The organism is Kineosporia sp. NBRC 101731 (assembly GCF_030269305.1).
Taxonomy (GTDB): domain Bacteria; phylum Actinomycetota; class Actinomycetes; order Actinomycetales; family Kineosporiaceae; genus Kineosporia.
The window spans coordinates 230,687-346,029 of record NZ_BSTC01000007.1 but is presented as its reverse complement, the minus strand read 5'-3'; the positions used below and the strand labels follow the sequence as shown (position 1 = coordinate 346,029).

General features: G+C 70.5%; 101 protein-coding genes and 1 pseudogene (2 of these 102 running past the window's edge). 52 read left to right on the top strand and 50 right to left on the bottom strand.

Annotation, left to right across the window (positions count from 1 at the left end; translation table 11 throughout):
- From QSK05_RS21585 to QSK05_RS21480, 22 genes are all read left to right on the top strand, one after another.
- On the top strand, positions 1–479 hold the 3' portion of the coding sequence (locus QSK05_RS21585) for an acyl-CoA thioesterase (protein WP_285599089.1). 397 nt of this gene lie to the left of the window's left edge; 479 of the gene's 876 nt are visible here — the last part of the coding sequence; its start codon lies off the left edge, out of view; it ends in the stop codon at positions 477–479.
- 31 nt (positions 480–510) lie between these two features.
- A complete protein-coding gene (locus tag QSK05_RS21580) occupies positions 511–2,886 on the top strand; it encodes a bifunctional salicylyl-CoA 5-hydroxylase/oxidoreductase (protein ID WP_285599088.1) in 2,376 nt (791 codons plus the stop codon).
- 271 nt (positions 2,887–3,157) lie between these two features.
- Entirely contained in the window at positions 3,158–4,012 is an 855-nt protein-coding gene (gene kynA / locus QSK05_RS21575; protein WP_285599087.1) for a tryptophan 2,3-dioxygenase, read from the top strand.
- Between the two features lies 1 nt (position 4,013).
- Complete coding sequence (locus QSK05_RS21570; protein ID WP_285599086.1) at positions 4,014–4,988, top strand: amidohydrolase family protein; 975 nt, start codon at positions 4,014–4,016, stop codon at positions 4,986–4,988.
- On the top strand, positions 4,985–6,250 hold the full coding sequence (gene kynU / locus QSK05_RS21565) for a kynureninase (RefSeq protein WP_285599085.1): 1,266 nt from the start codon (positions 4,985–4,987) through the stop codon (positions 6,248–6,250). The genes QSK05_RS21570 and kynU overlap by 4 nt, the downstream gene beginning before the upstream one ends.
- Positions 6,247–7,125 carry a PaaX family transcriptional regulator gene (locus QSK05_RS21560; RefSeq protein ID WP_285599084.1) on the top strand — a complete coding sequence of 293 codons (879 nt, stop codon included), beginning with the start codon at positions 6,247–6,249 and terminating at the stop codon, positions 7,123–7,125. Before kynU ends, QSK05_RS21560 begins: the two co-directional genes overlap by 4 nt.
- Positions 7,122–7,628 (top strand): flavin reductase family protein, encoded by a 507-nt coding sequence (locus QSK05_RS21555; RefSeq protein WP_285599083.1) that lies wholly within the window; start codon positions 7,122–7,124, stop codon positions 7,626–7,628. The genes QSK05_RS21560 and QSK05_RS21555 overlap by 4 nt, the downstream gene beginning before the upstream one ends.
- Positions 7,625–7,966, top strand: a complete 342-nt coding sequence (locus tag QSK05_RS21550; protein ID WP_285599082.1) for a hypothetical protein — start codon at positions 7,625–7,627, stop codon at positions 7,964–7,966. Before QSK05_RS21555 ends, QSK05_RS21550 begins: the two co-directional genes overlap by 4 nt.
- A 90-nt stretch (positions 7,967–8,056) precedes the next feature.
- Positions 8,057–9,019, top strand: a complete 963-nt coding sequence (locus QSK05_RS21545) for a transporter substrate-binding domain-containing protein (protein WP_285599081.1) — start codon at positions 8,057–8,059, stop codon at positions 9,017–9,019.
- An 87-nt stretch (positions 9,020–9,106) separates the two neighbouring features.
- Positions 9,107–10,102, top strand: a complete 996-nt coding sequence (locus QSK05_RS21540; protein WP_285599080.1) for an LLM class flavin-dependent oxidoreductase — start codon at positions 9,107–9,109, stop codon at positions 10,100–10,102.
- Between the two features lie 25 nt (positions 10,103–10,127).
- The gene (locus QSK05_RS21535; protein ID WP_285599079.1) at positions 10,128–11,312 is read left to right on the top strand and encodes an acyl-CoA dehydrogenase family protein; all 1,185 of its coding nucleotides are present in this window, start codon (positions 10,128–10,130) and stop codon (positions 11,310–11,312) included.
- Positions 11,309–12,160: an amino acid ABC transporter permease gene (locus tag QSK05_RS21530; protein WP_285599078.1), complete on the top strand. Its 852-nt coding sequence runs from the start codon at positions 11,309–11,311 to the stop codon at positions 12,158–12,160. The genes QSK05_RS21535 and QSK05_RS21530 overlap by 4 nt, the downstream gene beginning before the upstream one ends.
- 5 nt (positions 12,161–12,165) lie before the next feature.
- Positions 12,166–12,924: an amino acid ABC transporter ATP-binding protein gene (locus QSK05_RS21525; protein ID WP_352302129.1), complete on the top strand. Its 759-nt coding sequence runs from the start codon at positions 12,166–12,168 to the stop codon at positions 12,922–12,924.
- Positions 12,921–13,679 (top strand): SDR family NAD(P)-dependent oxidoreductase, encoded by a 759-nt coding sequence (locus tag QSK05_RS21520; RefSeq protein WP_285599076.1) that lies wholly within the window; start codon positions 12,921–12,923, stop codon positions 13,677–13,679. The genes QSK05_RS21525 and QSK05_RS21520 overlap by 4 nt, the downstream gene beginning before the upstream one ends.
- On the top strand, positions 13,672–13,950 hold the full coding sequence (locus tag QSK05_RS21515) for a TIGR04076 family protein (protein WP_285599075.1): 279 nt from the start codon (positions 13,672–13,674) through the stop codon (positions 13,948–13,950). The genes QSK05_RS21520 and QSK05_RS21515 overlap by 8 nt, the downstream gene beginning before the upstream one ends.
- 34 nt (positions 13,951–13,984) lie before the next feature.
- Positions 13,985–14,224, top strand: coding sequence for a hypothetical protein (locus QSK05_RS21510; RefSeq protein ID WP_285599074.1), 240 nt, complete (start codon positions 13,985–13,987; stop codon positions 14,222–14,224).
- Entirely contained in the window at positions 14,221–15,222 is a 1,002-nt protein-coding gene (locus QSK05_RS21505) for an LLM class flavin-dependent oxidoreductase (protein ID WP_285599073.1), read from the top strand. The genes QSK05_RS21510 and QSK05_RS21505 overlap by 4 nt, the downstream gene beginning before the upstream one ends.
- Positions 15,223–15,231: 9 nt before the next feature.
- Entirely contained in the window at positions 15,232–15,519 is a 288-nt protein-coding gene (locus tag QSK05_RS21500) for a putative quinol monooxygenase (RefSeq protein ID WP_285599072.1), read from the top strand.
- A gap of 93 nt (positions 15,520–15,612) precedes the next feature.
- Complete coding sequence (locus QSK05_RS21495; protein ID WP_285599071.1) at positions 15,613–16,632, top strand: ArsR/SmtB family transcription factor; 1,020 nt, start codon at positions 15,613–15,615, stop codon at positions 16,630–16,632.
- Between the two features lie 104 nt (positions 16,633–16,736).
- Positions 16,737–18,302 carry an ABC transporter transmembrane domain-containing protein gene (locus QSK05_RS21490; protein WP_285599070.1) on the top strand — a complete coding sequence of 522 codons (1,566 nt, stop codon included), beginning with the start codon at positions 16,737–16,739 and terminating at the stop codon, positions 18,300–18,302.
- Positions 18,299–20,056, top strand: a complete 1,758-nt coding sequence (locus QSK05_RS21485; protein WP_285599069.1) for an ABC transporter ATP-binding protein — start codon at positions 18,299–18,301, stop codon at positions 20,054–20,056. The genes QSK05_RS21490 and QSK05_RS21485 overlap by 4 nt, the downstream gene beginning before the upstream one ends.
- A 339-nt stretch (positions 20,057–20,395) precedes the next feature.
- Positions 20,396–21,271 carry a matrixin family metalloprotease gene (locus QSK05_RS21480; RefSeq protein ID WP_285599068.1) on the top strand — a complete coding sequence of 292 codons (876 nt, stop codon included), beginning with the start codon at positions 20,396–20,398 and terminating at the stop codon, positions 21,269–21,271.
- A 17-nt stretch (positions 21,272–21,288) separates the two neighbouring features.
- Here QSK05_RS21480 and xdhC read toward each other — a convergent pair whose 3' ends face one another.
- From xdhC to QSK05_RS21465, 3 genes are read right to left on the bottom strand one after another with little or no spacing between them, the layout of a single operon-like run.
- Complete coding sequence (gene xdhC, locus QSK05_RS21475; RefSeq protein ID WP_285599067.1) at positions 21,289–22,074, bottom strand: xanthine dehydrogenase accessory protein XdhC; 786 nt, start codon at positions 22,072–22,074, stop codon at positions 21,289–21,291.
- Positions 22,062–24,287, bottom strand: a complete 2,226-nt coding sequence (locus QSK05_RS21470; RefSeq protein ID WP_285599066.1) for a xanthine dehydrogenase molybdopterin binding subunit — start codon at positions 24,285–24,287, stop codon at positions 22,062–22,064. Before QSK05_RS21470 ends, xdhC begins: the two co-directional genes overlap by 13 nt.
- On the bottom strand, positions 24,284–25,669 hold the full coding sequence (locus tag QSK05_RS21465; RefSeq protein WP_285599065.1) for a xanthine dehydrogenase small subunit: 1,386 nt from the start codon (positions 25,667–25,669) through the stop codon (positions 24,284–24,286). The genes QSK05_RS21470 and QSK05_RS21465 overlap by 4 nt, the downstream gene beginning before the upstream one ends.
- Before the next feature lie 315 nt (positions 25,670–25,984).
- Between QSK05_RS21465 and hpxO the strand changes: the two genes are divergently transcribed.
- On the top strand, positions 25,985–27,142 hold the full coding sequence (hpxO, locus tag QSK05_RS21460; protein ID WP_285599064.1) for an FAD-dependent urate hydroxylase HpxO: 1,158 nt from the start codon (positions 25,985–25,987) through the stop codon (positions 27,140–27,142).
- A 127-nt stretch (positions 27,143–27,269) separates the two neighbouring features.
- Here hpxO and QSK05_RS21455 read toward each other — a convergent pair whose 3' ends face one another.
- On the bottom strand, positions 27,270–27,575 hold the full coding sequence (locus QSK05_RS21455; RefSeq protein WP_285599063.1) for a DUF7455 domain-containing protein: 306 nt from the start codon (positions 27,573–27,575) through the stop codon (positions 27,270–27,272).
- A 319-nt stretch (positions 27,576–27,894) separates the two neighbouring features.
- Between QSK05_RS21455 and QSK05_RS21450 the strand changes: the two genes are divergently transcribed.
- On the top strand, positions 27,895–29,523 hold the full coding sequence (locus tag QSK05_RS21450) for an FUSC family protein (protein ID WP_285599062.1): 1,629 nt from the start codon (positions 27,895–27,897) through the stop codon (positions 29,521–29,523).
- On the opposite strand, the gene QSK05_RS21445 is transcribed toward QSK05_RS21450, so the two are convergent.
- On the bottom strand, positions 29,492–31,489 hold the full coding sequence (locus QSK05_RS21445; protein WP_285599061.1) for a putative bifunctional diguanylate cyclase/phosphodiesterase: 1,998 nt from the start codon (positions 31,487–31,489) through the stop codon (positions 29,492–29,494). The genes QSK05_RS21450 and QSK05_RS21445 overlap by 32 nt on opposite strands.
- Positions 31,490–31,664: 175 nt before the next feature.
- Positions 31,665–32,921: an MFS transporter gene (locus QSK05_RS21440; protein WP_285599060.1), complete on the bottom strand. Its 1,257-nt coding sequence runs from the start codon at positions 32,919–32,921 to the stop codon at positions 31,665–31,667.
- A gap of 46 nt (positions 32,922–32,967) precedes the next feature.
- Between QSK05_RS21440 and QSK05_RS21435 the strand changes: the two genes are divergently transcribed.
- Together QSK05_RS21435 and QSK05_RS21430 are read left to right on the top strand one after the other, a co-directional pair.
- Complete coding sequence (locus QSK05_RS21435) at positions 32,968–33,534, top strand: TetR/AcrR family transcriptional regulator (RefSeq protein WP_285599059.1); 567 nt, start codon at positions 32,968–32,970, stop codon at positions 33,532–33,534.
- Between the two features lie 41 nt (positions 33,535–33,575).
- Positions 33,576–34,124, top strand: a complete 549-nt coding sequence (locus tag QSK05_RS21430) for a sugar O-acetyltransferase (RefSeq protein WP_352302126.1) — start codon at positions 33,576–33,578, stop codon at positions 34,122–34,124.
- Positions 34,125–34,142: 18 nt separating this feature from the next.
- Here QSK05_RS21430 and QSK05_RS21425 read toward each other — a convergent pair whose 3' ends face one another.
- Positions 34,143–35,360: an FAD-dependent monooxygenase gene (locus tag QSK05_RS21425; protein ID WP_285599057.1), complete on the bottom strand. Its 1,218-nt coding sequence runs from the start codon at positions 35,358–35,360 to the stop codon at positions 34,143–34,145.
- 84 nt (positions 35,361–35,444) lie between these two features.
- Between QSK05_RS21425 and QSK05_RS21420 the strand changes: the two genes are divergently transcribed.
- The 3 genes from QSK05_RS21420 (at position 35,445) to QSK05_RS21410 (ending at position 37,765) form a co-directional block, all read left to right on the top strand.
- The gene (locus QSK05_RS21420) at positions 35,445–35,948 is read left to right on the top strand and encodes a MarR family winged helix-turn-helix transcriptional regulator (RefSeq protein ID WP_285599056.1); all 504 of its coding nucleotides are present in this window, start codon (positions 35,445–35,447) and stop codon (positions 35,946–35,948) included.
- A gap of 114 nt (positions 35,949–36,062) precedes the next feature.
- On the top strand, positions 36,063–36,662 hold the full coding sequence (gene idi / locus QSK05_RS21415; RefSeq protein ID WP_285599055.1) for an isopentenyl-diphosphate Delta-isomerase: 600 nt from the start codon (positions 36,063–36,065) through the stop codon (positions 36,660–36,662).
- Positions 36,659–37,765 carry a polyprenyl synthetase family protein gene (locus QSK05_RS21410; protein WP_285599054.1) on the top strand — a complete coding sequence of 369 codons (1,107 nt, stop codon included), beginning with the start codon at positions 36,659–36,661 and terminating at the stop codon, positions 37,763–37,765. The genes idi and QSK05_RS21410 overlap by 4 nt, the downstream gene beginning before the upstream one ends.
- 700 nt (positions 37,766–38,465) lie before the next feature.
- Here the strand turns inward: QSK05_RS21410 and QSK05_RS21405 are convergent.
- On the bottom strand, positions 38,466–39,722 hold the full coding sequence (locus QSK05_RS21405) for a M18 family aminopeptidase (protein ID WP_285599053.1): 1,257 nt from the start codon (positions 39,720–39,722) through the stop codon (positions 38,466–38,468).
- Positions 39,723–39,843: 121 nt separating this feature from the next.
- Here QSK05_RS21405 and QSK05_RS21400 point away from each other — a divergent pair, with 121 nt between their 5' ends.
- Both QSK05_RS21400 and QSK05_RS21395 read left to right on the top strand, forming a co-directional pair.
- On the top strand, positions 39,844–41,562 hold the full coding sequence (locus QSK05_RS21400; RefSeq protein ID WP_285599052.1) for an ABC transporter ATP-binding protein: 1,719 nt from the start codon (positions 39,844–39,846) through the stop codon (positions 41,560–41,562).
- Positions 41,559–43,352: an ABC transporter ATP-binding protein gene (locus tag QSK05_RS21395; RefSeq protein WP_285599051.1), complete on the top strand. Its 1,794-nt coding sequence runs from the start codon at positions 41,559–41,561 to the stop codon at positions 43,350–43,352. The genes QSK05_RS21400 and QSK05_RS21395 overlap by 4 nt, the downstream gene beginning before the upstream one ends.
- Before the next feature lie 18 nt (positions 43,353–43,370).
- Here QSK05_RS21395 and QSK05_RS21390 read toward each other — a convergent pair whose 3' ends face one another.
- Complete coding sequence (locus QSK05_RS21390) at positions 43,371–43,832, bottom strand: hypothetical protein (RefSeq protein ID WP_285599050.1); 462 nt, start codon at positions 43,830–43,832, stop codon at positions 43,371–43,373.
- A 239-nt stretch (positions 43,833–44,071) separates the two neighbouring features.
- Between QSK05_RS21390 and QSK05_RS21385 the strand changes: the two genes are divergently transcribed.
- Both QSK05_RS21385 and QSK05_RS21380 read left to right on the top strand, forming a co-directional pair.
- Entirely contained in the window at positions 44,072–44,836 is a 765-nt protein-coding gene (locus QSK05_RS21385; RefSeq protein ID WP_285599049.1) for an O-methyltransferase, read from the top strand.
- A gap of 148 nt (positions 44,837–44,984) precedes the next feature.
- Positions 44,985–46,061 (top strand): hypothetical protein, encoded by a 1,077-nt coding sequence (locus QSK05_RS21380; RefSeq protein WP_285599048.1) that lies wholly within the window; start codon positions 44,985–44,987, stop codon positions 46,059–46,061.
- Between the two features lie 82 nt (positions 46,062–46,143).
- On the opposite strand, the gene QSK05_RS21375 is transcribed toward QSK05_RS21380, so the two are convergent.
- Together QSK05_RS21375 and QSK05_RS21370 are read right to left on the bottom strand one after the other, a co-directional pair.
- Positions 46,144–48,012, bottom strand: coding sequence for a rhamnogalacturonan lyase (locus QSK05_RS21375; RefSeq protein WP_285599047.1), 1,869 nt, complete (start codon positions 48,010–48,012; stop codon positions 46,144–46,146).
- 431 nt (positions 48,013–48,443) lie between these two features.
- A complete protein-coding gene (locus QSK05_RS21370; protein ID WP_285599046.1) occupies positions 48,444–49,235 on the bottom strand; it encodes a phospholipase A2 in 792 nt (263 codons plus the stop codon).
- A gap of 317 nt (positions 49,236–49,552) precedes the next feature.
- On the opposite strand from QSK05_RS21370, the gene QSK05_RS21365 reads away from it, so the two are divergent.
- Positions 49,553–50,920 (top strand): M1 family metallopeptidase, encoded by a 1,368-nt coding sequence (locus QSK05_RS21365; protein ID WP_352302063.1) that lies wholly within the window; start codon positions 49,553–49,555, stop codon positions 50,918–50,920.
- Between the two features lie 78 nt (positions 50,921–50,998).
- On the opposite strand, the gene QSK05_RS21360 is transcribed toward QSK05_RS21365, so the two are convergent.
- Both QSK05_RS21360 and QSK05_RS21355 read right to left on the bottom strand, forming a co-directional pair.
- Entirely contained in the window at positions 50,999–52,162 is a 1,164-nt protein-coding gene (locus tag QSK05_RS21360) for an iron-containing alcohol dehydrogenase (protein WP_285599044.1), read from the bottom strand.
- A 176-nt stretch (positions 52,163–52,338) separates the two neighbouring features.
- A complete protein-coding gene (locus tag QSK05_RS21355) occupies positions 52,339–52,911 on the bottom strand; it encodes a TetR/AcrR family transcriptional regulator (protein WP_285599043.1) in 573 nt (190 codons plus the stop codon).
- A gap of 110 nt (positions 52,912–53,021) precedes the next feature.
- Between QSK05_RS21355 and QSK05_RS21350 the strand changes: the two genes are divergently transcribed.
- Entirely contained in the window at positions 53,022–53,423 is a 402-nt protein-coding gene (locus QSK05_RS21350) for a lipase family protein (protein ID WP_285599042.1), read from the top strand.
- On the opposite strand, the gene QSK05_RS21345 is transcribed toward QSK05_RS21350, so the two are convergent.
- Positions 53,360–53,926, bottom strand: a complete 567-nt coding sequence (locus QSK05_RS21345; RefSeq protein ID WP_285599041.1) for a helix-turn-helix domain-containing protein — start codon at positions 53,924–53,926, stop codon at positions 53,360–53,362. The two genes, QSK05_RS21350 and QSK05_RS21345, sit on opposite strands and share 64 nt — an antisense overlap.
- A 55-nt stretch (positions 53,927–53,981) precedes the next feature.
- Between QSK05_RS21345 and QSK05_RS21340 the strand changes: the two genes are divergently transcribed.
- Complete coding sequence (locus QSK05_RS21340) at positions 53,982–54,917, top strand: serine/threonine dehydratase (protein WP_285599040.1); 936 nt, start codon at positions 53,982–53,984, stop codon at positions 54,915–54,917.
- 25 nt (positions 54,918–54,942) lie between these two features.
- On the opposite strand, the gene QSK05_RS21335 is transcribed toward QSK05_RS21340, so the two are convergent.
- The 20 genes from QSK05_RS21335 to QSK05_RS21240 all read right to left on the bottom strand — a co-directional run bounded on the left by QSK05_RS21335 (position 54,943) and on the right by QSK05_RS21240 (position 80,442).
- A complete protein-coding gene (locus QSK05_RS21335; protein WP_285599039.1) occupies positions 54,943–57,303 on the bottom strand; it encodes a putative bifunctional diguanylate cyclase/phosphodiesterase in 2,361 nt (786 codons plus the stop codon).
- Between the two features lie 483 nt (positions 57,304–57,786).
- Complete coding sequence (locus tag QSK05_RS21330) at positions 57,787–59,571, bottom strand: LCP family glycopolymer transferase (RefSeq protein ID WP_285599038.1); 1,785 nt, start codon at positions 59,569–59,571, stop codon at positions 57,787–57,789.
- A gap of 233 nt (positions 59,572–59,804) precedes the next feature.
- On the bottom strand, positions 59,805–61,037 hold the full coding sequence (locus tag QSK05_RS21325; RefSeq protein ID WP_285599037.1) for a prolyl oligopeptidase family serine peptidase: 1,233 nt from the start codon (positions 61,035–61,037) through the stop codon (positions 59,805–59,807).
- A gap of 131 nt (positions 61,038–61,168) precedes the next feature.
- Positions 61,169–62,443 (bottom strand): ABC transporter substrate-binding protein, encoded by a 1,275-nt coding sequence (locus QSK05_RS21320; protein ID WP_285599036.1) that lies wholly within the window; start codon positions 62,441–62,443, stop codon positions 61,169–61,171.
- Positions 62,440–65,193, bottom strand: a complete 2,754-nt coding sequence (locus QSK05_RS21315; RefSeq protein ID WP_285599035.1) for a putative bifunctional diguanylate cyclase/phosphodiesterase — start codon at positions 65,191–65,193, stop codon at positions 62,440–62,442. The genes QSK05_RS21320 and QSK05_RS21315 overlap by 4 nt, the downstream gene beginning before the upstream one ends.
- A 177-nt stretch (positions 65,194–65,370) precedes the next feature.
- Positions 65,371–66,063 carry a GntR family transcriptional regulator gene (locus QSK05_RS21310; protein WP_285599034.1) on the bottom strand — a complete coding sequence of 231 codons (693 nt, stop codon included), beginning with the start codon at positions 66,061–66,063 and terminating at the stop codon, positions 65,371–65,373.
- Positions 66,064–66,186: 123 nt separating this feature from the next.
- On the bottom strand, positions 66,187–67,500 hold the full coding sequence (locus tag QSK05_RS21305; protein WP_285599033.1) for an amidohydrolase family protein: 1,314 nt from the start codon (positions 67,498–67,500) through the stop codon (positions 66,187–66,189).
- Positions 67,497–68,609: an LLM class flavin-dependent oxidoreductase gene (locus tag QSK05_RS21300; protein WP_285599032.1), complete on the bottom strand. Its 1,113-nt coding sequence runs from the start codon at positions 68,607–68,609 to the stop codon at positions 67,497–67,499. The genes QSK05_RS21305 and QSK05_RS21300 overlap by 4 nt, the downstream gene beginning before the upstream one ends.
- Before the next feature lie 9 nt (positions 68,610–68,618).
- Positions 68,619–69,008 (bottom strand): RidA family protein, encoded by a 390-nt coding sequence (locus QSK05_RS21295; RefSeq protein ID WP_285599031.1) that lies wholly within the window; start codon positions 69,006–69,008, stop codon positions 68,619–68,621.
- Positions 69,005–70,078: an LLM class flavin-dependent oxidoreductase gene (locus QSK05_RS21290; protein WP_285599030.1), complete on the bottom strand. Its 1,074-nt coding sequence runs from the start codon at positions 70,076–70,078 to the stop codon at positions 69,005–69,007. The genes QSK05_RS21295 and QSK05_RS21290 overlap by 4 nt, the downstream gene beginning before the upstream one ends.
- Positions 70,075–71,082: an amidohydrolase family protein gene (locus QSK05_RS21285; protein WP_285599029.1), complete on the bottom strand. Its 1,008-nt coding sequence runs from the start codon at positions 71,080–71,082 to the stop codon at positions 70,075–70,077. The genes QSK05_RS21290 and QSK05_RS21285 overlap by 4 nt, the downstream gene beginning before the upstream one ends.
- A gap of 2 nt (positions 71,083–71,084) precedes the next feature.
- Entirely contained in the window at positions 71,085–71,696 is a 612-nt protein-coding gene (locus QSK05_RS21280) for a TenA family protein (protein WP_285599028.1), read from the bottom strand.
- Positions 71,693–72,490: an ABC transporter ATP-binding protein gene (locus tag QSK05_RS21275; RefSeq protein WP_285599027.1), complete on the bottom strand. Its 798-nt coding sequence runs from the start codon at positions 72,488–72,490 to the stop codon at positions 71,693–71,695. Before QSK05_RS21275 ends, QSK05_RS21280 begins: the two co-directional genes overlap by 4 nt.
- Complete coding sequence (locus QSK05_RS21270; protein ID WP_285599026.1) at positions 72,483–73,268, bottom strand: ABC transporter permease; 786 nt, start codon at positions 73,266–73,268, stop codon at positions 72,483–72,485. The genes QSK05_RS21275 and QSK05_RS21270 overlap by 8 nt, the downstream gene beginning before the upstream one ends.
- Entirely contained in the window at positions 73,265–74,323 is a 1,059-nt protein-coding gene (locus QSK05_RS21265) for an ABC transporter substrate-binding protein (RefSeq protein ID WP_285599025.1), read from the bottom strand. Before QSK05_RS21265 ends, QSK05_RS21270 begins: the two co-directional genes overlap by 4 nt.
- A gap of 266 nt (positions 74,324–74,589) precedes the next feature.
- On the bottom strand, positions 74,590–75,255 hold the full coding sequence (tenA, locus tag QSK05_RS21260; protein WP_285599024.1) for a thiaminase II: 666 nt from the start codon (positions 75,253–75,255) through the stop codon (positions 74,590–74,592).
- Positions 75,252–76,754 (bottom strand): aldehyde dehydrogenase family protein, encoded by a 1,503-nt coding sequence (locus QSK05_RS21255; RefSeq protein ID WP_285599023.1) that lies wholly within the window; start codon positions 76,752–76,754, stop codon positions 75,252–75,254. Before QSK05_RS21255 ends, tenA begins: the two co-directional genes overlap by 4 nt.
- Positions 76,755–76,793: 39 nt before the next feature.
- Complete coding sequence (locus tag QSK05_RS21250) at positions 76,794–78,167, bottom strand: GMC family oxidoreductase (RefSeq protein WP_285599022.1); 1,374 nt, start codon at positions 78,165–78,167, stop codon at positions 76,794–76,796.
- The gene (locus tag QSK05_RS21245) at positions 78,164–79,180 is read right to left on the bottom strand and encodes an LLM class flavin-dependent oxidoreductase (RefSeq protein ID WP_285599021.1); all 1,017 of its coding nucleotides are present in this window, start codon (positions 79,178–79,180) and stop codon (positions 78,164–78,166) included. Before QSK05_RS21245 ends, QSK05_RS21250 begins: the two co-directional genes overlap by 4 nt.
- A gap of 11 nt (positions 79,181–79,191) precedes the next feature.
- Positions 79,192–80,442 (bottom strand): M20 family metallopeptidase, encoded by a 1,251-nt coding sequence (locus QSK05_RS21240; RefSeq protein WP_285599020.1) that lies wholly within the window; start codon positions 80,440–80,442, stop codon positions 79,192–79,194.
- A 307-nt stretch (positions 80,443–80,749) separates the two neighbouring features.
- Here QSK05_RS21240 and QSK05_RS21235 point away from each other — a divergent pair, with 307 nt between their 5' ends.
- From QSK05_RS21235 to QSK05_RS21225, 3 genes are read left to right on the top strand one after another with little or no spacing between them, the layout of a single operon-like run.
- The gene (locus QSK05_RS21235) at positions 80,750–82,165 is read left to right on the top strand and encodes an amidohydrolase family protein (RefSeq protein WP_285599019.1); all 1,416 of its coding nucleotides are present in this window, start codon (positions 80,750–80,752) and stop codon (positions 82,163–82,165) included.
- A gap of 17 nt (positions 82,166–82,182) precedes the next feature.
- On the top strand, positions 82,183–83,286 hold the full coding sequence (locus tag QSK05_RS21230) for a pyridoxal phosphate-dependent aminotransferase (RefSeq protein ID WP_285599018.1): 1,104 nt from the start codon (positions 82,183–82,185) through the stop codon (positions 83,284–83,286).
- Positions 83,286–84,689 carry an amidase gene (locus QSK05_RS21225; RefSeq protein ID WP_285599017.1) on the top strand — a complete coding sequence of 468 codons (1,404 nt, stop codon included), beginning with the start codon at positions 83,286–83,288 and terminating at the stop codon, positions 84,687–84,689. Before QSK05_RS21230 ends, QSK05_RS21225 begins: the two co-directional genes overlap by 1 nt.
- Positions 84,690–84,815: 126 nt before the next feature.
- Here QSK05_RS21225 and QSK05_RS36405 read toward each other — a convergent pair.
- From QSK05_RS36405 to QSK05_RS21200, 5 genes and pseudogenes are all read right to left on the bottom strand, one after another.
- A pseudogene (locus tag QSK05_RS36405) lies at positions 84,816–85,385 on the bottom strand (sensor histidine kinase); the annotation flags it as partial.
- Between the two features lie 80 nt (positions 85,386–85,465).
- Positions 85,466–86,515, bottom strand: a complete 1,050-nt coding sequence (locus QSK05_RS21215; RefSeq protein WP_285599015.1) for a hypothetical protein — start codon at positions 86,513–86,515, stop codon at positions 85,466–85,468.
- Between the two features lie 2 nt (positions 86,516–86,517).
- Positions 86,518–87,102, bottom strand: coding sequence for an RNA polymerase sigma factor (locus QSK05_RS21210; RefSeq protein ID WP_285599014.1), 585 nt, complete (start codon positions 87,100–87,102; stop codon positions 86,518–86,520).
- Positions 87,103–87,215: 113 nt separating this feature from the next.
- On the bottom strand, positions 87,216–88,112 hold the full coding sequence (locus QSK05_RS21205) for a serine hydrolase (protein ID WP_285599013.1): 897 nt from the start codon (positions 88,110–88,112) through the stop codon (positions 87,216–87,218).
- Positions 88,109–88,990 (bottom strand): LysR family transcriptional regulator, encoded by an 882-nt coding sequence (locus QSK05_RS21200; protein WP_285599012.1) that lies wholly within the window; start codon positions 88,988–88,990, stop codon positions 88,109–88,111. The genes QSK05_RS21205 and QSK05_RS21200 overlap by 4 nt, the downstream gene beginning before the upstream one ends.
- A gap of 124 nt (positions 88,991–89,114) precedes the next feature.
- Here QSK05_RS21200 and bla point away from each other — a divergent pair, with 124 nt between their 5' ends.
- Positions 89,115–90,104 carry a class A beta-lactamase gene (gene bla / locus QSK05_RS21195; RefSeq protein WP_285599011.1) on the top strand — a complete coding sequence of 330 codons (990 nt, stop codon included), beginning with the start codon at positions 89,115–89,117 and terminating at the stop codon, positions 90,102–90,104.
- Positions 90,105–90,111: 7 nt separating this feature from the next.
- On the opposite strand, the gene QSK05_RS21190 is transcribed toward bla, so the two are convergent.
- Positions 90,112–92,124 (bottom strand): acyltransferase family protein, encoded by a 2,013-nt coding sequence (locus tag QSK05_RS21190; RefSeq protein ID WP_285599010.1) that lies wholly within the window; start codon positions 92,122–92,124, stop codon positions 90,112–90,114.
- 159 nt (positions 92,125–92,283) lie between these two features.
- On the opposite strand from QSK05_RS21190, the gene QSK05_RS21185 reads away from it, so the two are divergent.
- Both QSK05_RS21185 and QSK05_RS21180 read left to right on the top strand, forming a co-directional pair.
- On the top strand, positions 92,284–93,051 hold the full coding sequence (locus QSK05_RS21185; protein WP_285599009.1) for a phosphatase PAP2 family protein: 768 nt from the start codon (positions 92,284–92,286) through the stop codon (positions 93,049–93,051).
- Positions 93,052–93,378: 327 nt separating this feature from the next.
- Complete coding sequence (locus QSK05_RS21180) at positions 93,379–93,549, top strand: hypothetical protein (RefSeq protein WP_231489115.1); 171 nt, start codon at positions 93,379–93,381, stop codon at positions 93,547–93,549.
- Positions 93,550–93,627: 78 nt separating this feature from the next.
- Here QSK05_RS21180 and QSK05_RS21175 read toward each other — a convergent pair whose 3' ends face one another.
- From QSK05_RS21175 to QSK05_RS21160, 4 genes are read right to left on the bottom strand one after another with little or no spacing between them, the layout of a single operon-like run.
- A complete protein-coding gene (locus QSK05_RS21175) occupies positions 93,628–94,230 on the bottom strand; it encodes a hypothetical protein (RefSeq protein WP_285599007.1) in 603 nt (200 codons plus the stop codon).
- 1 nt (position 94,231) lies between these two features.
- Positions 94,232–94,873: a hypothetical protein gene (locus QSK05_RS21170; protein WP_285599006.1), complete on the bottom strand. Its 642-nt coding sequence runs from the start codon at positions 94,871–94,873 to the stop codon at positions 94,232–94,234.
- Positions 94,849–96,207: a hypothetical protein gene (locus tag QSK05_RS21165; RefSeq protein WP_285599005.1), complete on the bottom strand. Its 1,359-nt coding sequence runs from the start codon at positions 96,205–96,207 to the stop codon at positions 94,849–94,851. Before QSK05_RS21165 ends, QSK05_RS21170 begins: the two co-directional genes overlap by 25 nt.
- Entirely contained in the window at positions 96,204–96,515 is a 312-nt protein-coding gene (locus tag QSK05_RS21160; RefSeq protein WP_285599004.1) for a hypothetical protein, read from the bottom strand. Before QSK05_RS21160 ends, QSK05_RS21165 begins: the two co-directional genes overlap by 4 nt.
- Positions 96,516–96,987: 472 nt before the next feature.
- Here QSK05_RS21160 and QSK05_RS21155 point away from each other — a divergent pair, with 472 nt between their 5' ends.
- Both QSK05_RS21155 and QSK05_RS21150 read left to right on the top strand, forming a co-directional pair.
- Positions 96,988–98,349 carry a right-handed parallel beta-helix repeat-containing protein gene (locus QSK05_RS21155; RefSeq protein WP_285599003.1) on the top strand — a complete coding sequence of 454 codons (1,362 nt, stop codon included), beginning with the start codon at positions 96,988–96,990 and terminating at the stop codon, positions 98,347–98,349.
- Between the two features lie 180 nt (positions 98,350–98,529).
- Positions 98,530–99,006, top strand: coding sequence for a BLUF domain-containing protein (locus tag QSK05_RS21150; protein ID WP_285599002.1), 477 nt, complete (start codon positions 98,530–98,532; stop codon positions 99,004–99,006).
- 113 nt (positions 99,007–99,119) lie between these two features.
- On the opposite strand, the gene QSK05_RS21145 is transcribed toward QSK05_RS21150, so the two are convergent.
- Positions 99,120–100,382, bottom strand: coding sequence for a multidrug effflux MFS transporter (locus QSK05_RS21145; protein WP_285599001.1), 1,263 nt, complete (start codon positions 100,380–100,382; stop codon positions 99,120–99,122).
- Positions 100,379–100,669 carry a Rossmann-fold NAD(P)-binding domain-containing protein gene (locus tag QSK05_RS21140; protein WP_285599000.1) on the bottom strand — a complete coding sequence of 97 codons (291 nt, stop codon included), beginning with the start codon at positions 100,667–100,669 and terminating at the stop codon, positions 100,379–100,381. Before QSK05_RS21140 ends, QSK05_RS21145 begins: the two co-directional genes overlap by 4 nt.
- Positions 100,670–100,996: 327 nt before the next feature.
- Between QSK05_RS21140 and QSK05_RS21135 the strand changes: the two genes are divergently transcribed.
- The 8 genes from QSK05_RS21135 (at position 100,997) to QSK05_RS21100 (ending at position 111,101) form a co-directional block, all read left to right on the top strand.
- Positions 100,997–101,446, top strand: a complete 450-nt coding sequence (locus QSK05_RS21135) for an RrF2 family transcriptional regulator (RefSeq protein ID WP_285598999.1) — start codon at positions 100,997–100,999, stop codon at positions 101,444–101,446.
- 203 nt (positions 101,447–101,649) lie between these two features.
- Complete coding sequence (locus tag QSK05_RS21130) at positions 101,650–102,531, top strand: 3-hydroxybutyryl-CoA dehydrogenase (RefSeq protein ID WP_352302123.1); 882 nt, start codon at positions 101,650–101,652, stop codon at positions 102,529–102,531.
- A 39-nt stretch (positions 102,532–102,570) separates the two neighbouring features.
- Positions 102,571–103,788 carry an 8-amino-7-oxononanoate synthase family protein gene (locus QSK05_RS21125; RefSeq protein ID WP_285598997.1) on the top strand — a complete coding sequence of 406 codons (1,218 nt, stop codon included), beginning with the start codon at positions 102,571–102,573 and terminating at the stop codon, positions 103,786–103,788.
- 11 nt (positions 103,789–103,799) lie between these two features.
- Positions 103,800–105,404, top strand: a complete 1,605-nt coding sequence (locus QSK05_RS21120) for a carboxyl transferase domain-containing protein (RefSeq protein WP_285598996.1) — start codon at positions 103,800–103,802, stop codon at positions 105,402–105,404.
- A gap of 5 nt (positions 105,405–105,409) precedes the next feature.
- Positions 105,410–107,386: an acetyl/propionyl/methylcrotonyl-CoA carboxylase subunit alpha gene (locus QSK05_RS21115; RefSeq protein WP_285598995.1), complete on the top strand. Its 1,977-nt coding sequence runs from the start codon at positions 105,410–105,412 to the stop codon at positions 107,384–107,386.
- Positions 107,387–107,473: 87 nt separating this feature from the next.
- On the top strand, positions 107,474–108,727 hold the full coding sequence (locus tag QSK05_RS21110) for an ATP-grasp domain-containing protein (protein WP_285598994.1): 1,254 nt from the start codon (positions 107,474–107,476) through the stop codon (positions 108,725–108,727).
- A 10-nt stretch (positions 108,728–108,737) separates the two neighbouring features.
- The gene (locus tag QSK05_RS21105; protein WP_285598993.1) at positions 108,738–109,829 is read left to right on the top strand and encodes a 3-oxoacyl-ACP synthase III family protein; all 1,092 of its coding nucleotides are present in this window, start codon (positions 108,738–108,740) and stop codon (positions 109,827–109,829) included.
- Positions 109,830–109,877: 48 nt separating this feature from the next.
- A complete protein-coding gene (locus QSK05_RS21100) occupies positions 109,878–111,101 on the top strand; it encodes an MFS transporter (RefSeq protein WP_285598992.1) in 1,224 nt (407 codons plus the stop codon).
- 61 nt (positions 111,102–111,162) lie between these two features.
- On the opposite strand, the gene QSK05_RS21095 is transcribed toward QSK05_RS21100, so the two are convergent.
- The 4 genes from QSK05_RS21095 to QSK05_RS21080 all read right to left on the bottom strand — a co-directional run.
- Positions 111,163–111,759 carry a nucleoside deaminase gene (locus QSK05_RS21095; RefSeq protein WP_352302121.1) on the bottom strand — a complete coding sequence of 199 codons (597 nt, stop codon included), beginning with the start codon at positions 111,757–111,759 and terminating at the stop codon, positions 111,163–111,165.
- A gap of 44 nt (positions 111,760–111,803) precedes the next feature.
- Positions 111,804–111,980, bottom strand: coding sequence for an SDR family oxidoreductase (locus QSK05_RS21090; protein ID WP_285598990.1), 177 nt, complete (start codon positions 111,978–111,980; stop codon positions 111,804–111,806).
- Positions 111,981–112,190: 210 nt separating this feature from the next.
- Positions 112,191–114,833, bottom strand: coding sequence for a bifunctional acetaldehyde-CoA/alcohol dehydrogenase (adhE, locus tag QSK05_RS21085; RefSeq protein WP_285598989.1), 2,643 nt, complete (start codon positions 114,831–114,833; stop codon positions 112,191–112,193).
- Between the two features lie 380 nt (positions 114,834–115,213).
- Positions 115,214–115,343 carry the end of a helix-turn-helix domain-containing protein gene (locus QSK05_RS21080; RefSeq protein WP_285598988.1) on the bottom strand. The gene runs 1,169 nt beyond the window's last position, so the window shows 130 of its 1,299 coding nt (coding positions 1,170–1,299); the start codon falls outside the window, past its right edge — the gene reads right to left on this strand; the stop codon is at positions 115,214–115,216.

The window sequence follows — 115,343 nt, the reverse complement described above, 5'->3', positions numbered from 1 at the left end:
TCCTGCCCCCGGCGGCCAGCACCTTGGAGGGCCTGGACGACCCGGAGGTGCGCGCGTACTGGTCGTCGGGGCGCAGTTTCGACCTGCGTCACGTGCCCGGGCCGGTCTATCTGCGGGTGGACGGGGAACGTCAACCGCACCAGGCGGTCTGGGTGCGCCCGTTCGACACCCTGCGCGAGGTGCCCGGCCTGAGCGCCGCGCAGCGAAACACCGCCGCGCTCGCCTACGTGTGCGACTACACCATCCTGGAGCCCGTGCTGCGGGTGCTCGGCCTGTCCTGGCGGCAGCCGGGTCTGGTCACCGCCAGCCTCGACCACGCCATGTGGTTCCACCGCAGCGCCGGGCCCCACGACTGGCTGCTCTACGCCCAGGAGGCCGTGACCGCCCACAGCGGGCGCGGCCTGGGACTGGGCCGGTTCTTCACCCCCGACGGCACCCACCTGGCCACGGTCGCCCAGGAAGGCCTCGTCCGCATCTGAGGGCTCGTCCATCACTGAGAGAGGCAACACCATGAAGATCGCCGTGATCGGGGGCGGGCCGGCCGGGCTCTACTTCGCCGCCCTGGCCCAGCAGCTCGACCCCACCCGTGAGATCACCGTCTGGGAACGCAACGCGCCGCAGGACACGTTCGGCTTCGGCGTGGTGTTCTCCGACGAGACCCTCGGCGGCATCGAGAACGCCGACACCGGCTTCTACGCCACGATGGAGGCCGAGTTCGCCCGCTGGAGCGACATCGACATCCACCTCGACGGCGAACGGCACACCGTGGGCGGGCAGGGTTTCGCCGCGATGAACCGCCACCGGCTGCTGGCCCTGCTGCAACAGCGCTGCCACGAGCTGGGCATCGACGTGCGCTACCGCACGCCCGCCCCGGACGTGGACGACCTGCGGGCGCAGTACGACCTGGTGGTGGCCTGCGACGGCATCAACTCGGCCGTGCGCGCCCGCTACGCCGACGATTTCGCCCCCGACCTGGACGTGCGGCACAGCAAGTACATGTGGCTGGCCACCGACCGGGTGTTCGAGGCGTTCCAGTTCTTCGTACGCCAGACCCCCTGGGGCACGATGCAGGTGCACGGCTACCCCTACGGCGACGACGGGTCCACCTTCATCGTCGAGATGCACGAGGACGTCTGGGCGAAGGCGGGTTTCGACACCGGCGAGGTCTTCGGGCCCGGTGAGTCCGACGATCAGGCGATCGCGCGCGTCTCCTCGCTGTTCGCGCAGGAGCTGGACGGCGCCGCGCTGCTGGCCAACAACTCCAAGTGGCTGAACTTCACCACCGTGCGGTGCGGGCACTGGAGCACCGGCAACGTGGTGCTGCTCGGCGACGCCGCGCACACCGCGCACTTCTCCATCGGCTCGGGCACCAAGCTCGCGATGGAAGACGCCCTGGCCCTGGTCGCCTGCCTGCACGAACAGCCATCGGTCGACGCGGCCCTGCAGGCGTACGAGACCGAGCGGCGCCCGGTGGTGGAGTCCACCCAGCGGGCCGCCCAGGCATCGCTGGAGTGGTTCGAGAACCTCGGCGTGTACGCCGCTCAGGCGGCCGACGACCCGGTGGAGTTCTGCTTCAACCTGATCACGCGCTCCCGGCGGATCACCTTCGACAATCTGCGGACGCGTGACCCGGCGTTCGCGGCCCGGGTACAGGAACGTTTCGCCACCGGTTGCGCCGGTGATCCCTCGGTCCCGGCCATGTTCCAGCCGCTGCGCCTGGGCGGCCTGGAACTGCGCAACCGGGTGGTGGTCTCGGCCATGGACATGTACTCGGCCGTGGACGGCGTGCCCGGCGACTTCCACCTGGCCCACCTGGGCTCCAAGGCCCTGGGCGGCGCCGGGCTGGTGATGACCGAGATGGTCTGTGTGTCACCGCAGGCCCGTATCACCCCCGGCTGCGCCGGGCTGTACACGCAGGAACAGGAAGACGCCTGGCGGCGCGTGGTCGACCTGGCGCACACCTCGCCCGGTGCGCGGATCGGTGTGCAGCTGGGTCATTCCGGGCGCAAGGGCTCGACCAAGGTGATGTGGGAGGGCATCGACGACCCCCTGACCGAGGGCGGGTGGGATGTGACCGGCCCGTCGGCGCTGCCCTACGGTCCCGGCTCCCTGGTGCCCCGCGAGCTCACCCGCGCCGATCTCGCCGCGATCGTCGAGGACTTCACCGCCTGCGCCCGCCGGGCGGCCGCGGCCGGGTTCGACGTGCTGGAACTGCACTGCGCCCACGGGTACCTGCTGTCGTCCTTCCTGTCGCCCCTGTCCAACCGGCGCCAGGACGCGTACGGCGGCAGTGCGGCGAACCGCTTGCGTTTCCCGCTCGAGGTCTTCGACGCGGTGCGCGCGGTCTGGCCGGCCGATCGTCCGTTGCTGGTGCGCCTGTCGGCCACCGACTGGGTGCCCGGTGGGAACACGGTGGACGACGCGGTCGCCATCGCGGCCGCCTTCGTCGAGCACGGGGCCGACGGGATCGACGTGTCGTCCGGGCAGGTGGCCAAGGAGGAGAAACCGGCCTTCGGGCGCTCGTACCAGACGCCGTTCGCCGACCGGATCCGGCACGAGGTCGCCGGCCCGGCCGGGGTGGCCGTGATCGCGGTGGGGGCCATCTCCTCGTACGACGACGTGAACTCCATCCTGCTGGCCGGCCGGGCCGACCTGTGTGCGCTGGGCCGCACCCATCTCTACGACCCGCAGTGGACCCTGCACGCCGCCGCCGAGCAGGACTACCGCGGCCCGGGCGCCCCCTGGCCCCTACCCTTCGCCGCCGGCCGGCGCCGCCCGCCCTCGGCCCGGACCGACGCCGTCCGCCCCCGCCTGCAGCTCCTGCGGGCCACCCGACCCGAGGAAGACCGCACCCACCTGCGCTGGCGCCCCGCCCTCACGGGCTGAACGCCCCCCAAACTCCCGTGATCATGCAAAACCTCCCCGAAGTTATAGAACTGTCCAGCGCAGAGTTCTAGAACTCTGGGGAGGTTTTGCATGATCACGAAGGAAGGACGGGGAAGGCGCGGGCCGCGCCTTCGGGACCTTTGCTGACATATCGCCGGCCAGGGGCACTTGACCTACAGCTGCAGGAAATCCCGAGTTTACATCTCACCATCTTTACGACCGTCACAAAGTCGATACGATCACCGAACACCACCGAGCGACGGAGGTTCCCGTGAGCGTCGAGAACGGCGAGCGCCAGCTCGAAAGCGGTGTCCGGACCAACTTTCACGAGGTCATGGACTACGCGAACTACCTGCGCCTGGACCAGGTGCTCCAGGCGCAGCACCCGCTCAGCAACCCGGCCCACCACGACGAGCTGCTGTTCATCGTGCAGCACCAGACCACCGAGCTGTGGCTGAAACTGATCATCCACGAGCTGCTCTCGGCCCGGGACCTGATCGACGCGGACCGGCTGCCGGTGGCCCTCAAGCGGCTGGCGCGGGTCAAGCACATCCAGGCCACGATGACCGAGCAGTGGTCGGTACTGGCCACGCTGACGCCCAGCGAGTACGCGGGTTTCCGCAAGATCCTCGGGCCCTCCTCGGGTTTCCAGTCGTACCAGTACCGTTCGGTCGAGTTCCTGCTCGGCAACAAGAACGAAGGCATGCTGGACGTTTTCGCCTCCCGGCCGGAGGTGCACGCCGCGCTCGAGCAGTTGCTGGGCGAGCCGACGGTGTACGACAGCTTCCTGCGGCTGCTGGCCCGGCGGGGCTACGAGGTGCCGGCCGAGGTGCTGGAGCGCGACGTGCGCCTGCCCTGGACCGAGCAGGCGGATCTGGTGCCGGTTTTCCAGAAGATCTACGAGAACGTGGAGTCCGAGTGGGATCTCTACGAAGCCTGCGAAGACCTGGTCGACATCGAGGACGCGTTCCAGAACTGGCGCTTCCGGCACCTGTCCACGGTGCAGCGGATCATCGGCAGCAAGGTCGGCACCGGTGGCTCCAGCGGGGTGCCGTTCCTGCGCCGGGCGCTGGAACTCACGTTCTTCCCCGAGCTGTTCACCGTCCGCAGTCTGATCGGCGCCTGAGATGACCGTCCTGGAGCACGTGAGGGTCGACGCGGTCTGGCCCGCACCACCGGCCGGAACCGGCGAGAACGCCCCCTACCTGGGTGGTTCGGTACTGCCCGGGCTGGTGGACGCGCACGTGCACCTGGGCCTGGTCGATCACGCCCGCCTGGCCGGGTCGGCCGTGGTGGAGGTGCACGACCTCGGCTGGCTGCCGGACGCGGCGCCCGCCTGGCGGGCCACGCTGGGTCCTTCGGTCCACCTCGAGGCGGCCGGGCCGTTCCACACAGCACCCGGTGGCTACCCGCAAACGCGTTCCTGGGCCCCGCCGGGATCGGTGCGGGCGATCACGAACGCCCGCGAGGCCGAGACCGCCGTGGCCGCGCTCGTGACCGCCGGCGCCCACACCCTCAAGGTCACTCTCCACACCGGCGGCCCTGCGCTGTCCGACGACCTGCTGCACACGCTGGTCCGGGCCGCGCACGCGGCGGGGCTCACGGTCAGCGCGCACGCCGAGGGCGAGGGGCAGGCGCAGCGGGCCACGACGGCCGGGGCCGACGTGCTCGTGCACGCCCCCTGGAGCGAGCGGCTCGACGACGCCACCATCGCCGCGATGGCCGGGTCGATCACCTGGATCAGCACCTTCGCCATCCACGAGGGGCCGGCCCGGGCCCTCGCACTGGACAACGCCCGGCGGTTCACCGCCGCCGGGGGCCGGCTGCGCTACGGCACCGACATGGGCAACGGCCCCACCCCGGTGGGGGTGAACGAGGCCGAGATCCTCGCTCTGGGGGCCGCCGGGCTCGAGGGTGACGCCCTGCTGGGCGCCCTGACCGGCGTCCACCATCCCGACATCGCCGACCTGACCGACATCCCGGCCACCGGCCGCTTGCTGCACAACACCCGGCCCCTGCCGCGCACCGCGCAAGACTGTGCCGTCTGGTTCTCGACCGCGCAACGACTCACCGTTGCCGCTGCGGAGGTACTTTCCCGATGACCGCGTCCACCAGCTCCACCGACTCCACCGACTCCAGCAGCTCGGGGCTGCTGGCCCGGGCCGCCGAGCTCGACGCCGCCGACCCGCTGGCCGCTCTGCGCGAGCGCTTCGTGCCGGGCGACGGTGAGCTGATCGCCTACCTGGACGGCAACTCGCTGGGGCGGCCGCTGATCGCCACCCGCGAGCACCTGTCCCGCTTCGTCGACGACGTCTGGGCCCCCCGCCTGATCCGCGGCTGGGACGAGGGCTGGATGGACTCGCCCCTCACCCTCGGCGACACCCTGGGCGCCCTGACCCTGGGCGCGGCGGCCGGGCAGACGGTGATCGCCGACTCCACCACGGTCATGCTCTACAAGCTCTGCCGGGCCGCGGTATCCGCCCGTCCCGGCCGCTCGCAGATCGTGCTGGACACCGAGAACTTCCCCACCGACCGGTACGTGCTCGAGGGCATCGCGGCCGAGACCGGCACGCAGCTGGTCTGGATCGAGCCCGATCCGCTGAGCGGAGTCACGACGGACGAGGTGGCCGCCGCCGTCGGGCCCGACACCGCCCTGGTGGTGCTCAGTCACGTGGCCTTCAAGTCCGGGTTCCTGGCCGACGTCCGCGAGATCACCCAGGTCGCCCACGCGGCGGGCGCCCTGGTGCTGTGGGACCTGTGTCACTCGGCCGGGGTGGTACCCGTCGAGCTGGACGCCTGGAACGTCGACCTGGCCGTCGGGTGCACCTACAAGTACCTCAACGGCGGACCGGGCGCCCCCGCCTTCGGCTACGTCGCGAGCCGCCTGCAGGGTGAGCTGCGCCAGCCGGTCCAGGGCTGGATGGGCCACGCCGAGCCCTTCACCATGGGCCCGGGCTACGCCCCGGCCGCCGGCATGCGCCGCTTCATCTCCGGAACCCCGCCGGTGGTCGGCATGCTCGCGATGCGCGACATGCTCGACCTGATCGGCGAGGCCGGGCTGGACGCGGTGCGGGCCAAGTCGAGCGCCCTCACCGCCTATGTGATCGACCTGGCCGACGAGCTGCTGACACCCTTCGGGGTCGAGATCGCCACCCCCCGCGAGGCCGCCCGGCGCGGTGGGCACGTGATGCTGACGCACCCGGCCTTCCGGGACCTGATTCCGGTGCTCTGGGAGCGCGGCGTGATCCCGGACTTCCGCCCGCCCCAGGGGATGCGGATCGGGCTCTCGCCGCTGAGCACGAGTTTCGGCGAGGTGGCCGCGGGTCTCACCCTGGTGGCCCAGCTCCTGGACGAACGCACGTGAAAACCGTTCAGGACGACTTCGACTCCGCCCCCGGCAGCACCACGTCACTGCTGCGCTCGATCATCGGCACGTCGCTGCGCCGCCTGGGCGGCTGGATCGCCGTGGCCGACCTGATCGAGCTGATGGCGGCGGCCGGGGTGCCGGAGGCCCGCACCCGCACGGCCCTGAGCCGGGTGAAGGCCAAGGGCCTGCTGAGTGCCGAACCACGGCACGGCATCCCGGGGTACCGGCTCTCGCCCGCGGCCACACCCATGCTCGAGCGCGGCGACGACCGCATCTACTATCCCCGCACGATGACGGCCGACGGTCGCTGGTGCCTGATCTCCTGGTCGGTGCCGGAGGAGAAACGCGACCTGCGCCACCAGTTGCGGCGCCGGCTCACCTGGATCGGCTGCGGCGCGGTCTCACCGGCCCTGTGGATCTGCCCGGAGTACCTCACCACCGAGGTCGAGGACATTCTCGCCGACCTCGGGCTGAGCCGGAACGCCACACTGTTCCTGTCCGACGAGGTCCGCGGCCCCCGCCCTCCCCGTGAGGCCGTGGCCGGCTGGTGGGACCTGGACGCCGTGCGGGCCCTGCACCACGACTTCCTCGACGCCCACGAGGAGGAGGTGCGCGCACTCGGGCCGAATCCGGCTCTGCGCGAGGCGTTCTCGGTCTGGGTGCGAGGCCTGGACAGCTGGCGCAAGATTCCCTACCTCGATCCCGGTCTGCCGCCCGAACTCCTGCCGGCGGACTGGCCCGGGCGCCGCAGCGTGCCGGTGTTCCACGAACTGCGCGACCGCATCCTGCCCCTGGCCCACGCCTACGTGGACGAGGTCACCGGGCCCGCACCCACGACGGACCCGACGAAACAACTGGAGGCTCTCGGATGACCCTCACGGCCCACAACCAGGACGCCACCCTCATCCGCCGGGCCTTCGCCCGCTACCCCTCCGGGGTCGTCGCGCTCGCCGCCCGGGGTGGCGAGGGCCCGACCGCGATGGTCGCCTCGTCCTTCGCCGTCGGGGTCTCCCTCGACCCGCCCCTGGTGATGTTCAGCGCCCGCAACGAGTCCCGCACCTGGCCGGTGCTGCGCCGCAGCCCCCGCATCGGGATCTCCCTGCTCGGTGCCGACCAGGCCGACCTGTGCCGGCGCCTGGCCGGGGCCGACACCGCGAGCCGTTTCGCCGACGACGTCCTGACCCTCACGCAGGACGGCGCCGTCCTGTTCGCCGGGGCCTCGCTGTGGCTGGACTGCTCGGTGTACGGCGAGATGCCGGCCGGCGACCACCGGGTGGTTCTGCTGGAGGTCCACACCCTCTGGCACGACGAGGCCGCCCAGGACCCCCTGGTCTTCCACGGTTCCGCCTTCCGGCGACTGCAGAAGACCGCATGAGCGAACCCCTGCGGACCATCCGCGACGCGCACCGCCCACACGGCCGGCGCCTCGGGATCATCGTCGGGATGCCTGCCCCGGACGACCTTCTGGACGGCATCGCCGAGATCCTCACCCACAGCGGCGAGCTGCCCGCCCGCCGCCTGGCCCGGTTGCGACCGCGACCGGGCGAGACCACCACCCGGCCGCAGGACGTGGCCTGGTTCGTCCAGCGCTTCGGGCACGAGTACACCACCGTCGTGCTCGATCCCGGAATGCTCAGCCCCGCAGCCGAAGCCGCCTGCCGGGACGAGAACTGCACCCTCGTCGTCACGGATTTCGCCCTGTCCCAGCGCTGATCCAACGGCCGTCCAGCGGCCATCCAGCTCCCCACCGGTTATCCAGCGTCACTCGGTTCTGCCTCCCACCCCGACCGAACGGATTTCCCCATGTCTGCCCTGTCTTCCCGTCGTCCCGCCGCCGCACTCACCGCCGGTCTGTCGATCCTGGCTCTCGGTCTCACCGCCTGCTCCACCCCCACCGACGAGGCCTCCTCAGACCCGGCCACCTCCACCGCCGCTGCTGCCGGTACGGCCGACGCCGCCCTGATCGCCGAGCTGCCCGAGGCGATCCGGTCATCCCAGAAGATCTCCCTGGGCGCCCTCTGGGAGACCGCCCCGATCATCAGCGTGACCACCGGCGACGCCTCCACCCCGGTCGGCGTCGCCCCCGATCTGGCCGCCGCGCTGGCCCCGGTCCTCGATGTCACCGTCGACTGGAAGAACATGCAGTGGCCGGCCCAGCTGCCCGGCGTCCAGTCCGGCAACGTGGACGCCCTGATGGGCCAGGTCTCGGCCACCGCCGAGCGGGAGACGAGCGTGGTCGACCTGATCCCGTTCTACAAGTCGTCCATGGCCCTGCTGATGAACGCCGACAAGACCTCCGGGATCAGCGGCCTGGCCAGCATGTGCGGCCAGAAGGTCGGTGTGCCGGTCGGTTCCATCCAGTCCGAGACGATCAAGGCCGTCAGCAAGGCCTCCTGCGCCGGCAACGACATCAAGCTCGCCGAGTACTCCGGCGCCACGGCCGCGATCAGCGCCGTACGCGCCGGCACCATCGCCGCCTGGATGGACTCCACCACCAGTCAGAAGGCGGTGGCCGAGGAGAGCAGCGACGCGTTCGGTGTGGTGGCCGTGCCGGACAGCGAGTTCGAGCCGCAGTACACCACCATCGCCGTCTCCAAGGACCAGCCCGGCCTGACCAAGGCCCTGCTCGGCGCCATGAAGACGATCGTCGAGAACGGCGACTACGCCAAGGTGATGGAGCAGTACGGCCTTGCCGACGCGGAGATCACCGCCGACGAGGTCGTCGCCAACCCGGTCACGAAGACGGCGATCGGCGAGAAGTCCTAGTCGTCAACCATGATCAGGCAGACCTTCCCCGGGGAAGGTCTGCCTGAGGACGAACGAAGTGCGGCGGCGGAAGGAGGAAGGGGAACCGTGACAGCGCGCGAGCCCGATGAACGCCTCACCTTCAGCGTCCGCCTCAGCAGCGGCACACCGGTCTCCGTGTTCCGTGAATGTGCTCTGGCGGCCGAGGAACTGGGCTTCGACCAGATCTGGACCGGCAACGACCTGCTGCGGCGCTCGGGCATCGTCCCGGTCACCGTCGCCCTCACGGCGACCAGCCGGATCAGGGTCGGGTCGAGCGTGCTCAACCCGGTCAGTCTGCACCCGGCCGAGATCGCGATGATCGCGGCCCAGCTGCAGGACATCTCGCACGGCCGGTACCTGCTCGGTCTGGGTGCCGGTTCCGAGGTGTTCCTGCGCTGGGCCGGGCTGGAGCCGGCCCGGCCGGTCCCCCGTACCCGGGAAGGGCTGCGCGCGGTCCGGGCGCTGCTGGAGGGCCGGGTACCCGAGGGCTGGCACGAGCAGGCCCGCCTGAAGGACGGCCCGGCTCTGCCCACCCCGATCTACCTCGGGGCGATGGGCCCGAAGATGCTCGCCCTGGCCGGGCGGGAGGCCGACGGCGCGCTGGCGCTGTGCCTTCCGCCCGACCGGATCGAGTGGTTCTCCGCACAGATCGATGAGGGACGCGGCGGGCGCACCGATCCGTTCGATCTCGCCTGTTGCCTGTGGGTGTCCATCGACGACGACCGGGAGGCCGCAAAGCGGCGACTGGCCTCGAAGATCGCGCCCTACGCGGGATCGCTGGCCCCGGACACCCTGGAGGCGGCCGGCTTCGACGTGGAGCGGTTCGCCCACGTACAGGCCCTGATGACCGCCGGGGACACCGAGGCCGCGATCGACGCCGTGGACGAGGCCATGCTGCGCCTGGGCATGGCCGGTGACGTGAACGACGTCACCGAACGCTGTGAGGAACTGGTGAGCCGGGGCGTCCACCATCTGTCGTTCGGGCAGCCCCTGGGCGCATCCCCCGTACAAGCTCTGACCCTGCTGGGCCGGCACGTGCTGCCCGCCCTGCGCCCCACCTGAACCACGACCAGGGAGTGAATCAGCCATGAGTACCGCCACCGCCACCCCCGAGCCCCAGCTGCGCGAACCGCTGACGTCGGCCGACATCCTCGCCAACGTGCAGGCCCTGCTGCCGCTCGTGCGTGAGGACGCCGCGCAGTGCGAGGCGCAGGGCCACCTCACCGACCGGCTGCGCGAGGCCTTCCGCACCGCGGGAACGTTCCGGGTGGGCTTCAGCACCGCGCACGGCGGGCCCGAGATGACCCTGGCCGACCAGACCCGGATGATCGAGCTGATCGCCACGGCCGACGCCGGGATCGCCTGGAACGTCTGTGTCCTGGCCGCCACCGGGTTCTACGCCGGGCGCCTGTCGCCGGCGGCCTACGACGAGCTCTACCCCGCCCTCGACCTGCCCACCTGCGGTTCGTTCCACCCCAAGGCGAAAGCCGTGCAGGTGCCCGGCGGCTACCGGGTCACCGGCACCTGGAACTTCGGCAGCGGCATCCGTTCCGCCGAGCGCATCGTCGGCGGGGCCGAGGTGGAGACCGAGGCCGGCGAGAAGGTGCGCAAGGCCGACGGCAGCGTGCTCACCCTCGGCGTGTGGCTGCCCACCGACCAGGTGCGGCTGCTGGACGACTGGCACGTGATCGGCCTGCGGGCCTCGGCCAGCCAGGGCTACACCGTCACCGACGTGTTCGTGCCCGAGCACCACTGCTTCGACCGGTTCTTCACCCCGACCGCCGACGCCGAACCGCTGAACAAGCACGTCGATCTGCCGTTCTACAGCATGGCCGGGATCTCGGTCGGCATCGCCCAGCACGCGATCGACCTGGCCACCGCCTATCTGGCGGCCCTGGCGTCCGCGAAGGGCCGCACGCCCAGCGAGCGGCAGATCAGCCTGCTCGGAGAGGCGTCGAGCTACGTGCACGCCGCGCGCTCCCTGGTGATCGACGGCGTCAGCGCGATCGACGCGGCCATCTTCACCCCCGGCGTGGTGCCGGACGACACCGTGATGGCCCGCGGCGACGCACCCCTGGCCCACGACTTCACCCGCCGGGTGGTCGACCACTGCGGCGAGATCATGGGTTCCCAGGCCATTTACGAGCGTTATCCGTTCGAGAAGCTGGTGCGCGACACCACCGGCATGGGCGCCCACGCCTCCACCTGGCGCAGCCGCTGGCTGTCGGTCGGCCAGGCCCTGGTCACCGCGCATCCGCAGGAGGCGGCATGACCGAGGTCGGCATCGACACGGTGAAGGCGCCCCAACGTGACGTGGTGCCGGTCCGGCACTGGGGTCGCGGCATCGGGGCCGGCGTGGTCGTGCTGCTCGTGGCCTGGATGCTCTACGGCGTGGCCACGAACCCGAACTTCGAGTGGAGCGTGGTCGGGCAGTACCTCTTCGCCCGGACCGTGCTCAAGGGCCTGCTGCTGACCCTCGAGATGACCGTCATCGGCATGGTGGTCGCGCTGGCCCTGGCGATCGTCGTGGGCGTCATGCGGATGTCACCGAGCCGGATCATCTCCGGCGCCGCGTCGATCTGGGTGTTCCTGTTCCGCGGCGTGCCGCTGATCGTGCTGCTGATCTTCGTCGGCAACCTGGGCCTGTTCTTCCGGGAGTTCCGCCTCGGCATCCCGTTCACCGACGTCACCTTCTGGTCGGCCCCGGTCGGCGAGATCGTGACCCCGTTCGTGGCCTCCGTGATCGGGCTGTCCCTGGCGGGTTCCGGTTACATGGCCGAGATCGTGCGCAGCGGCCTGCTGGCGGTGGGCAACGGCCAGCACGAGACCGCCAAGGCCCTGGGGCTCAACCGCACCCTGACCCTGCGCTACATCGTGCTGCCGCAGGCCCTGCGGGTGATCATCCCGCCGCTGGGCAACGAGTTCATCGGCATGCTGAAGGCCTCGGCCATCGTGTCGGTGATCGCCGGTGGCGACCTGCTCACCGTGGTGCAGGGCATCTCGGGCATCAACTTCCGCACGATCGAGATGCTCATCGTGGCCACCATCTGGTACCTGCTGGTGATCGTCGTCTACTCGACGGCGCAGTTCTTCCTGGAGCGACGGGCGGCCGAGCGATGAACGTGATGATCGACATCCAGGGCGTGGACAAGTGGTACGGCCAGAACCAGGTGCTGTTCGGTGTCGACCTCCAGGTGATGCAGGGTGAGACGGTCTGCATCATCGGCCCTTCCGGATCGGGCAAGAGCACGCTGCTGCGGACCGTCAACCATCTCGAGGACATCAACGCCGGCAGCATCTCGGTGAACGGCGATCTGGTCGGCTACCGCGAGCACAACGGCCGGCTGCACGAACTGCGCGAGCACGAGGCCTGCCGTCAGCGCCTGGGCATCGGCATGGTGTTCCAGCAGTTCAACCTCTTCCCGCACATGACGGCGCTGGAGAACGTCTCGTTCGCACCGGTCCGGGTGAAAGGTGAGAAACCGGCGCAGGCCAGGGCCTACGCCCAGGAACTGCTCGGCCGGGTGGGACTTTCCGGCAAGGAGGACTCCTACCCCTCCAAGCTGTCCGGCGGCCAGCAGCAGCGGGTCGCGATCGCCCGGGCGATGGCGATGCGCCCGCAGGTGATGCTCTTCGACGAACCCACCAGCGCCCTCGACCCCGAGCTGGTCGGTGAGGTGCTCAGCGTGATGAAGGATCTCGCCACCACCGGCGGCATCACGGTGGTCGTCGTCACCCACGAGATGGGCTTCGCCCGCGAGGTCAGCGACCGGGTGATCTTCATGGACGCGGGTCGCGTGGTCGAGGAGGGAACCCCCGAGCAGGTGCTCGGGTCGCCCACGCAGGAGCGCACCCAGGCGTTCCTGGCGGCGGTCCTGCGATGACCACCACGATCGAGGACGCGTCGGTCGCCCTGGTCGCGGGCGGCACCGGCCCGCTGGGGCGGGCCGTGGTGGCCACGCTGGCCGGGCGGGGACTACGCGTCGCCGTGCACTACCGCAGCCGTCCCGAGACCGCCCAGGAACTGATCGCGGGGCTGCCCGGGGAACATCTGGTGGTCGGGGCCGACCTGACCTCGCCCGGGGAGCTCGCCGACGCCGTGGACACCGTGGAGCACCACCTGGGACCGGTATCGGTGCTCGTCAACGCCGCGCACCCGGGCCTGTCGTCACCCGCAGCGGTGGCGGACGGCGATCCCGCCGCCCTGGCCGCCCAGCTGGCCGGGGTGTCTGCCCACGCCGCGCTCTGCGCCCGGGTGGTGCCGGCCATGCGCGCGCTCGGCCGGGGCCGGATCATCTACCTGTCCGGGGCCCTGATGTCCCGGCCGGCAACAGGATTCGGTTTCTACGGCGCGGCGAAGGCCGCCGCCACGACGCTCACGAAGTACCTCGCCCTGGAGGAGGGACGCGCGGGGATCACCGCCAACATCGTCGCGCCCGGGCGGGTGGTCGACCCCTCCGTCCCCGACGAGCTGACCCCGCAGCAGGCGGCGCTCTCCGATCGGCTCCTCGAACGGATGGCCCTGCCCCGGTTCCCCTCCCCGGCCGACGTCGCCGACGGCGTCCTCACGCTCGTGGACTCCCCCGCGATCACCGGGCAGGTGCTCTGGCTGACCGGAGGGGAGCCGATCCATGGCTGAGATGCTGCCCCCGTCACCCAGGGTGCGGATCGTGGTGGAGCGGGCGGACGCACCCAGGTGCGGCATCCGGGTCGGCGACAGTGTCGACGTGGACGGGCCGGGACTCTCCACCGGCGGGAAACCCTTCTGCCCCCAGGCCTTGATGAGTGTGATCCCGGTGCTCGGGATGCGCCAGAACGCGCTGCCGGCCGACGACTGGCTGGCCCGCAAACCGTTCCTGTGCTGTCCGGACGTGTCCGAGAACGTCGTTCTGCGGTTGGAGGCCTGGTGATCAAGCTGTGAAGGTCCGCTGCACGGTGGAGGACATGAACTACTCGGCGTGCGCCCTGGAGGTCGGCGACTGGTTCGAGCTCTCCCCCACCGGCGTCACCGTGCCCGAGGGAAAGCGCTTCTGCTACTTCGCCATCGCCGCGGTGATCCCGTCGGTGCTGGGACGGCTCGACGCCGCCGGACCCGACGAGTTCCTGCGCTCCAGGCCCCTGCTGGCCTGTCCGGACCCGCCCGAGAACCTGCACATCCGCGTCGAGCCCCTGGAGGAGTCGTGAGCGAGCTGATCTTCAGCGCCCGCATCGGCGGGCACGGCGTGATGTCCGTGGTCGAGAAGGCCCTGCTGGTGGAGGACGCCGGTTTCGACCAGGTGTGGACCGGCAACGACATGTTCGGCGAACCCGGGCTGGTGACGCTCGCGGCGATCGCGATGAAGACGTCCCGGATCCGGTTCGGCTCGGGCGTCATCGACCCGGTCTCCCTGCACCCGGCCCAGATCGCGATGTTCGCCTCCGGGCTGCAGGAGATCTCCGGCGACCGCTTCCTGCTGGGCCTGGGCGCCGGCTCGGACGTGTTCTTCCGCTGGGCCGGGCTCGAGCCGGCCAAACCCGTGGTCCGCACCCGGGAGGCCGTGCTCGCCATCCGCGAGCTGACGAACGGCCGCAGCCCGGCGGGTGTGCCCGGCACCGGTGACCTGTGGACCGAGAACGCGAAACTGCGCAGCCACCGCCCGGTCCCGATCTACATCGGCGCGATGGGCCCGAAGATGATCGACCTGACCGGGAAGATCGCCGACGGCGCCCTGCCCCTGTGCCTGCCGCCCCGCCACGTCTACGGAGTGGTCGAGCAGCTCAAGGCCGGGGCAGCCAAGACCGGCCGCACCATCGACGACCTCGATGTGGCGGCGTGCGTGTGGGCGAGCATCAGCGACGACCGCGACGAGGCGAGAACCCTGATGGCGCGGCACATCGCGCTCTACAGCGGTTCGCTGTCCACCGACGCCCTGGCCGCCAACGGGCTCGACCCGCAGGAGTTCGCCCGCACCCAGGAGCTGATGCTCGCCGGGCGCGAGGACGACGCGGTCGCCTCGGTCACCGACACGATGCTGGAGCTGGGCATCGTGGGTGGGGTGGACGAGGTGATCGAGCAGTGCGCCCAGCTCATCGACGCTGGGGTGAAACATATTTCGTTCGGTCCCCCGATGGGACCGGACCCGGTATCGGCCGTGCGGCTGATCGGCAGCCAGGTGCTGCCGGCGCTGCGCGAACTCGTCTGAGGAGAGATCATGAGGATCGTTCACGGCGGCATCACCGTCGACCCGGCGCACGTCGCGGAGGTCGAGGCGCAGGGCGCCGCCTTCCAGAAGCTGTGCCTGGAGGAGACCGGCTGCGTGGAGTACCAGCTGTCCTGGAAGCTCGGCGAGGCCGAGAACCTGCGCCTGCTGGAGGTCTGGACCACGGCGGCCGACCACGAGGCCCACAAGGAGCAGGCCCACACCCAGGCCTGGACCACGTTCATCAGCGGCGCGGCGGCGGCCCCGCCGAAATTCGCCCAGTACGACGACGTGGAGTAAGGCGGACGGGACACTCTGCATGATGACGGGCAAAAGAAGCTTCCTGCTCGTGATCATGCGAAGTGTCCCCGTCCGTTCGTTAATCTCGGTGCGGTGATCCGCATCCACCTCGACGAGGTGACCCTGGCCCGCACCCGGATCGCGGTCAGCCAGCTGCTCGAGATGGTCCGGGGGCTGGAGATCCTGCACCGGCATCCGGCCGCGGTGCCGTGGCCCTACACCGACTGGGCCCGCACCGCCGCCGAGGTGCTACGCACGGCGCCGCAGACGGCGCCGTTGCGGTTGTACGGCGACCTCTACGGCGCCGACCACGGCCGCCCGACACCCGACGTCTTCACGCCCGTCCCCGAAGAGGCGGTTCCCGACCTGGCGGCGGAACTGGGCCGGCTGCGGGGCACGCCACCGGCCCTGGTGCACGAACAGGTCCGCAAGCACTACCCCGAGGGCGCTCCCGATTTCCTGCAGCGGTACGTGCAGGAACCGGAAAGGGCTTTCGACCGGCTGGCCGAGGCTTTCGCGGTGTTCTGGGACCGGGCCATGGCCCCGTACTGGCCGGCGATGCGCACCGCCCTGGACGAGGAGGTGCTCCTGCGGGCCCGGCGGCTCGCGGCCGAGGGCGCCGACGCGCTGCTCCTGGACCTGCACGGGCCGCAGGTATGGCAGGCCCCGGTGCTGAATTTTCCCAAGCGCAACAAGGAATCGTCACTGATCGCGGTCGATCAGCGGTTGCTCCTGGTCCCGCTCATCTTCGCCGAGAACACCACGATGGTCTCGACCGATCATCCGCGCATCCAGTCGATCTCCTACCAGGCGCGGGGAGCCGCGCGGCTGGCCGGGAGCGGCTCGCCCCGGTCGCAGGAGCCCGACCGGCTGGCCGTCCTGGTCGGCCCGGCCCGCGCGACGCTGCTGCGGGCTCTGCGCCGGCCCTCCACCACGACCGGGCTGGCCGGCGAACTGGGCCTGGCCCCCAGCACCGTCTCCGAGCACCTGGCCGGGCTGCTGACGGCGGGCGTCATCCACCGGCGGCGTTCGGGCCGCAGCGTGCTGTACGAGCTGGAACCCTCCGGTGTGGCGTTGCTTTCCTTGCTGGCCCCACCCGACGACGGCGCGTAGACCCGCGAGGATTCGGCTCCGGCCGAATCGATACCGCCGCCGCGACCGGGGTACCTACCGTGTCGATCAATACCGCCCTTGATCGACACGAGGTATGTGTTTTCATGCGTCCTGAACGTGCCCTATTACTCGGTGTGGCCCGGCGCCGCGCACGCCCACTGACTCTCGGCTCCTCCGCCTCGATGGTTCACCAGGCCTGCGAGGCACTAGTACCGCTGGCCATCGGCCTGGCCGTTGACCAGGCCGTGGACGGTGGAGGCCTCGTGGCCCTCCTCGTCGCCGTGTCCACCCTTCTGGCTCTCTTCGTGCTCCTGGCGGCCTGCGGCGGTTTCCAGTACTGGATCCTGACGGTGACCCTCCAGCGGGAGGCCCACGAGCTGCGGGTGCGGGCGGCGGACCGGATCCTCGCCGATCCCGGCGCCGGACGCGGCCGGAGCGCCGGGGAGCTGATGGCGATCCTGACCTCCGACACCGCCGGCGTCGCGGCGATCGTCCCGGCGGCCGCGATGATCGTGTCCGGCCTCACCGGTCTGGCCGTGACCGTGGCCGTGCTGGTGCGCATCGATCTTGGCCTCGGACTCGGCCTGGTGCTGGTGGTTCCGCTGCTGATGGCCGGCATCGACCGGATCGGCCCCTGGCTCGAGCGCAAGGTCGCGGCCCAGCAGCAGACCGGTGGTCTGGCAGCGGCGTTCGCGGCCGAGCTGGTGACCGCGTTGCGGCCGATCCGGGGGTTCGGTGGGATCGGCGAGGCCGCACGCCGCTACCGAAGGGTGAGCCGGCGGTCACGGGACGCGGCTCTCGAGGCGGCCACGGCGTCCGCGGTGGTGGCGGCCGTGGGTCTGGTGGCCACGGTCCTGGTCGTGATCGCGACCGCTGCGGTCGCCGGGCAGATGGCTCTCTCCGGACGGATCACGGTGGGCGAGCTGATCACCGTGGTGGCCATGGCCTCGTTCGTCGCCGACCCGGTCCAGAGGGTGGCGAGCGGGGTCCAGTCAGTGGCGGTCTCACGGGCCGGCGCGGCCCGGGTGGCGCCGCTGCTGCCGGCCTCCGGGGTGGTTCCCGGGACGTCCGGGCGACCCATCACCGACTGGAAGGCCGAACTGGTTCCTGGCGAGATGCTCGGCGTGGTCACCACCGATCCGGCGGCGGCGCAACAGGTCACGGACGAGCTCGCCCAGTTGTCCTCGCCGCAGTTCCTGGTCGAACCGGCGGCTGCCCATCTGCTGGGCGGCACTCTGGAGGCGGCCTTGGACACCGGGCGCGACACCTCGCCGGACTGGACGGCCCGAGCCCTCGTGACGGCTGCGGCCGACACCATGGAGATGGTGGAGACGGCAGCATTACAGGGCGCCGGAGCCAACCTGTCCGGAGGGCAACGCCAGCGTCTGGCCCTGGCCCGGGCCCTGGCCGCCGACCCGGCGGTGCTGGTCCTGCGCGACCCCCTGACGGCTGTGGACGCCGTCACCGAGGACACGATCGCCTATCGGCTACGGCTTCTGCGCAACCAGGATCGGCACACCACCGTGGTGGTCTCCACCTCGCCGGCGTTGCTGACGGCCTGCGACCGGGTCGTCTTCGTCCTCCCTCCACCGGGCGACCCGGCCACGGTCACCGGCCCGCACAGCGCCCTGATGGAACGTCCCGACTACCGTGAGGCAGTGCTGCGATGAGTGTCCTTCCCGTGGCCACCGGCCGGCAGACCTGGGCCGGGCTGTGTCGCGCCGCCGCCGGGCACCGGCCGGCGACGGCCGCCGCCGTGTCCTGGACCCTGCTGGCGAGCGCCGGAATCGTCATGCTCCCGCTGCTGCTGGGTCGGCTCGTCGATGCCGTCCGTCTCGAACGCCCGGAGAGCCTGCCGGTGCTGCTGCCGCTGATCGGGGCTGTCGGCGTTCTCGGCGCCCTGGCCACGGCCCTGGCCCTGCGGGCCACGGCCCGGCTCGGAGCCCTGATCGCGGCCGACATCCGGGAGCAGGCCCTGACCGCAGCACTGGGCCTCGAGCCGGCCCTCCTGGAATCCGCCGGCAGCGGGGACATCACCGCGAGGGTCACCGACGACGTCGAGAACTTCGTCGCGGCCATCCCGCTGATCGCACAGGTGTCCACCGCTCTCACCACCGTCCTGGCCTCCGTCGGCGCCGTGGCCGGGCTGGACTGGCGGCTGGCGATCTCCTTCGTCGCGGTGGCGCCGTTCTACTGGTTCGGTCTGAGCCGCTACCTGCCCCGGGCCGGACCGTTGTACGCCCAGGAACGGCGCACCGCGGCGGAACGTGGCCAGGTGCTGCTGGAGTCGCTCCAGGGACGCAGCACCGTCACCGCCTACGGCATGTCCGCCCTGCAGTCCCGGCGGGTGGAGCAGGCGTCGGCCCACAGCCTGGACGTGCGGGTGCGCACGATCGGGGTGTCGCTGTGGCTCACCACATCGATGAACGCGGCCGAGGCGGCGGGCCTGTGCTCGATCCTGATGACCGGCTACTGGCTGGTCCGCGGCGACCTGGTCACGGTGGGCGAGGTCACCGCGGCCGCCCTGCTGTTCCACCGTCTGTTCGACCCGCTCGGAACCCTGCTCGGTTCCTTCGACTCCGTGCAGCGCGCCGGGGCCGCCCTGGCCCGGATCATCGGGGTCACGCAGGTACCCGCCCGCGCGTACCGCGACCAGCCCTCTCCCCGCGGTGGCGTGTCCGTCTGCCTGCGCGGTGTCCGGCACTCCTACGGCGGCGGGCACCACGCCGTCGACGGCGTCGACCTGGATGTCCCGGCCGGTTCGTCCCTGGCCGTCGTGGGCACCAGCGGCGCGGGCAAGAGCACCCTGGCGGCCATTCTCGCCGGCATGTTCCCGGCCACCGCCGGAACGGTGTCGGTGAACGACGGCCTCGTCGACGTCCCCGTCACCGAGATGGACCCGGCCCGGCGGCGCGACTGGGTGGCGATGGTCTCCCAGGAGACCCCCGTGTTCAGTGGAACCCTGCGCGAAGACCTCCTTTTCGCTCACCCGGCCGGCACGGACAGCCACCTGTGGGACGCGCTGGAGAAGGTGGGTGCCGCCACCTGGGCGCGGGGCCTGGAGGCCGGGCTGGACACCCTCGTCGGAGCGGGCGGGCACCCCCTCAGCGCCGTCCAGGCGCAGCAACTGGCCCTGGCCCGGCTGGTCCTGCTCGACCCGCCGCTGCTGGTCATGGACGAGGCGACCGCCGAGGCCGGCAGCGCCGGCGCGCGCGACCTGGAACGGGCTGCCCTGGCGCTGCGGTCGGGCCGGACCGTGGTCGTCGTGGCCCACCGGCTCTCCCAGGCACGGGTCTGCGACCGGATCGCCGTGATGGAGCACGGCCGGATCGAGGAGTACGGCACTCATGAGGAGCTCCTGGAGCGGCAGGGCCGTTACGCACGGCTCTGGAACTCCTGGTCACGGTCGGGACATCGCCGGTAGCGCCACCAGCTCGGTCGCCCATCACAGGCTGGGCCGTCCGGGGGATCACGGTTGCCCGCCGGGAGCCGGGCCCCGTGCGCCCTCACCCGTTCGGCTGCGGACCGGATTCCCGAACATGGTTTTTGCCTGCTTCTGCCCCGGGCCCGGCGTATGCCGTGCGCCACAGGAGGTGACCGGCGGGTGCGGTGGCGTCACGTATTCACTCGAACGACAGATACCGCGTTCACTCCTCGTCCCGCATTCTCGAACTACAGAAAGTGACCACGGAGGTCCGTTCGATAGCACCTGCGGGTGCCGGGAGAGCTGAGGTTCACAGTGGGCTGGCACGAGATGACGCCGTTGAAGCGATTCGAGTGGGTCGGTGGAAGCATCGCCGCCGTCATCGGCGTCGGCCTCCTGGTCGGACCCGGCTTCGTGTCGTCCGCCGTGCAGGCCTCGGCCCAGACCACCGCCGTCACCGCGAGCACCGATGAGGGCGACCAGTCCTGGCGCTACAACGTCAGCTCCATCACCAGCAACGACACCAAGCCGATCACCGCCACGGACACGCAGAGCTTCAACTCCGGCGCCTACTCGCTCATGACCGCCACCCTGCACAGCGGCAAGGACGTCAAGATCCGCTGGAACCCGTGCCAGGCGGTCGTCAGCTACCGGGTGAATCTCGACGACCTGCCGAAGGCACAGCGCGCCGAAATGCTGCGCACCGTCATGGAATCCTTCAAGAAGCTCCACACCGCCACCGGCATCATCTACCGCTACCGCGGCGACACCTCGTTCGTACCGCAGAAGGACACGGTCCAGGAGCAGCCCGCCGAGATCGTCGTGGCCGTGGTCAGGCCCGAGAGCAAGACCGACTTCGAGATGGAGGACAACTACCCGGGGTGGGGCGGCGTGCTCTGGACGAGCTGGTTCGACCAGAAGACGGAAGGCGCCGCGGCGGTGCGGGGCCAGGTTCTCCTCGACGCGAACCAGATCGCGGACCTCCCGGAGGGCTTCGGTGCGGGAGCGACGCGGGGCAACATCGTCCTGCACGAACTCGGTCACGTGATGGGTCTGGCCGACTCGACGGACCAGCAGCAGCTGATGTACCCGAAGCTGTCGGCCTCCACGCCGGACGGCTTCGCCGATGAGGACACGACGGCCCTGGGGAAGGTCGGGACCGAGTCCAGCTGCATCGACATCCCGGACTACGTCAAGGTCGGCAACCTCAACTAGTGGTGCCGGGTCGTGTCCTAGGGCTGGACGAGCGTGAGCATCTCCGCCGCGATGCTGAGCGCCACGGCGGCGGGCTTCTTGTCCCCGACCCCGGCCAGCCCCACCGGACAACGGATACCCGACAGACCGTCGGGGTGACCCGCGTCCGTGAGCCGGCGGTTGAAGGTGGAGGCCTTGGCCGACGACCCGATCAGCCCGATCGAGCCGAGGTCGGGCATCCGCAGGGCGTGTTCACAGATGGCCAGGTCTTCGGCGTGATCGTGGGTCATCACCAGAACGTGCGCGCCGACCGGGAGATCCTTGAGCACGTGCTCGGGGGCCAGGGCCACCGGGTGCACCACCACGCGGGCAACGGCATCGTGCAGGACGTCGAGTCTTTCGGGGGTGAACTGGTCGGTGCGGGTGTCGACGAGGTGCAGTTCCAGGTCGTGCCGGGCCAGGATACGGGCCAGCTCCAGCCCGACGTGACCGAACCCGAACACCGCCACGGCGGGTACGGCGCGCAGGGGCTCCAGCAACAGGGTCACCTCTCCCCCGCAGCACTGCACTCCGTGCTGGTAGGGCGCCTTGTCGGACAGGTTGAGGGTGATCAGCTCCGGCCCGGTCAGGTCACCGGTGCGGGCCCGTTCCACCGCCACGGCCTCGAGGTTGCCACCGCCCACGGTGCCCCACAGATCCCGCGGGCCCACCACCATTTTCGCGCCGGCCTCGCGGGGCGTGTGCCCCCGCGCAGCGACCACGGTGACCAGCACCCCGGCCTGGTTGCGGCTGCGCAGGGTCTGGATGCCCTTCAGCCAGTCCATGCCGGATCCCGTTGCTTCGAGGTGGCTTTCACCGCCCAGTAGACCTGCTCGGGTGTGGCGGGAGAGGCCAGTTCCACGCTCACGCCGGTCGGCCCGAACGCGGCCACGGCCTGGCGCAGCGCCTCGCGCACGGCGAAGGCCAGCATGAAGGGCGGCTCGCCGACGGCCTTCGAGCCGTACACCACCCCGTCCTCGGTGGCCTGCTCGAGGAAGCCGACATTGAACTCGGCCGGCATCTCGGAGAAGCTGGGGATCTTGTAGGTGCTGGCCCCGGCGGTGAGCAGGCGCCCGGTCGTGTCGTCCCAGCGCAGCTCCTCCAGGGTGAGCCAGCCCAGGCCCTGCAGGAAACCGCCCTCGACCTGGCCGATGTCGATCAGCGGGGAGATGCTGTCGCCCACGTCGTGCACGATGTCGACGCGGCGGGTCTCGTAGGCCCCGGTGAAACCGTCGACCTCGGTCTCGGCGACCGCCACCCCGTAGGCGAAGTACTTGAACGGGCTGCCCTTCATCGCCAGGCCGTTCCAGTAGATGCCCTCGGTGCGGTAATAACCCGCCGCCGACAACTGGATCCGCGCCATGTAGGCGTTGGCGACCTTCTCCTCCCAGGTGGTACCGCGCACGTCGGTGAGCCGTTCGAGGATCTGCTCGCAGGCGTTCTTCACGGCGCCGCCGTTCAGGTCGGTGCCCGACGAGGCCGCGGTGGCCGAGGTGTTCGGCACCTTGTCGGTGCGGGTCGGGGCCAGGCGCACCTTCTCGATCGGCAGGCCCAGGGTCGTGGCCGCCACCTGCAGCATCTTGGTGTGCAGACCCTGCCCCATCTCGGTGCCGCCGTGGTTGATCAGCACCGAGCCGTCCTTGTACACGTGCACGAGGGCGCCGGCCTGGTTGAAGGCCGTGAAGTTGAACGAGATGCCGAACTTCACCGGGGTGATCGCCAGGCCCCGCTTGCTGTGCTCGTGCGCGGCGTTCCAGGCGGCGACCTCGGCCTGGCGCTGCGCGAACGAGCTGGTCTCGAGCGCCTGCTGCCAGGTGCGCTCCAGCCGCTCGGCGTGACGCACCGGCTGGCCGTAGGGTGTGTCCTGACCCGGGCGGTAGAAGTTGCGGCGCCGCAGCTCGTCCGGCTCCAGGCCCAGCTGCGGGGCGCAGCGGCCGAGGATGTCCTCGATCACCAGCATGCCCTGCGGGCCGCCGAAGCCCCGGAACGCGGTCTGCGAGGTCTTGTGGGTCTTCGCGACCCGGCCGGTGACGTGGATGCCCGGGATCCAGTAGGCATTGTCGATGTGGCACAGGGCCCGGGACAGCACCGGTTCGGACAGGTCCAGGCTCCAGCCACCGTCGGCGGTGAGGGTCGCCTCCAGGGCCAGCAGGCGTCCGTCGTCGTCGAACCCGACCCGCCAGGAAGCGTGGAAGCCGTGGCGTTTCCCGGTCATCGCCATGTCGAGGGCCCGGCTGAGCCGGATCCGCACGGGGCGGCCGGTGAGGGTGGCGCCCAGCGCGGCGACGGCGGCCAGACCGTGGGGTTGCATCTCCTTGCCGCCGAATCCACCCCCCATGCGCAGGCACTGCACGGTGACGTCGTGGCTGCGCAGCCCCAGCACGTGGGCCACGATCTCCTGGGTCTCGGTGGGGTGCTGGGTGCTGGACTGCACGAAGACCTGCTCCGCCTCGTCCACCATCGCCAGCGAGCTGTGGGTCTCCAGGTAGAAGTGCTCCTGACCGGAGAACTCGAACTCACCCTCGAAAACCTGGCTGGCCGCGTCGAAATCGAGGTTCCCGCGATCCAGCACCAAGGTGTTGCCCTGATAGCTGCCGGCCGCGATGGCATCACGCACCGCGACGATCGCCGGCAGCGGCTCGTACTCCACCACGACCTGGAGGCTGCCCAGCCTGGCCGCCTCCAGGGTCTCACCCAGCACCCAGCAGATCGCCTGGCCGTGGAACATGACCTCGCTGGGGAACAACGGCTCGTCGTGCTTGACGCCGGCGTCGTTGACACCGGGTACGTCATCGACGGTGAGCACCCGCACCACGCCGGGAACGTGCGCGGCACCGCTCACGTCCAGGCGGGTGATCCGGGCGTGCGCGTGCGAGGAGCGCACCGGGTAGGCATGCAGCGTGCCGGCCGTGCGGTACACGAGATCGTCGGTGTAGAGCGCCTTCCCGGTCACGTGCAGGCGGGCGCTCTCGTGCGGTAGTGGTTTCCCGACGGTCATGACTGCTCCATCAGCTGCGCGGAGAACCGGCGCAGCGACTCGCCGAGCATCGCCGCCCGGTAGCCGGCGCTGGCCCGGTGATCACTCATGGGGGTTCCCTCGACGCGCAGCACTTCCGCTGCCGCCTCGACGGTTTCGGGGTTCCAGGGCTGCCCGGCGAGCGCGGCCTCGGTGGCGTGGGCACGGATCGGGGTGGCGGCCACACCACCCAGGCCGATCCGGGCGCGGCTCACCACGCCGTCGTGCAGGTCGACGGCGATCGCGACGGCGACGCTGGAGATGTCGTCGTACTTGCGCTTGGCGATCTTGTGGAAGGCGGTGTGGGCGGGTGAGGGTCGCGGGATGCGGACGAGGCGGATCAGTTCGCCGGGCCGGCGCACGCTGGTGCGGTAACCGGTGAAGTAGTCGCTGACGGGCACCTCGCGCTCCCCGGCGGCCGAGCTCAGCACCAGCGTGGCGTCGAGCGCCAGGAGCGCCGGGGCCAGATCTCCGATGGGGGACGCGGTACCCAGGCTTCCGCCGATGGTGGCCGAATTGCGGATGAGCCGGGAGGCGAACTGGGGAAGGAGCTGCGACAGCAGCGGAACCGCGCCGTCGAGACGGCGCTCGATCTCGGAGAGGGTGAGGGCCGCCCCGATCTCGGCCGAGCCCGGCGTGATCTGCCACTGGCGCATCTCGTCCAGATGGGCGACGGACAGCAGCCGGGTGGGCCGCAGTCCCTTGAGGTTGATGTCGACGCCCAGGTCGGTGCTGCCGGCGACGACGGTGACGTCGTCCGGCCCGGCGAGCACCTCCAGGGCACCGGACAGGCTGGCCGGACGCACGAAGGTCTCGGACTCGACGGCCTGCACCATCGGCGGCGCGTGCGAGCACCGGGCGGCGAGCGCGTCGTGTGCCGTGGGCTTGCCGAGCGCTTCGGCGGCGTCGCGAATCGGACGATAACCCGTGCAGCGGCACAGGTTACCGCTCATGGCGTGCAGGTCGAAGTGGTCGCCGCGGTCGGGCCGGTAGTACTCGGCCGCCATGCTGCAGACGAACCCGGGGGTGCAGTAGCCGCACTGCGATCCGCCGCGCTCGGCCATCTCCTGCTGCACCGGGTGCAGGTTCTCCGGGTCACCGAGACCCTCGACCGTGCGCACTTCCTGGTCGGCGAGGGTCGCGGAGGGAACCAGGCAGGCGTTGACGGCCGTCCACTCGGTGGCGGCCGCGATGCCCGGGCGGGCCAGGAGCACCGCGCAGGCGCCGCACTCCCCTTCGGCGCAGCCTTCCTTGGCCCCGAGAAGGCCGTTGGCACGCAGAAGATCGAGGGCGGAGACGTGCGGGGCGGCCCCACTCAGACCGAGGGGGCGGCCGTTGACCTGTGCTGAGGGTGAAGTGAGCATTCTCCGGCTTCCGGACGCATCGACGACGGGTAGATGACGTGAGGGACGACGTCAGCGCGATGCCCGTGCGCGATACGCCCCCGCACCCAGGCGGTGCCGTGTGTGCGAAGGCGGAGATCCATGGCGGTCACCGTAGAGCCAATGGTCCCGGACTTTCAAGCCGCGGCATCTTGGGCACAGCGGTGTTTCGTGTCGGTAAATTTCCGTATGCCAATCATTTCCGTCCCCCGGAGGGGGTACGGGACCTACGCCCCTGGATTGAGCCGAGCGGCCGGTGCGATAAAAACAGGCAGCAGACGCGGGAAAGGGCATCTCATGCGAATCATCATCATCGGCGCGGGAATCGGCGGCGCCAGTGCGGGCATCGCCCTGCAGCGGCTCGGTCACGAGGTCGAGATCTACGAGCAGGTCACGGAGAACAAGCCGGTCGGAGCCGCGATCTCGGTGTGGTCGAACGGGGTGAAGGCCCTGAACCACCTGGGACTCGCCGCGCAGACCGCGGCCCTGGGCGGGCGGATGGACCACATGTCCTACCGGGACGGGCTCACCGGAGAGACGATGTGCCGGTTCCCCCTCGACCCGATCACCGAGCAGATGGGGCAGCGGCCCTACCCGGTGGCCCGGGCCGATCTGCAGGCGATGCTGATGGAGGCCTTCGGCCTGGACCGGATCCGGTTCGGCATGCGGCTGGAGAGCATCTCCCAGGAGCCCGGATCGGTCACGGCCACGTTCGCGGACGGCTCCCGGGCCACCGGCGACCTGCTGATCGGTGCCGACGGTGCGAAATCCCGCACGCGAGCCTACGTTCTCGGCACCGAGCTGGAGCGCCGGTATGCGGGGTACGTGAACTTCAACGGTCTGGTCGACATCGACCCGCAGATCGGTCCGGCTGATCAGTGGACGACGTATGTGGCCGACGGGCAGCGCGTCTCGGTGATGCCGATCGCCGGGGGCCGCTTCTACTTCTTCTTCGACGTGATCGAGCCGCAGGGGCTGGCCTACCGGCGGGCCGATGCCCGCGAGGTGCTGTCGAAGCACTTCGCCGGCTGGGCGCCCGGGGTGCAGCGGCTGATCGCGAACCTCGACCCGATGACCACGAACCGGGTCGAGGTGTTCGACATCGACCCGTTCCACACCTGGGTGAAGGGCCGGGTCGCGCTGCTGGGCGACGCCGCGCACAACACCACCCCGGACATCGGCCAGGGTGGCTGCTCGGCGCTGGAAGACACGATCATGCTGGAGCGGGTGCTGGCCACCACCACGCTAGGTGTCGAGGACAGCCTGCGGCGTTACCAGGACTCCCGCACGCAGCGGGCCGGTGAGCTGGTGCTCTCGGCCCGGCGCCGGGCCGACGTCACGCACGCCAAGGACCCCGAGGTCACCCGCGCCTGGTACGAGGAGCTGCGCACCGAGGACGGCACGAACGTCATCCGGGGCATCATGGCCAACATGGTCGGCAACCCCCTGGGCTGACCCCCAAACCCGGTCGTGATCATGCAGAGTGTCCCCGGGGACACTCTGCATGATCACGAAGGAATGGAACGCGGGCCCCGCCGGAGAACCAGAGGCCTGGATAGGCCTGGATAGGCCTGGATGAGGACTAGGCGGAGGCTCCGGGCTTGGTGTTCTGCTGCAGCACACCTGAGTCGTCGCGGATCACGGCGCCCTTCTGCACCAGGCTGGCCTCGAGGTTGTGGCCGTGGTGGGCACAGAACTGCAAGGTGCTACCACTGGGGAACAGGGCCGTGACGTACGCCTGCGCACCACAGGGCACCCGCGAGTTCGCGCTGCCGGAACCCTCGCGGATCGTGGTGGTGGTGGCGTCACAACGGTCGGCCGCCGTCAGGGCCGGGACGGTGTCGAAGGCAGACACCGGGGCCTGCATCTCGGGAGCGATGGCGGTCACAGGTAGTACCTCACTTCCTTCGGGTGATCGGGACGTCCGGCCTCAGGTTCGGGGCCCGGCGTGACGATCACCGTGTCGACACGTGCTGGTCAGCACAGACTGTCACCTTCATCGGCAGGCGCGCTGACCATTGCAGTCGACCATGCCGCCGTTCGGGGTGCTTGTGCACGTCAATGAGGCGTACTTCACCCGATGAGGCGGAGTGGGCCTGTGGCGCACCTCACGGTCTACCCCTCGGTTCCCGATAACGCAGTGGGTCAGCTAACTTCCAGGAAGTCATTCCTCACCGCGGAGGCCCCTTCCCGCGAGAGGACACCTCATGCGCAACCTCGCTCCCGCTGCGCGTGGCGCCGCCGCGCTCACCGTTCCCCTGCTGCTCGGGGTCTGGACCGGCGGGACCACCCTGGCCGTGATCGCGGCCGTCGGCGCGCTGTGGGGCGTGGGCCAGGACGGCGGTGACCCGTACTGGTCCCGGACGCGGCGGCTGGCCTGGCTGGGCGGGTTCGCCGCCCTCGGCCTGCTGGCCGGTGAGCTCGCGCTGCGCACCGGGCACGGGCCGGTGGTCACGGTCGCGCTCGTGGCGGCCGGTTTCGTCTCGGGTCTGGTCAGTCCTTTCGGACGCGTGGCCTCGGTGGCGGGGATGCATTTCCTTCTCGGGACGGTCATCGGCAGCGGCATCCCGGTGCCGGGCCCGTGGTGGCACGCGCCGCTGGCGTTGCTCGGGGGGACCCTGCTGGTGCTCGTGCTGTCGGCCTTCCCGTGGCTGTGGTCGCGGTACGAGATCGAACGCGCGGCCGTGCGGGCGGTCTACGCCACCGCCTCCCGCGCGCTGGAGACCGCGGGCACCCCGGCCGCCGAGGACGCCCGCCGGCAGGTGGCCGACGCCCTCGACCACGCCCACGCGGTGATGGCCCCGCACCTGGCGCGGGGCAGTCGGTCAGGACCGCAGACCCCGGCGGGGCGGCTGGTCCGCGCCTTCCACCTCGCCGTACCGCTCGGCGAGGCGGTGACCACCCTGCTGTGGGAGGGCCGGGCGCTGACGGAGGCCGTGACCAGCGCCCCCCTGCGCATGGAGCAACGGCTCTTCGCCCGGGGCGACCACCCGCTCGCGCCCACCCCGCACTTCGCCCCCGGCTCCCCCGGCGAGCAGGCCCTGGCCGACGTGTGCGTGGCCAGTGGCGCCGGGCCGGTGCCGGACGTGCCGTTACAGCCACCGGCCCGGAGCTGGTCGACCCGGGCCGCGCACCTGCGCTACGCGCTCCTCCTGGCCCTGTGTGTGCTGATCGCCCAGCTGGCGGCCCTGGCTCTCGAGGGCCCGCGCGGCTACTGGCTGCCGATGACCGTGGCGTTCGTCTACAAGCCCGACTTCGGCCCGGTCTTCCGCCGGTCCCTGCACCGCTGCCTGGGAACGGTCGCCGGGGTGGCCGCGATCGGTGCGATCACCCTGGTCACCGACGACCGCTACGCCCTGATCGCGGCGGTGGCGGGGTTCGGCGCGGTAATGGCCGTCGGCGTGCGGCAGCACTACGCGATCGCCACGACGGGGCTGACCGGTGTGGTCTTCGTGCTGCTCGACATGCTGGGCGACCACCGCGCCCTCTACTGGCCTCGCATTCTCGACACGGCGCTGGCCGTGCTGGTGGTGCTGGCCGTGCACTTCCTGCTGTGGCCCCGCTCGGCCGCCGATCGGGCCCAGGCCCGCACCGCCGACGCGGTGGCCGCCGCGCAGCGCTACCGCGACCTGGCGCCCGGCGCCGTCCCGGCGCAGCGTCACGCGCTGCGGCGCGCCGCCTACCAGCACCTCGGCGAGGCCCGCCGGGCCGCCGGGCAGGTGCGTCAGGAACCTTCCCGGGGCGGGCGTCCAACGCCCGACTGGGAGCAGGCCATCACCGAGGCCGAGCAGCTGTGCGACGCGGTCACCGCACAGGCAGTGAAGCAGAAGACGTAGGCACGTAGCTGCGCATCCACGCGTCGAACCGATCGGCCGGCAGCGGCCGCGAGATGCCGAACCCCTGGGCGATGTCGCAGCCGACACCGGCCAGGACGCACCGGGTCGCATCGTCCTCGACCCCTTCGGCGACGATGCTGAGCCCCAGGTTGTGACCGAGCTCGACGATGCTGCGCACGATCATGGCGTCCGTGGCGTCCGTGGCCAGGGCGGTCACGAACGACCGGTCGATCTTCAGCTCGTGCACCGGAAGATGACGCAGCTGGCCGATGCTCGTGTAACCGGTGCCGAAGTCGTCGATGGACAGTCCGATCCCCATCCCGGCCAGGTCATTGAGCACGTGCAGGGCGCGCTGCGGGTCGGTCATGATCGCCGATTCGGTGACCTCCAGTTCCAGCAGGGCCGCGCTCACCCCGTTACCGGCCAGCAGGTCCGCGATCTGGCCGGGCAGTTCGTCGTTGAGCAGGTTGCGGGCCGAGAGATTGACCGCGACGCGCACCGGGGTGCCGGCCTGCTGCCAGGTGCGCGCCTGCATCAGGGCGGCGTCCAGCACGTAGCGGGTCAGGGGGTGGATCAGGCCGGTCTGCTCGGCGATCGGGATGAACCGGTCCGGGGGCACGAAGCCGAGTTCCGGATGGTTCCAGCGCACCAGCGCCTCGGCCCCGACCAGTGCCCCGGAACCGATGTCGATCTTGGGCTGGTAGTGCAGGACCAGCTCCCCGCGGCTGATCCCGCGGCGCAGGTCGCTCAGCAGCACGAGCTTGTGCGACGACTTCTCGTCGGCCGCCTGCTCGTGCACGAGTACCGGATGCCCCTGCGCCTTGGCCGTCTCCATCGCGATGTAGGCGTTGCGCAACAGGGTGTCCGGATCGTCGCCGGGCCGCCCGGAGGTCGCGAGCGCCATGGTGGCCTCCACGTCGATCTCGACCTCCCCCACGGCGAAACCCTCGTCCAGGACGGCGTGCAGCCGGGCGGCGACCTCCAGGCCCGCCTCGTCGGCGGTGACGTCGGTGAGCAGGACCACGAACTCGTCGCCGCCGAGATGGGCGACCACATCCTCCTCGCGAACGGCCGCCCGCAGGCGGGCACCGACCCGGGCCAGGATCTGGTCGCCCTCGAGATGCCCCAGGGTGGTGTTGACGTCCTTGAAGTGGTTGAGGTCGATGAGCAGCACCGTGATCAGCCCGTTCTCCCGGGCGAGGGCGTCGGCCATCCGCGCGGTGAGCACGGTGCGGTTGGGCAACCCGCTGATGTGGTCGTGCTGCGACCGGTACACCGCGCCGGCCCGCTCGGCGTCCAGCTGACGCCGGTGCCCCCGGGAGATCCAGCTCAGCACGCCCGCCAGGACGAAGCCGAGCAGGATGACGACCGGGGTCAGGTGCCGCTCCCGCTGCTCCAGTGCGCGGAGGTGGGCCAGCGCCTGGTCGGCGCGCCGGTGCTGGGCCTGGGCGGCCGTCGTCATGACGGAGTTGAGGCGGTCGAACCACAGGTCGATGTCCGCGTCGCGGTCGACGATCAGGTCCGGTGACCGTTCCGCCGCGTCGAACAGACGGGTCACCGCCGTCTGGTAGGCCTGGTTCTCGTGGCGGACCTGGTCGATGGCCCGCTGGAGAGATCCGCCACTGATCCGGTCCAGGGCGTCCAGAGCGGTCTGGAAGGTCTGCGCGGCCTGGTCATAGGCGGCCCGGGAGCCCGGCGTGGGATTGAGCTGGAAGTCTCGGGCCAGGGACTGCTGGGCCGCCAGGGCCGTCACCGTGGCGTCGTAGGCCGTCGACCGGTCGACGGCCGAGGTGGCCTGCTGGACGGCCGTGTTCGTGGTCTCCGACGACCACAGCACGAACGCCGCGACGGCTCCCGCGACCGCGACCAGAGCGGCCACGGCTCCACGACCCCGCCGGACCTGACGGCGATCGGCCGGCCTCCGGGCGGGATCCGCCGCGGTGGCGTGGGCAGGTTCCTGCGGCACTCCTGCGGCATCGACCCCGGTTCCGTCGACCTTGAGCCGATCTTCAGGCGGGGCTGACCCCTTGCACGGTCAGTTACCGCAGCCGCGCGGCGTGGGCCGGCGGGTCGTCGTACCGCTCGGCCACCAGGGCGATTCCGGTGATCAGATCGACCGGTTCCCTTCCCCTTCCCTTCGATCACGGAGAAGGAGGTGTTTCGCTGGGGGCGGTAAGGGCTTGGCGGTGGTGCGGGCGCTGGGACAGGACCCCTGCTGTGAGCACCACGATCAGCCCGGCCACCGGCACCACCAGGAGTCCGGCCCGCAGACTGGTGGCGTCGGCGACCGCGCCGACCACCGGCGGCGACAGCAGGAAGCCCAGGCGCATGAGCCAGGAGACTACGGTGAGACCGGTGCCCGGGCGCAGGCCCGGTAGTTCGTCGGCCTCGTGCATGGCCGCGGGCACCAGCGTCGCGACGCCGAAACCGGCCGCGGCGAAGCCCAGTACAGTGCCCCAGACGCTCGGGAAAGCCAGGGCCAGGCCCATTCCGGCGGCGGCGAAGGCGCCTCCGGCCCGGGCGATGGTGCGCTGGCCGAAGCGGTCGACCAGGCGGTCGCCGAACAGCCGGCCGACGAACTGGGCACCGACCAACGCGATGTAGCCGAGGGCGGCGATCGCGGCCGGGGCGTCGAGGGAGTCACTGAGGTAGAGAGTGGCCCAGGAATTGCCCGAGTCCTCCACGACAGTGCCCGCCATGGCGATCAGCACCAGCGCGCCGACGGTCAGGGCCGTGGTCGGGCTGACCGGCGAGCGGCCCGCCGCGACGGCCGGCTGACCATCGGCCCTCTCCTGCACCGGCTCCAGCTCCGTCTCCGTCCCCGGCAGGCAGAAACGCCAGGCCAGCAGCGCGATCACGGCCAGCAGCACGGACGAGAGGACGAGGTGCGCGCCGCGCGGGAGACCCCGGGCGATCGCCGCGGCCGCCATCAGACCACCGGTCACCGCGCCGACCGACCAGATGGCGTGGAAGGAGTTGATGATCGAGCGGCCATAGCGCCGCTGCACGCGCAGGCCGTGCCCGTTCTGCGCGACGTCGGCGATCGCGTCCAGACTGCCGGCCACGAACAGGGCCAGGGCGAAGACGACGGTGACCGGGGCCAGACCCGCCGCGATCACGCCGACCCCGGTCAGCGCCATGCCCACCGCCGCCACCGATGCCGAACCGAACCGCCGCACCAGCAGGCCCGCCGCCGTCCCGGCGATCAGCGCGCCCATGGGAAAGGCCGCGACGGACAGGCCATAGGCCGCGTTGCTCATGCCGAGGTCGGTCTTGATCTGGGGATAGCGGGGAATGAGGTTGGCGAACATGGCCCCGTTGGTGAAGAAGAGCACGCCCACCGCCACCCGCGCACGGCGGACGTCCCGGTCCGGCAGCGCCGCCGTCATCTGTGTCATGCGTACGACCGTACACATGCCGGGACCGGCATGTACAGTCGTACACATGAACGTCCGGCGCCACGACCCCGAACGCCGTAGCCGCATCATCGACGCGTGTCTGGACGTGGTCGCCGAGGTCGGGGTGGCCGGGGTGTCACACCGCAAGATCGCCGCTGCCGCCGACGTCCCGCTCGGCTCGATGACCTATCACTTCGACGGCATCGACCAGATCCTGTACGAGGCCTTCACCCGTTTCGCGCAGGCCGCCAGCAGCCAGTTCGAGGCCCGGATGAGCGCGGCCGGCACCGCGCAGGAGGCCCGGCAGGCCGTCGCCGACCTGATCGTCACCGACACCCTCAGCACCCAGCGCGAACTGGTGCTGATGCAGGAGCTCTACACGCTCGCGGCCCGCATCCCCAGCTTCCGGAGCATCACCAGTGCCTGGATGGCCGCCAGCCGCGCAGCCCTGGAGATGCACTTCGACCCGGCCACGGCCCGCCTGCTGGACGCGACGATCGAGGGCCTGAGCCTGCACCGGGCGCTCGACACCGAACCCCATGACCCCCAGGTGGCGCTGGACGCCATCGACCGCATCCTGGCCACCGCCGACCGGAAGGCGCACCGACCGTGACCGACTACTTCGCCGGCGACCCCCGCACCCACCGCGAGCGCATGCTGGCCGGCGACCTGTACATCGCCGACGACTCCGGCAACGACGAGAGCGTGCGCATCCACGAACGGGCGGTACGGGTGCTGGAGACCTACCGCCTCCAGTGCACCGCCGGCGAGCACGCGGCGGCGCGTGCGACCCTGGCCTCGGTGCTGGGATCGGTGGGGGCCGGGGTCACGATCCGCCCGCCGCTGTTCGTCGACTACGGGGAGAACCTGCACGTGGGTGCGCGCACCTTCATCAACTACCAGCTCACCGCGCTCGACGTCGCGGCGATCACGATCGGCGAGGACTGCCAGATCGGGCCCGGGGTGCAGCTTCTGACGCCGACCCACCCGATCGAGCCCGGACCCCGCCGCGACAAGCTCGAGGCGGCGGCGCCCATCACGATCGGCGACAACGTCTGGCTGGGCGGCGGTGTCATCGTCTGCCCGGGCGTGAGCATCGGCGACAACTCGGTGATCGGCGCCGGTTCCGTGGTGACGAAAGACGTTCCGGCGAACGTCGTCGGTGTCGGCAACCCGGCCCGGGTCATCCGCGAGATCGGCTGACCCGGGCGGTTTGCGGCTCTACCCGGCGCGCAGCGCCGGGTAGTCGGGCAGGTGGGGCAGAGGGCTGGGCCGGGACACCAGCTTCTGCTCGGCCAGGTGCCGGATCCGCGGCGAGGCCGCGACCTGGTGCACCCTCTTCAGCACCTTCAGCCCGGCGCGCGACTTCGGGAACATCAGGCGGGGAATGCCGGGCGGGAAGCTCTGCACCTTGTCGGCCCACGGCCGCATCACCCGCTCGTACCCGGCGAACGCGGCGGCCGGACCGGAACCGGCGTAGCTCTCCCCCAGTTCCCCGGCGAGCACGTACGCACCGGCCAGAGCCAGGCTGGTACCCATCCCCGTCGGCCCCGACCCCCAGGCCGCGTCGCCCAGCGCCACGACCCGCCCGCGCGACCAGGACGGCAGGGTGACCTGGGCGAAGCGCTCGAGGTAGAACTCCTGCGGGTAGGCCTCGAAACCGTCCAGGATGCGTGGCGTCTTCCACCCCGCGTCGGCGAAATGAGCCCTCAGCACGTGCATCTGAGCCTCGAAGCCGATCGATTCCAACCCCAGGTCGGGGGCGAAGAACGCCAGGTTGGCCCGGCTGGTGCCCTTGTTGTCGGGACGCAGGGCGATCATCCGGCTGTTGGTGGAGGTCATCCAGTGCCACCAGTCGTCATCGTCGTCCGCGCGGTCGATGGTGCCGTAGGCGACGTACTCCCCCAGGTCGCGCCAGACGACGTCGTCACCGAAGACCAGCTTGCGGGTGCGCGAGCGCCGGCCCTCGGCGATGACCATCAGGTCGTACCGCTCGGTGCCGCCACTGGCCAGGACCACCTCCACGCCCTCCGGCGACTGCTCGACGGCGGTGACGTGATCGCCGTAGCGGTGAGGTATCTCGTTCTCGGTGAGGTCCAGCAGCAGCCGGGACAGGTCGCCGCGCAGGATCTCCATCTCGGCGGTCGACCCGTCCCGCCCGGCCTCGACCGGGAACTGCGCGTAGGAGCGGCCGGTGTGGTCGAGGAAGCGGGTGCCGCGCTCGCCGGTGTTCTGCTTCAGGACGGCCTCGGTCAGGCCCATCTGCTCGATGACGGCGCGCCCGGTGCTGCGGATGTCGAGGTTCTGCCCGGCGACGCGCATGCTCGGCGCACGTTCCAGAAGCGTGGGCGCGAACCCGGCGCGGTGAAGCGCCCAGGCCAGGGCGGGACCGGCGATACTGCCCCCGGAGATCAGGACGGTGGGGCTCTGGCTGTTCATGTCATCCGTTCCCGTTGGCTAATGACTTCATGGTGAAGTTACATGCTTCATGAAGTCTTGCACGTCGTAAAGTAGTCTACGAACATGAACGAGGAGGTCCCACCCTTTCCGGCGGTACTCGAACCCGGGCCCCGGCAGCAGGCACTCGACCTGCTGCGCACCTACGCCGGGGAGTACACCGAGCTGAGCCGCCGCTCGGCCCAGGCGCTGACTCTGCACGTCACCGACGTCAACGCCCTGGTCGAGGTGCTGTGGGCCGAGCGCCTGGGCGAGCCGCTCTCCCCCGTGCGCCTCGCCGAGCGCGTCGGGCTCACCTCCGGCGCCACGAACGCTCTGATCAATAGGCTGGAGGACGCCGGATACGTGGCCCGCAGCCGGGAGCACGCCGACCGGCGTCAGGTCACCCTGCGAGCCACCGCGCTGGCCCGCAGCCGTACCGCCGACTTCTACACGAGACCGGCCGCCGTGCTGGAGAAAGCCTTCGACACGCTGGAACCACAGACCCTCTCGGCGCTCATCGGCGCTCTGGACGTTCTGACCTGCGCCCTGCACGACATCAACCAAGAACTGCGCCCTGCCCCCCATTGATCCTTCACCGCTCGCCCGAGTGGCGTAAACGTGCCGCGTCGGAGAGAAAGGGAGTCTGCGCCGTCGCAGCACCACCCGATCCGGCGCCGGCAGTACACAACAGAGAGGGCCCTGATGACGCTCACCGACCCGCGGGCCGGCGTGCCGGCCGCTGCCCACGACCTGGTGGTCCTGCTCGACGACGACGGCACACCCGTCGGTGAGGCGGACCGGCTGACGGTGCACGACAGCGCCACCCCCCTGCACCTGGCCTTCTCACTGCACCTGCTGGACTCCCGGGGCCGGACCCTGGTGACCCGCCGCGCGCTGGCCAAGAAGACCTGGCCGGGGGTCTGGACCAACTCCTGCTGCGGCCACCCGCGTCCCGGTGAGGACGTCACCGCGGCCGTGGTGCGTCGCGCCGGTGAGGAACTGGGCCTCACGGTGACCGGTGTCCAGGTGGCGCTGCCCTCGTTCCGCTACCGCGCCGTCGACGCCGGTGGCGTGGTGGAGAACGAGCTGTGCCCGGTGCACGTCGCCCGGCTCGACGAATCCGCCGTCCCCGACCCCGACCCCGCCGAGGTCGCCGAGATCGCCTGGGTGCCCTGGCCCGACCTGTACGAGGCCGTGCGGCGCACCCCGTTCGCGTTCAGCCCGTGGCTGGTCCTGCAGGCCCAGGCCGTCGGACCCGACATCATGCGATACCTGACCACGGCCGCCGAGGAGACGTGTTGACGCTGGTCCCCGCCCGACCCTCTTCCCTCCACCAGACCCCCGACGGCCGGGCCGCACACCTTCACGCGGTGGAAGCCCTGCTCACCGAACGACTCGCCGACCTGGGCACCCAGTGGCGACGCGGCACCGCGACCAGCGACACGGTGCTCGGCGAGGACGACGTGCCGGAGCTGCTCACGACCCTGGTGATGTCCGGGGGCAAACGGCTACGCCCGCAGATGTGCTGGTGGGGCTGGGTGGCATCGGGTGGGCAGGACGACAGCCCCGAGCTCGTGCGCCTGTCGACGGCCCTGGAACTGCTGCACGCGTTCGGACTGGCCCAGGACGACGTGATGGACGAGTCCGCGGTGCGGCGCGGGGTGCCCACCGTGCACGTCCAGGCCGGGCGGCGGCACCACGGCGTGGGAGCCACCGGCGACGGCCGGCGTTACGGCGAGAGCATCGCCGTGCTGGCCGGGGATCTGGCCCATGTCGAAGCGGGGGCCCTGGTGTCCGGCCTACCGGCCCCGGTGCGCACCCTGTGGTGGCAGATGAGCGTCGAGCTGGTGCGCGGGCAGGCCCGTGACCTCAGCGCGGCCGCCCTGACCAGCCCCGACGACCCGATCGGCCAGGCCCTGGAGGTCGCCCACGCCAAGTCCGGCGCCTACACCATCCAGCGCCCCCTGCAGCTGGGCGCGACCCTGGGTGGCGCCGACCAGGACGTCGTGACGGCGCTGAGCCGCTACGGCCGCCTGCTCGGGGAGGCGTTCGCCCTGCGCGACGACCTGCTCGGTGTGTGGGGCGACCCCGACGTCACCGGCAAACCCAGCTCCGACGACCTCACCGCCGGCAAGGCAACCGTTCTGCTCGCTCTGGCCGAACAACGCTGCACCGGCCCCGCCCGCGCCGCCGTGGACCGCATGCGCGCCGGCTCCCACGACGGGAACGACGTCGAGATCGTACGGAAGGCGATGGAGAGCGCGGGGGTTCGCGATCTGGTCGAACAGCGCATCACCCGGGCCGTCACCGACGCCCACGCCGTCCTGCGCACCGCGCCCCTGCTACCTGCCGCCGTCGAGGGACTCGAGGCAGTGTCCGAGCGCATTGCCTGGCGGCGCCTGTGACGCGTACGCCACCCACCAGTTGTTGAGGTCGCCGTAGTTCGACGGTGGAAGAACGCCCTCCCCGCGCAGTACCGGCCCACCACTTCTCCCGAGCACGACCCTCCGGAGCTGACCACCGGTCCGACACCGCGATCGGTGCCGCACTGCGTCCCTACTCTACTTATTTAATAGAGATTACTAGAGATCATCGCAACTCGTTCAGCCTCAGGCGATGACGAACGCTCGAGAGAAGATCCGGAGTAGGTGGAGGGTTGTCGCGGGGCAGGGAACTGGTGAAGATGACGACGCGGTAGCCGAGGTGGGCGGTCACCAGGACCAGGCCGATGCCGGCGTTACCGCTGGTCGCCTCGACGACCGTGCCACCAGACGCCAGCGATCCGTCGGTCCCGGCGCGGCATCTCCACGGCGGCGCGGTCCTTCACACCGCCCCCGGAGTTCTGCCACTCGGCCTTGAAGTAGATCTGGGCGCGCAGGCCCGGGCGGTCAGGGGAAAGTCCGACGTCCTGAAGGCTCGGGGATCACCCCATCACACGGGAGCAGATGCGCGCCAAGGCCTTGAGCGTCGTGTACACATGGGACACCCGGTACCAAGTGTCCCATGTGTACACAACGCTCAAGGCCCATCATCCAGGGCTTGTGGTGGAAGGTGCTGCCGTAGCGAGGATGTGCCGGCACGCGACGGGACGCCCGGCAGGAAGACTCAGACCGGGTCGGTCAGGTACGCCGTGGCCGCGGTGGCCAGGTGGCCCGGGTCGTCGGCACCGCACAGCTCGCGGGCGGAGTGCATGGACAGGATCGGCACGCCGACGTCGACGGTACGGATGCCCAGGCGGGTCGACAGGATCGGGCCGACCGTCGATCCACAGGGAATGTTGTTGCGGGACACGAAGACCTGCGAGGGCACCGCGGCGTCGCGGCAGGCGCGCCGCCAGGCCGCCGCACCCGGGGCGTCGGTGGCGTAACGCTGGTTGGCGTTGACCTTCAGCAGCGGGCCGCCGTTGGGCACGCTCAGGTGCGAGGGGTCGTGGCGCTCCAGGTAGTTGGGGTGCGCGGCGTGGGAGACGTCGCACGACAGGGCCCGGGCGGCGGCGAAGACCTGGTCGCGGCTCCCGACTCCCCCGGCCAGATGCGTCAGGAGTCGTTCCAGCAGCGGGCCGGCCGCGCCGGTGGCACTCTCGCTGCCGATCTCCTCGTGATCGAAACCGACGAGAACCGGTGTGGTGGGCACGTTCTCGCGGGCCGCGGCGATCAGGGCGGTGACCCCGGCGTGCAGGGAGAGCTGGTTGTCCAGGCGCGGGGCGGCGAAGAGCTCCTCGTCGCGGCCGATCCGGGCCGGTGGGGTGAGGTCGTGCACGACCAGGTCGTGGGCCGCGATCTGCGAGGCGTCGACCCCGGTCTCGGAGGCCAGGAACTCCAGCAGATCGCCCTCGCGGGCGGCGCCCAGACCCCAGATCGGCAGCAGATGACGCTGGGGGTCGAGTTTGAGGCCCTGGTTCACCTCCCGGTCCAGGTGGATGGCCAGCTGGGGCACGCGCAGCAGCGGGCGGGCGACGTTCACCGGCACCACGGTGCCGTCGTAGAGCGCCAGCCGGCCCGCCAGTCCGAGGTCGCGGTCCAGCCACGAGTTCCACAGGGCCCCGCCGTATACCTCGACGCCGACCTGCCGCCACCCGGCGGCCCCGGTGTCGGGGCGCGGCTTGACCTTCAGGGTCGGGGAGTCGGTGTGGGCGGCGAAGATGCGGAGCGGGGCCCGGCGCACGCCGTGCTCACCGGTGAACCAGGCCAGCACCGTGCCGTCGCGCACCAAGTAGCGCCCGCCCGGTGAGTCGTCCCAGTCCTGCGTCTCGACCTGTTCGGTGAATCCCGCCGCGCCCAGGCGCCGCACCGATTCGGCCACGGCGTGGTACGGGGTCGGTGATGCGGAGACGAAGGCGGCCAGATCGAGCACGGGTTCCATAGGTCCAGGATATTTGGCCGCCGGCCGGTACTCGCGCCGACCCTCGCCGCACCTCGCCGTCAGCCGCGGGTTCCAGCGTCCACCGGGAGAACCAGGCGTTTAGGTTAGGCTCACCAATACTGTGAAGAACTCCGAACAACGGTCCGCCGACCCTCGTGATCGAGCCGGCCGAGCTCTGCTGCGCCGCTCCCTTCTCGACCAGAAACGCCGCCTGGCACTGGCCTCCGCGCTCTCGACCGGGCACCAGGCCTGTGAGGCGGCGGTGCCGTTACTGGTCGGCCTGATCATCGACCGCGCGGTGACGACCGGCGACACCGGGCAGCTCGTGCTCTGGCTGGCGGTGCTGCTCGTGACCTTCGCGATCCTGTCGGTGTGCGGGCGGCTGGGGTTCCAGATCGGGTTCGGCGCCAGCGTCGAGGCCGCCCGGGCGCTACGCGTCGACGTGGCCCGGCGCACCCTCGACAGCCGGGGCACCGCCGACGGAACGATGCTGCCTGGCGCGACGGTGAACATCGCGACCTCCGACGTGCGCCGCGCCACGGCCGTGCACTACCAGGTGACCCAGGGACTGGCCGCGGCCGTCGGTGTGGTGTTCGCGAGCGTGGTGCTGCTGACGGTGTCGCTGCCGCTGGGCGCGCTGGTGATGATCGGCGCCCCGTTGCTCCTGCTGGCGGTGCGGGCCATCAGTTCCCCGCTGGAGCAGCGCAGTTCGGTGCAGCAGGAGCAGGCCGCCCGGGCCGCCGGCGTGGCCACCGACCTGGTGCGTGGCGTGCGGGTGATCAAGGGCCTGCGCGCGGAACGGGCCGGCAGCCAGCGCTACCGCGTCACCAGCCGGCAGGCTCTGGCCGCGAGTGTGCACAACGCCCGCACCGAGGCCGGTTTCAAGGCGGCCGTGATCGCGCTGAACGGCGGTTTCCTGGCGCTGGTGGCCCTGGTCGGCGGGCGACTGGCCGCCGACGGGTCGATCACCGTGGGCCAGCTGGTCTCGGCCGTGGGCCTGGCCCAGTTCCTGCTCGAGCCGCTGTCCGGCTTCGGCGGGGTGATCGCGACCGTCGCGGCCGGGCGGGCCTCCGCGGTCCGGATCGCGGCCCTGCTCGAATCCCCGCCGGCTGTCGTGGGCGGTGAGGCCGGGCCCGGGCCGGCCGGTCGCATCGCGCTGAACGGGGTGCACGGGCCGGGTCTGGCGGGGGTCGACCTGGAGATCGTGCCCGGCCAGATCACCGGGGTACTCACCACCTCCCCCGAGGCCGCGTCGTCACTGCGCCGCTACCTGGGGCGTGAGCTCGACCCCGAGCACGGCGAGATCACCCTCGACGGCGTCACCCTGCGCGACCTGGCCCCCCAGCGGCTGCGGGAGGCGGTGCTCGTCTGCCCGCACGAACCCGACCTGTTCACCGGCACGCTCGCCGAGAACGTGCTGGCCGGGCAGCCCGGGGCGAACACCGAGGCGGTCAAGCACGCCCTGAGCGCAGCCGGCGCCGACCAGGTGGCCGAGACGCTGCCCGGCGGGCTGGAGGCGACCGTCTCCGAACGCGGCCGTTCGCTGTCCGGCGGCCAGCGCCAGCGCGTCGCCCTGGCCCGCGCCCTGCTGCGTGACCCGGGTGTGCTGGTCCTGCACGACCCCACCACGGCCGTCGACACCGTGACCGAGTCGGCGCTCGCGCAGGGTCTGCGGGAGATCCGGGCCGGTCGCACCACCGTGCTGCTCACGTCCAGTCCCGCGCTGCTCGCCGGCGCCGACCGGGTGCTGATGCTGCACGAGGGCGTGATCGTGGCCGACGGCCCGCACGCCGACCTGATGAGTGGCCACCCCGCGTACCAGGAGGCGGTGCTGGCATGACCACCACACTTCCCGTCAGCTCGCCCCGCCGCAGCCGTCAGGCCGTGCTGCGGCAACTGCGCGCGCACCGGGGCCCGGCGCTGCTGGGTGCCGGTTCCCTGGTCGCCTCGGCCGCCGTCAGCCTGCTCACGGCCCCGCTGCTGGGTGACATCGTCGACCTCGCGGCCCGCGGTGACACCGGCCCGATCACCCGGCGCGTGCTCGCCCTGGCCGGCGCCGCGCTGGTGCAGGCGCTGCTCGCCTGGGTCGGCCTGGCCGCGGTCGCGCGGGTCGGCGAGCAGGTGCTGGCCGGTCTGCGGGAGGCGTTCGTCGAGCACGCGCTGGGCCTGCCGCTGGAACGCATCGAGCGTGGCGGCTCCGGCGACCTGACCTCCCGGGTCACCGAAGACGTGGCGATGGTCAGCGAGGCCGTGCGCACCGCGGTGCCGCAGTTCGTGCAGGCGGCCCTGGTGATCGCCCTGACCGCGGTGGGCCTGGCCGTCCTGGACTGGCGTTTCCTGCTGGCCGCCCTGGTCGCCGTGCCGGTGCAGGTCTGGACCAGCCGCTGGTACATGCGCCGCTCGGGGCCGATGTACGCGCGCGCCCGGACCGCCGGCGCCGCCGAGCAGCAGCAGTGGCTGGAGAGTCTGGGCGGGGCACCCACCGTGCGGGCCTTCGGTCTGGCCGACGAGCACGTCGAGCTGGTGCGTCGCCGGGTCGACGACAGCCTGAACCAGACGCTCGGCGTGGTGCGGCTGCACATGAGCTTCTTCAGCCGGCTGAATCTGGCCGAGGCGATGGGACTCTCGACCGTACTGGTGACCGGCTTCGTGCTGGTGCGCGAAGACCTGGCGAGCGTGGGTACCGCCAGCGCCGCCGCCCTGTACTTCGTGAACCTGTTCGGCCCGATCAACCGCATGCTGTTCCTGCTCGACACCCTGCAGTCGGCCACCGCGAGCCTGGCGCGCATCGTCGGCGTGACGCAGGTGCCCACCGACGGCACCACCACCGACGGCACCACCACCGACGGCACCACCTCCGCGGTGCCCGCCGGCGGCGTGCGTCCGCGCGACGGTGAGGTGGTCGCGAGCGGGCTGCGTCACGCCTACGTCGAGGGCCACGACGTGCTGCACGGTCTCGACGTCACCGTCCCGGCCGGTAGCACGGTCGCCCTGGTCGGCGGCAGTGGTGGCGGCAAGAGCACCCTGGCCGCGTTGCTGGCCGGGGTCCGGCGCCCCGATCACGGCCGTATCAGCATCGGTGGGGCGGACCTGACCGGGCTCGACCCGGCCACGATGCGCGCGTCCGTCGTTCTGGTGACCCAGGAGGTGCACGTCTTCGCGGGCACACTGGCGGACGATCTACGTCTGGCGGCCCCCGACGCCGACGAGCAGAGACTGATGGACGCACTGACGGACGTCGGCGCGGACACCTGGGTCAGTGCCCTCCCGGACGGTCTGGAGACCGTGGTCGGTGAGGGTGGGCACGAACTCGGCCCGCAGCAGGCGCAAGCGCTCGCCCTGGCCCGGGTGCTGCTGACCGATCCACTGGTGGCCATCCTCGACGAGGCCACCGCCGAGGCCGGCAGCGCCGGTTCCCGGGCCCTGGAGACCGCCGCCGAGCGGGTGCTGGCCGGGCGCACCGGAGTGCTCGTGGCCCACCGGTTCTCGCAGGCGGCCCTGGCCGACCTGGTCCTGGTGATGGACGAGGGCCGGGTGGTCGAGCAGGGCCGCCACGACGAACTGATCGCCGCGGGTGGCCGTTACGCCGGGCTGTGGGCGGCCTGGTCGGCGGGACGGACCACGGCGTAGGGGCGGCTTACCGGCGGCTCAGCGCCGGCGCGCCACCGTCAGCGACACCAGGTACTGGCCGCCACCCGCGTCCACCCCGCCGGTGACCGGCAGGCCGGGGGCCAGGCGGGAGAAACGGTCCTCGAGCCAGGCGGCGGTCCTGGTGGCCTCGGCCTCGTCGGGGCAGCGGGCCACGATCTCGCGGCCACCCTTACGGTGCAGACGCTCGGCGACCGCGATCAGCGGGGCCGGCTCGATGATCAGGGGGCCTTCGGGCCAGGGGATCACCGGTGTGTTCGCGCCCTTCTTGCTGTTGCAGGCGCGGTGGGCGAGCCGCTCCGCCCCGGCGAAGTCCCGGCCGACCTTGGCCCGCGGCTTGGCCGTGCGGGCATCGACGCTGGGCCCCCGGTCGTCGTTCACCGAGGCGTTCGGATCCACCGGCTCGTCGCACACCCAGCAGCGCCAGCCGTCCTGGTCGCCGACGTCCTCGAGTTGACTCATGAACCGGACCCTAGCGGTCGGGTGGCCGTCACTGTTCCGGCGGATACCGCGGTGGCGCCCGTGGTGCTAGGACCGGACGACCTGGCGCAGGCACACGGCTGAACTTCCGGCAGAGCCGGAAATTCTCACCTCGTTTCCCGAAACCCTTTGTACTCTGTGGCTTCCCGACCTTGACCGGTGCTTTCGAGATCCCCCGTCCCCGGGGCGAAACCCCAACCGGTCCGATCCAGGAGCATTCCGTGACAGCTGCCGCCTACGAGAGCGACCTCCCGCGCCCGAGCGGTCTGCCCCAGCGCGCCCGGCGGGCCGCGGGCACCGTGCTGGGACGGCGCCGCCCGATGGTCGACACCGGGATCGAGGAGTACGCGCAGGCGCACTCCAGCCCGGAGTCATCCGTCCTGGCCGCGGTCGCCGCCGACACCCGGCGTCTGAGCGACCGCCCGTTCATGATGTCCGACGCCCCGCAGGCCCATCTGCTGGCCACCCTGGTGCACCTGGGTCAGGCCCGGAACGTGCTGGAGATCGGCACCTTCACCGGCTACTCGGCCCTGGCGATGGCCGCGGCGCTGCCCGACGGCGGCCGGATCACCACCTGCGAGATCGACACCGGCAACGCCGCGATCGCCGCGGGCCACTTCGCCGCCTCACCGCACGCCGACCGCATCGACCTGCGCGTGGGCCCGGCCCTGCCCACCGTGCGCGACCTGCCCGGCCCGTTCGACCTGGTCTTCATCGACGCCGACAAGACCGGCTACGTGCGCTACTTCGAGGCGGTCCTGCCCAAACTCAGCCCGCACGGCGTGATCGCCGTGGACAACACGCTGCACAGCGGACTGGCCCCCCAGGACCAGGAGGAACGCGTGATGGTGCGCGCCCTGCACGAGTTCAACACCCTGCTACGGCACGACCGCCGGGTCGAGCAGGTGATGCTGACCGTCCGCGACGGCATCACCCTGATCCGGCTGGCCGCGGAGGAAAACGGCTCTCCCCGAACGGGACCTTGACGCCCTTGCAGCCGTATGAGAATGGCGCATTAGCCTGCCGGAGTGGTTACCCGGTCCTGAGCATCTGAGCCCCTCCCGGTCGTGAAATGCCCCCGCCCCCGGCCGAGAGACGTCGTGCAAGCACAGCGGCTCTCGGGGATAGGGACGGATGACGACCACCACGGCGCGTTATGCACTGATCAGCGTGATGGTGACCATGGGCCTGCTGGTCGGCCTGGTCGGCACGGCCGCGACCGGATCGGCAGCCGCCCGCGCGGCGGTGACTTTCGGGGCGAGCAGTACCCTGGCCGCCCCGCCGGCGGCGCCGTCGTGCCTCAGCGGCGCCGACACCTGTGCAAGCAGCGACCCCGACGTGGCCCTGGCCTGGTCCAGCGCCGTCAGCACGGCCGGCTGCCGCTTCCGCCTGACCATCGCCTGGGGCGACGGCAAGGCACCGCAGACCGTGAACCTCTCCGGGGCCGCGGCCGGCCAGGTCTGGCCGGTCACGCACACCTACCCGGGCCGGGTGTCGGCCCGGCACCCGTACCGGATCAGCGCCCTGGCCACGGTGGTCAGCGACGCCCAGGCCCGTGGCTGCAGCATCGAGTCGGCCGCCACCACGTTCACCCTGCTGTGCACCGGCAAGCAGCTCAGCGGCGCGTCCTGGAACCCGCGTTTCCCCGGCGGCAACCGTGACGTCACCGCCCTCAACGACACGTTCCGGCCCGGCGTTGAGGCGTTCATCGACGCCATGACCGATGCCGGCATCACCGTCTCGCCGCAGTCGACGATGCGCTCGCCGCAGCGCTCGTACCTGATGCACTTCAGCTACCTGGTCAGCAAGCGGCAGATCGCGCCCCAGGACGTGCCGGCCTACGTGCCGGTGGCGGGTGAGAAGGCGGCCCGGGTCTGCTGGCTGCACCGCACCGCGAGCGGCCGGCCCGACACCACCGCCTCCGTCTCGGCCGCCGCGAACCTGCTGCGCGCCCTCGGCGTCGACTCCACGCTGCGCACCGCCCCGGCCCTGCACAGCCGCCACAACACCGGAGACGCGATCGACATGCGAACCCAGTGGTCGGCGTCCACCATCAAGATCAAGAACGCCGACGGCAAGATCGTGAAGATCACCACGAAGCCCCAGGACAGCACCAACGCCCAGCTGATCGCCGTCGGCGCCACCTACGGCGTGCGCCATTTCAGTCCGGCCACCGTCGATCGCAACCACTGGTCGAGCGACGGACACTGATGTACGACGGCTACCCGGTAGCCGTCGTACATCAGCGGGGAAGATCCGTGCGGCGTATCCGCACGGATCTTCCCCGGTCCGGTCAGTTCCCCAGAGCGAAACTCGGGTGGGGCGGCTGGTTGTAGGCGGTGTTCTGCCAGGCCACCGCCTCGCGGTACATCCGGTCCTGCATCAGGGACACGTGGGAGATGCTGGTTGAGTCGGTGGTGGAGAAGATCCGCAGAGCCGTGCCGGCGGTGGTCGGCCAGATCACTTCCTCACGCCAGTCGCCGAGGATGTCGGCCTGCAGGGCCGGTACGGCCTTGGTGCCGTTGATCGAGGTGACGCCGTCGGCCGTCAGCAGGCGGGTGTCGGCGCTGGTGCCGTACTTGTCGATGTGGTTGCTGTCCAGCAGTTCCCGCTGGGCGTCGCCGTCCCACCAGATGACGAAGTTGGTACTGGAGGGCTTGCGGCCGATGTTCGTTCCGCTGGTGCTGAACAGACCGCTGACGCCCGACGACCAGGACTCGGCGCCCGCGCTGCCGGCGTAGATGTCGTCGGAGACCCCCCGGCCGTTGTCGCACCCGCACGAGGCGTTCGACCAGATGATCGCCCCGGTGCGGGCATCGGCCATCCAGGCCGCGAGTTTCGAGGTGTCCTCGTCCACCTTGAACATTTCCAGGCCGGCGCGGGAGGGGATCAGGTCGCCGACGTGGTAAGCGTCGCCGTGCCCTTGGCCGTTGACCCACAGACCTGAGCCGTTGTCGTCGACGGCCATGGCCCCGTAGAGGATCTCGTCCTTCCCGTCGGAGTCCACATCGGCGATCGACAGCTGGTGGTTGCCCTGCCCGGTCCAGGCCGAGCCGTTGGTGGAGGAGTTACTGTCGAACGTCCACTTCCGGGTCAGCACCCCGCCCCGGAAGTCCCAGGCCGCGATGACGCTGCGGGTGTAGTAGCCGCGGGCCATCACGATGCTGGGGTAAGAACCGTTGAGGTAGGCCGTGCCGGCCAGGAACCGGTCGACCCGGTTGCCGTACGAGTCGCCCCACGAGGAGACCGTGCCCCGCGCCGGCACGTAGTCGGCCGTGGCCAGGGCTTTTCCGGTCGGCCCGCTGAACACGGTGAGGTACTCGGGGCCGGTCAGGATGTAGCCGGAGCTGTTGCGGTAGTCGGCGCTGGAGCTGCCGATCACCACCCCGGTGCCGTCCTTGGTGGCGTCGGCCGTCTTCATCACTACCTCGGCCTTGCCGTCACCGTCGTAGTCGAACACCTGGAACTGCGTGTAGTGCGCTCCGGCGCGGATGTTCCGGCCCATGTCGATGCGCCACAGCCGGGTGCCGTTGAGCTCGTAGGCATCGATGAAGACGTTGCCGGTGTAACCGCTCTGGGAGTTGTCCTTGGCGTTGGACGGGTCCCACTTGAGCACGATCTCGTAGGCGCCGTCACCGTCCAGGTCGCCGACGGACGCGTCCCCGGGCGCGTAGGTGTAGGCCACTCCGTCCGGGGTGGTCCCGCCGGCGGGTTTGCTGAGCGGTATGTCCATGGACGAGGCGGCCAGCGCGGTCGCCGAGGCGCCGGGTGCGTTCACCAGCGTTGCGACGCCGTCACTCACGGCCCGCACGGTGTACGAGGCCCCGGCGGGTGCATCGGCGTCGGTGAAGTTGGTGCCGGCGGTGACGGGCTGGTCGTTGACCTTGACCGAGCCCCGGTAGACGTCGAAGGCAGGGCCGGCCGGGTCGGCCTGATCAGTGGGCAGCAAGCGCCAGGACAGGAAGTTGCCCTGCCCGGAGCGAAGCACCACCAGGCCCCGGTCGAGCTTCTCACCGGATGTCGGGGCTGCGGCGGAAGAGACTGCCGCGGTGTGGGTCTGAACGGTCTCGGCGCGGGCCGAGCGGGTGCCCAGCCCGACGATCAGAACGCTCAGGACGAGGATCAGCAGGCGGTGCTGACGCAGCGATGTGGACGGACTCATGGCAGGCTCCCACGTGGTCAGGGGAACGGGCCCGAAATCCGCGGCCGGTGCCGGACGGCGCGGAACGACCCGCTCGCTGTGAGATCGGAAACGACCTCACTGTCACGAGCGCCCCGTCGTTCCGTCAACGACGAGGCGCCCGGCGTGAGGCTGCCGGAATCGGTCAGCGGACACGGGCCGTGCGGGGGACGGCTCAGGTCACCTCGGGCCGGTGCCCGCCGAGTTCGTGAACTGCTCTCGGGAAAATAGTTTCCCGGTTCTTCGACCTGTTGAAGCGGCACATCGCGGGAACGGCCCGATGCGGGTGGCGCTCACGGATAATCCTCATGAGCGCAGATTTCGAGGCTACCTCGGCCCGGCTGTCGTGACAATGACCGACAGCACCGACCATGTCCGCACTTCGGCCGGGAAAGTATTTTCCCGGCCGTCCTTCAGTCGTCGTCGCCGAAGGCGGTCACCGCCGCGTAATAGACCACGGCGATCGACCGGCAGGTGGCCCGCAGCGGGTTGAGCGAGCCGTAGGCATAGTTGCAGTTGGTGTAAAGGTTCTGCTTGAAGGCCGCGTCGCAGGTGGCCTTGTGATCACCGGGAACCTCGTAGCACATGTCGTGGGTGGCGCACGGCCCGCGGAAGTCGGCACTGGCCCAGGAATCCGGCGAGCTGGTGCAGTAGTCGTGCAGGCTGCCCAGTTCCGGGTCGTACACGTAGCGGGCCGGGACCGACACGAAGGCCGCGGCCCGGAGAATACTCGGGGGCGCGGCACCGGTCGTGGCCCCGACCGGTGCGTAGTCCGAGAAGATGACGGTCGCGGGCACCGCGTCCCCCTCGTCCACCGTGACCGTCTGGATCAGGTCGGTGCCGTCGATCCGGTAGGTCGTCGGCAGGAACGCGCCGTCCTCGGCCACCGTGTAGGGCTCGTCGTAGGCGCCCACCACGGTCCCGTCGGCGTCCTCCACCAGCACCCCGTTGGAGAACTCGCCGCCCTCGGCGACCTTCGGGTCCAACGGACGCAGGCGTCCACCATCGGGAACCTCGGCGGCAATGGAGAAGGAATACGTTCCGGGCTCGGTGATCTCGGCGGGTGTGAGTGCCGTGGTGGCGACGGACGACACGATGGTGATCGATTCCGCCGCCGCACTCGCAGAAGTCGGTGACCAGGCCATCACCGCCACACCGAGAATCCCGCCGATGAAGCCCAACCTGATATGCGCCGCTGCCTTCATGGCCTGGTCACACTCCTGATTATTTGTGAATGCGTTGCGGTTAAATGGTTTTCATAGAACAGAGCCACGTTCTTCCGGCGACCAAGGGAATTTAACCGGTGACATCAATATGCGTCAACAAATAGCGGACCCGCTCGGGGCAAATTCCGCCACCTCCGGTCAACCTTTCGGCCGGTGCACGAAAGGGCGAGAAATTACGCGTGGTCTCTTCCACGGCGTGGCCGGGCGAGGCATACGTTGCTGAGCATGATGAGTTCCCGCTTGCGATTCCCTGTCGCCGCAACGGCGGCTACGACGCGCGCCACTACGACCTGAGCGTGACGTACGCCAGTAGTGACCCCGCGTCCGGTACCGACGGCACGGTCACCATGAAGGCCAAGGCCACGCAAGATCTTTCCAGCTTCAACCTGGACTTCAGTGGCGACGCGGTCGGTAGCGTCACGGTCGACGGCCGGCCGGCGAAGTTCAGCCGGGTGGGCGAGGACCTGGTGATCACCCCGGCCCGGGCGCTGCACCGCGGGGAGACCTTCCGGGTGACCGTCAGCCACTTCACCGCCAGGCCGACGGTGGCGAACCCGGACCAGTTGCTGTCCACGGTCTTCTTCATCACGCCGGACGGCTCGGCCACGTCGGGGCAGCCGAACGCCATGCATGCCGTGTACCCGTCCAACGACCATCCGCGCGACAAGGCCTCGTTCACCATCGAGATGAACGTGCCGACCGGTGAGACCGCCGTGGCCAACGGGGTTCTGAAGAGCAAGAAGGCCACCGGCAACGGGCGCACCGCCTGGACCTACGAGCAGCGCCAGCCAATGGCCACCGAGCTGACGCAGCTGGCGACCGGAACGTTCACCGTCATCGACCAGGGAAAGGTGAACGGCGTTCCGGTGCGCGACGTGGTGCCGACGCGCCTGGTGGACGAGTACAAGTCCAAGCTCGCCGTCTCCCGGAGCCAGATCACCTGGATGGAGAACCAGGTGCGGAAGTATCCGTTCGACCTGTACGGATCCCTGGTGGTGGACACCGAACTGGGCTTCGCGCTGGAGACCCAGACCCTGTCGCTCTACGACACCCCGTGGTGGACGTACCCGCAGTCGGTGTGGGAACCGGTGATGACGCACGAGCTGGCGCACCAGTGGTTCGGCGACGACGTGGCTCCGTGGGAGTGGAGCGATGTCTGGCTGAACGAGGGGCACGCCACCTGGTACGAGCTGCTGTACGCCGCGGACAAGGGCATGCTGCCCGGTTCTTTCGAGGACGAGATGAAGGGTCTCTACCGCGACGCGAACTCCGAGCGCGCGCAGAACGGGCCGGTGGCCCAGCCCCTCAGCGGTGACGTCTACGACGTGTTCAACAGCAACGTCTACGGCGGCGGGGCCCTGGTGCTGTACGCGCTGCGGCAGAAGATCGGCACGCACGACTTCGTGAAGCTGGAGCGGGCCTGGACGAAGAAGTACTCCGGCGAGAGCGCGTCCACGGCCGATTTCATCGCCCTGGCCTCGAAGGTGTCGGGTCAGGACCTGAGTGTGTTCCTGACGGACTGGCTGTACGGAACCACGGTGCCGCCGATGCCCGGTCACCCGGACTGGGTCGCCCAGGCCCCGGGCACGAGCGTCACGCCGAAGTCCACGCAGAAGTCGCTGCCGGAGAGCATGACCCAGCTGGGCCGGGCGGCCCGCCGCTGACCTGCTGACCTGATGACCCACTGACCTGCCGACCTGCCGACGGACGCCGGGCACCGGGCCCGGCGTCCGTCGCCCGGTTCAGCGGGAGGCGAGCACCGCCGTCGTGAACTCCTCGCGGGTCAGTGGCAGCGGGTTCGCCTTCGTCGACGACGCGGCCAGCGCCCCTTCGACGAGTTCGTCCACATCGGCTTCCCGCAGGCCCAGTTCGGTCAGGCCGGGAACGCCCAGATCACGGACGAGGGCACCCAGCGCGGCGGCGGCCTGCTCGGCGCCGGCCTGCGGGTCGCCCGTGACCAGGGGGCCGAGGGCATCGAGACGGCCCTGCGCCACCGGATCGGGCGCGCGGCGCAACGCCGCCCGGTCGGCCTCGAGCACCGCCGGCAGGAACGCCGCGCACAGGGCCCCGTGCGGGGCGCCGAGCATGCCGCCCGCCACCCCGGCCAGACCGTGCACGGCGCCCAGACCGGCGTTGGCCAGGCACACCCCACCCAGGAAGGACGCCAGCGCCAGATCCGCACGCACCTCCGGATCGTCGGTGCCCTCGGTACCCTCGGTGGCAATGCGGGGCAGCGCCCGCAGCGACGCGGCCAGGCCCTGCCGGGCCAGGGCATCGGTCACCGGGTTCGCCCGCACCGAGATCAGCGGCTCGATCAACTGCACCAGCGCGTCCAGACCCCCGTGCACCAGAGGCTCCCGCGGCAGGCCCCGCAACAGGTCCGGGTCGACGACCGCGGCCAGCGCCAGCATGGCCGGGGACCGTAGACTCACCTTGACCCGCCCGGCCGTGAGCACCGCGTTGCGGGTGACCTCCGAGCCGGTACCGGCCGTCGTCGGTACCGCCACCCACGGCAGCACCGGACCTGACAGCGCCTGACCTCGCCCGACCACCTCCAGGTGATCGAGCGGGTCGCCGTTGTCGACCAGGGCGGCCACCGCCTTGGCCGTGTCCAGGACCGATCCGCCACCCACACCCAGCACCGCGGTGACACCGGCGCGACGGGCCGTGCCCACCGCGTCCCTCACCGCGTCCACGGTCGGTTCGCCCACGGCCCTGACCGTCGTGACCGTGACCCCCGCCTTCTCCAGGCGCTCGCGCAGCGGCGCCGCGTGCCGGTCGCCCGACCCGGTGACCAGCAGCACCCCACCCGCACCGGCGGCCCGGGCCACCACGTCGGCGGCCTCGGCGGCCCGGCCCGCGCCGAAGCGCACGTCGCCGGGCAGCGTGAGTGCGAAGGGCTTCACCGGTGCACCCCGCCGACGCAGGTGGCGGAGCAGGGCACGGACAAGTTCTGGCACATGCCAGCACGCTACCGGTGGGACCTTGTGCACCCGGTGACCCGGTCGCCCGTCCCCCTGCGGGGCCATGAAAGACCCCCCACAAAAAACAACCTTCGTGATCATGCAAAGGTTTTGCGGTCTTACGAAGCGGAGGTGAGCTGCGAGAGCAGACGCTCGGTGCCCTCGTGCAGCGACCGGACCGCGACCTCCGGCTGCTCGGTGTACCCGGCGACCATGGCGCCGTCGCGCATCATCACGAACTGGCGGCCCGCGATCTCGGCCTCGCCGGGCGAGATCTGCTCGATGATGGTCGTCACGGCCTTGAGGAACCAGGCGCGATGGCCGGAAACAACCTGGCGCACCGCATGTTCCGGATCGGGATACTCGGCGGCGGCGTTGATGAACGGGCATCCCCGGAACCCGGGCCGACAGATGCTGTCACCGATGCCGCGGGCTATGGCGCGCAGGGAATCGGCCGGTGACGAGGCCAGATCCGCCAGGCCGGCCATCCCCGTGCGGATCTTCTCGTCCTCGGCCCGCAGATAGGCGACCACCAGGTCGTCCTTGCTCGGGAAGTGGCGATAGAACGTGGCTCGCGTGACCTGACCCTCGCTGACCAGTCGGTCGATGCCGACCCGCCCGATGCCCTCGGCGTAGAAGAGGCCGGCGGCGGTGCGCAGGAGGCGCTCGCGGGGTTCGGACACGACGGGCATGCCACCCACTGTACTAGACAGAACGATCGTTCTTGACAGTCGTCACCCACAGGGGCCAAGCTCGTCCCACTCAAGAGAACGACCGATCTCTCTACCCAGGAGCCGTCACCGTGGCCAGTCCCCGACGCATCACCTTCGCCGTCACCGCAGCCCTGGCCGCCTCAGCGGCCGCCGTGCCCGCCGTCTCGTACGCCGCCACCTCGGACCACCGCACCGCCCCGGTCGTGACCAGTGCGCCGGCCACGAAGAGCACACCGGCCCAACAGAAGCCGACCGTCGTCCTGGTGCACGGCGCCTGGGCCGACTCCGGCAGCTGGTCGTCCGTGATCCAGCGTCTGCAGAAGGACGGCTACCCCGTCCGCGCGGCGGCCAACCCCCTGCGCGGCATCGCGGAGGATGCCGCCTCGGTGCGCAGCCTCGTCGACAGCATCGGGCGCCCGCGACCACCTCAGACCGGTGTCGGAGAGGCCATCAGCATGACGATCTCGACGGGCTCGTCGGTGCTGCAGTAGAGGTGGGCCTGGTCACCGGCGAAGGTGAGGAGGTCGCCGGGGCCCAGGGTGGCGGGGTCGGCGGTGGGGCCGGCGGTGACCGTGCCGCTGCCGACCATGAGGATCTCCGTGGTGCCGGGTGCGTGCGCGACGCCGTCCACCTGGGTGTGTGGGGGGAGGCGCAGGCGCCACATCTCGACGCTGTCGCCTCCCCCGATGCGCCGGAGCAGTTCCCGGGCCGGGCCCTCGTCGGGCATGGGGGTGCCCCGCATCAGGAGCGGGCCGGGGTCGGTGCCGCGGGTCAGCAGGTCGGTCAGCGGGATTCGCAGCGCGACAGCCAGGGCGTCGAGGGTGTCGACCGTGGGATTGGCCTGACCGGCCTCCAGGGCCGACACCGTGGCCTTGCTCAGGCCGGCCTGGCGGGCGAGTTCGGCCGCGCTGAGCCCGCGTTGCGTGCGGCGCAGGCGGATCTGGGCCGCGATCGCCGCCGCCAGCGAACCACTCTCGTTTGATATACTAGCCATGAGTTCAATATATCGAACGCTAGGCCTGTGTCAGGCCAGGACGTGAGGACGGGCCATGGAAGCGATCGACCCGGCAGACGTGATCCCGGGGCGGGCGGAACTTTCGGCGGCGATGGAACGCCTGGCCGGGAAGGTCCGTCGCACGCCCACGCTGGATCTGCCCGCCGGCGACCTCTCCTCCGTACCCGTGACCCTCAAACTCGAGATGCTGCAGCACACCGGGGCTTTCAAGGCCCGCGGGGCACTCAACGCCGTTCTCACCGCCCCGGCCGGAACCCGTTCCGTCTGCGCGGCTTCCGGCGGCAACCACGGCGCTGCGGTCGCCTGGGCCGCCGGCCGGGCCGGGCTGCCGGCACACGTGTTCGTCCCCGCGACCGTGCCGGCCGCCAAGGCCGCTCTCATCGAGGGGTACGGTGCGACGCTGCACCGCGTCGACGGCTTCTACGCCGATGCTTGGGCGGCCAGCCTCGCCCATGCCCAGCAGCACGGCGCCCATCACGTGGACGCCTACGACGCCGCAGCTGTCGTGGCCGGTCAGAGCACACTGGGTCAGGAGCTGGCCGAGCAGGTCGAGCCGGGCCGCGCGGTGTTGGTCGGTTGCGGCGGGGGTGGGCTCTTCTCAGGCGTGAGCCTGGCCCTCGAGGGCCGTAACCCCGTCGTGGCGGTCGAACCCGCTACCGCCCCCACGCTGACCCGGGCGCTGGAGGCCGGGCAGGTCGTCGATGTGGACGTCAGCGGCGTCGCCGTGGACAGCCTCGGCGCTCGCCGCGCCGGAGACATTGCCACCGCTGTCGCGCAACGGCTCGGCTCCACCTCGATCCTCGTTTCCGACGAGGCGATTGTGCAGGCTCAGCAATACCTTTGGAGTAACCTGCGCCTCGCTGTGGAGCCCGGCGGGGCAACCGCACTGGCCTCTGTCCTCAGTGGACAGGCGCGGTACGGGAACCCGGTTGTCGTGCTCTCCGGGGCGAACGGCCCGGTCCTGCGCTGAAACCTGCCCGGAAACGGGCCTCACTTCAGTGCACGCCCTCGTCCACGGGCACCAGCATCTGGTTGCTCACCCAGGCGTGCAGCTCAAGGGCCGGCAGAGGCGGGCTGTACACGTACCCCTGCACCTCGTCGCACCCCAGTTCCCGCAGAAGGCCCAGCGTGCAGGCCTGTTCCGCGCCCTCGGCGACGATCCGCAGGCCGAGCTGGTGGGCCAGCTGCACGGTGCCCGAGACGATGGCGCGCACCCGCACGTCGTGCTGGATGCGGGAGACGAAGGCGCGGTCGATCTTCAGCTCGGTGGCGGGCAGGTCGCTCAGGTAGGCCAGTGAGGAGTAGCCCGTGCCGTAATCATCGATGCTGAGCCCGAAACCGGCGTCCACAATGACGGCGCAGATCCGCAGCGAGTGCTCCGGATCTCTCATCAGGGTGGTCTCGGTGATCTCGAACGTGACCGCGGAGGGATCGATGCCCGCGTTGACGATCTCCTGCAGCACTTTCGGGAACACCGGGTCGGCCAGGCAGCTGGTGGACAGGTTGACCGAGACCCGCATCGGGCCCAGGCCGGTGCGTTCCCAGAGCGCCGCGTCGCGCAGGGAGCTCCAGACCACGAACTGAGTCAGCTCGCGCATCCGGCCGTGGCGTTCCACCAGTTCCAGGAACGAGGCCGGAGCCAGCAGGCCGCGCACGGGGTGCTTCCAGCGCACCAGGGCCTCGACCCCGGCCACCCGGCCGGTGCTCATCGAGACCTGCGGCTGGTAGAAGACCTCGAACGGCAGGTCGTCCACCGTGTCACTGCCGTCGAACGCCGCGAGCAGGTCCTGGGTCAGCTGATTCTGGTCACGGCGCCGGCCGTCGAGCTCCTGGTCGTAGACGCTGACCTGGACGCCGGTGGTCTTGGCCACGTACATCGCGGCATCGGCCCGCCGGAACAGCTCGTTGTCGTCGAGGTTCCCGTGCTCGCCGCCGAACGCTTGGTCATGGCGGGCCACCCCGATGCTCAGGCCCACCGCGAGCGGTGTCCCGGCGTCGTTGACCGTGGCCCGGGCCGCCTGCACCGACTCGACCAGCTTCCAGGCCACCTCGACCGCGTCGGCGCCGCTGGTGTGCGGCAGCAGCACGGCGAACTCGTCGCCGCCGAGTCGCGCCACCAGACCGCCCGGAGGGGTCGCCTGCCGCAGGTACCCGGCCGTCGCGGTCAGCACCTCGTCACCGACGGCGTGACCGAAGCTGTCGTTGATGTCCTTGAAGTCGTCCAGGTCAATGATCAGCAGCGACGTGACACCGCCCCGGCGCACCCCTCCGGCCAGCTCCTGGGTGAACGCCCGGCGGTTCGCCAGGCCGGTCAGGTCGTCGGTCAGGGCCTCCTGGCGGCGCACTGCGAGGCTGGCCAGATCGCGGATCAGGTGCATCCCCCGGGTACTGGCCCCGAGGATCGCCAGCCCGGCGAGCACCACGGCGGTCGTCGTCAGGTCGGGGTCCAGGCGGGTGCTGAGCAGGAGAACGGCCACTCCGCTCATCAGGACCACCAGCGCCCCCACCGTGACCTCGTGGGCGGTGGCCGGCGCAGGCACCACCGGACGCTGCGGGGCCATCGAGCAGACCGCCAGGACACCGATCACCAGCACCCAGCCGATGGTGAACGAGTACTGGTCGGCGGTCCGGGGCGAGCGGGTCACGCTGTCGGCCACCAGCCCCGTCGAGGGGGCCAGCACGGTACCGAACAGAGCCACGACCCCGGCGGCCATGCCCACCCAGGCCCGCGGATCACCCAGGGCCGACCCCAGTTGGGTCACCGAGGCGAGGGTGCCGAGCAGGACGAAGGCGGCGCCCAGGCAGAGCAGGTGCAGTTGCACGGCCGCCCACGGGCCGGGCTGGTCCTGCCCGTACAACCAGATCAGCGCGAGATTGCCCAGGGCCGCCACGGCGAGGGTGGCGCTCAGGCCGTTGAGCACGTCACCCGTGTCGGCCGTGATGGTGCGGGTGCGGTTCCACAGGATCAGGCCCTGGTAGATCAGGAAGCAGGACGCCAGTACCCCGGCCGGGAACACGTACGGCCCGCTCCGTTCGGTGCCGGTCACCAGGCGCGTGACCAGGTCGGCGACCGCGGCCACGGTCATCACCATGCCCGCCGCGCTGAACCACGACCAGATCCGGTGCCCGCCCAGATGCCGTCGGGAGGTTCGCGCCACCATCACGGTGGTGAAGGCCGCCAGCACCGCGGCCCGGGCGCTCGACCCCGCCTGCGACCACGACTCCGGCGCCAGCACCACCGCTGTGACCGCCCCGAGTACCGCCACTGCCGACCACAACGGCACCGACAGGAGTCCCCGCGTCCACACATCGCGTAGCCGTGCCCGAACCCGGGCGTCGTTTGCTACCTGCACCATGGACGGCCACTTCTTCCCACGAATGTCACCGCGGGGTGACCGACTCAGACCTGCTTCCGCCGAGACCCCGGCTTCCGGGGACTCTGAGCCATGTCGACCCTCACGCGGTGAACATGATGAAGCCACGGACAGATGCGCCGTCCGGGCGAGAACGCCACCCGTTCGCCACGTTCCGCCGGTCACACCCGGATCCGGAAAGCGTGGCGGCCGGTCGGCCGGGTGAACGTGAGTGTCAGGCGTAACGGGAGTGACAGGCGCAATGGGGGTGGCGGTACTAGCGGGCGCTGGTGGGAGTAGCGGCGTTGATGAGGGTGCGAGTGGCGGGAGTGGCAGTCGGCCGGGCCGGGGTCGGGCGGACCCCTCGTCGTTGTGTACATCTGGTACACGCGGTACCGGGTGTACCAGGTGTACACAACGAGGAGGGGTCGCCGGGCTCAGGCCGGGAGGCCGGGAGACCAGGAGGCCAGCAGACCAGGAGGCCAGTCAGCAGACCTCGGCGACGTCCTGCGCGCTGGAAGGATCGGTCGGCTCCGGAGTCGCTTTCTCGTCCTTGCTCTTCTTCGTCGTTGTCACCGCAGCACTTGAACTGACGGTGGGGGCCGGACTCGTGGTCAGCGTGACGCCGGGTGTGGCACCGGAGGTGGAACCGCTGACCGGACTGCCGGTCGGACTGCTCGTGGCGCTGGCGTCGGGTGTGGCCGTCGCGCTCACGGCGGCCTTCTCGGACTTCTCGATGGCCTTGTCGACCTGCCGGTGGATCAGGTCGTAGTCCGGGTCGGTGCGATCGGCGACCACGTCGTCCGTGAACGGGAGGCTGGTGACCTCGGCGTCCTGCACGCGCGTGGCCAGTTCCACCCAGGCCTGGATGTCGGACTGGGGGATGCCCGTGGACATGTTGTCCTTCAGCGCCTTGGCGATCTTCGGGAAGTTCCTGGCCACGGTCACCGGGTCGGCCTGATCGGTCACCGCCGCGATCACGCACCGCTGACGGCGCATGCGGTCGTAGTCACTGGTACTCCACCGCGAGCGCGCGAACCACAGCGCGCGCCAGCCGTTCATGTGCTGGTTGTCGCCGGGCTCGATGTAGCCGATGGTCTCGTCGGGGCGCTCGGAATTACCGCCGATGGGCAGGCGCTCGTCGACGTCCAGGGTGACGCCGCCGATGGCGTCGATGAGGTCCTGGAAGCCCTTCAGGTTGAGCATGGCGTAGGTGTCGATCTTGAGGCCGGTCACGCCGGTGACGGCGTCCTCGGTGGCCTTCAGACCCGGGTTCTCGTACTTGGCGTAGCCGGGGGCGTCCAGGGCCCAGGTCCAGACGGCGTTGAGCAGGCAGGACTCGTCCGCACACTGGTATCCGTCGGGCCAGGCCTCGGCTCCCGGGCTGTCCTTGCGGAACGGCACCCGTTCCAGGTTGCGGGGCAGACTGAACAGCACGGTGTTACCGCTGGAGGGCTGAATACTGGCCACGATCAGGGTGTCCGGGCGGATGCCCTCCCGGTCGGCGCCGGCGTCGGAACCGATCAGCAGCACGTTGATGCGCTCGGTGCCGGCCCAGGGATCCTTTTCGACGGCGGCGGGTTTGACCACGTCCGCGTCGGCGTCCACGTCACCGGCGCTGTCGAACAGGCTCAGGACGAGGTCGCGCTGCACCAGGGCGTAACGGGTGACGGAGTAGGTGGGAGCGGCGATGCCGGCCACCAGGGCGGCCACGACGAACCAGCCGACGACCTTCTGGTGACGGGCCAGGGCGACGCGGCGGTGCAGTTGGGTGCCCGTCAGCACGACGATCAGGGCCCAGAGGACGCCGACCACGACGGCCACGATCGCGAGGACGAGAAGCCGGTGCGGGTCGACGGCGAACGAGATGCCGCGCCGCAGGACGTCGCCGCGCAGGGCCCAGACCGCGAGCCAGGCCAGGGCCAGCACGGCGGCCCCGAGAACGACCGCTCCGATCCGGCGCCGGCCGGCTGCGAGCAGGCCCAGGCCCGGGATCAGTGACCCGACCACGGTCCAGGCCAGGACCCAGGTCAGGCCGCGATCGGTGGGTGCGGCACCTTCCGCGGGCACGGACTCGTCGGCGGGAGTCGGCCCGTCGGCCGGTACTGCGTCGTCGGAGGACGAGATCTCGGCGGGGGACGCGGCATCAGCAGGGGACGCGGTGCCGACCGACCCCGGCTGCTCGCCGTCCGTGGTGGTGTCCGGTGTGGGTTCCGCCGGTTTCCGCGGCGTCTCGTCCTCACCGGTGAGGTGAGCGTCAGCGGGACTCACCCGCGCCTCCTGTCGTCCTCAGCAGTTCACGATGAAAGACGACCGGCAGCAGGGGGCTGCCGGTCGTCCCTCGCTCCCCGCGGTGAACGTGGTCGGCGATCACTCAGCGGATTGACAAGGTCGCGCAAAGTGGTTGCCTGGCGCGTGCTTTAACTGTAGAGCCAGATTCGGATCCGCGACATCCGTGAGGACCGCGCGGCCCGAACACATCCGAACTTCACAGCCGGCCCGGATCAGCGACGCCGGCCGGCCATCCACTGCCAGACGTGGGTTCCGTCGATGCTCGGGTCGTTGCGGGCCAGATAGATCCAGGACCAGTGGCCGGGGAACCGGTAACCGTCGCGTTCGACGTGCTCGTAGAGGGTGGCCCGGGAATGAGGGACGAGGTCGTGGGCGTGGATCGTGTTGGCCACCGGGTCGACGGTGGTGTCATCGAGGGAGGCGATCAGCCAGGTGGGCGTGGTGATCGCCCGCAGGTCGGCGTCGGGGATCAGCGGCGGGGTACCCGCGACGACTCCGCAGACGGGCACCGAGGCCGCGAACAGGCGGGGATAGACCGTGGTCATCTTCAGGCTCATGTAGCCGCCGTTGCTGCACCCGGCCACGTAGATGCGGTCGGGGTCGACGTCGCGCCGGGCGCAGACCTCCTGCACGACCTCGCGCACGAGCGGCGCGAAGCGGGGACCGTCGTGCATCCAGTAGGAGGTGCTCTGCGGGGCGACGACGTGGGCGCCGCCGAAGATCTGCTGGGCCTCACGGGTGGCGAAGCCGAGCGCACCCCGGTTGGCGCGCAGCGTGGTCTCGTTGTCGTAGTAGCCGTCGGGCAGGGAGGCCCCCTCTCCCCCGCCGTGCAGCCAGACGACGAGAGGGCGCCGGCCCCGGCGCGGGGACGAGTAGAGCCGGTACTTCAGGCCCGCAGCGCTCTCGTGGTACCCGAAGGCGTCCACCTCCGGGTTGACCAGCTCACCCTGGGCGAAACGGTTTATCAGCAGCGGCTTTCCGTGACGCCGGGCGAGCGGGGCACGTTGGGTGAGGGTGTAGGTCAGGTCCAGCCGCACGTTGCGGCCGCGACTGGCGATGTAGCCCAGCGTTCCGGCGCCGGGCTGCCCCTCGCCGTGTTCCAGCTCGAGCACGATGTTACCGCGGCGGTCCAGCCGCGCCGCGGTCACCGGGCGGTCCAGGTCGTACAGGGCACCCGCCTCGGGGGTGATCGGGCTGGTCGCCCGGGCGTGCACGGTGAAGGTCTCGCGGGAGAGACTTTCCGGGGCGATCGGCCCCAGCCGCGCGGTGTCGAGCGTGATCGACGTGATCTGTTCACCACCGTCGAGCGTCTCGGCACCGAGAACGAATCCGATGCCGGAGGAACTGCCGGTGGATGCGTGGGCGGGGAGGCTGGGGACCAGGACTGCGGTGGTGGCCCCCAGACCGGCGGTGAGAACGCCACGACGGCTGATCGGAAGAGACATACGAGCTCCTTGTCCTTGTCTTCCTTGACGTTTGGACATGGGAAACGCTTGCTGCTCGTGCGCCCACAATGTAACCCGGCCGAAAACCGGGCACAATAGCCCGGACTTGAGCAACTCGCAGACGGCCGGACTCAGTTCTCGGCCGCCTCCGCTGTCCGCCGCCCGGCCGAGACCGCATCCTGCCAGGCACTTTCCGGATTCTTGCCGCCCTCCACGTTGGCCAGTTCGGTGACGTACGAGGAGGCGATGGCGGCGTTGCCCGGCGCGTCGTAGACGGTGGGCAGCTGCTCGGCGGCCGGGCCGAAGACCTCGATGGTGGACTGCCCGCCGTAGAAGGGCTGGCCGGCCGTGAGGGCGGGCAGCGAGTAGGCGGCGGGAACGGCGGGGAAGACGGCCGCATCGGCGAATGCCTTGCCCTCGTTCTGCGGGGTGAGCAACTCCCGGATGTACGCGAACGCCAGCTCCGGGTCGCGGCAGGTGGCCGGCAGGGTGAGGTAGGAGCCGCCGATGTCGCCCGGACCGCCGGGACAGGCTGCCACCCGCCAGGAGCCGAAGGTGCCCGGGGCCACCGAGGCGATGTCCAGACCGTTCCAGGCCGGGCCCAGATGCCCGGTGATCACCCCGGCCTCCAGGGCCGAGCCGAACGCGGCGTCGGCGTAGAGACCGGCCTGCAGTTCCTCGGTGATCGAGCGGACGGCCAGGTCCCAGGCGGTCCTGACCGCCGTGCCGTCACCGACGAAACCACCGTCCCGGGCGATGAAGGTCTCGGCCTGCTGGGACAGGGCCACGGCGAACACGTCGGTGGAGTTACGGATCGCGAACGTGCCCGGCAGCCGGCGTCTCAGCCGGTGGGCACACTCGAACCAGCCCTCCCACGAAGACATCCGGCCGGCCAGGGTCTCCACGTCAATGGGCAGGCCCGCCTGCTTCCACAGGTCGGCCCGCAGGAACAGGGCGGTGGGACCGAGGTCGATCGGCAGGCCGAGCTGCTTCCCGTCGCCGGTCGCCGCCTGGGCGTACTTGGCCGGGGCGAAGGAGTCCGCGATCTCCCGGGCCCCCAGGGTGTTCAGGTCCAGGAAGTACCGGGCGAGGGTCAGGAAGACGGGCATGTCCTCACCCTTGACCCCGGTGATGTCGGGCACCGCGGTGCCCGCCGACAGCGTGGTGGTCAGCCGCTGCCCGAAGTCGCCCGGCACGATCTTCGTGGTGATGTCGGCCCGTCCGACGAAACTTGCGGTCACGTTCTTGACCACGGCCTCCGAGAGCGCCCCGTCCCAGCACCAGAAGGTGAGGGGTTTGCCCGACGACCGGGCCGCGCCGGTCCCCTCCTCGCCACAGGCCGCGAGCGCTCCGGCCAGGCCGGCCGCACCGGTGAGCGACAGGAACGTTCTTCGGGTCAGTGTCATGTCCGGCTCCGGGTGGTCTGGCCGGGCTGCGCCGGGACCCCGGTCGCTCGGGGCGGAATCAGTTGCCGCGGAAGGATTTCCGCTGCCTCTGGGGTGAGCGGACGGGAGAACAGGTAGCCCTGGGCCTCCTCGCAGCCGTCGGCCCGCACCCGGGCCAGCTGCGCCGGTGTCTCGATGCCCTCCGCGATCACGCGCAGCTGAAAGGTCTGCGCGGCCCGGGTGATCAGCGTGGCGAGCTGATGGTGACCGATGTCGTCGGAATCGATGAAGCTGCGGTCGATCTTGAGGATGTCGGCCGGTGTGCCGGACAGCGCGCTGATCGAGGTGAAGCCGGTGCCGAAGTCGTCGATGGCCACCTGCACCCCCCGTTCCCGCAGCAGACGCAGGTGCTCGCGGGCCCGGGGGTCGTCGGTGAGCACCGTCTCGGTGATCTCGACGACCAGCAGCGTGGGCGGAAGCCCGCTGGCCGCCAGGGCGTCGGCGACGTCGTCGAGGATCCGGCTGTCGGCCAGGTGCCGCCCGGAGATGTTCACCGCGATCGTGGGCTCCTGCTCCCCCGGCACGAATCCGGCCTGTCCCGCCTCACGCCAGCGGGCGGTCTGGCCGGTCGCCTCGTGCAGCACCCAGCGGCCCAGGTCGCAGACGAACGACGACGCCTCCGCGGCGGCGATGAAGATGTCCGGCCGCACCGGCCCCACCCCCGGCCGGTTCCAGCGGGCCAGGGCCTCGAACCCGACCAGGGCACCGGTCGTCAGGTTCACCACCGGCTGGTAGTTCAGGTGCAGCTCCCCGGCCTCCAGCCCGGCGCGCAGCGCGATCTCCATCTCGGCCCGTTCCGACAGCTCGGCCCGCAGGCCGTCGTCGAAGATCTCGGCCCGGCCACGGCCCAGCCGTTTGGCCCGGTAGGCCGCCACGTCGGCCTCGGCGATCAGGCTGTCGGCCGTGCTGGTCGCCGACGACACCGCCACCCCGACGCTGGCACCGATCCGGACCTGTTTGACGGTGGTGCCGCCCACGTTCATCGGTCCCGACCAGCTGACCGCGCTGATCACCCGGCGTCCCAGGTCGAGCAGCACGTCGGGGTCCCGGATGCCCTCGATCGTCACGACGAACTCGTCCCCGCCCAGCCGCCCGGCCGCGTCACCGGGACGCAGGGTGGCGGTCAGCCGGTCGGCCACCTCGCACAGCACCTGGTCACCGACCGCGTGGCCGTGGGTGTCGTTGACCATCTTGAATCCGTCCAGGTCGATGAACAGCACGCCGGTGCCGGGTGCGCCCTCCCGCCGGCGGTCCTCGCGGGACAGCAGCGTGGCCAGGTGCCCGAGGATCTGGGCCCGGTTGGCCAGACCGGTCAGGGCGTCGTGCGTGGCCTGGTGGGTGAGCTCGTCCTGCAACGCCTCCCGGGCCCGGAAGCCCTCCACGATCTGCTCGACCGAGGCGTGCACGACATCGCCCAGCGGCCCCGGCAGCGGCTCCTGCCGCAGCAGAGCCTCGGCGTTCCCGTTCACCACCGCCCGGGCCTGTTCCTGCACGCGTCGTAGCCCTGCCACGGCCGACGACAGGGCCAGCGCGGCCGTGCGCAGTTCGCGGGGCCCGCGCGGCACCACATCCACCAGATGGCCCTGGCTGATCTCCTGGGCGCCGCCGGCCAGCGAGCGCATCGACGACGTCAGCCAGCGCGCCACGAGTCCCGCGTTCGCCAGGGACAACAGCACCAGGGCCAGGCAGAGCGTCAGGGTGGTGCGGCGCTGGGTCAGGGCGGCGGTGTGGTCGTCACCGGCCCCGGCGGTCACCTCGGCCACGGCGTCCTGCAGCACCACGGCCAGGGCGTCGTCCCGGCGCCGGCTGCGCTCGCCCAGGCCGGGCAGCGCACCGGTCGGCAGCACCTGCCGGGTGGGGTCCAGGGCCTGGCGGGTCAGGAGCTGGGAGAACGCGGTGACGGTGGCGTTGTTCTGGTAGATGGCCCAGTTGTGCCGTACCGGACCGGTGGTGAAGTCGTCGTCGTAGTCGGCCAGTTTGGTGTAAGTACCCCAGGACGCGATCCAGCCGGTCTCGGCGATGTCGGAGACCGGGTCGGGCAGCACCCGGGAGGCGAACAGCTCACCCAGTTGCCGGCTGGCGGCCTCGCTCAGGGACAGGAGCTGGTTGAGGTCCTGCAGGGCCGCGACGCTGCGGGAGCTGAGCCCCGCGGAGACCGCCTCGGTACTGGCCCAGCGCTGCCCCGAGGCCAGTTTCGAGGAGCTGAGCCCGAAGTTGCGCACCACGTTCACCAGCGGGCGGCCGGTCTGGTCGGCCGCCGCCCGGGCGAAGGCGATGGAGTTGCGGGCGTCGGTGACGACCGAGCGCAGGTGCGGGTCGGAGGAACCGGTCAGGGCCGCGGCGATCATCGCGTCGGTCAGGGTGCGGGCCTGCTCGACGACCGCGGGCTCGGTGACCCGCAGGGTCGCGCTGCGGGCGGGCGAGAACCCGGCCCGGGTGGCCACGGCCTCGTCCGCGACCACGTGCACGAGCATCGTGGGCAGCAGCTCGGCGTCGGCGGCCCGGCGGGCGGCGTCGAGCAGTTCCACACTGGCGACCAGGCGCTGCGCCCGTAGGGCCCGGTTCGCCGCGCGGTCGGCCGCGACCACCGACACCCCGCCGATGAACGCGGTGGCCACCAGGGGCAGCAGGGTGAGCACGGCCAGGGCCTGCCAGACCGGCCGGCCCCGCTCCCCGAGCAGGGCCCGTCGCCGCCGGGCGCGGCCGCTCACCGGCATGCGCCCCGGCCGGGACCCTGGTTGATCGGCACCGCCAGTATGTCGGCACCGGTCGGCCGGGAGTTGAGCGTTGCCACCCTCGGCCGCGATCATGCAACCGGCCGGGGAAACCTTGCCTGATCACGAAGGCACAAGACCCCTGTTCGTGATCAGGCAGACCTTCCCGGACCGTCACGGCACCGGCTCGTCCTCCAGGGGGATCTGGTCGAGGAGGTCGGCGTAGACGCTGCGGATGTGCTGGCGGCACAGGCGCTCGGCATCGTCGGGGTCACGGGTGACGATGGCGTGCAGCACCGCCGTGTGCTCGGCGATCGAGGCCTCGAAGCGCCCCTCGGCGCGCGAGGCCACCCGGCCCAGCAGACCCAGCTGGGTCTCCAGGTCGACGAGCAGGGAGCCGACGCGGTGGCCCTGGGCGGCCTCGTGCAGGAGCTCGTCGAAGTCCTGGAGCAGCGATCGGGCCACCACCTCGTCGGACCGGGCGACGGCCTGCTTGCTGGCGTGGATGTTGCGGCGCAGCCGATCCTGCTGGGCGTCGTCGAAGGTCATCGCGGCCCGCCGGGCGCAGAAGCCCTCCAGCAGTTCCCGCAGGTCGTACAGCTCCCGCAGGTCGGCGACGGTGATGGTGCGCACCACCGCACCCCGGTAGGGGGCGATGTCGACGAGCCGTTCCTTCTCCATCCGCACCAGGGCCTCGCGGATCGGGGTCTTGGACACCCCCATGCTCTCCGCGAGATCGCGTTCCTTCAGATGGGTGCCGGGCGGCAGCTCCTGACTGACCACGGCCTCGACCAGCCGCTCGTAGACCAGGTCTTTGATCTGGGGACGGTCGGTGTCGGCCAGACCGGCAATCGTCAGGTCGGGCATCGGATCACGGGGACGGCGACCGCGGGTCTGCGGTCTGTCCGCCTCCGTCAACGGCTCGTGCACCATACCTCCGTCTGCCCTGGCTCACCGGTGCGCATGGCGAGGATACCTGCCTGTCCGGGCTCAGGCCTTCGCCTTCTCCACCCGCGCCAGAACGCGCGCGAAGGCCGCGTTGGCTTCCCGGACGATCTCCTCCTCGTTCACCGTGAGCAGTTCCCGTCCGGCCATCACGATCTGCCCGTCGACGATGGTGGTGTCGACCGCCGAGCCGTTCGAGGCGTACGCGAGATGGCTGTACAGGTGCGCCTTGTCGCCCGGGACCAGTGGGGTGAAAGCCAGGGTGTTGGTGTTCACCAGGATCACGTCGGCCTTGCGGCCCACCTCCAGCCGGCCGGTCTCGTGACGCAGCGCGTCGGATCCGTTGCGGGTGGCCATCCGGATCACGTCGGGCGCCTGGGTCAGGGACGAGTCGAGCCGGTTGGCGCGGTGTATCACCGACGCGAACTTGATCACCTCGAACAGGTCGCGACTGTTGTTGCACTCGGCCGCATCGTGCCCGATCCCGACGTTCAGGCCGGCGTTCAGCATCTCCGGCAGCCGGGCGATCCCGTTGCCCAGCTTGGCGTTCGAGCTGGGGTTGTGCGAGATCTGGGTGCCGGTCTCGCGCATCAGGGCGATCTCCCGGTCGGACAGGTGCACGCAGTGCGCGGCGACGCAGTCCGGGCCCAGCAGCCCGGCGTCGTAGGCGACCTCGGTCGGACGCTGCCCGAAACGCTTGATGCTGTCCTGCACCTCGGTCAGCGACTCGTTGAGATGGATGTGGATGCCCGTGCCCAGGTCGTCGGCCAGAGCCCGCGCGTCGCGCAGCATCTCCGGTGACCCGAGCGGCAGCCACTCGATCCCGACGTAGACCTCCACGCGTCCGTCGCCCAGCCCGTGAACGGCCCGGTAGGCCTCCTGGTTGGTCTCCAGCGTGTCCAGGTCGTGCTCGGGCAGGGCCACGTCGTTCGACAGCACCGCCCGGATCCCGATCTCCTCCGCCGCCTTCCCCAGCGCGGGCAGCTGCCGGTACATGTCGTTGACCGTGGTCACGCCGCCCTTGAGCGACTCGGCGTAGCTGGCCATCGCGGCCCAGTAGGCGGCTTCGGGGTCGAGGTTGCGGATCAGCGGGTACCAGCAGGCCTCGAGGTACTCCCACAGTGGCAGGTGGTCGCTGAAACCCTTGCCGATCGCCGTGTGGTAGTGCAGGTCGACCAGCCCGGGCATCGCCAGCTTGCCCCGGGCGTCGATCACCGTGTCGCCCTCACCCGCCGGGCCGGGCCAGGCTCCGTCACCGACCGCGACGATCCGCGTCCCGTCGATCACCACGTGCCCACCGAAGTGCGCGTCGTCCGCGTCGTTCAGGGTCAGCACGTCGGCGTTGTTGATGATGATCACTGATTCACGGCTCCAGTTCGGTCGTTCTGTGAAAAGGCGCGGCCCGGATAGCCTCCGGCGGTCAGCCGGGGGACGATCTCCTCACCGATGATGGTCAGGTCACCGATGAAGTCGGGCATGATGAAGATGGCCGAGTCGATCTGGCCGGCCTCGATGATGTCGGCCAGCTGCTCGGCGATCGTGTCGGGCGAACCGGCCAGGGTGCCCGTGCTGATCGCGGTGGAGCCGGTCCACTCGCTGCGTACCTGCTCCAGCGACTTGGGGTCGCGGGCGGTCCGGCCGAACTCGTAGACCAGCTTCGTCATCGCCTCGACGTCACGGCCCTGGTCGTACAGCTCGACCCGGCGCAGGGCGTCCGCGTCGGTCTCCCCCGGGATCACCATGAAGATGCAGTGGTTCTTCAGGTCACTGCCCACCTCGGAGGCGATCTGCTTGGCCCGCTGCCCGAGCTGCACCATCGCGTCCCGTGAGGTGCCCTCGAACATGCAGCCCTGCAACATCTCCGCGGTGAACCGCATCCCGATGTCGGAGATCGCCGCGCAGATCATCGGCGGCGGCCCGCCCAGCGGTTTCGGGCTGGACTGGCAGTCTTCCAGCGTGAAGAACTCACCGTCGTAGTCGACGCTGTCCTGGGTCCAGAGCGCGCGGATCACCTCGACCCACTCGCGGGCCTTGCGGTACTTGTCCACGTTGTCGAGGCCCGCCCCGAGGCCCATCTGGTTCTCCGACACCCGGTTCCCGCCGGCCACGATGTTCAGGCCGGTACGCCCGCCGCTGATCTGGCTGGCCGTGGCCACCATCTTCGAGGCGACCGCCGGGTGCAGCAGAGCGGTGTTCACGGTCGACCAGACGCCGATCCGCTCGGTCGCCTCGGCCAGGCCGGCCGACGTGCTCAGCGACTCCAGGTTGTCGTCGAAATGTCTGCTCGGGCCGCCGTAGCCGCGCCAGACCGCCTGCGACAGCGTGAAGTCGAAGCCCAGCTGTTCCGACAGCTGGGTGACCTTCTTGTTGTAGGCGTAACTGCCGTCCAGCTCGGGGGTGGTGGTCGAGGGGATCCAGCCACCGCTGCCGACGGGCAGGAAGATGCCGTACTCCATATCGCGCGACACGAGGTGCTCCTAAGACTCGATCATGACGATGGCCTCGACCTCGACCAGCAGGTCGGGGTCGGCCAGACCCGCGACCACGAGGAAAGTGCTGGCCGGGAAGACGCCCGGGGTGAAGTGTTTCGCCCGCTCGGCGCCGATCGCGGCCATGTGCGAGCGGTCGGTGGCGTAGGTGGTGAGCTTGACGATGTCGGTCAGGGAAGCGCCCAGGCCCTCGACCACCCGGGTCAGGTTCAGCCACACCTGCGCGATCTGCGCCTCGATGTCACCGACGCCGACCACCGAGCCGTCGGGGTCCCAGGCCACCTGACCGGTGAGGAAGACCGGGGTGCCGCGGCGCACGACCGCGTGGGTGTAGGCCGCAACCTCGCGCACCCCGTCGGGATTCACGAACTCGCTCATGCGCCGACCCCGCAGGTGATGCCCTGATCGGCCAGGCGCGGCAGCGCCTGCGTGGCCACCGTGCGCAGGTCGTCGAGGAAGTCCGGCACGATGATCACGACGCCGTCGAGTTCGCCCTGCGTGACGATCCGCCCCAGGTCGCGGGCGATCGTGTCCGGGCTGCCCACCAGCGCGCCGTCGCCGACCGCCTTCGCCGAGGCCGCCCACTCCTGCATCGTGCGCACCCGGGTGTTGGCCTTGGTGTCCTTGGCGTACTCCCCGGCCTGAGTGACGAGCGCCTCGGTGTCGACGCCCTCATTGAAATGGTGGACGCGGTCACGGGCTTCGGTGTCGGTCGCTCCCGGCACAAACACGAAGAGTCCGTAGGTCTTCGTGGTGCGGCCCAGTTCCGTCGCCAGGGCCTTGGCCCGGCGGCCCACCGCGATCGCGTCGTCGTGGTTCTGCCCGGAGATCAGCACGCCGTCGGTGTGCTCGATGGTGAACCGGAATCCCCGGTCGGAGGTGCCCGCGCAGATCACGTGCGGCATCACCGCCGGCTTCGGGTAGGACATGCAGTCTTTCAGCGTGTAGAACTCGCCCTCGTGGTCGACGCGGTCCTGCGTCCACAGGGCCTTGGCCACCGCCAGCCATTCCTCGACCAGGTCGTAGCGCTGGGCGTGGCCGAGTTCGCGCCACAGGCCCATCTGGCCCTGGTCGGCCGGGTTGGACCCGCCGACCAGGTTGAGCCCGAACCGGCCGCCGGAGATCTGGTCGAGCGTGGCCGCCATCTTCGCCACCACGGCCGGGTGCCAGATCATCGTGTGCACCGTGGCCCAGATCTTGATCCGGCTGGTCGCCTCGGCCAGGCCCGCCATCGTGGTGAGCGACTCCAGCGTGTGGTCCCAGTGGCCCGTACTGCCGCCGTAGCCACGCCACTTCGCCATACTCAGCGCGATGTCCAGGCCGAGTTCCTCGCCCAGCACGGTGACCTCACGGTTGTAGGCGTAGGTCGCCGGGATCGCGGGGCTGTTGGTCGAGGGGATCCACCCGCCCTGCCCGACCGGCAGGAAGACCCCCGTCTCGATCCTCACGAGATCCCCAGCACGGCAGCCAGGTTGTCGCCCATGATCCCGTCGAGCTGGTGCTGCGGGATCGGTGGCAACTGCAACACGGCGGCCTCCTCGTTGACGGTCAGCAGCTTCTCGCGCAGGGCCACGGGGTCGTAGAGGAACCCCGGGTAGTCGGTGCCGAAGAACAGCTTCTCCAGCGGCACGAAGAACGGCTCGGCGCGGTGCAGGAACAGGAACAGGTCGCGCCGGGTGATCGTCGCGATGTGATAGCTGAGCTCGGTGTAGAAGTTCGGGTGCTTGGTCAGCATGAACATCGCCTCGTCGATCCACGGGATGCCGCAGTGCGCGATGATCAGCTTCAGGTCACGGAACTCACGGCCCACGTCGTCCAGCAGCGCCGGGCGGGCGAACTCCATCCTCGCGTCGATCCGGGTGGAGCCGGCCTGGTGCACCATCACCGGGATGCCCAGGTCACGGGCCGCGGCGAAGATCGGGAATGCCACCTCCCGGTCGGCCGGCGACCAGTGCTGGTACATCGGGTAGAGCTTCACGCCCTGCAGGCCGTCCTGTTCCACCGCCCGGCCGAGTTCCTCCACGGCCACGCGCACCCCGCGGTGCAGCGGGTTCACCGAGGCGAAACCGATGATCCGGTCGGGCTGTTTGCGCACGCAGCCGGCGATGTACTCGTTGCACCGCTCCGGATCCACCGGGCCACCCACATCGGTCTGGCCGAGAACGTCCACCGTTCCGATCAGTTCCCCGTCGAGATACTGCGGGCTCACCGCCAGCGCGATCATCTTGTCGAAACCCGGATGCCCGGCGACGGTCTCGTCCGGACCGATGACGTGGAAACCCTCGGTGGACGCCCCGGTCGCCGACTCCCACTCGTGATCGGTGGCGCAGCGGTGCGAGGGCAGCAGGCCCATGCTGCGGTAGATGCACAGCGAACCCTCACGGCCGTAGTCGGTGGTGAACTGCTCCGAGGCGCCGAGCGAGAGGATGTGCGTGTGGGCATCGATCTGCATGATCAGGCCACTTCCTGGTTCCAGAAGGCGATCTCGTGCTCCATCGCCCGGTCGAAGAGTTCCCTGGCCCGGTCGGCGTCGAGGCCGCTCTCATCGATCATCCGGCAGTGCCGCTCGATCATCGCGGTGTAGTCGCCGCTGGTGTAGACCTCCAGCCAGGCCCGGTACGGTCCGCTGTTCTCCATCGGCACCCGGGCCAGGGCCACGCCGTAGCCCCACAGACACGGCAACGACGCCACCAGTCCCTCGCCGAAGGTCGTGGTCGACTCCCTCAGGAACGCGATGTACGCCCGGCACTCGGACGAGGGACGCACGTCGGTGAGGTCGGCGCCGAACGCCGCCCCCAGCGCGCGGTGCGAGTCCAGCTCCACGTCGATGAGGTTCGCGGCCAGGCGCACCAGGTGCTCGACGTGCTCATCGGGTGCGTTGGCCGCCAGCCGCGCGTAGAGCCGGGCGTACTCGCGCAGGTACACGTAGTCCTGCTCGAGGTAGTGGCGGAACCGCCCGATCGGCAGGTCACCCCGCGCCACCCCGGCCAGCAGCGGCAGTTCCTCGGCCCACCGCTCGACCCGGGGCCGGCCGTACTCGCGCAGGTCCTGCGACAGCGTGCTCATGGCGTGCGCTGCCCCTGGGTCAGGGCCTTGCGTGACTCCTCGTGCAGGGCGGTGAGCAGTTCCTCCTCGATCGCCGCGAAGGCCGGTGAAGTGACCATCGAGAGTTCCCGCGGCCGGGGCAGATCCACCTCGACCTCCAGGCGCACCGTGGTCGGGCGGGCCGAGAGCACCACCACCTTGTCCGAGAGGTAGACCGCCTCGCGGATGTCGTGGGTGATGAGAACGACCGTCCACTGGTACTTCTCCCACACCCCCTCGAGCCAGGTCTGCATCTCGGTGCGGGTCAGGGCGTCGAGGGCACCGAACGGCTCGTCGAGCAGCAGCACCTCACGGCCCTGCACCACGGTGCGCAGCAGGGCGGCGCGCTGGCGCATGCCGCCCGACAGCTGGAACGGGTGCGAGTTCTCGAACCCGGACAGGCCGAAGGTGCCGAACAACGGTTTCGCCTGCTCCCGGGCGGCCTTGCGCCGCACGCCCTGCACCTCCAGACCGAGCGTGGTGTTGTCGAGGATCGTGCGCCAGGGGAAGAGCAGGTCTTTCTGCGGCATGTAGGCGAAGTGCTCCGACCGGCCGGTGGCGTCGTTCCCGTCCAGCAGGACCTGCCCGGTGCCGGGCGTCTCGAGGCCGGCCATGACGTTGAACAGCGTGCTCTTGCCGCAGCCGCTGGGCCCGATCACCGAGACGAAACTGCCCGGGGCGGCGTCGAACGTGATGTCCTTGATCACGTCGGTGGCGCCGAACGACTTGGCGATGCCCTTCAGGGCGATCTTCGGGTCTACCGTCGACTCAGGCATGACGGGCTCGCCTCTCCTTGCCGTGCCAGGGGATGACCAGACGCTGGACCAGATAGGTGAGCAGGAACAGGGACACGCTGATCACCGCGGTGACGACGACCGCCGCCAGCACCAGGTCGGTGCGGAAACTGTTCTTCTGCAACGCCATGAAGATGCCCAGGCCCTCGTTGGCCCCGACGTACTCGGCGAAGATCGCCCCGGTCACCGCGTAGGTGATGCCGATCCGCAGGGCGGTGAAGAAGTGCGGCATCGCGGCCGGCAGGCGCACGTAGCGGAACTGCTTGACCCGCCCCGCCCCCATGCTGCGCAGCAGGTTCGTCGCCTCCCGGTCGGTGCTGGCGAAGCCCTCGATCAGGCCGATGGCGATCGGGAAGAACGTCACCAGGGCGATCACGAAGATCTTCGGCAGCAGACCGAAGCCGAACCAGATGATCAGCAGCGGCGCGATCGCGATGATCGGCAGGGTCTGCGAGGCCACCAGCAGCGGCATCAGGGCCCGGCGCAGCCACGGCGAGAAGTCGATGACGACGGCCAGCGTCCAGCCGATCACCAGCGACACCGCGAAACCGATCGCCGTGACCTTCAGCGTGGGAACGGTGTTCGTCCAGAGGGCGGCCCGGAAAGCCCAGCCCTGCTCCAGCACCCGCGAGGGCGAGGGCAGCACCGAGGGCTCGACCTCGTTCGCGGTGACGTACCACTGCCAGATCGCCAGCAGCAGGGCCACGATGATGACGGGTGGGGCCGCCAGGGTCAGCGACCGGCGCCAGGACGAGGTCACGACGTGGCCAGGTACTGGTCGGTCCACCAGGTGGAGTAGTCCGGCGCGGTGGTCAGCTTCTTGCCGTCCGCGTCGGCCAGGACCCCGGCCTCGTACAGGAAGTTCGAGAACCCTTCCCAGGTCTTGGCGTCCTGCGTGCCGACCGTGCCGTCCGCGTCCTTCAGGTACGACTTCGCCAGCAGCGCCTGGCTCTCGGTCACCAGGGACGTGTCGGTGAAGGCGCCGGGGTTGGCGTCGATCAGGTCCTGGGCGGCCTGGTCCGGGCTGTCGGCCGCGAACTGGTACCCCTTCTGCAGGGCGGTGACGAACTTCTTGGCCGCCTCGGGGTTCTCCTTCAGCCAGTCGTCATTGCCCATCACCAGCACGTTGTAGGCGTCGGGGAAGCCGAAATCGGTGTATTTGAAGGTCTTCAGCGGCTCCTTGGCGTGCTCGGCCTCGATGCCCTCCCAGGCCACGAACGGCACCGTGAAGTCGACCTTGCCCGAGTACATCGCCTCGTAGGCGCTGGTGCCCAGCACGACGGACTTGAAGTCGCCCTTGCCCCCGGCATTCTGGATGATCTTCTTCATCACCGGTTCCTCGGAGGCCGCCCCGAAACCGCCGTAGGTCTTGCCGTCCAGGTCGGCCGGGCTGGTGATGTCGTCGCGGTCGGCCTTCACCGCGACCTCGGTGGCCCAGTGCTGCAGAACGGCCAGCACCGAGGTGATGTTGGCCCCGGCCGCCTTGGAGACCGTGAACGAGTCCTGGAAACTGATGCCGAAGTCGGCCGATCCGGCCGAGACCAGGGTGTCGGGCGAGGCGCTGTTGTACGGCAGGATTGTCACGTCCAGGCCGGCGTCCTTGAAATATCCCTTCTGCTGCGCCACGTAGAGCCCGGTGTGGTTCGTGTTCGGGGTCCAGTCCAGCGCGAACGAGATCTTCGTGGTGCCCCCCGAGCCGGAGCTGCCGGAGCCGCCGTCCTCGGACGAGCCACCGCAGGCGGTCGCGAGCATGAGCACGGTGGCCAGGGAGCCGAAGACGGCGCTGCGCCGGCTGAGGCTGGATCTGTTGTTCATGATGGGTCTCGTTCTCCTCGGGAGGGCACGGCGGGGCGGGAGAGGTACCTGGCGGCGGAAGATCATCCGGCCCGGCAGCACGAAGAGATCCTGGCGGCGGCCTCCCTGGGCGGAAACCGCACTGCTCATTGAGATCTCAATTCCTGAACATGATCAGGTTCGCTGCCCACGGCCGATCGGGTCAAGGGCCGCCGGTCAGCATTAACCCGGCGGTTACACGGCAGTTTTCACTCGAAACAGCCGGTGGGACAGATGGGATCTCAGGATCAGAAGCGGGCGCGGTTCCAGGCCATGTCCCAGAACCCCCGCTCCAGGAGGCAGGCGGTCCGGAACACTCCCGCCAGTCGCTGTCTCTCGGGCCCGTCGCAGCGCGCCACCCGAGCGTCCAGCTCGGCCTTCAGACCCTGGAGCATCGCGTCGTACTCCGGTGAGGCGAAGAAGGCGATCCAGTTCTCGTAGACCGGGTGCATCACCAGGTGCGGCGCGTGCGCCCGGCCGATGTCGCCGTAGCTCCAGGCGCACGGCAGCGCCGCCGTCAGGACATCGATCGCGCCACCCCGGTAGGCGGTCGACAGCAACCAGGACGAGTACGCCACCAGGCCCGGGGCCGGCTCCTCCTCCACCGGTTCCGGCGGCAGGGTGCACAGCTCCCGCACCTTTTCCAGCAGCGCGTGGTTCTGCGGCAGCTCGACGTGGGTGATGTTGGTGACGGCCTCCGAGAACCGGACCAGTGTCGTCTCGTCGGTGGTCTTCGCCAGGCCGATCGCCAGCACCCGCGCGTACTCGGCGAGATACTGCACGTTCTGCGTCAGGTAGAACCGGAACGACTCGGGCGGCAGCGTGGCGTCGGCCATCCCGCGCACGAACGGATGCTCCACCAGAGCGCCCCAGACGTCGTCCGCCCCCGCGCGGGCCTCGTCGCAGAAGCTCACGACAGATCGATCCAGACGGTCTTGGTCTGCAGGTAGGGCTCCATCGCCTCGCGGCCGAGCTCCTTGCCGTAGCCGCTGGCCTTGAAACCGCCGTAGGGGATGGCCACGTCGAACATCCCGTAGGTGTTCACCCACACCACCCCCGCCCGGATCGCCTTCGCGACCCGGTGCGTGCGTCCCACGTCGCGCGTCCAGATGCCCGACGCCAGGCCGAAGGCGGTGTCGTTGGCCAGGGCGATGGCCTCCTCGTCGGTCTCGAAGGTCGACACCATCGCGACCGGCCCGAAGATCTCCTGGCGCATGATCGTCATGTCCGGGGTGACGTCGGTGAAAAGGGTCGGCTCGACGTAGAACCCGTCGGCCAGCGCCGGATCGCTCACCGGCGCCCCGCCGACCACGGCCGTGGCCCCCTGCTCCAGCCCGGAGGCGATGAGCGAGTTCACCCGGTCGCGCTGCTCGGCGCTGACGAGCGGGCCCATCGTGGTGTCAGCGTCCAGTCCCGGGCCGAGTTTCACCTGCCGCACCCGCTCCGCGAGCTTCGCGACGAACGCATCGCGGATGCTCGAGTGCACGAAGACCCGGGCGCCGGCGATGCAGCACTGACCCTGGTTGAAGTACACCGCCCCGAAGGTGCCCTCGACCGCGGCGTCCAGGTCGGCGTCCGCGAAGACCAGGCTCGGCGACTTGCCGCCCAGTTCCAGGGTGAGCTTCTTCATGTTGCCGGTCGAGGCCTGGATGATCTTGGCGCCGGTGGCGTTCTCACCGGTGAAAGTGATCTTGTCGACGTCCCGGTGGGCGGCCAGCGGTGCCCCCGCGTCCGGCCCGTCACCCGTGATCACATTGACCACCCCCGCCGGGAACCCGATCTCGGCCATCAGCGCGGCCAGGCGCAGCGCGCTCAGCGGCGTCTGCTCGGCCGGCTTCAGCACCACGGTGTTGCCCGCGGCCAGGGCCGGGCCGAGCTTGTAGCCACACATCAGCAGCGGGAAGTTCCACGGGATGATCGCGCCGACCACCCCGACCGGCTCGCGCAGCGTGTAGACGTGCATGTCCAGACCACCGGCGGGCGTCATGGTCTCGCCCTCCAGCTTGGTGATCCAGCCGGCGTAGTACTTGAAGAGGGACGCGCACAGCGGCACGTCGAGCGCGCCGGACTCCCCCATCGGCTTGCCGTTGTCGAGGCTCTCCAGTTGCCCGAACTCCTGCGCCCGCTGCTCCAGCGCTTCGCCGAGCTTCCACATCAGGTCGGCCTTGGCACTGGGCGCCAGGGTGGCCCAGCCCGGCTGCGCGGCACGGGCGGCGGCGACCGCGGCGTCCACGTCGACGGCGGTCGCGGCGGCGACCGTCGCGATCTGCTCACCGGTCGCGGGGTCGAGCACGCTCAGCGTCCCGCCCTGCGCCGCCGGCCGGAACTCCCCGTCGATGAACAGCCCGTGGCTGCGGTCGAGGAACTCCTGGACCTGCGGCAGCACGGCCGGTTTCGTACTAGGAACAGCCATGGAGGTACCTTTCGGAACGAAACTGGGCGTCACAGCGCTTTACAGGGCGAACTCGGAGGCGACCAGGTCGCCACCACGCAGACCGATGGCCATCGTCACGAGGTTGGGGCCGCCGTCGCAGATGCTCGGCATCACCGACGCGTCAATAATTTTCAGATTCCGGACACCGATGACGTCGAGATTGCGTTCGACCGTGCGGCCGATCCCGCAGGAGGCGACCGGGTGGTTGTAGGTCTCCACCCGCCGGCGCAGTTCACCGGCCACGTCCCCACCGCGCCACCAGGCGTCGGCCGGGACCTTCACCTGCCCGGCGTCGGCCATCCTCACCAGTACCTCGTCGGTGGCGCGCAGCGCCGCGAGCATCCTTTCCAGGTCGGACGTCTCGCCCAGGTGACCGAGGCGGATCTCGCCGCTGTCGTCGGGGCGGCGGGTGATCGAGCCCCGGCTGTGCGGCTGCATCAGGGCGACCGACACGCTCCAGCTGCTCTTGCGGGCGCTGCGGTCGTAGAGCCAGGTGCTGAACGGGAACACCTGGAACTCGTCGGCCGGGTCGTCGTGAACGGGGGCGCGCAGCAGGGACCCGCTGACCGGCCGCTGCCCGATGGCGTCCGGGTCGGCCTCCACGTTCATCATCACCCAGGGGTGGTCCTGCAGTCCGGTGCCGATGCCGGGTGCATCGATACCGCTGCGCCACAGCAGTTCCGGTGTGCTGTAGGCGCCGCCGGAGACGATCACGAGGTCGGCATCCAGCGTTTCGACACCCGCCGGACCCTCGATCTCCACGCCGGTCGCGACCCCGTTCGCCACCAGCACCCGGCGTACCAGCGTGCGATCGCGCAGGGTGATGCGGTGCCGGAGCAGCGGGGCCACGGCGGCGAGAGCTCCCCAGCGTCCGCCCTCCACCCGGTTGGTCGGCCACGGACCGACGCCCATGGCGCCGGGCGCGTTGTGGTCGGGGCAGTCGGCGTGACCGAGAGCCCGCGAGGCGGCGGCGAAAGCGTCTTCCAGCGGCCCGGGCGCGAGACGGGTGACGTGGATCGGCCCGGAGTCGCCGTGGTAGGAGGCGTCGCCGAACTGCTCGTCGGTCTCCACCCGGCGCATGTACGGCAGCAGGTCCTCGTACTGCCAGCCCGGGCCCCAGTCACTGAAACCGGTCGGCTGGCCGCGCGATCCCGCGGCCGCGTTGACCGTCGACCCGCCGCCGAGCACCTTGCCCCGCACCAGGTGCCGGCCGGAGTCGGCATCGGTGTAGTCCCAGTCGCAGTCCGGGTAGGCGTGCTCGTGCAGGAACCGCGCGGGCACCGGGTCGCCCGGGTCGATGCCGGCCTCGATCACGGTGACGTCGGCGACGTCGGCCAGGCGGTGGGCGGCCCACAGGCCCCCGTTGCCGCCCCCGGCGATCACGATCCTCACGCCGGCACCTCCTTCGACGCGGTGAACTCCTCGAAGGCCAGGGCGAACTCCTCGATGGTGGACGCCTTGGTCTCCTGGGTGCCCCCGATCGGGAACACCGCCACACTGTCGACACCCAGCGAGTCGAGCGTGTGCAGGTGCTCGAGCGCCGCCGCGCGGTTGCCGGACAGGGCCATGCGGCGCACGAAGTCGTCGGGCAGCAGGTCGGCCGCCTGCGCGGCCTCCTGGAACTCGCCGCCGCTGTAGATGTCCCGTACCTGCTGCACGAGCTCGTCCGGCAGTCCGGCGATCTTGCAGTAGACCGGCGCGGTCTGCGGGAACCACGCGGCGATCGAGCGGCCCTGGGCCAGGGCGGCGTCCTCGTCCTCGGAGATGGCCCCGTAGGCGAAGACGGTGACGTGGGGACGCCGGTCGCGGCCGGCCATCTCGGCTCCCCGGTCGATGTGCTCGAGGGCGTACTCGATGCCGTCCGGGTGCAGGCCGGCCAGCAGGATCACGCCGTCGGCGATCCGCCCCGACAGCTCCAGCGTCTTCGGGCCGCTGGCCGAGATGTAGACCGGGATGTCGGGCCGCGAGGTGTAGCGCAGATGCGCGTCGTCGAGGGTGAACCCGTGCCCCTGCATGGTGACCGACTCCCCCGTCCACAAGTGGCGGGCCGCCGAGATCGAGTCCTCGAGCAGGGCCAGCCGGGCCGGTTTGAGACCCAGCGCCTCCAGCGGACGGTCACCCGCGCCGATGCCGTGCACCGCGCGTCCGCCCGAGATCTCGTCGATGGTGGAGATCCCCACGGCGCCCAGGGCCGGGTGCCGGGTGACCGGGTTGGTGACGGCCGTGCCCAGGCGCATCGTGCTGGTGTTCGTGGCCGCGAGGGTCAGGTAGGAGTAGCAGTACCTCGAGTGCAGCGAGGAGTCGGTCAGCCAGAGGTCCTGGATACCGAGTTCCTCGGCGCGCACGACCATCTCGGTGAACTGCGCGGGCGGGTAGGCGGGTTGCAGTGCGAGCGCCGGGTACATGACGTCCCTTCTCAGACGCTCTCGCCGGGGGCGAGGGCGAGCGCGGCATAGGTGGCGTAGACCTGGGTGGCCTCGACGATGTCGGCGACGGAGAGATGCTCGTCCGGGCAGTAGACCGGCTCACCGCCGGGCCCGAAGATGACCGTGGGTACCTGGGCGCCGAAGCTGGCGGTGTCGCCCAGCCATCCGGCGACCTCCAGGGCCGGTTCGGCGCCGCCGCGCACCGAGCGCACCGAGCGGCGCATGATGTCGACGACCTCGTCCTCGGGGCGGGCCAGGTAGCCGGGCTTGACGTCGGCCAGCACCACCTCGGCCTTGAACCGGGGTTCGCGGGCCAGGGTCCGGGCCAGGCAGCGGTCGATCTCCTCGCGCACGGTCTCCAGCGAGACGCCCGGCTGCGGGCGGCAGTCGACGCGGATCACGCACTCGTCGGGGATCATCGACGGGCCGCCCGGGGGCAGCCCGCCGTAGACCCGTCCCGGCGACATGAAGGTCTCCGGCCCGAACAGGTCGGTGACCCAGGCCTCCAGCTGAGGGCGCAGGGCGGAGGCGTCGAGTTCGATGATCGCGTGGGCGGCCAGCAGGTTGGCGTTGATCGCGAGCGGCTTGTGGCAGGTGTGGGCGGACTTCCCCTGGACGTGGATGTCGAAGTAGTAGCGCCCACGATGCCCCAGGAAGATCTCGTTGTCGGAGAGCTCCCCGAGCACGGCCAGGTCGGCGGGGTGGGTGTCGAAGTAGGCGATGGCGCCCTTCTGATCGCCCATGTGGTCGGCGACACCGCTGAACGCGAGCCGGCCGGACAGCGGCACGCCACTGGCGCGCACGGCCTCCATGGCGACGATCTGGCAGACCAGGGCGGCCTTCATGTCCATCACGCCGTGGCCGTAGACCGCTCCGTCGATGAGGTCGCCCGACCAGGGACCGCTCTTCTCCCACCCGATCGACACCGGCTTGGTGTCCAGGTGCCCGGTGAGGACGACGGTCCGGCCCGGCCCGAAGTCGAGGTGGCCGTTGGCGTTGGGGCGATCGGGGAGCACGGGCTGCAGCTCGACACCCTCGAACTGCGACTGCGTCATCAGGTCGGCGAGGTACTTCGCCAGCGTGCCCTCGTCGCCGAGGATGCTCGGGATCCGGCAGACCTGGCGGACCAGTTCGACCACCCGGTCGTGGTCGATGTGCTCGATGACGCGCGCGGCGACGCCGCCGTCGGCCGACCGTGAGACCGGTGAGGCCGGGGTGGCCGGCGTGGGTGCGGAGGACATGCAGGCGTTCCTTTCGGTGGAGCTCAGGAGCTTCAACCTCGGATCCCGGGACCGCGAACCGTCCATTCTGCGATCTCATTTTCGGGATGTCCCGAGATTCGCCTCCCGACAACCGTCGGGTCAAGGACCCACAGGAACCGTTTACCCGGTGGTTACATCTCGGACTGCCACCGCAACATGCAGGCCAGGGGCCCGAAACCGGCCGCGTACGAACGCTTGACACTGCCCGTCAAACCGGGGGAGGTTTGCGATCTCATTTTCGTCGAGCATTCGCCTCGACCGACGCGACCCTGCCGGAGGCACCCGGGTGACCACCACGTCCCCAGTTACCGAGACCTGCGACCTGCTGATCACCGCCGGCTGGGTGATCACCGTGGACACCGGGCGCCGGATCGTGCGCCACGGCGCGGTCGCGATCACCGGCACCACGATCGTCGCGGTCGGGAAGGCCACGGAACTGAGGACGCGGTTCTCACCGGTGCGGTTGATCGACCGGCCCGAGTCGGTGGCCCTGCCGGGCCTGGTCAACGGTCACCGGCATCTGCTGTGCTGCGCCAAGGGCGCGATGCCGGAGGGCGGAACCACCCTGGAGGCGCTGCGGCGCTTCATCTATCCCTCGTTCGCGACGCTGACGCAGGAGGACATGGCGATCTACGCCCGGCATGCCACCGCCGAGATGATCCGTTTCGGGACGACGCTTTTCGAGGAACCCGGCTGCACCCACATCGATGCGGTGCTGCCGGAGATCGCGAACTCCGGGATCCGGGCGCGCGTGGGCCTGTGGACGTGGGACCAGCAGGGGTCGATGGGCTCGGCCGACCTGCCGGACTGGCTCCGGCTGAGCACCCACGACGCGATCCGCCGGCTGGAGCAGGGCCTGGAGACCGTGCAGGCGTTCGGCAATGAGCGCATCCGGCCCGCGGTGACGCTCGAGGGGGTGGGCACCTGCTCGGACAAGCTGTCCGTGGCCGCTGCCCGCCTGGCGCAGGAGACCAAGACTCTTGCCGTGCAGCATAAGTCGACCAGTCAGGCCGAGGTGGCGCGGGAGACCGCGATGTTCGGCGAGCGCCCGGTGCGCCACACCGCCACGATCGGCGCGCTCAACGAGTACACCCTGCTGAACCACGTGACCAGTCTCGACCTCGACGACGTGGCCGCGATCACCGACTCCGGGGCCTCGATCTCGTGGAACCCCAGTACCGCGCTGAAACTCGCCAAGGGCACCACGCAGTACAGCCGGTTCCCCGAGCTCGTCGAGGCCGGGGTGCGCATGGGTCTGGGCACCGACGCCGAGAACTGCTCCAACCACCAGGACATCTGCCGGGCCATGTTCCTCGCGGCCTTGCTGCCCCGTGACGCGCGGCTGGACCCGAACGCCGTCAGCGCCGAGACTGCCGTCGAGCTAGGCACTCTCGGAGGTGCCCGGGCCCTGCGGTTCGACGACGTGACCGGCAGCCTGGAGGTGGGCAAGCAGGCCGACCTGGTGCTGTTCGACACGAACGACTACGACTGGCGGCCCCTGCACAACCCGATCGCGAACCTGGCCTACGGCGTCACCGGGCACTCGGTGGACACGGTCGTCATCGGTGGCCGGATCGTGCTGGAGGGCGGGCGCAGCACCGTCGTCGACGAGGACGAACTGCGCGAGCAGGTCGAGGAGACCGACCGCCGCGTGCTCGCCCGCATCGGCATCACCCCCGCACCGGCCTGGCCGGTCGTCTGACCTCGAGGAGATCCCCCGTGACCGCGAGCAAGGCCCCCTCGTTCGAATTCCTGCTGGAGCGCGACGACCTGGTCTGGATGGGCCAGAACACCACCCATCTGCCCCCCGCCCCGGAGGTGCTGGCGGCGCTGGAACTGAGCACGCGGCGGCACGAGTTCCAGGTCTACGCGCCCGCGCTCGGCTTCAGCCGGCTGCGGGAGCTGATCGTGGAGGATCTCGGCCTGGAGGGCGCCCGGGCCTGGGTCACCGACGGCGCCGTGGCCGGGCTCCATCACATCGTCACCTCACTGGCCCCCACCCTGTCGAAGGTGGTGACGACCGACCCGGGCTGGCCGTGGCCGGGCCGGTTCGCGACCGTGCAGGGCGTGCCGGTGTCGGTGCTGCCGGTCTACTCCCCCGAGGCCGGATTCAAGGTGCTGGCCGAACAGCTGGCGGCCGAGGTCACCGAACGTGCGCTGATCTACCTGATCGACCCGTTGAATCCGCTCGGAAGCCGTTACACCCGCGAGGAACTCGAGGCCATCACGACACTCGCCCGGGAGCGCGGCGCGTACCTGGTGCACGACTGCACCTACCGGCACTTCGCGAAGGGCCACACCCTGGCCGCGGAGCTCTACCCGGAGGGCACGTTCACCACCTACAGCTTTTCGAAGTGGCTGGGCCTGGCTGGTCTTCGCCTGGGCGCGGTGGTGGCCCAGCCGCAGCTGCTGGACCGGCTCACGGAGGTTCCGTCGAACCCGCTGGGCGCCGGCATCACCGCTCAGCGCGCGGCGATCGCCGGGCTCGAGGTGCGTGCCGCCTGGCTGGAGAACCTCACCCGGGTCAACGATCTCAACCAGCAGATCGTGAAGGACGTCGTGGACACCAGCGGTCTGGGCCGGGTGCTGGTCTGGCCCTCGCACGGCAACTTCCTCGCGGTCGACGTGAGCGGCAGCGGGTGGAGCGCCGACGGGCTGTGCGAGGCGATGCTGGAGCAGGACATCTTCATCCGGCCCGGCACCTACCAGTCGCCCGGGTTCGGCGAGCGTTTCGTGAAGATCTCGACGTCGGTGCCGACCGCCTGGGTCCGGCGGTTCGCCGCGGCGTGGGAAGACCTGGCGAAGAACGGGCAGGCCCGCTGATGGATCTGGAGACCTACAAGGACGCGACCGCGCTGGAGCTGGGCGCGCTCGTCGCCGACGGTCAGGTGTCGCCGGTCGAGCTGGCCTCCTGCGCCCTGGAGATCGCCGAGGCGGCCGAGCCGACGATCAACGCCTACGCCGCGATCCTGCGCGAGCGGGCGCTGGCCGATGCCGCTGTGCGGGAGTCCGAGGCCAGGGCCGGTCACCTGCGTGGCCCCCTGCACGGTGTGCCGATCGCGATCAAGGACAACATGCTCTACCGGGGTGAGCCCACCTGGAAGGGCTCCCTGACCACGAGCGACGCCCCGGCGAAGACGTCGGCGCCGATGGTGCAGCGCCTGCTCAACGCCGGCACCGTCATCATCGGGCGCACCACCACACCGGAGATGGGCTGGAAGGGCACCGGGATCTCGCCCCGGACGGGCATCACCCGCAATCCGTGGGACCCCTCGCGCAACTCCGGCGGGTCGAGCGCCGGGGCGGGGGCGACGGTCGCCTCGGGGGCGGTGCCGATCGCGACGGGTACGGACGCGGGTGGTTCCGTCCGGATCCCGGCCTCGTTCTGCGGCGTGGTCGGCCTGAAACCCACGCTCAGCACCATTCCCCTGTGGCCGGGCACCGTGAACGAGTCGCTGTCGCACGCCGGGCCGCTGACCCGCTCGGTCGCCGACGCCCACTCGGTACTGCGCATCACCCGGGGCCCGGATCCCCGCGACCCGCAGTCGTACTGGTCGCCGCCGGTACCCGACGAGCCCGGCCGCCGGCTCCGGATCGGCCTGGTGCGCGCGCCGTTCGGGATCGCGCCCGACTCCACGACCCACGATGTCCTGGCCCCCGCCTACGAGACCCTCCTGGTTTCCGGCACCGCGGACTTCACCGAGATCGACCTGCCCGACCTACCCGACCTGCCCCGCCAGATCTTCGAGGATCTCTGGGTCACCGGCCGCGGCCTCGGCTTCCTCGACCTGGCCGAGCAACACGGTGACCTCATGGACCCGGGCCTGGTGCGCCTGGGGCCCCTGGCCGAGCAGTACTCCCTGGCCGATCACTACTCCACGCTGACCGCCCGGCGGGCGTTCAACGCCGCCCTGTCCTCCCTGCTGGACGCGGTGGACCTGCTGGTGATGCCGACGCTGCCGCTGACCGCCTTCGCCGCCGACGCCGAGGTGCCCGAGGGTGGTGAGGCCGGCGCCCCCCTGCCGTGGATCACCTGGACCCCCTACACCTACCCGTTCAACATCACCGGCCAGCCCGCGATCAGCCTGCCCTGCGGTTTCGACCCGCACGGCCTGCCCGTCGGTCTGCAGATCGTCGGGCCCTGGGCCGGCGACGACCGGGTCCTCACCTACGCCGCCACCGCCGAGCACCTCCTGAGCCCTCTGGTGCCGGCCCGCCACACCTGAAGCGACCGGGCGCCCGGTCTGGACGGCCGGGCGCAGGGGCGTGGCCGGGCGCAACGGCTCGGCACCCAGGTGGGCCCGCACCCGCCAGCCGCCCAGGTGCGAGCGGCCCACCTCGAGCGTCCCGCCGCAGGCCGCCGCGCGCTCGCGCATACCGATCAGCCCGTACCCGCTGCCGGTGCTCTCACCATCGCCGGCCGGGCCGCTGTCGTGGACCTCGACCAGCAGGCCGTCACCGGCGTCCCGCAGCACGACCAGCGCCTGTTCCGCCCGGGCGTGCACGAGGGCGTTCGTCAGCGACTCCTGCACGATCCGGACCGCCGCCCGTTCCACCGTCGGCTCCAGTACCAGCGGCGAGGCGGGCAGGCGCAGCTCCACGGGCATTCCCAGAGCCCGCATCCGGGCCGCAGTCTCCGGGATCTGCGACAAGGTCGTCGCCGACGGCGCGTCGGCCGCCCGCAGCACCTTCACCGTCTCCCGCATGGCCGTCAGGGTGCGGCGCCCGTCCAGGCCGATCTCCCGCAGCGTCTCCCGCAACTGGTCGGGACGCGCGTCCACCAGGCGATCCGCCGCCTGCGCCCGCATCACCACCGCGCCGATGTGATGGGCCACGACATCGTGCAGTTCCCGGGCGATCCTCCGGCGTTCGGCCGCGACCGCCAGCTGGGCCTGCGCGATGTCCCGCTGCCGACCGCGCATTTCCCGACGGCGGTGAACCAGCGCGCCCAGCCCGACCAGCGCGGCGACCACCCATCCGAGCACCGGGAACACCACGCCGATCAGGATTTTCCGCCGGTGAGGTCGGCCACCGTCACCCGCGAGACCCGGTAGGTGCTGCGCGAGGAATCGGCGCCCTTCTCCAGGCTCCGGCTGGACGAGGTGATCGGTATGCCGGTCTGCGCGTCGATCGTCAGCACCTCGCTGGCGCCACCGCTGAACAGGTCCGGTCCGGCGCTCAGGGTCAGTGTGGGATCGCCGTGCGTCGTGGTCTCCTCGACGCTCACGGCGGGGACCGACGACAGCAGGCGCAGCACCCCGGCCCGTACCTGCGGGTCCCCGGCACCGGCCGACAGGGCGTCCATCCCGTTGATCCACAGCCGGTTGCCGACCAGGTTCTCCAGTTCCTGACCGGTGGGCGGGTGCTCGGGCACCTCGTAGCCCTTGAGCCGGTAGATCTCGGCGTCGGCCTTCATCTGCCGGTCCCAGATCTTCTGCCGCTCGGCCTCACTCAGCCCCAGGCCGAACGCGTTGGGCGCGGCATTGACCATTTTCGCGCGGGCGGTGTCCAGGTCGCCGTCCACCGCGTAGAGGGCGGCCTCGACCTCCCGGGCGTAGATCCCGTCCGAGTACTCCTCACCCGCCGAAATGGCCTGGGCGAGCGACGTCTCGTCGCCCCCGGCGTAATAGTCGCCGGCGTCGGTGTAGAGGTTGTAGCTGACCTCGGCGGAGCCGTCACCGATCTTCTGCGAGCGGATGACGAGGGACGCGTCTCCCGACGCGGGTGCGGTGGCGGCGGTGATCCGGGAGGCCAGGGCGACCAGCTGCGACTCGATCACGGGGGACGCGGACGCGCCGGTCACCGGGCCGCCCGGGGTGGTGGGCGAGGAGGTGGACACGACCGCGAACACCACGGCCACCGAGGCCACGAGCGCGCCGAGGCCGGTGACGGCGAACCGCCGAACGCGTCGTGGTCGCCTCAACCGCACGACGGTGCCGGCCGGGACCGACCGGGCCATCTCGTCCCGCAATTTCGCGCGGGCCTGCTCGTGGGCCTGCGGCCGCAGGGGCTCGACCTCCAGTGCCCGGCTCGCCAGATCCATCTCGTCCACGATCACTCGCCGTCCTTCAGGTTCACGGTGTTGAGTTCGGCCAGGAGCGCCGCGACCTGCGGGGAGCGGCGCAGGGTGCCCCGGGCCTGGTGCAGCAGGCGCCGGGCCGTGCCGGCCGGTATCCCGAGCACCCGGGCGGCGTCGGCCGCGGTCAGGTCTTCCCCCGCGACCAGGGTGAGCACCTCCCGCTCGTCGGGTCTCAGCCCGGCCAGGGCCGCGCGCAGGGCGGCCCCGGTGTCGACGCGGGTCTCCACCGCGGGCCAGGGGTCCCAGTGCCCGGCCGGCCCCGGCAGATCCGTCAGGTCCGGCACCAGGTCTTCGGGCGGCAGGGAGCGCCAGTGCTTGCGCACCCGGTTCAGGGCCACCGTGTAGAGCCAGGGCCGCGCGTCGGTGTAGGCCGGGTCGTAGGTGCGGCGGGAGGCGAAGGCCGCCACCCAGACATCACCCAGCAGGTCCTCGGCCGCCGCGGCCCCGACCCGTCGCGACAGGTACCGCCCGATCGCCACCTCGTGCCGGGCGACCAGGTCGACGAAGGCCTCGTCGTCGCCGTTCAGGGACCGGGCGATCAGCTCAGCGTCCGACGCCACGGTTCTCCTGCTCGCGGTCATGGTCTTCACATAGTGCAATAGCCGGGGCCGCGGCGAAGCGTTCAGCCTGGGGCCCTGTGAGCCCGGCCACACCCGGTCGGAGCAGGCTGACCTCAGCCCCGGAGCCGGTCACGCAGGCGGCGGGCGACCTCGCCCATCAGGGCCTCGGCGGCGGGCTGGATGCTTGCCGCCACCCGGGAACCGGTCAGCGCCGCGACCGCGAAGGTCTGCCCGTCGGCGTGCTCGACCACGCCGATCTCGTGCCGCAGGTTCAGCAGGGTCCCGGTCTTGGACGACCAGCGGGTGGCGTCCGCGGCGAAGTCCGGGGTCAGGCGCTGACGCAGCAGGTTGCCGGCCATCAGGTCACGCATCCGGGCGGTGACGGCCGGATCGATGCTCGAGGGACGCCACACCGCCTGTAAGAGGTCGGTGAACGCCCGGGCCGTGCCGGCGTTGGCCCGGCTGACGTCCAGTTGCGGCACCGGATGACCGCGCCCGGCGGTCCCGGCCCCGATCGCCAGTGAATGGGCCAGATGTCCCTCGACGGTCGGGAAACGCTCGAGCGGGGTGTCGGACAGGTCGAGCAACGGGTGGCGCACGGTGATGCCGGACAGGCCGTGGGTGTCCAGGAAAGCGCTCACCGCCGCCGGCGGGGTGAGGCCGAGCAGCACGTCGGAGGCCGTGCCGTCGCTGAGGCAGACGCTCAGGTAGAGCAGGTCGTCCAGGGCGATCGTGGCCGGGTGCCGGAACCGGCTCAGGCCGGTCGGCCCGGGGGTGGTGATCCGGCCGGGCTGCACCTGGACGGTCGCGGCACCGTCGAGTTCACCGGTCCGGATCCGGTCCAGGGTGGCGAGGGCCAGCGGCACCTTGATCAGGGACGCCGCGGGGAACTCCAGGTCGGGCTCGATCCCCAGCTCCGCGCCGGTGTCCAGGTCGCGGACCAGGAACGAGCCGTACAGCCCGCCCTCGTCCAGCAACCGGGTCAGGTCCCGGACCAGTTCGGCGCTCACCGTTCCTCCTGCGCGCCCAGGCACCGGGCGATCAGCGGCCACAGACGCGTGCGCAGGCGCTCGGCGTCGCTGGTGGCGGCCGCGGCGACACCGTAGCCGCGGGTGGGCCGCATCTCGCCGACCGGTCGCCAGAACAGCCCCAGCTCCTCGGCCTGGACCTCCGGGCACAGCAACAGGTCGTCGGAGTCCAGGACCTCGGCCACGGCCGTGGTCAGGCTCGCGGCCACCACCACCTGGGACGGCCGCAGGGCCAGCGCGTCGCGCAGCCGGTTCAGCCGGTCCCGCACGTGCGGCACATCGTCTTCCGGCTGGATCCGCACCACCCGGACACGGGCGGACGCGCGGTTGCGTCCCGGGCGCAGCGACTCCAGGTGAATCACCTCGGTGGCCGGTTCTGCCACACCGGCCAGGCCCAGCGGCACCGACCACGTGCCCTGGTCGGACGGGACGGCGATGAGTGCGGCCCGGGCCCCCAGGGTGCGGGCGAGCTCGGCGCGCCGGGCCGGGCCGGCCGGCACCAGGTCCAGGTGCACACCCTCGTGGCGGGCCTGCGCCTCCAGCCGGGCCAGCCGGGTGACGCTGCAGGTGTCCGGTACCGCCAGCCGTAACGGCTTGCGCCGGGCCAGTTCCGCGTCGTGCTGCATCGTGTCGGCCAGCTGCAGCAGACGCTTGGCCGACGGCAGCAGGTCGGCCCCGAACGGCGTGAGCACCACCCGCCGCGACGATCGCTCGAACAGCGCGTCGCCCAGATGTTTCTCCAGCGCGGCGACGCGCCGGCTGATCACCGACTGCGGCACCCGCAACGCCGAAGCCGCGAGCGTGAAACTGCCCTGCTCGCTGACGCCGACGAAGGCCTGACAGCCGGCGACCACATCCACGCCCTCACCGTATGCCAGATCAGCATGGATCAGCACCTCAACGCATTGGACGGCATGGATGCCCGGGCTCCAGGCTGCTCGTACCGGTCCGGAGCGGACCGTCCGGCCCCAGGAGGAACCCGCGATGACGCGCACGATCACCCGGCCCACGATCGGTACGGCGGCTGTGCTGGCCACGGCCACCCTGCTGCTCGGCTGCACCGCCGGCCCGACCCGGGCCGCCACTGCCTCCGTGACCACCCCGGTCACCGACGCGACCGCCACGTCGACGCAGGCGTCCACCAGTTCGTCCACCACCTCGTCCGCTACCTCGTCCGCTACCTCGTCCGCTACCTCGTCCGCCAAGGCTTTTCGGTCTCTGGAGAAGACGTTCGACGCCGACCTCGGCGTCTACGCGCTCGACACCGGCACCGGCCGCTCGGTGGCCTTCCGGGCCGACCGGCGTTTCGCCTACGCCTCCACCTTCAAGGCCCTGCAGGCCGGTGTCCTGCTCCGGCAGCGCACCGACGCGCACCTGGAGAAGGTCGTCCATTATCAGGAGTCCGACCTGCTGGACTACGCCCCGATCACCCGCGAGCACCTCGAAACCGGCATGACCCTGCGGGAACTGGCCGACGCATCGGTGCGGTACAGCGACAACACCGCGGCCAATCTGCTTTTCGAGGAACTGGGTGGGCCGGCGAAGGTGGACGAGGCCCTGGAACGGATCGGTGACCGCACCACCCACATGGACCGGGTCGAGCCGGACCTGAACGAGGCCACCCCCGGTGACATCCGCGACACCAGCACGCCCCGGGCGCTGGCGAACGACCTGCACGAGTTCGTCCTGGGCGATGCCCTGAACCAGGGCGACCAGGCCGCCCTGACCGATCTGCTACGACGTAACACCACCGGGGACAAGCTGATCCGGGCCGGTGTCCCGGAGGGCTGGACGGTCGGCGACAAGACCGGATCGGGCAGTTACGGCACCCGCAACGACATCGCCGTGGTGTGGCCCACCGATGCCGACCCGATCGTCATCGCCGTGCTGTCCACCCGCGACGAGCAGGACGCCACCTCCGACGACGCCCTGATCGCCCGGGCCACGGAGGTGGTGATCGAGCAGCTCGGCTGAGGTCTCGTCACGGCTTCAGGATGCCCGCGATCGCGCTCTCCAGATCGGCGCCCAGCGAGGCCGACCCGATGCGGTTCAGGTGGTTGTAGTCGTAGTACGCCAACTGGCCGTCCACGAGCGGGCTGCACGTGGTGCCGTCGCAGAATCGGCTCCACGGGTCGTACACCGCCACTCCCGGAATACTGCTGACCGTAGCGAATTCCGCGTCCCGGGCCGCTGCCTGGTAGGAGAGCACCCCGCTCTGGCTGCGTCCGCAGGTCCAGGTCGCCAGACCGCCCCGGCACACGCCCTGTTCGTGCATGGCCTCGGTGGCGAAGCTCGGCACGTCCATCACGTAGAGCACCGGCACACCGGCCTGCGTCAGCTCTTCCAGGGCCGGCCTCAGCGGCTCCGGCCAGGTCTGGTCGTTCCGGTACCGGTGCAGCGCCCAGGAGGAGACCACCACCAGCGACGGCGGGTCGTCACCGGACACCGCCCGGTCGAGCTGGTCGGAGGCCATGGCGGCACAGTCGAACTCGTGGTTCGCCGCCGCCGTACGGCTGAACACGCAGCTCGCTCCGGTGGCGTACTGCGTGCTGAGGCCGAGGCGGCGATCGGCCTCGATCAGCCCGGTGGACAGGGCGTCGGCGTGCGAGTCACCGGCGAGCATCACCCACCCCCGGTCGGCGGGGACGACGTCGGTGCACCTCGTCAGTTCGGCCGCGTCGTAGGCGCGATCGTGGATCAGGCAGTTCTTCTCGCGTCCGTAGGTCGGCAGGTCGCGCTGCTGGGCGTAGCCGGCCGCGTCGGGGATGCCCTGGGCGCCCGCGGCCGGGGCGGTGACGGCGATCAGCACCACGACCGCGGCGGAGACCGCGCCCCCCAGGTACACCCGGGGCAGGGCGAACCGGCCGTGCCGCAGCGGCTGCTCGACGTAGCGGTAGCTCAGGACGGCCAGGAGCAACGAGACCAGCACCGCGACCAGGGTCACGGTCGGCGGCGGGTCGGGCCACAACACCGCGGCGAACACGATCATCGGCCAGTGCCAGAGGTAGATGCTGTAGGAGAGGTCGCCGGTCACGCGCAGCGGCGTCGAGGCCAGCAGCCGGGTGATGCGGTTGCGCCCGATCGTCCCGGCCAGGATGAGCAGAACGGTCGCCAGCACCGGGAGCAGGGCCGCCGTCCCCGGCCAGGGGGTGGTCCGGTCGACGGTCAGATGGAGGACGAGGAGGGTCACCAGTCCGGCTGCGCCCAGTCCGGTGGGCGCCCACCGGGATGGGCGGGGATGCGCTGTGCGCCGGGAGGTCACCCAGAGGGCGAGCACCGCCCCGGCACCGAACTCCCAGACCCGGGTCGGCGCCGTGTAGAAGGCGAGGTCGGCCGCCGGATGGCCGCCGATCCGCCCGTCGACGAACGACCACCACACCGACAGCGCGAAACTCGCCGCACTGATCAGGCTGATCAGGCAGAGGGCCAGGATCCGCCGCCGGGCCCCGGCCAGTTTCCCCACGGCCACCAGCAGGAGCGGGAAGACCAGGTAGAACTGCTCCTCCACGCTCAGCGACCAGACGTGCAGCAGCGGGTTGGTCTCGGCCGCGGCCGCGAAGTAGTCGCCGCTCGTGCCGAGGATCTGCAGGTTCCCGACCAGCAGAACAGCGGCCAGGGCAGTGGACGCGGTGGCCGGCTGCGCGTCCAGCGGTGACTGGAACAGCAGCGACAGCAGGACGACGACCAGCAGCATCACGACCATCGCGGGCAGCAGCCGACGCACACGCCGGGCGTAGAACGCGGAGAAGGAGAAGCGGCCACGCTCTCCCATCCTCTGGATCTGGCCGGTGATGACGAATCCGGAGATCACGAAGAACACGTCCACCCCGGCGAACCCGGCGGGCAGGGGCAGGCCGGCGTGGTAGAGCACCACGAAGATCACGGCGACTGCCCGTAACCCCTGGATGTCGCTTCTTTTCGCGTCGGTCCCGGTGAACATCCCTTCCCCGGGCCGGTTCTGCTGCTCGATCGTGGTGGTCAGGCTGGAACTCACGGCTGGCGTCGCTCGCCTTCTTCGGTACGGGCCCCCTTTCTGAAGATCCTCACCGAATGCCCCGAACGTGCCAGCGCAGGCGTCACCCGTCGACCGGCCACGCCCTTCACCCCTCCATGCGTGTTCATGCGTGATCATGCAGAAACGGGGAAGGTTCGCATGATCACGAACACGAAGGTGATCGCCGCACCCGATGACGACCGGGGTGGGCAGGTGGCGGTTGCCGGCCGTCGTGGTTGCTCGGCCATGATGGTGCGGGTGAGCGCACCCGAGCCGACGCTGAGCACGCAACCTTCCGTGACCGGATCGGCCGTGGGCCGGTGGGTCGCCGGATGGGTCGCGCTGATCGGACTGACGCTGCTGGTCACCGCGGGGGCGACCAAGGGCCTGGACCGGTCCACGCTGGGCTGGTTCACCGTGCTCGACCGGCCCGGGGCCGTGCACCTGGCCTGGCGCACCTTCGTGATGGGCGGGCAGTTCTGGCTGGTGGGCACCGCCGTGGTCGTGGTCGCGGCGGCGCGCTCCTGGCAGTGGCGCTCGTGGCGCCCGTTCCTGGTCGGCACGGTGGCCGTCGTCTGCCTCGACGTCCTGCTCCTGACCTCCAAACCGCTCATCGGGCGCACGTCCCCGCACAGCGGCCTGAACGAGGTGCTGGCCGGGGGCAGCTCCTACCCCTCCGGGCACACCGCGAACGCCACCATGTGCCTGGCGTTACTGGCCGTCCTGCTCACCAGCACGCACCGGTTCCGGGCGCTCGTGATCGCCGCCCTGATCGCGGCCGGCGTCGGCATCTGCAATCTCGTGCTCGGCTACCACTGGCTCAGCGAGGTGGTGGCCGGCTGGATGCTGGGCGCGCTCGTCGTCACCGCGGCCGCCTCCCGGCTTCAGCGGCCGCCGGCCAGCGGCTCCCGCAGCGCCCGGGCGTAACGCCGGCGGTAGACCCGCTGGGCCACCAGGGCGGCCGGGAACAGCAGGCGCCACCCGCCGTGGGTGCTCCTGCCGCTCTGGTTCTCGGGACTGCCACCGGTTCGACGAGGCCCCGGCCGAGCTGGTGCCGGGTGACCGGCTGTTCCGGTTCCGTGGCTGAGATCGACTATCCGAGCCACGTTCGGCGGCTTCTTCGGGCCTCGAAAGGTCACAAATCAGGCACCGTTCAACGTTGGGGCTCTTCGTGACGCATACTTAGATGTGAATCTTCGCCCTCCGCCTGCACGACGCGTCCTCCCCGGCAGCCCTTTCGCACGGCCTGCCCGGGTGCCGACCGCCTCCGAACATCTGGAGGACGGCGATCGCATCACCCACGACCGCTACGGTCTCGGGACGGTGGTGCGGATTCTCGACGACTACGAGGTAATCGTCGACTTCAAGCACGATCCGGACGGCACCACCCGGACCGTCTCCCATGTGAAACTCACCAAGTTGTAGCTTCCGCGGTGTGGGCGAGTCGTGATCGGCGACACGCCCACACCGGAAGATCTCCACGAGTGGCTCCGGTCGGTCCTGTCATTCCTGACCGGCGTCGTCCGCCTCCAGGGTCAGGCTCGCGGCCAGCTCAGCCAGCTCCGGTCGCCACTGACCCGCCTCGACGAGGTCCAGGTAGCTGGTGGACAGGTAGATCCCCAGCACCCCCTCGTCCACGACCACCCGCCACACGTAGACCTCGTGTTCCTGCACCAGCTCGTACTCCGCGTTCACCGGGGCCCGGTACCGCTGGATGAGATGGGTGGCGGGGCCGACAGCGGTCTCGACCGTCTCCTCCAGGGCCGGCCGTTCCAGCATCTCCACCGGCAGCCGGAGCTCCTCCAGCAGTTCCTCCAGCGTCACGCCGTCGACGAATCCGTCGGCCCGGACGGTCACGCTGCACACCGCGGGCTCGTCGGCCTCGGGCAGGAGGAACAGCACCATGAGCGGCCGGACCTCATCGTGCCGGGCCGACTCCAGCGCCGGCACCAGTACCTCGGCCAGTAGCTGCGCCTGATCCCCCGGCAGGTCGACCTGCTCCTGCGCGGCCCGGTCGAGAATCGTGGCACGCGCCCACTCCAGCGGGTCGGCGTCCAGGTCGGCGAGCACCCACACGGGTGAGTGATCGATCAGCACCATGGTCATGTCAGGCCTCCCGGAAGCGCAGCGACCCGGCGATCGCCTCGAACAAAATCGTCATCGAGGAAGCAATCTCCTCCATCGGTGTGCGGAACGTCAGCAGCAGGATCTGCGAACGGTCCGGGAACGGCACGTAGACGTCCAGCCCGGTGAAGGTCACCTCGAACGGGGCGGCACCCTCCTGCGGCGACCGGAACCGTTTCGGCTCGCTGCGGCGTACCGCCGGCACCGCGACGTCCCCCACCGTCACCGTGGCCGGCTCGCTGCCGGGTGCGTTCGCCAGGACCCGGGCCAGGATCTCCGCGTCCACATCGGCCGGCATCGTCTCCGGGATCACCGTCACCAGGCAGCTCGCGGCCAGCGGCAGGCCCCGGCGTACCTCGGTCAGCAGGTAGAACTCGTGACCGCCACCCTCGAAGGCGTCATCGGCCAGCATCAGCAGTTCTCGCGCCAGCGCCCGGCGCAGCTCCGGCCCCTGGTCCCGGGACACGGTGGCGAAGGCTCGCTCCACCAGGGCCGACACCTGCTCACGGCGGTCGGTGGGCAGCCGGATCCGCGACCAGCTGTCCGGCAGCAGCAGCGACCAGCCGGCCGACGGCCAGGTCGTCACGTCGTTGTCCTGGCTCACTGCGTCGCGTACCTGCCCCACGTGAAGTACTTCTTGATCTCGAACTTCTTGTCGATGAGCTCCACCGCGGCCGGGAGCTTGTTCCCCACGGCGGCGATGCCGTCGGACCGCTTCTTCACCTTCAGCGCGTCCTCGGCCACCTCCACCGCCTTCTGCACCGAGGCCGAGCCGGGGGCCAGCCCGGCCAGGGCCTTGACCTTGTCGGCCGCGAGCGCGACCTCCGAGTCCATACCCAGCAGCTTGCCCACGCGGGTGTCCGCGAACTTCAGCAGTCCGGCCGAGCCCTCGGCCTGGGTCATGACGCCCTTGACCAGGTCGTCGGCGCCCTCGTCGGCCATCTCGTACACGGTTCGGCGGGCGGTCTGCCAGATCTCGGGCCCCAGGCGGGTGCCGGTACGGACCGCCTGCTCGCCGAGATCGCGCAGGCCGGCGGCGCCCTCCTTGACCAGTCCTTCGGCGGCGGCGGTGCGGGCCGCGCCCTTGAGGCCCTGACTCGCGGCCTTGACCCCGGCGGTGGCGTACCTGCCGTAGCCGAAGGTCGCCAGCGCGATGGCATCCATGCCGACGTCCAGCCAGGATCCGTCGCCGGACAGGGCCAGCATCACGTTGAACACGAAGCTGACCGCGGTCGCGACGGCCGCGAGGGCGAAGAACGCCGGTGCGGCGACGTTGAGGATCGGGATGACGGCGCAGATCGTGCCGATCACCGTGAGGAGCGTGGAGATCCGCCCGGCCCACTTGGTGATGTCCTGGAAGAGCTTGGCGTTGTCGTGCACCCACTGGGTGAAGGAGTTCCAGGTCTGGCCCGACCAGTTCTTGACCTTGTCCCACCAACTGTCGCGCAGGCCGTCGTCGCTGATGGCGTCGCGCACGCGGGAGGCGGCGCGGCGGCCGGCCGTGTTCTTCTGGTCGACGGCCCGGTGCATGCGGTTCCTCGGGCCGGTGAGGGTGTCGGAATCATCGACGTCAAGGGACGAGGATTGCGGGGTCCCGGCCGCGGTCGCCTTGGCCTTCTCCTCCGCCTCGGCCTGCTTGGCTTCTCGCAGGGCGGCGTCGGCCTCCTGCTGGGCGGCGGCCAGTTCGGTGGCGTAGGTGCTCAGGGCGTCGCCGACGCCCTGGTAGCGGCCCTTGGCCTTGGTGAGCTGCCCGGCGACGTCCGAGGCGGTGGACGCGAACGCGCGGCCCCCGATGGCGTCCCAGCCCTCGGCGTGGGCCAGCCGGTTCAGGGCCGCCGCCTGCTGCTCGAGCTCGGCGGCGAAGTCGCGGTAGCGCCGGGCGACGACCTGGATCTCGCCCTGGTCACCCGGGACCGGGTCGGAGTCGGTCAGGGGTGCCCAGTCCAGCGGCCGGCTCACTTCCCGCCCTGCCCCTCGGGGATCGTCACCGCTTCGGTGAGCTGGAGGTCCAGCTCCCGGTAGGCGGTGACCGCCTTGGCGACGAAGCCGTGGGCCCCCTCGACGGCGGTGATCAGGTTCTCCCGGTGCACGCGCCAGTTGTCCGAGAACTCCCCCAGCGCCGAGGCCAGGTCGGCGTGGGCCACGACCCGGCCGTCCTGGTCGGCAGCCGACCGGGAGTTCTTCAGCTCGCCCGCCACCTGGCCCAGTCGCGTGGCCGTCATCTGCAGCACGTCGAGCTCGATCTTCACATGGTCCGTCACAGCCACCCCAGCCACTTTCAACCGCTCCCCCGGCCCTGATCACGCAGAACCGCCGGGCGCCACCCTACAGATCGGCCCGGAGCTGGGGGCAGCGCACCAGAGATGATGCACAGCAGGTAATTACGATGGCACGTTCCGTGTGCTGCCGGCGTTCTGCCCGCGGGACCGGGCGCGACACCCGGCCATCGTGGCCCTGCGCACACCGATCACGATCGGGACGGCACGAAACAAAGATTTGAGCTTCGGATTTCAGTGCCATAACCGTTGGGGTTTGACACGCAAATTCGGCGACTTTAATCTCGGCGACGACCCTGGAGCGAAGAACGGACCGCGCTGGAATTCACAGGGAATCCATACCGAAACCAGGCGTCAAGCAAGCATTATCCCGAACCTAAATACCTCGCCGAACTCGTGAACCGGGCCGACCTTCGGTTTTCCTGACTTCTGCGTCTGGTCAGCAGGAAGGCCCGCCACACCCATGAAGCTCTCCCGCAATCCCGGCAGCCGGCGCAAGCTGCGCCTCGTCCCGGTCGTCTCGGTCACCGCTGCTCTCCTGGCCGGTGGCGCCACGGCCTACGCCGTGAACCCGTCGACGAAGTCCACCGTGACCGCCGCGGCGACCGGCACCACGTACTACGTGGCCCCGGGCGGCAGCGACAGTGCCGCCGGTACCGCGGCGGCCCCGTTCAAGACGATCGCCAAGGCCCAGTCGGTGCTCACGGCCGGTGACACCGCCTACTTCCGGGCGGGCACCTACAAGTACACCGCGGCGACCAAGGCCTGCTCCAGCCAGACCGCCCTGGTGGACGGGATCACGCTGAACAAGAGCGGCAGCTCGGGCAAGACCATCAACTACCTGGCCTACCCGGGCGAGACACCGGTCTTCAGCTTCTCCGGGATGAAGGACGACTGCCGGATCAAGGGCTTCAACGTCACCGGCAGCTACATCCGTCTCAAGGGGCTGGAGATCACCGGGGTTCCCCAGAACAACAACCTGAACCACGAGTCGTGGGGCGTCTACATCACCGGTAGCAACAACACGTTCGAGCAGCTGAACCTGCACCACCACATGGGCCCCGGACTGTTCATCAAGGACGGCAGCGGGAACCTGGTGCTCAACAGCGACTCCCACGACAACTACGACCTGCACACCTCGAACGGGGCCGGCGAGAGCGCCGACGGCTTCGGCGCCCACGTGCCCGCGGGCAAGACGGGCAACGTCTTTCGCGGCGACCGGGCCTGGTCGAACTCGGACGACGGCTTCGACCTGATCAACGCCTTCTCCCCGGTCCTCATCGAGAACTCGTGGGCCTGGAGCAACGGTTTCATCCCCGGCACCACGACGGCCGCGGGTAACGGCAGCGGCATCAAGGCCGGCGGCTACGGCGGTGTCTACTCGGCGAGCGCCGCGAAGCACACCGTGCGGTACTCGGTGGCCTTCAACAACCGCTCCGCCGGCTTCTACGCCAACCACCACCCGGTCGCACTCGACTTCTACCACAACACCAGCTTCTCCAATCACCCCGACTACAACATGCTGGGCATCACCTCCTCCGGTGCCGCGGTGGGCCTGGGCAACCTGCACGACAACATCGCCTACGGCGGCACCCTGCTGAGCAACATGACCGGCACCACGCAGAAGAACAACTCCTGGAACCTCTCGACCTCCCTGGCGGGCAAGGACTTCCAGAGTCTCGCCACCACCGGCTGGGCCACGGCGCGGCAGTCCGACGGCAGCCTGCCGGTGCTGGCCAGCCTGCACCTCGCCACCACCAGCCCGCTGTACGGCAAGGCCAGCGACGCGAGCACGGCCACGACCAAGAACATCGGCGCCTTCTGACGCCGATGTAGATCCGCCGACATAGGCCCTTTCAGCGCTCCCGTACCAGCAGTACGCCGGCTGGTGCGGGAGCGCTGCGTTCTGCCGCAGATGTGATATCCAGGAACAGCCATGGTGTGGAAGACCCCGCACCCGTCCGGAACCGCTGCGACGCCCACGACGCCAGAGGGGTCATCTCCGTTGTACGAACTTCTTTACGTCAGCCAGGCCGTGGTGGATCTCACCGAGGCCGAGATGGAAGCGTTCCTGGGCCGCAGCCGGGAGAGGAACGCACAGGCCGACATCACCGGGATCCTCCTGCACATCCACGACGAACCCGTCGGTGACGAGCCGTTCCGGGCCGCGTTCTTCGTGCAGTTGCTGGAGGGGCCGCAGGAGGCGGTGGAGCAGACGTACGAGCGCATCCGGGCCGACATGCTCCACACCGATCTGACGGTCGTGCACCGCGGCCGGCGGGAGAGCCGTTCGTTCGCGGAATGGCGTATGCATCTGACCCGGATGACCTCGGACGCGGCACTGGCCCTGATCGCCCGCGAATCCCGGCCGGCGTCCGGGCCACCGCTGCGCAGCGACACCCCGGCCGCCACCTTCGCACTGCTCAAAGACCCTCTCATCGCGCGGGCCCTGCTGGTGGTCGTCACCGACCAGTCGCACTGAACGAGCTGATTCCGCTCAGCTCATCCGATCCACCCCGAACGCCGGCACGAAGCCGACCGTGGCGATCAGGTCGCCGGTGGCCTCGGCCTCGTCGACCAGGTCGCCTCGGCTGGTCAGGTCACCTCGGAAGCGGCCAGAACAACCGGTGCGACGTGCCTTTCGCCACCGCCGGATCCCCGGCCCGACCGGGTGCGGGTGCGGGTGCGGGTGCACCAGGCGAACGTCAGCACCGCCGCCACGGTGAAACCGGCCATCACCACGGCCATCGGGACTGCGCTGCGCGATCCCCCGATCCCGACCAGCGGGGCGGCCAGGCCTCCGAGGAGGAACTGGGCGCAGCCGAGCAGGGCCGCGGCCGCACCGGCGCTCGCTCCGTGGTGTTCCAGGGCCAGCGCCGGGACGTTGGGCAGGACCAGCCCCACCCCGGCCACCATCAGGAACAGGGCGACGAGGGTCGGCCACACCCCGGCTCCCGCGAGCGCGACCACGAGTGTCAGGGCCGAACCGGTGAACGAGAGGACGACGCCCGCACCCAGCAGGGTGTGGGCACCGAATCGTCGCACCAGAGCCCCGCCGATCTGGGCCGCGGCCATGATCCCGGCCCCGTTGACGGCGAACACCACGCTGTACTGCTGTACCGACAGGCCGTGCAGCTGTTGCAGCACAAAGGGCGATCCGGCGATGTAGGCGAACATCGCCGCGAAGACCAGCGCATTCGTCAGCGTGTACCCCATCAGGACGGGGTCTTTCAGCAGGCGGCGGTACACCTTCCCGATATCGCGCGCCCCGGCGTGGCTGCGCCGTGAGGCCGGGTGGCTCTCCGGCAGGCGCAGCGCACCGGCCAGCACCAGGGCGCTGAGACCGCCCAGCCCGATGAAGATCTCCCTCCAGCCGGACACCTCGAGGACGAGGCCGCCGGCCAGCGGGGCGAGCACCGGGGCCAGTCCGGTGACCGACAGCATCAGGGAGAAGTAGGCCGCGGCCTGGCCTCCGTTGTACCGGTCGCGGACGTAGGCATAGGCGATGACGACCGCGAAGGCACCACCGATCCCCTGGACGGCCCGCAGCACCACCAGCAGGGCGACCGTGGGGGCGGCCGCACACAGCAACCCGGCCAGGGTGTAGAGCGCGAGCCCGAACAGCAGCGGGCCGCGCCGGCCCCGGGCGTCGCTCAGCGGACCAGCCAGTAACTGGCCGGCGGCCAGCCCGACCAGGCAGGCCGTGACGGTCAGCTGCACCGCGGAGGCCGATGCCCCCAGATCGCCGGCCAGGTCGGGCAATCCGGGTACGTAGACGTCGGTGGACAGCGGCCCGAGGGCGACGCACGCGGCCAGGACCACCAGGACGAGCACCCGTCGCCGGCGGCTCTCCGTCACTGTTCCCCCAGGGGGAGCGCTTTCTGCCCGTCGAGCAGATCGGCCAGCCCGGTGGGCGCGCGACCGGTCAGATCGGCGACCACCGGGGTGATCGCGGACAGGTATCCCCCGCGGGTGGCCGCCCCGAACGTGGCCAGCAGGTGCGCGACCGGATCGGGCAGACCGGCCGAGCGCAGGGCATCGGCGTAGGCGTCGTCGTCCAGGTGCACCACCTCCACCTCCCGGCCGCTGCGCCGGGTCGCCAGGGCGGCCAGGTCGTCGGCGGTCAGGGCCTGCGGCCCGGTCACGTCGTAGGCCCGGTTCTCGTGCCGTGTCGATCGAGACCAGCAGCAGACGCTCGACGCCCCGGAAGGCCGCATCGAGCGAGGCCGGGTCGTTGAAGTCGGCGTACCGGACGTCGGCGCCCCGGTCGGCGAGATCGCTCAGGGCGTCCGGCCTGCGGGTGGTCAGGGACGACCCGCCCCGGTTCGGTGTGGTGGAGGAGGTACTCGGCGGCGGCCCGTCCGAAGGCGCCGGAGGCACCGGTGATCGCGAGGCTCATGACATCCAATCTGTAATCATCATGATTGCAATTAACCGTAGCCATGATGATTGCGAAATGGCAAGATGGGGCCATGGCCCGATCCACCAACACCCAGTTCGCCGTCGCGGTCCACGTGCTGACCTATCTGGCCGGGCGTACCGACGGCGCGCCCGTCAACTCCGCGGAGCTCTCCGGCTCCACCCGGGTCAACGCCGTCTACGTCCGGCGCGTCCTGGGCCCGCTGCGAGCAGCCGGGTTCGTTCGCTCGCAACCCGGGGTGAACGGCGGCTGGGAACTCGTGGTGCCACCGGAATCCATTCCCCTGAGCCGCGTCTGGAGCCTCCTGCAGGGCGACGACCCGGTTCTGGGTCTGCACGGCCCCGATCCGACGTGTGCCGTCGGGCGCGGCGTGCAGAAGGCCCTCGCCCAGCTCGACCACGGCGTGGCCGATGCCCTGGCCTCCCATCTGGGCCGGTTCACCGTCGCCGACGTGCTGGCCGGGAACGTGGGTCAACCGACCACCGCTTCCAGCAGTCTCTGAACCTCTTTTACCGCAACGCATTTCGTCCACCGTCGAGAACGTTCACCTACCCCTGGGCGCGAGTCTTACTCCCCCCGCCCGCAAATCAGCGTCTCGATTACTCGGGACCGCTTCTGCCCGTGCGAATCTTTCTCCGGCCGGCAACGCCGATATGGGGAGATCAGATGCATTCACGGACAGGAACGCTGGAAAGGCGGCCGGTTCTGGGTTCACCCAGGACTGCCGCAGGGGTCGGTTTCGAGCGCGTCGGCGTGGTCGGATCCGGGACCATGGGTAGCGGCATCTGCGAACTCCTTGCCCTGCAGGGAGTCTCGGTGACCCTCGCGGTCTCCCGGGAGTCCTCGGTGCGGTCCGCCCCGCAGCGGCTGGGTGCCACCCTGGAGCGCCGGGTGGCCAAGGGAACGATCACCGCCGCCCAGCGGGACGCGGCTCTGGACCGGATCCACGTGACCGGGGACCTGTCACTCCTGGCCGACCGCCAGCTCGTCATCGAGGCGATACCCGAGGACAAGGCCCTCAAGCTGAAGCTCTTCGCCGAGCTCGACGCCGTGCTCGGCCCCGACGCCGTCCTGGCCTCGACCACCTCGGCCATCAGCGTGACCCAGCTCGCCGCGGCGACCAACCGCCCGGAGCAGGTCATCGGCGTGCACTTCTTCAACCCGGTGGTGGCGCTGCCACTGGTCGAGATCATCCCGACGCTGTTCACCACCGACGACGTGACCGACCGGGTCGAGGCCTTCGTCGGCCAGACCCTCGGCAAGCAGGCCATCCAGGTCTCCGACCGCAGCGGCTTCGTCGTCAATGCCCTCCTGATCCCGTACCTCCTGGCCGCCGTGCGGATGGTGGAGAACGGTTTCGTGACCGCCGAACTCGTCGACCGGGCCATGGAACTGGGCTGCAACCATCCCGTCGGCCCGCTGCGGCTCGCGGACCTCGTCGGCCTGGACGTCGTCGTCGCGATCGCCCGGGCCCTCTTCGACGAGTTCAAGGAACCGCTCTACGCCCCGCCTCCCACGCTGCTGCGCATGGTCGAGTCGGGGATCCTCGGCCGCAAGACCGGTCGCGGCTTCTACACCTATTCCTGATCACTTCTTTCCTGATCACCGTCACAAGGGGAAAACTCCGTGCACACGTACATGAACATCGCGAAGTCGGCCCGCATCAGCGACGACTTCTGGAACGTCACCGATCAGGCCGGCATGTTCGACCTGGTCGTCGCGGGACTGGGCGACGGCCGGCACCGTCGCCTGAGTGACGGTCACGAGTTCGTCAACATGTCCTCCTACTCCTACCTGGGCCTCGACACCCACCCGCAGATCGTCCAGGCCGCCGCCGACGGGGTGCTGGCCGAGGGTTCCCTGAACACCTCGACCTCGCGGATGCGGATCCGGTTCGGCTCGCTGCGGGCCGCCGAGGACGAGCTGTCCGACCTGTTCGGCGTGACCGCGGTGACGACCGCGTCGTGCGCCGTCGCGTCCTGGGTCACCCTGCCGCTGATCGCATCCGGTCTCTTCACCGAGAACATCGCCCCACTGATGGTGTTCGACAAGAACGCACACTTCTGCCTGAACGCCATGAAGGCCTCCGTGGCCGACGAGGCCGAGGTGGTGACGATCGCGCACAACGACGTCGAGGCGCTCGAGGAGCTGTGCCGCACCCACCCCCGGGTCGCCTACGTCGCCGACGGCGTCTACAGCACCGGGGGCCGGGCGCCGATCCCCGAGCTCCTTCGCCTGCAGGAACGCTACGGTCTGTTCCTGGTGTTCGACGAGGCCCACTCGATCTCGACGCTCGGTACCAACGGCCGCGGGGCCGTCCTGGAGGAACTGGGCCAGATCAACGACCGCACCGTGGTCATCACCTCGCTGAACAAGGGTTTCGGGGCCTCCGGCGGAGCGATCTTCCTCGGCCCGACCGGATCCCAGGCCCGGTACGACACCGCGATCCGCAACGGTCCGCTGATGTGGTCGCAGCGCATCAACACGGCCGGCCTGGGTGCGGTCATCGCCTCGGCCCAGTTGCACCGCACCGACGAGCTGGCCCAGCTGCAGCGACGTCTCCAGGCCAACGTCGACCTCTTCGACAGCATGGTCCAGACCGACCTGAGCGGCGACGGCCTGCCCATCCGGTTCGTCCAGGTCGGCTCGGAGACCGCGACCGTCAACCTGGCCGCCGCGCTGCTCGACCGTGGCTACTACGCCTCGCCGATCTTCTTCCCGATCATCGGGCGGGGCCGGGCCGGACTGCGCCTGATGCTGCGGGCGAACATGAGCGCCGCGCAGATCGAAGAGTTCGCCAACCTGCTGAAAGAGCTCAACGTGCCCGCTGAACAGCCGGCCTGACGGGACGACCGATGACCACGCTGGACACCCATATCGACACCGGCTCGGCGAGGTTCCGGCGCAACGCCGACGCCTTCGAGCAGCAACGCCGCGTCATTGCCGGCGCCCGCGCGGCGGCCGTGGCCGGGGGCGACGACCGCTCACAGGCCCGGCACACCGGCCGTGGCAAGCTGACCGCCCGGCAGCGGATCAGCCGGCTCCTCGACCCGGGCACACCGTTCCTGGAGGTCGGTCAGCTGGTCGCGCACGACGTCTACGACCAGGCCGTGCCGTCGGCGGCCCTGGTCACCGGGATCGGGGTGGTCTGCGGCCGGCCGACCATGGTGATCGCCAACGACGCCACGGTCAAGGGCGGCACCTACTTCCCCCTCGGGGTCCGTAAACATCTGCGGGCCCAGGACATTGCCCGGGAGAACGGCCTGGCGTGCATCTACCTGGTCGACTCCGGCGGGGTCTACCTGCCGCTGCAGGAAGACCTGTTCCCGGACGAGCACCACCTGGGCCGGATGTTCCGCAACATCGCCGAGATGTCGGCGATGGGACTGCCCCAGATCGCGGCCGTGATGGGCTCGTGCACGGCCGGCGGCGCCTACGTGCCGGCCATGTGTGACGAGACGGTGATCGTGCGCGGTACCGGCACGGTGTTCCTCGGCGGCCCGGCCCTGGTCCGGGCCGCGACGGGAGAGGTGGTCGACGCGCAGACGCTCGGCGGCGCCGACCTGCACACCCGGGTCACCGGCGTCGCCGATCACCTCGCCGAGAACGACGACCACGCCCTGGAACTGGTGCGGGAGATCGCCGCCCGCACCGGTTCCCCGACGACGACGGCCCCACCGCGTCCACCCCGTCCACCTCTGTACGACCCGGCGGAACTGCCCGGCATCATCAGCGCCGGCCTGCGTGAGCAGATCCCGGCCCGGGAGATACTGGCCCGGCTGCTGGACGGCAGCGAGTTCTCCGAGTACCGCAGCCGCTTCGGCCCCACCATGGTCTGCGGCACGGGTGACATCGGCGGCTACCCGGTCGGGATTCTGATCAACGACGGTGTCCTCTTCCCCGAGAGCGCCCAGAAAGCCGCCAACTTCATCGAGATCTGTGCCCAGCGGGACATCCCCCTGCTGTTCCTGCACAACATCAACGGGTTCATGGTGGGGGCCGAGTACGAGGCCGCCGGCATCACCAAGCACGGTGCGAAACTCGTCAACGCCGTCTCCTGCGCCCGGGTCCCGAAATTCAGTCTCGTCATCGGCGGCAGTTTCGGCGCCGGGAACTTCGCCATGTGCGGCCGTTCGATGGGCCCGACGCTGATGGCCATGTGGCCGAGCGCTAAATCCACCGTGGTGGGGGCCGAGCAGACGGCCTCGGTGATGGCCCAGATCCGCGGCGATCAGCTGGCCAAGGAGGGACGAAGCCTGTCGGCCGAGGAGGAGGAGGCCATCAAGCGGCCGATTCTCGACTCCTACGAGAAGCAGTCACAGCCTCTGTACTTCGCCGCCCGCCTCTGGGTCGACGCCGTCGTCGACCCGGTCGACACCCGCAGCTGGCTCACCGTGTGCCTGGCCCTGGCCGCCGGCGCACCCAAGCAGGAGACCCGTTTCGGTGTCTTCAGGATGTGATGACGATGCTGAAACGCGTTCTGATCGCCAACCGTGGGGAGATCGCCCGGCGGGTCGCCCGTACCTGCCGCCGGCTGGGCGTGGAGTACGTGGCGGTGCACTCCGACGCCGACGCCACGGCCGCACACCTGACCGGGGCCGTCGACGTGGTCCGGATCGGGCCCGGGCCGGCCACCGACAGCTACCTGAGCATCCCGCGGCTGGTGGAGGCGGCGCTCGCGACCGGCTGCGACAGCGTTCATCCCGGTTACGGGTTCCTCTCGGAGAACCCTGATTTCGCGGCCGCCGTGACCGACGCGGGCCTGGTCTACATCGGCCCCGGCCCGGACACGATCTGCGCGATGGGCGACAAGGCCACGGCCCGTGCCCTGATGGGGCAGGCCGGGGTCCCGATCCTTCCCGGATCACCGCTGGCCACCGAGTCGCCGGAGGTCCTGGCGGCCGACGCCGGGCGGATCGGGTACCCGGTGATCCTCAAGCCCGTGGCCGGCGGTGGGGGCAAGGGGATGCGGGTGGTCACCGAGCCCGGGGAACTGGCCGCGGCCGTCGCCGAATCGGTCCGGCTCGCCCGCAGCAGCTTCGGTGACGGACGGCTCCTGGCCGAGCGCTACGTCTCCCGGCCCCGCCACATCGAGGTCCAGGTGTTCGGTGACACCTTCGGCCACGTGGTGCACCTGTACGAGCGTGAGTGTTCCCTGCAGCGACGTCACCAGAAGATCGTCGAGGAGGCGCCCGCCGCCGATCTGCCCGCGAGCGTGCGCGACACCCTCCTGGCCGCGGCCGTACGGGGGGCGGCGTCGATCGGATACGTCAATGCCGGCACCTTCGAGTTCATCCTCGACCCGGACGGCCACTTCTACTTCCTGGAGGCCAACACCCGCCTGCAGGTGGAACATCCGGTCACCGAGGAGATCACCGGGGTAGACCTGGTCGAGTGGCAGCTGCGGGTCGCCGCGGGCGAGCCGCTGCCGCTGACCCAGGACCGGATCGGTGTCACCGGTCACGCCATCGAGTGCCGGGTGTATGCCGAGGACCCCGACGCCGGATTCCAGCCCGCCCCCGGCACGGCCCGGGTGGTGCGCTGGCCCGGGAAGATCCGGGTGGAGGCGGCCTTCGACCGGACCGGGGTGGTGTCGTCGTTCTACGACCCGATGATCGCCAAACTCATCGCCCGGGGCCCGGACCGGTCCTCCGCCCTGCGCCGGCTCCGGCAGGCGGTCCGCGACACCCGGGTCGTCGGGCTGACGACCAACCTGGGGTTCGTGGGCGAGTTGCTGGATCACCCCCGGGTGGTGGCGGGCCTGGTCGACACCCATCTGGTCGACGCGATCGACCAGTTCACCCGGAGCCGGACCGCGACGGCCGCCGCCTGCGTGGCGGCCGTCCAGGCCACCTCCGGCGGCGACCTCGCCACGTCACCGTGGAACGGGTCCGTCGGGCCGCTCGACCGCCAGGACCTCGACCCGGCCGCGCCCCTGGGCCGCGTCGTCACCGTGGAGGGCCACGACACCCACACCCCGGCGAACATCGTCCGCGTCGACGCCGACGGGGTCTGCGTCGAGGTGGACGGGCGCCGGATCGACGTCACGGTGACCCGGCGCAACGGCCTGCACGAAGGGACGGCCGACACCTGCGACTGGAGCGGCCTGCGCACCCCTTCCGGGTACGAGATCGTCGTGGACGGGTACCGGGTCGCCCTGGGCGTCCCGTCCTTCACCGTCCACGCCGCGGACACCGCCGGCGACGTCGTGCGATCGGGCATGCCGGGCGCCGTCGTCGCCCTGCCCGTGGCCGTCGGCGACACGATCAGCGCCGGCGACGTCGTCGCCGTGGTGGAGGCCATGAAGATGGAGACTCCGCTGCCGGCGCCACGTTCCGGGGTGATCGCCGGGATCCGCTGCACCGTCGGTGACGTCGTCGCGGCCGACCAGGTCCTGATCGACCTGGAGCCAATCCCGGACACGGGCCCCGTCCTTCCCTGACCTTCCCGACCTTCCTGACCTTCCCGACCTTCCTGACCTTCCCGACCGCGTCCCGGTCATCACCCCCACACCTTCCGGAGAGACCTGATGAGTGACGAGACACCCCCGACCCTGCTCTTCGTCGGCGGCGCCCGGGCCGTGGCCATGAGCACCGACATGGCCCTGCAGGCGCTCGGGCAGGCCCGCGCGCGAGGAATCCACACCTACGTCACCAACGCGCAGGAGGCGCTGCTGGCCACTCCCGCCGTCGTCGCGGCGGCCGGCGCCACCGCCCCGGTGAGTTTCCTGCCCGCCGGGGAGACTGTCGAATGGGCGCGCAACCAGGTCGGTTCCGGCCACCGGATCGACGCGGTGTTCGCCCTCCAGGAGATGGCTCAGGTGACGGTGGCCGAGACCGCGCAGGCCCTCGGAGCCGTCGGCAACCCGGTCGAGGCCGTTCACCGGGTGCGGACCAAGGACATCGGCCGGGCCGCCCTGGCCGCCGCGGGATTCGCCCAGCCGGCCGTGCGCCTGTGCGCGGACCAGGCCGACGCCGAGGACTTCCTGCGATCGGGCACCGGTCCGTGGATCGTCAAACCGCGGGACGCGATGGGCAGCATCGGCGTGAGCCAGGTGTTCGACACCGCCGGGCTCCCCGCAGCGCTGGACCTGCTGCCCGGCACGGCCCCGTTCCTGGTCGAGGAGTTCGTCGACGGCCCTGAGTACAGCGTCGAGGGCATCTTCCTCGACGGCCGCCCGGTGATCCTGGCCGTGACCGAGAAGGAGAAGGTGGACCCGCCGTACTTCGTCGAGATCGCCCACGCCCTGCCCGCCGATCTCCCGCCCGGCCGCCAGGAGGAGATCGAGCACACGGTCACGGCCGCCCTACGGGAACTCGGGCTGCGCGCCGGGGGCTTTCACGTCGAGCTGTGGCTGACCCGGGACGGGGTGGTGCTCGGCGAGGTGCACACCCGGTTCGGGGGCGACTTCATCCACACCATGCTCGCCCACGCGATCCCCGGCCTGGAGCTGTTCGGTCAGGTCTTCGACGACCTGCTGGGACGCCGGGACCGGCCCGGCCCGCTGACCCCGACCCGGGGTGCCGCGGTGCGTTACCTGGCGCCCCCGCCCGGGCGGATCGAGGCCGTTCACGGCTGGGACGAGGTACGTGAGCACCCCGCGGTGCTCTACAGCGAGCTGAACGCCGGCCCGGGCGATGTCGTGCCCGCCCTGCACCGTTCCGCCGACCGGATCGGCCTGATCGTCGTGGGGGCCGAAACCACAGCACAGGCAAAGCAACTGGCGATCAAACTGACCGAATCCATCCGCTTCGACATCGCTGCCGACGCGCACACCGAATAGAGGACGACGTATGTCTGCGAACATCGGAATCCGCGGCACCGGTTCCTACCTGCCCGAGCGGATCGTGAGTAACGCCGAGATCGCGGTGGCCGCCGGCGTCGATCCCGGCTGGATCGAGAGCCGGACCGGCATCCGCGAGCGCCGCCGGGCCGCGCCCGGTCAGGCGACCTCGGACCTGGCCGCTGCCGCCGCCGACCGGGCCCTGACGGCGGCCGGCATCTGCGCCTCCGACCTGGATCACATCATCGTCGCCACCTCCACCCCCGATCACCCCCAGCCGGCCACCGCCAGCATCGTTCAGCACCTGGTCGGGGCCCGTAACGCCGCCGCCGTCGACGTCAACGCCGTCTGCAGCGGGTTCGTCTACGCGCTGGCCATGGCCGAGGGGCTGCTGCGGACCGGCGGTGGTACCGGGCACGCCCTGGTGATCGGCGCCGACATCTACTCCCGGATCCTGGACTACTCCGACCGTAAGACCGCCGTCCTGTTCGGCGACGGGGCCGGGGCGGTCGTGCTCGGCCCGGTCCCGCCCGCCCACGGGCTGATCCGGACGCATCTGCGCGGGCACGGGGACGAGCACACGCTGATCAGTGTCCCGGCCGGGGGCAGCCGCCGGCCGGCAACGGAAAGCACCCTGCGCGACGGTGACCACTACTTCAAGATGGACGGGCGGGGTGTGCGCGACTTCGTGGGCCGTCAGGTGCCGGCCGCCATCCACGACCTCCTGTCCAGCAGCGGGATCGCCGCCACCGACGTCGAGCATCTGGTGCCGCACCAGGCCAACGGCGTCATGCTGAACGACCTGTCGCGCACGCTCGGTCTGGGGGCGGCGAACCTGCACCTGACCGTGGGCCATTACGGGAACACCGGTTCCGCGTCCATCCCGGTCACGCTCGACGAGGCCGCCCGCGCCGGGCGGATCGCCCCGGGCGACCTGTTGCTGCTGGCCGGGTTCGGCGGGGGCATGAACCTCGGGGTCACCCTCGGGCGCTGGAGCATGCACCCTCCGGCGGGCCCGCGTTCGGATGTCAGGCCACTGGCCCGGGACATGGGGCGGGACGTGGGCCGGGACATGGGCCGGGACATGGTCCTGGCGCGGTGAACCGCACGGCACAATAACCATCCGCCCGACTTTCCGAAAGGTACGCATATGTCCGCGTTGCTCCCCGACAAGGGTGCACCTCGCCTGCTCGCCGTCGCGACCCTGGTGAACATGACCGGGTACGGGATCTACCTGACCGCAGGGGTTCTCTACTTCACCCGGATCGTGGACCTGTCGGCCGGGCAGATCGGGGCCGGCCTGAGCGCCGCCGGCGCGGTCGCCCTGCTGTCGGGCATTCCCGCCGGACACCTGGCCGACCGGCTCGGCGCCCGCAGCGTCTACACCGCCACCCTGCTGATCGGCGCGGTGGCGATGGCAGGCCTGTGCGTCGCGAACGACTTCTGGTCGTTCCTGATCTTCGTCAGTCTGGGCAGCATCGCCCAGACCGCCGGGCCGGCCGCCCGCAGTCCCCTGATCCAGGAGTACGGCGGGGACCGGCCGGCGAAGTTCCGGGGCTACCTGCGCTCGGTGACGAACCTCGGGATCGCGGCCGGTGCCCTGTTCGCCGGCTGGGGGGTCGCGGTCGACACCGACAACGCCTACGTCCTGCTGATCGCCGGCAGTGCCCTGTCCTACGCCGCCTGCGCGGCGATCGTGCTCTTCCTGCCCCGGGTCGCCCCCCGCCCGTCCGGGGCCGGCCCGCGCTGGATCGCCTTGCGCGATCGTCCTTACCTGGTTCTCACCGTGCTCGACGGCCTGATGGCCGTGCAGTACCGGGTGCTCACCGCAGCCGTCCCGCTGTGGCTGGTCAGCCGCACGGACACCCCGCACTGGACGGTGTCGGCGGTCATGCTCGTCAACACCGCGATCGTCGTTCTCTTCCAGGTCCGGGTGGGATCGGGCGTCGACACCCCCGGCGCCGGCGCGAACGCCTTCCGGAAGGCCGGTTTCGCCTTCTTCATCTCCTGTGCGGCCATCTCCCTGATGGCGGGGGCGGCGACCTGGTTGGCGATGCTCCTGCTGCTGACCGCGGTCGTCGTCCACACGATCGGGGAGATCTGGCACTCAGCAGGCGGTTTCGAACTCTCCTTCACCCTGGCCCCGGCGCATGCGGTGGGCCAGTACCAGGGACTGTTCGGTATGGGCCTCGGGCTGGGAGTGAGCATCGGGCCGGCGCTGCTCATCGCCCTGTGCATCCAGTGGGGCCGTCCCGGCTGGTGGGTGGTCGGTGCCCTGTTCGCGGTGACCGGCCTGGCCGTACCGGCCACGGTGCGGTGGGCCGAACGCGTTCGCGAGCGGGCCGTCGCGCAGCCGGAACCCTCTACGGTCTGAAGGGCACTGAAGGGCTCTGAAGGGCACGGCCTTCCGGTTCCCGCTCCGGAAGACCGTGCGCCTACCGGTTTCCCTGACGGGCGTTGTAGACCAGCGGGCTCCCCGAGCCGTACTCGCCGAAGGTCCGGATCGCCCCGTCCCGCAGCACGTCCGACTCGATCGTGAGGCCTCGCGCGGCGAACTGATCACGCCAGTCCTCGCGCACCGGCCCCTCGTCGAACCCGGTCAGCTGCTCGCACTCGGGGCCCTCGCCGGCGATCACCAGATGCCCGACGCCGGACCACAACGTGGCCCCCAGACACATCGTGCAGGGCCGCCAGTTGACCACCAGTTCGGTGGCGGGACGGCCGGCCGCGCCCAGGTCCCAGTTGCCGGCCACCTGCTGGGCCAGGCTCAGGGCCACCACCTCGGCGTGCACCGAGGACAGGCCGCTGAGCAGGACGACGTTGACGCCTACCGCCAGCACCCGGCCGGTGTCCCGTTCGGCGACCAGCGCCGCGAACGGGCCGCCGCTGCCCTCCCGGTGATTGCGGTCGGCCAGCCGGTGCACCAGCGCCATCCGTTCCTGGGCCGTGGGCAGGTGCGCCGGTACGTCGCGGATCTCGCCCGCCACCCAGTCCGGCAGGCTCACCGAGAACGACGTGGCCCGATCACTCATCTCCATGCCGGGTATTCAACCTCACGCCGAACCGGGCAGTCTTCTCACCCCGTCAGCCCACTCCCACCGCCGACCACGATGTTCTCGCCGGTGACGTAACCCGCCGCCGGGAAGGCCAGGAACGCGACCACCTCAGCCACCTCGGGGGCGGTGCCGAGCCGCCCCAGGGGCACACCGGCCGAGACGGACTCGGTGACCTGGGCGAGCATGACGGCCGGCACGACGGTGTTCGCGGCGGGCAGGTCGCGGCGTGATCACGAACAAAGGGGCGGGGTCATACTCCCCACCCCCACCCGGGGCACGTTCGTCACCGCCGTGACAACCGCCGGGACAACCCCCGTGACAACCGCCGGGTGGCCCGGTCCTGATCGGACCGGGCCACCCGCACCACTGCCACTCTCAGCGGCCGCCAGGATCGGCGTCCACCATGGTCAGCTCTTGTTCTCGCCGTAGTAGGCCGCGCGCATCAGCTGCTGCATGTCGTCGAGCATCGGCATGCGCGGGTTGGCCGGCGCACACTGGTCCTCGTAGGCGTTGAGTGCCTGCTGCGGCAGCGAGGCCAGGAAGGCCTGCTCGTCGATGCCGATCTCGGCGAACGACGACTCGATACCGACCGTGGTGCGCAGCTTCTCGACCGCCGTGGCCAGTACCTCCACGGCCTCCTCAGGCGTGGACGCGCTCAGGCCGAGCATGCGGGCGATGTCGGCGAACCGCTCCGGCGCCCGGTAGCTCTCGTACTTCGGCCAGCCCGACAGCTTCGTCGGGGCCGAGCCGTTGTAGCGGATCACGTGCGGCAGCAGCACCGCGTTGGTACGACCGTGCGCGACGTGGAACGTGGCGCCGAGCGTGTGCGACATGGCGTGCACGATACCGAGGAACGCACTGCCGAAGGCCATTCCGGCGATGGTCGCGGCATTGTGCATGCGCTCGCGAGCTTCGCTCTCACCGTTCAGCACGGACTGCTCGAGGTTCTCGAAGATCAGCCGGATCGCGTGCAGGGCCAGACCGTCGGTGAAGTCGTTGGCGTACACCGACACGTAGGCCTCGATGGCGTGCGTGAGGGCGTCGAAACCACTGTCGGCGGCGATCTTGCGCGGCATGCTCGCCGTCAGCGCCGGGTCGACGATCGCGACGGTCGGGGTGAGGGCGTAGTCGGCGAGCGGGTACTTCTTCCCGGTGCGCTGATCGGTGATGACCGCGAACGGGGTCACCTCAGCGCCGGTTCCGGAGGTGGTCGGCACACAGACCAGCTGGGCCTTCTCACCGAGCGCGGGGAAGGCGAAGGCCCGCTTGCGGATGTCGAAGAACTTCTCCCGCATGTCCTCGAAGTCGACCTCGGGGTGCTCGTAGCGCAGCCACATCACCTTGGCCGCGTCCATCGCCGATCCGCCACCGAGCGCGATGATCGTGTCCGGCCGGAAGGAGCGCATCAGTTCCGCGCCCCGGTCGACGGTCGTCATCTGCGGTTCGGGTTCCACGTCGTCGATGATCTGCAGCACGACCCGGTTCGGGCGCTGCTGGAGCACCCGGTCGATGCGCTCGACGAAGCCCAGGCGGGTCATGGTGGGGTCGGTGACGATCGTGACCCGGTGCACGTCGGGCATGTCCGAGAGGTAGCGGATGGCGTGCGGCTCGAAGTAGATCCGCGAGGGCACCTTGAACCACTGCATGTTGTTGGTGCGCCTTCCGATCCGCTTGATGTTGATCAGGTTGACCGCGGAGACGTTGTTCGACACCGAGTTGTGCCCGTAGCTGCCGCAGCCGAGGGTGAGCGAAGGGACGAAGGAGTTGTACATGTCGCCGATGCCGCCCTGCGAGGACGGCGAGTTCCAGATCACCCGCACGGCCTTGACCCGCTTGCCGAACTCGACGACCAGGTCCTCGTCCTGGGTGTGGATCACGGCGCTGTGGCCGAGGCCGTGGAACTCCACCATCTGCGTGGAGGCCTGCAGTCCCTCCTCACGGGAGCCGACCCGCAGTACGGCCAGGACCGGGCACAGCTTCTCCCGGGTCAGCGGCTCGTTCGGGCCGACCTCGCCGACCTCGGCGAGGATGATCGAGGTGTCGGCGGGTACCGTGAAGCCGGCCTGCTCGGCGATCCAGACCGGCGGCTTGCCCACCACGTCGGGGTTGAGCTTGGCTCCGCTGCAAGACTTCCCGTAGGCGGTCGCGCCGAAGATGAACTTCTCCAGCTTCCGCTTCTCGTCCTTGGTGGCCCGGTAGGCGTGCAGGTGACCGAACTCGGCCAGGGCGGCGTCGTAGATCTCCTCGTCGAGGATGACGGCCTGCTCGGACGCGCAGATCATGCCGTTGTCGAACGACTTGGACAGCACGATGTCGTTGACGGCCCGCTTCAGCTTGGCGCTCTTCTCGATCCAGGCGGGCACGTTGCCCGCACCGACACCGAGAGCCGGCTTGCCCGCCGAGTACGCCGCCCGGACCATGGCGTTGCCACCGGTCGCGAGGATCGTGGAGATGCCCGGGTGGTGCATGAGAGCCGTGGTCGCCTCGACCGAGGGCCGGTCGATCCACTGGATGCAGTGCTCGGGTGCCCCGGCCGCGACCGCGGCGTCACGCACGATGCGGGCCGCCTCGACGCTGCACTGCTGGGCCGAGGGGTGGAACGCGAACACGATCGGGTTACGGGTCTTCAGGGCCAGCAGAGCCTTGAAGATCGCCGTCGACGTGGGGTTGGTGACCGGCGTGATCCCGGCGATCACGCCCACCGGGTCGGCGATCTCGGTGATCCCGGTGATGTCGTCCTGGCTGATCACGCCGACGGTGCGAAGTTTCGCCATGCTGTGCGTGACGTGCTCACAGGCGAAGATGTTCTTGACGGCCTTGTCCTCGAAGACACCGCGGCCCGTCTCCTCCACCGCGAGCTGCGCCAGGGCGGCGTGCCGGTCCAGCGCCGCGACGGAGGCCTTCTTGACGATGTGGTCGATCGTCTCCTGATCGAAGGCACCGTACTCGTCAAGGGCCTTCAGCCCAGCCTCGACCAGGGTTTCAACCATGACCGCTACGTCGCGCTGGTTTTCGGTCGGGACTGCGGCAGGGAGCTGCTCCGCGGTCATTGTTCACCTCAGATGATGTTGTGACTCGCCGTCTGTTGGTACACGACAAGCCTGTCGCCACCCCGCCCCGGCCACAGGAGTCGGTGGTCCCGACCCGACCGGCGCAGGTCCCGTCACGGTGACGGGATACGGCACGAACCGGCCCTGGACAGAACCTTCAACCAACACCTGTCGTTCAATTGCCCTAGGGGTTCGGCTCGTCCTTCACCTGGCGGGAGAGCTTTCCCATGTCACCCTCATCCGGCAGAAAGGGGTTCACCGAGGCGTACCGGGCCGCGACGTCCTGCCGGTGACGCTCCCACCACGGACCGGAACCGTTTCCGGGCAGGGGGAAGCACAGAAGGTGGTTCGAAGGGAACGACCGGGCCGGGGCCCGCAGGTCAGGACGCGGCGGTGCGCAGCGCCTGGGCCAGTCGCGGCGAGACGGCCTGTACCTCGGGCCGGGCCCGCCAGCGGTTGAGCGCCCGGCCCAGGTGCCGTAGGTCGTGCCGCACGGTGGCGGAGTCGACG

Coding starts and splice junctions, on each gene's coding strand:
- QSK05_RS21105 (WP_285598993.1), top strand. CDS start 108,738: ATGTCTGCGAACATCGGAATCCGCGGCACCGGTTCCTACCTGCCCGAG.
- QSK05_RS21245 (WP_285599021.1), bottom strand. CDS start 79,180: ATGTACCCGGCGCTCGCACTGCAACCCGCCTACCCGCCCGCGCAGTTC.
- QSK05_RS21535 (WP_285599079.1), top strand. CDS start 10,128: ATGAGTACCGCCACCGCCACCCCCGAGCCCCAGCTGCGCGAACCGCTG.
- QSK05_RS21240 (WP_285599020.1), bottom strand. CDS start 80,442: ATGTCCTCCGCACCCACGCCGGCCACCCCGGCCTCACCGGTCTCACGG.
- QSK05_RS21265 (WP_285599025.1), bottom strand. CDS start 74,323: ATGAACAACAGATCCAGCCTCAGCCGGCGCAGCGCCGTCTTCGGCTCC.
- QSK05_RS21185 (WP_285599009.1), top strand. CDS start 92,284: ATGATCACGAACACGAAGGTGATCGCCGCACCCGATGACGACCGGGGT.
- QSK05_RS21530 (WP_285599078.1), top strand. CDS start 11,309: ATGACCGAGGTCGGCATCGACACGGTGAAGGCGCCCCAACGTGACGTG.
- idi (WP_285599055.1), top strand. CDS start 36,063: ATGACGCTCACCGACCCGCGGGCCGGCGTGCCGGCCGCTGCCCACGAC.
- QSK05_RS21550 (WP_285599082.1), top strand. CDS start 7,625: ATGAGCGAACCCCTGCGGACCATCCGCGACGCGCACCGCCCACACGGC.
- QSK05_RS21515 (WP_285599075.1), top strand. CDS start 13,672: ATGGCTGAGATGCTGCCCCCGTCACCCAGGGTGCGGATCGTGGTGGAG.
- xdhC (WP_285599067.1), bottom strand. CDS start 22,074: ATGGACTGGCTGAAGGGCATCCAGACCCTGCGCAGCCGCAACCAGGCC.
- adhE (WP_285598989.1), bottom strand. CDS start 114,833: ATGACCGCGGAGCAGCTCCCTGCCGCAGTCCCGACCGAAAACCAGCGC.
- QSK05_RS21555 (WP_285599083.1), top strand. CDS start 7,122: ATGACCCTCACGGCCCACAACCAGGACGCCACCCTCATCCGCCGGGCC.
- QSK05_RS21510 (WP_285599074.1), top strand. CDS start 13,985: ATGAACTACTCGGCGTGCGCCCTGGAGGTCGGCGACTGGTTCGAGCTC.
- QSK05_RS21370 (WP_285599046.1), bottom strand. CDS start 49,235: ATGAAGGCAGCGGCGCATATCAGGTTGGGCTTCATCGGCGGGATTCTC.
- QSK05_RS21320 (WP_285599036.1), bottom strand. CDS start 62,443: ATGACACTGACCCGAAGAACGTTCCTGTCGCTCACCGGTGCGGCCGGC.
- QSK05_RS21465 (WP_285599065.1), bottom strand. CDS start 25,669: ATGCTCACTTCACCCTCAGCACAGGTCAACGGCCGCCCCCTCGGTCTG.
- QSK05_RS21390 (WP_285599050.1), bottom strand. CDS start 43,832: ATGAGTCAACTCGAGGACGTCGGCGACCAGGACGGCTGGCGCTGCTGG.
- QSK05_RS21490 (WP_285599070.1), top strand. CDS start 16,737: ATGCGTCCTGAACGTGCCCTATTACTCGGTGTGGCCCGGCGCCGCGCA.
- QSK05_RS21375 (WP_285599047.1), bottom strand. CDS start 48,012: ATGAGTCCGTCCACATCGCTGCGTCAGCACCGCCTGCTGATCCTCGTC.
- QSK05_RS21450 (WP_285599062.1), top strand. CDS start 27,895: ATGCGCAACCTCGCTCCCGCTGCGCGTGGCGCCGCCGCGCTCACCGTT.
- QSK05_RS21280 (WP_285599028.1), bottom strand. CDS start 71,696: ATGAGCACGCTGTCGCAGGACCTGCGCGAGTACGGCCGGCCCCGGGTC.
- QSK05_RS21110 (WP_285598994.1), top strand. CDS start 107,474: ATGAGTGACGAGACACCCCCGACCCTGCTCTTCGTCGGCGGCGCCCGG.
- QSK05_RS21420 (WP_285599056.1), top strand. CDS start 35,445: ATGAACGAGGAGGTCCCACCCTTTCCGGCGGTACTCGAACCCGGGCCC.
- QSK05_RS21155 (WP_285599003.1), top strand. CDS start 96,988: ATGAAGCTCTCCCGCAATCCCGGCAGCCGGCGCAAGCTGCGCCTCGTC.
- QSK05_RS21500 (WP_285599072.1), top strand. CDS start 15,232: ATGAGGATCGTTCACGGCGGCATCACCGTCGACCCGGCGCACGTCGCG.
- QSK05_RS21175 (WP_285599007.1), bottom strand. CDS start 94,230: ATGACCATGGTGCTGATCGATCACTCACCCGTGTGGGTGCTCGCCGAC.
- QSK05_RS21470 (WP_285599066.1), bottom strand. CDS start 24,287: ATGACCGTCGGGAAACCACTACCGCACGAGAGCGCCCGCCTGCACGTG.
- QSK05_RS21430 (WP_352302126.1), top strand. CDS start 33,576: ATGCTGGCCGGCGACCTGTACATCGCCGACGACTCCGGCAACGACGAG.
- QSK05_RS21295 (WP_285599031.1), bottom strand. CDS start 69,008: ATGAGCGAGTTCGTGAATCCCGACGGGGTGCGCGAGGTTGCGGCCTAC.
- QSK05_RS21325 (WP_285599037.1), bottom strand. CDS start 61,037: ATGTCTCTTCCGATCAGCCGTCGTGGCGTTCTCACCGCCGGTCTGGGG.
- QSK05_RS21115 (WP_285598995.1), top strand. CDS start 105,410: ATGCTGAAACGCGTTCTGATCGCCAACCGTGGGGAGATCGCCCGGCGG.
- kynU (WP_285599085.1), top strand. CDS start 4,985: ATGACCGCGTCCACCAGCTCCACCGACTCCACCGACTCCAGCAGCTCG.
- QSK05_RS21120 (WP_285598996.1), top strand. CDS start 103,800: ATGACCACGCTGGACACCCATATCGACACCGGCTCGGCGAGGTTCCGG.
- QSK05_RS21425 (WP_285599057.1), bottom strand. CDS start 35,360: ATGAACAGCCAGAGCCCCACCGTCCTGATCTCCGGGGGCAGTATCGCC.
- bla (WP_285599011.1), top strand. CDS start 89,115: ATGACGCGCACGATCACCCGGCCCACGATCGGTACGGCGGCTGTGCTG.
- QSK05_RS21525 (WP_352302129.1), top strand. CDS start 12,166: ATGATCGACATCCAGGGCGTGGACAAGTGGTACGGCCAGAACCAGGTG.
- QSK05_RS21225 (WP_285599017.1), top strand. CDS start 83,286: ATGGATCTGGAGACCTACAAGGACGCGACCGCGCTGGAGCTGGGCGCG.
- QSK05_RS21340 (WP_285599040.1), top strand. CDS start 53,982: ATGGAAGCGATCGACCCGGCAGACGTGATCCCGGGGCGGGCGGAACTT.
- QSK05_RS21285 (WP_285599029.1), bottom strand. CDS start 71,082: ATGCAGATCGATGCCCACACGCACATCCTCTCGCTCGGCGCCTCGGAG.
- QSK05_RS21520 (WP_285599076.1), top strand. CDS start 12,921: ATGACCACCACGATCGAGGACGCGTCGGTCGCCCTGGTCGCGGGCGGC.
- QSK05_RS21355 (WP_285599043.1), bottom strand. CDS start 52,911: ATGCCCGTCGTGTCCGAACCCCGCGAGCGCCTCCTGCGCACCGCCGCC.
- QSK05_RS21435 (WP_285599059.1), top strand. CDS start 32,968: ATGAACGTCCGGCGCCACGACCCCGAACGCCGTAGCCGCATCATCGAC.
- QSK05_RS21335 (WP_285599039.1), bottom strand. CDS start 57,303: ATGGTGCAGGTAGCAAACGACGCCCGGGTTCGGGCACGGCTACGCGAT.
- QSK05_RS21580 (WP_285599088.1), top strand. CDS start 511: ATGAAGATCGCCGTGATCGGGGGCGGGCCGGCCGGGCTCTACTTCGCC.
- hpxO (WP_285599064.1), top strand. CDS start 25,985: ATGCGAATCATCATCATCGGCGCGGGAATCGGCGGCGCCAGTGCGGGC.
- QSK05_RS21255 (WP_285599023.1), bottom strand. CDS start 76,754: ATGGCTGTTCCTAGTACGAAACCGGCCGTGCTGCCGCAGGTCCAGGAG.
- QSK05_RS21135 (WP_285598999.1), top strand. CDS start 100,997: ATGGCCCGATCCACCAACACCCAGTTCGCCGTCGCGGTCCACGTGCTG.
- QSK05_RS21405 (WP_285599053.1), bottom strand. CDS start 39,722: ATGGAACCCGTGCTCGATCTGGCCGCCTTCGTCTCCGCATCACCGACC.
- QSK05_RS21570 (WP_285599086.1), top strand. CDS start 4,014: ATGACCGTCCTGGAGCACGTGAGGGTCGACGCGGTCTGGCCCGCACCA.
- QSK05_RS21380 (WP_285599048.1), top strand. CDS start 44,985: ATGACGACCACCACGGCGCGTTATGCACTGATCAGCGTGATGGTGACC.
- QSK05_RS21275 (WP_285599027.1), bottom strand. CDS start 72,490: ATGCCTGAGTCGACGGTAGACCCGAAGATCGCCCTGAAGGGCATCGCC.
- QSK05_RS21545 (WP_285599081.1), top strand. CDS start 8,057: ATGTCTGCCCTGTCTTCCCGTCGTCCCGCCGCCGCACTCACCGCCGGT.
- QSK05_RS21345 (WP_285599041.1), bottom strand. CDS start 53,926: ATGGCTAGTATATCAAACGAGAGTGGTTCGCTGGCGGCGGCGATCGCG.
- QSK05_RS21440 (WP_285599060.1), bottom strand. CDS start 32,921: ATGACACAGATGACGGCGGCGCTGCCGGACCGGGACGTCCGCCGTGCG.
- QSK05_RS21310 (WP_285599034.1), bottom strand. CDS start 66,063: ATGCCCGACCTGACGATTGCCGGTCTGGCCGACACCGACCGTCCCCAG.
- QSK05_RS21095 (WP_352302121.1), bottom strand. CDS start 111,759: ATGAGTGATCGGGCCACGTCGTTCTCGGTGAGCCTGCCGGACTGGGTG.
- QSK05_RS21485 (WP_285599069.1), top strand. CDS start 18,299: ATGAGTGTCCTTCCCGTGGCCACCGGCCGGCAGACCTGGGCCGGGCTG.
- QSK05_RS21395 (WP_285599051.1), top strand. CDS start 41,559: ATGACCACCACACTTCCCGTCAGCTCGCCCCGCCGCAGCCGTCAGGCC.
- QSK05_RS21100 (WP_285598992.1), top strand. CDS start 109,878: ATGTCCGCGTTGCTCCCCGACAAGGGTGCACCTCGCCTGCTCGCCGTC.